The 114,736-nt window shown below is 57.5% G+C and carries 115 protein-coding genes and 1 pseudogene (2 of these 116 cut by a window edge); 88 read left to right on the plus strand and 28 right to left on the minus strand.

Annotated features, from left to right (window positions below):
- Together tapT and trxC are read right to left on the minus strand one after the other, a co-directional pair.
- A protein-coding gene (gene tapT / locus KB892_RS04920; RefSeq protein ID WP_002914092.1) for a tRNA-uridine aminocarboxypropyltransferase crosses the window boundary here: on the minus strand, positions 1–637 show its 5' portion. Its footprint begins 62 nt before the window's first position; only the first 637 of its 699 coding nucleotides appear in the window; its start codon is at positions 635–637; the stop codon falls past the left edge of the window.
- A gap of 69 nt (positions 638–706) precedes the next feature.
- Positions 707–1,132, minus strand: a complete 426-nt coding sequence (gene trxC / locus KB892_RS04925) for a thioredoxin TrxC (RefSeq protein WP_002914091.1) — start codon at positions 1,130–1,132, stop codon at positions 707–709.
- Between the two features lie 203 nt (positions 1,133–1,335).
- Here trxC and KB892_RS04930 point away from each other — a divergent pair, with 203 nt between their 5' ends.
- Positions 1,336–2,421, plus strand: a complete 1,086-nt coding sequence (locus KB892_RS04930; RefSeq protein ID WP_002914089.1) for a tRNA/rRNA methyltransferase — start codon at positions 1,336–1,338, stop codon at positions 2,419–2,421.
- Positions 2,422–2,478: 57 nt separating this feature from the next.
- On the opposite strand, the gene ung is transcribed toward KB892_RS04930, so the two are convergent.
- Positions 2,479–3,168: a uracil-DNA glycosylase gene (gene ung, locus KB892_RS04935; protein WP_002914088.1), complete on the minus strand. Its 690-nt coding sequence runs from the start codon at positions 3,166–3,168 to the stop codon at positions 2,479–2,481.
- A gap of 313 nt (positions 3,169–3,481) precedes the next feature.
- Here ung and grcA point away from each other — a divergent pair, with 313 nt between their 5' ends.
- Positions 3,482–3,865: an autonomous glycyl radical cofactor GrcA gene (gene grcA, locus KB892_RS04940; RefSeq protein WP_002914084.1), complete on the plus strand. Its 384-nt coding sequence runs from the start codon at positions 3,482–3,484 to the stop codon at positions 3,863–3,865.
- Between the two features lie 45 nt (positions 3,866–3,910).
- Here grcA and srmB read toward each other — a convergent pair whose 3' ends face one another.
- Entirely contained in the window at positions 3,911–5,242 is a 1,332-nt protein-coding gene (srmB, locus tag KB892_RS04945) for an ATP-dependent RNA helicase SrmB (protein WP_002914082.1), read from the minus strand.
- A gap of 131 nt (positions 5,243–5,373) precedes the next feature.
- Between srmB and trmN the strand changes: the two genes are divergently transcribed.
- On the plus strand, positions 5,374–6,111 hold the full coding sequence (gene trmN / locus KB892_RS04950) for a tRNA(1)(Val) (adenine(37)-N(6))-methyltransferase TrmN (protein ID WP_002914079.1): 738 nt from the start codon (positions 5,374–5,376) through the stop codon (positions 6,109–6,111).
- On the opposite strand, the gene nadB is transcribed toward trmN, so the two are convergent.
- Positions 6,096–7,715 (minus strand): L-aspartate oxidase, encoded by a 1,620-nt coding sequence (gene nadB, locus KB892_RS04955; protein ID WP_002914076.1) that lies wholly within the window; start codon positions 7,713–7,715, stop codon positions 6,096–6,098. The two genes, trmN and nadB, sit on opposite strands and share 16 nt — an antisense overlap.
- A 328-nt stretch (positions 7,716–8,043) precedes the next feature.
- Between nadB and rseD the strand changes: the two genes are divergently transcribed.
- The 12 genes from rseD to acpS all read left to right on the plus strand — a co-directional run bounded on the left by rseD (position 8,044) and on the right by acpS (position 17,505).
- On the plus strand, positions 8,044–8,139 hold the full coding sequence (gene rseD / locus KB892_RS31620) for a rpoE leader peptide RseD (protein WP_121980491.1): 96 nt from the start codon (positions 8,044–8,046) through the stop codon (positions 8,137–8,139).
- Entirely contained in the window at positions 8,136–8,711 is a 576-nt protein-coding gene (gene rpoE / locus KB892_RS04965) for an RNA polymerase sigma factor RpoE (protein ID WP_002914074.1), read from the plus strand. Before rseD ends, rpoE begins: the two co-directional genes overlap by 4 nt.
- A gap of 32 nt (positions 8,712–8,743) precedes the next feature.
- Entirely contained in the window at positions 8,744–9,394 is a 651-nt protein-coding gene (rseA, locus tag KB892_RS04970) for an anti-sigma-E factor RseA (protein WP_002914072.1), read from the plus strand.
- The gene (rseB, locus tag KB892_RS04975) at positions 9,394–10,350 is read left to right on the plus strand and encodes a sigma-E factor regulatory protein RseB (RefSeq protein WP_002914070.1); all 957 of its coding nucleotides are present in this window, start codon (positions 9,394–9,396) and stop codon (positions 10,348–10,350) included. Before rseA ends, rseB begins: the two co-directional genes overlap by 1 nt.
- Positions 10,347–10,826 carry a SoxR-reducing system protein RseC gene (gene rseC / locus KB892_RS04980; RefSeq protein ID WP_004144354.1) on the plus strand — a complete coding sequence of 160 codons (480 nt, stop codon included), beginning with the start codon at positions 10,347–10,349 and terminating at the stop codon, positions 10,824–10,826. Before rseB ends, rseC begins: the two co-directional genes overlap by 4 nt.
- A 185-nt stretch (positions 10,827–11,011) precedes the next feature.
- The gene (lepA, locus tag KB892_RS04985; protein ID WP_002914069.1) at positions 11,012–12,811 is read left to right on the plus strand and encodes a translation elongation factor 4; all 1,800 of its coding nucleotides are present in this window, start codon (positions 11,012–11,014) and stop codon (positions 12,809–12,811) included.
- Positions 12,812–12,826: 15 nt separating this feature from the next.
- A complete protein-coding gene (gene lepB, locus KB892_RS04990; RefSeq protein WP_002914067.1) occupies positions 12,827–13,801 on the plus strand; it encodes a signal peptidase I in 975 nt (324 codons plus the stop codon).
- A 249-nt stretch (positions 13,802–14,050) separates the two neighbouring features.
- A complete protein-coding gene (gene rnc / locus KB892_RS04995) occupies positions 14,051–14,731 on the plus strand; it encodes a ribonuclease III (RefSeq protein ID WP_002914065.1) in 681 nt (226 codons plus the stop codon).
- Entirely contained in the window at positions 14,728–15,633 is a 906-nt protein-coding gene (era, locus tag KB892_RS05000) for a GTPase Era (protein WP_002914063.1), read from the plus strand. The genes rnc and era overlap by 4 nt, the downstream gene beginning before the upstream one ends.
- Positions 15,634–15,644: 11 nt before the next feature.
- Complete coding sequence (recO, locus tag KB892_RS05005) at positions 15,645–16,382, plus strand: DNA repair protein RecO (protein WP_002914062.1); 738 nt, start codon at positions 15,645–15,647, stop codon at positions 16,380–16,382.
- A gap of 11 nt (positions 16,383–16,393) precedes the next feature.
- Complete coding sequence (pdxJ, locus tag KB892_RS05010; protein WP_002914059.1) at positions 16,394–17,125, plus strand: pyridoxine 5'-phosphate synthase; 732 nt, start codon at positions 16,394–16,396, stop codon at positions 17,123–17,125.
- Positions 17,125–17,505, plus strand: a complete 381-nt coding sequence (gene acpS / locus KB892_RS05015) for a holo-ACP synthase (protein WP_004144351.1) — start codon at positions 17,125–17,127, stop codon at positions 17,503–17,505. The genes pdxJ and acpS overlap by 1 nt, the downstream gene beginning before the upstream one ends.
- Before the next feature lie 12 nt (positions 17,506–17,517).
- Here the strand turns inward: acpS and KB892_RS05020 are convergent, their stop codons facing one another.
- Positions 17,518–17,778 (minus strand): YfhL family 4Fe-4S dicluster ferredoxin, encoded by a 261-nt coding sequence (locus tag KB892_RS05020; protein ID WP_002914053.1) that lies wholly within the window; start codon positions 17,776–17,778, stop codon positions 17,518–17,520.
- 56 nt (positions 17,779–17,834) lie between these two features.
- A complete protein-coding gene (locus KB892_RS05025; RefSeq protein WP_002914052.1) occupies positions 17,835–18,683 on the minus strand; it encodes a MurR/RpiR family transcriptional regulator in 849 nt (282 codons plus the stop codon).
- Between the two features lie 237 nt (positions 18,684–18,920).
- Here KB892_RS05025 and yfhb point away from each other — a divergent pair, with 237 nt between their 5' ends.
- Both yfhb and tadA read left to right on the plus strand, forming a co-directional pair.
- Complete coding sequence (gene yfhb / locus KB892_RS05030) at positions 18,921–19,532, plus strand: phosphatidylglycerophosphatase C (RefSeq protein WP_004144348.1); 612 nt, start codon at positions 18,921–18,923, stop codon at positions 19,530–19,532.
- Between the two features lie 62 nt (positions 19,533–19,594).
- Positions 19,595–20,104, plus strand: coding sequence for a tRNA adenosine(34) deaminase TadA (gene tadA / locus KB892_RS05035; protein WP_004151991.1), 510 nt, complete (start codon positions 19,595–19,597; stop codon positions 20,102–20,104).
- Here the strand turns inward: tadA and mltF are convergent.
- Entirely contained in the window at positions 20,101–21,717 is a 1,617-nt protein-coding gene (gene mltF, locus KB892_RS05040) for a membrane-bound lytic murein transglycosylase MltF (protein ID WP_002914046.1), read from the minus strand. The genes tadA and mltF overlap by 4 nt on opposite strands.
- Before the next feature lie 175 nt (positions 21,718–21,892).
- On the opposite strand from mltF, the gene purL reads away from it, so the two are divergent.
- The 5 genes from purL (at position 21,893) to glnB (ending at position 30,236) form a co-directional block, all read left to right on the plus strand.
- Positions 21,893–25,780 carry a phosphoribosylformylglycinamidine synthase gene (gene purL / locus KB892_RS05045; RefSeq protein WP_004185139.1) on the plus strand — a complete coding sequence of 1,296 codons (3,888 nt, stop codon included), beginning with the start codon at positions 21,893–21,895 and terminating at the stop codon, positions 25,778–25,780.
- A gap of 590 nt (positions 25,781–26,370) precedes the next feature.
- Complete coding sequence (locus KB892_RS05050; RefSeq protein ID WP_072353999.1) at positions 26,371–27,792, plus strand: sensor histidine kinase; 1,422 nt, start codon at positions 26,371–26,373, stop codon at positions 27,790–27,792.
- 29 nt (positions 27,793–27,821) lie between these two features.
- Positions 27,822–28,508, plus strand: coding sequence for a two-component system QseEF-associated lipoprotein QseG (gene qseG / locus KB892_RS05055; RefSeq protein WP_002914033.1), 687 nt, complete (start codon positions 27,822–27,824; stop codon positions 28,506–28,508).
- The gene (gene glrR / locus KB892_RS05060) at positions 28,495–29,832 is read left to right on the plus strand and encodes a two-component system response regulator GlrR (protein ID WP_004149357.1); all 1,338 of its coding nucleotides are present in this window, start codon (positions 28,495–28,497) and stop codon (positions 29,830–29,832) included. Before qseG ends, glrR begins: the two co-directional genes overlap by 14 nt.
- Before the next feature lie 65 nt (positions 29,833–29,897).
- Positions 29,898–30,236 (plus strand): nitrogen regulatory protein P-II, encoded by a 339-nt coding sequence (gene glnB, locus KB892_RS05065; RefSeq protein ID WP_002914032.1) that lies wholly within the window; start codon positions 29,898–29,900, stop codon positions 30,234–30,236.
- Between the two features lie 73 nt (positions 30,237–30,309).
- Here the strand turns inward: glnB and hmpA are convergent, their stop codons facing one another.
- Entirely contained in the window at positions 30,310–31,500 is a 1,191-nt protein-coding gene (gene hmpA, locus KB892_RS05070; RefSeq protein ID WP_002914028.1) for an NO-inducible flavohemoprotein, read from the minus strand.
- Between the two features lie 325 nt (positions 31,501–31,825).
- On the opposite strand from hmpA, the gene glyA reads away from it, so the two are divergent.
- Complete coding sequence (gene glyA, locus KB892_RS05075) at positions 31,826–33,079, plus strand: serine hydroxymethyltransferase (protein WP_002914027.1); 1,254 nt, start codon at positions 31,826–31,828, stop codon at positions 33,077–33,079.
- A gap of 55 nt (positions 33,080–33,134) precedes the next feature.
- Here the strand turns inward: glyA and KB892_RS05080 are convergent, their stop codons facing one another.
- Both KB892_RS05080 and KB892_RS05085 read right to left on the minus strand, forming a co-directional pair.
- Complete coding sequence (locus KB892_RS05080; protein ID WP_002914024.1) at positions 33,135–33,557, minus strand: DoxX family protein; 423 nt, start codon at positions 33,555–33,557, stop codon at positions 33,135–33,137.
- Between the two features lie 73 nt (positions 33,558–33,630).
- A complete protein-coding gene (locus KB892_RS05085; protein WP_002914022.1) occupies positions 33,631–34,827 on the minus strand; it encodes an ROK family transcriptional regulator in 1,197 nt (398 codons plus the stop codon).
- A gap of 112 nt (positions 34,828–34,939) precedes the next feature.
- Between KB892_RS05085 and KB892_RS05090 the strand changes: the two genes are divergently transcribed.
- From KB892_RS05090 to KB892_RS05105, 4 genes are all read left to right on the plus strand, one after another.
- The gene (locus KB892_RS05090) at positions 34,940–38,215 is read left to right on the plus strand and encodes a DUF5107 domain-containing protein (protein WP_002914020.1); all 3,276 of its coding nucleotides are present in this window, start codon (positions 34,940–34,942) and stop codon (positions 38,213–38,215) included.
- Positions 38,216–38,284: 69 nt separating this feature from the next.
- Positions 38,285–39,721: a sugar porter family MFS transporter gene (locus tag KB892_RS05095; protein ID WP_002914018.1), complete on the plus strand. Its 1,437-nt coding sequence runs from the start codon at positions 38,285–38,287 to the stop codon at positions 39,719–39,721.
- Entirely contained in the window at positions 39,721–40,554 is an 834-nt protein-coding gene (locus KB892_RS05100; RefSeq protein ID WP_002914015.1) for an aldose 1-epimerase, read from the plus strand. The genes KB892_RS05095 and KB892_RS05100 overlap by 1 nt, the downstream gene beginning before the upstream one ends.
- A gap of 82 nt (positions 40,555–40,636) precedes the next feature.
- The gene (locus tag KB892_RS05105; RefSeq protein WP_002914013.1) at positions 40,637–41,773 is read left to right on the plus strand and encodes a 3-phenylpropionate MFS transporter; all 1,137 of its coding nucleotides are present in this window, start codon (positions 40,637–40,639) and stop codon (positions 41,771–41,773) included.
- On the opposite strand, the gene csiE is transcribed toward KB892_RS05105, so the two are convergent.
- Positions 41,770–43,047, minus strand: a complete 1,278-nt coding sequence (gene csiE, locus KB892_RS05110; protein WP_002914002.1) for a stationary phase inducible protein CsiE — start codon at positions 43,045–43,047, stop codon at positions 41,770–41,772. The genes KB892_RS05105 and csiE overlap by 4 nt on opposite strands.
- Before the next feature lie 124 nt (positions 43,048–43,171).
- Between csiE and KB892_RS05115 the strand changes: the two genes are divergently transcribed.
- The 3 genes from KB892_RS05115 (at position 43,172) to KB892_RS05125 (ending at position 45,717) form a co-directional block, all read left to right on the plus strand.
- A complete protein-coding gene (locus KB892_RS05115; protein ID WP_004151988.1) occupies positions 43,172–43,810 on the plus strand; it encodes a DUF1007 family protein in 639 nt (212 codons plus the stop codon).
- Positions 43,801–44,781 carry a nickel/cobalt transporter gene (locus KB892_RS05120; protein ID WP_002913997.1) on the plus strand — a complete coding sequence of 327 codons (981 nt, stop codon included), beginning with the start codon at positions 43,801–43,803 and terminating at the stop codon, positions 44,779–44,781. Before KB892_RS05115 ends, KB892_RS05120 begins: the two co-directional genes overlap by 10 nt.
- Before the next feature lie 99 nt (positions 44,782–44,880).
- Entirely contained in the window at positions 44,881–45,717 is an 837-nt protein-coding gene (locus KB892_RS05125; RefSeq protein WP_002913996.1) for a hypothetical protein, read from the plus strand.
- A gap of 46 nt (positions 45,718–45,763) precedes the next feature.
- Here KB892_RS05125 and suhB read toward each other — a convergent pair whose 3' ends face one another.
- The gene (gene suhB, locus KB892_RS05130) at positions 45,764–46,567 is read right to left on the minus strand and encodes an inositol-1-monophosphatase (RefSeq protein WP_002913995.1); all 804 of its coding nucleotides are present in this window, start codon (positions 46,565–46,567) and stop codon (positions 45,764–45,766) included.
- A gap of 120 nt (positions 46,568–46,687) precedes the next feature.
- Between suhB and trmJ the strand changes: the two genes are divergently transcribed.
- The 11 genes from trmJ (at position 46,688) to sseB (ending at position 55,522) form a co-directional block, all read left to right on the plus strand.
- On the plus strand, positions 46,688–47,422 hold the full coding sequence (trmJ, locus tag KB892_RS05135) for a tRNA (cytosine(32)/uridine(32)-2'-O)-methyltransferase TrmJ (protein WP_002913994.1): 735 nt from the start codon (positions 46,688–46,690) through the stop codon (positions 47,420–47,422).
- 234 nt (positions 47,423–47,656) lie between these two features.
- Complete coding sequence (iscR, locus tag KB892_RS05140) at positions 47,657–48,148, plus strand: Fe-S cluster assembly transcriptional regulator IscR (RefSeq protein ID WP_002913993.1); 492 nt, start codon at positions 47,657–47,659, stop codon at positions 48,146–48,148.
- A 178-nt stretch (positions 48,149–48,326) separates the two neighbouring features.
- Entirely contained in the window at positions 48,327–49,541 is a 1,215-nt protein-coding gene (iscS, locus tag KB892_RS05145) for a cysteine desulfurase (protein ID WP_002913992.1), read from the plus strand.
- A 26-nt stretch (positions 49,542–49,567) separates the two neighbouring features.
- Positions 49,568–49,954 carry a Fe-S cluster assembly scaffold IscU gene (iscU, locus tag KB892_RS05150; protein ID WP_002913991.1) on the plus strand — a complete coding sequence of 129 codons (387 nt, stop codon included), beginning with the start codon at positions 49,568–49,570 and terminating at the stop codon, positions 49,952–49,954.
- Positions 49,955–49,971: 17 nt separating this feature from the next.
- Complete coding sequence (gene iscA, locus KB892_RS05155; RefSeq protein ID WP_002913979.1) at positions 49,972–50,295, plus strand: iron-sulfur cluster assembly protein IscA; 324 nt, start codon at positions 49,972–49,974, stop codon at positions 50,293–50,295.
- A gap of 74 nt (positions 50,296–50,369) precedes the next feature.
- Positions 50,370–50,885: a co-chaperone HscB gene (gene hscB / locus KB892_RS05160; RefSeq protein WP_002913974.1), complete on the plus strand. Its 516-nt coding sequence runs from the start codon at positions 50,370–50,372 to the stop codon at positions 50,883–50,885.
- A gap of 15 nt (positions 50,886–50,900) precedes the next feature.
- Positions 50,901–52,751 carry a Fe-S protein assembly chaperone HscA gene (hscA, locus tag KB892_RS05165; protein ID WP_211778022.1) on the plus strand — a complete coding sequence of 617 codons (1,851 nt, stop codon included), beginning with the start codon at positions 50,901–50,903 and terminating at the stop codon, positions 52,749–52,751.
- A 1-nt stretch (position 52,752) separates the two neighbouring features.
- A complete protein-coding gene (fdx, locus tag KB892_RS05170; RefSeq protein ID WP_002913956.1) occupies positions 52,753–53,088 on the plus strand; it encodes an ISC system 2Fe-2S type ferredoxin in 336 nt (111 codons plus the stop codon).
- Position 53,089: 1 nt separating this feature from the next.
- A complete protein-coding gene (iscX, locus tag KB892_RS05175; protein ID WP_002913954.1) occupies positions 53,090–53,290 on the plus strand; it encodes a Fe-S cluster assembly protein IscX in 201 nt (66 codons plus the stop codon).
- A gap of 70 nt (positions 53,291–53,360) precedes the next feature.
- Positions 53,361–54,647, plus strand: coding sequence for an aminopeptidase PepB (gene pepB / locus KB892_RS05180; RefSeq protein WP_002913953.1), 1,287 nt, complete (start codon positions 53,361–53,363; stop codon positions 54,645–54,647).
- Between the two features lie 98 nt (positions 54,648–54,745).
- Entirely contained in the window at positions 54,746–55,522 is a 777-nt protein-coding gene (gene sseB, locus KB892_RS05185; protein WP_002913952.1) for an enhanced serine sensitivity protein SseB, read from the plus strand.
- A 70-nt stretch (positions 55,523–55,592) separates the two neighbouring features.
- On the opposite strand, the gene KB892_RS05190 is transcribed toward sseB, so the two are convergent.
- Entirely contained in the window at positions 55,593–56,435 is an 843-nt protein-coding gene (locus KB892_RS05190; RefSeq protein ID WP_004188864.1) for a hypothetical protein, read from the minus strand.
- A gap of 226 nt (positions 56,436–56,661) precedes the next feature.
- Positions 56,662–57,519: a 3-mercaptopyruvate sulfurtransferase gene (gene sseA, locus KB892_RS05195; protein ID WP_002913950.1), complete on the minus strand. Its 858-nt coding sequence runs from the start codon at positions 57,517–57,519 to the stop codon at positions 56,662–56,664.
- Positions 57,520–57,724: 205 nt separating this feature from the next.
- Between sseA and KB892_RS05200 the strand changes: the two genes are divergently transcribed.
- The 12 genes from KB892_RS05200 (at position 57,725) to KB892_RS05255 (ending at position 75,928) form a co-directional block, all read left to right on the plus strand.
- Positions 57,725–62,674, plus strand: coding sequence for an alpha-2-macroglobulin family protein (locus KB892_RS05200; RefSeq protein WP_004151984.1), 4,950 nt, complete (start codon positions 57,725–57,727; stop codon positions 62,672–62,674).
- A complete protein-coding gene (gene pbpC, locus KB892_RS05205) occupies positions 62,675–64,999 on the plus strand; it encodes a peptidoglycan glycosyltransferase PbpC (protein WP_004151983.1) in 2,325 nt (774 codons plus the stop codon).
- A 160-nt stretch (positions 65,000–65,159) separates the two neighbouring features.
- Positions 65,160–65,591 carry a nucleoside-diphosphate kinase gene (ndk, locus tag KB892_RS05210; protein ID WP_004144312.1) on the plus strand — a complete coding sequence of 144 codons (432 nt, stop codon included), beginning with the start codon at positions 65,160–65,162 and terminating at the stop codon, positions 65,589–65,591.
- A 483-nt stretch (positions 65,592–66,074) separates the two neighbouring features.
- The gene (locus KB892_RS05215; RefSeq protein WP_002913894.1) at positions 66,075–67,241 is read left to right on the plus strand and encodes a dual-specificity RNA methyltransferase RlmN; all 1,167 of its coding nucleotides are present in this window, start codon (positions 66,075–66,077) and stop codon (positions 67,239–67,241) included.
- Positions 67,242–67,517: 276 nt separating this feature from the next.
- Complete coding sequence (rodZ, locus tag KB892_RS05220; protein ID WP_004149336.1) at positions 67,518–68,513, plus strand: cytoskeleton protein RodZ; 996 nt, start codon at positions 67,518–67,520, stop codon at positions 68,511–68,513.
- 26 nt (positions 68,514–68,539) lie between these two features.
- Positions 68,540–69,661 carry a flavodoxin-dependent (E)-4-hydroxy-3-methylbut-2-enyl-diphosphate synthase gene (ispG, locus tag KB892_RS05225; RefSeq protein ID WP_002913892.1) on the plus strand — a complete coding sequence of 374 codons (1,122 nt, stop codon included), beginning with the start codon at positions 68,540–68,542 and terminating at the stop codon, positions 69,659–69,661.
- A gap of 91 nt (positions 69,662–69,752) precedes the next feature.
- On the plus strand, positions 69,753–71,027 hold the full coding sequence (gene hisS, locus KB892_RS05230) for a histidine--tRNA ligase (RefSeq protein ID WP_004149335.1): 1,275 nt from the start codon (positions 69,753–69,755) through the stop codon (positions 71,025–71,027).
- A 34-nt stretch (positions 71,028–71,061) separates the two neighbouring features.
- Positions 71,062–71,682 carry a YfgM family protein gene (locus KB892_RS05235; protein WP_002913890.1) on the plus strand — a complete coding sequence of 207 codons (621 nt, stop codon included), beginning with the start codon at positions 71,062–71,064 and terminating at the stop codon, positions 71,680–71,682.
- 10 nt (positions 71,683–71,692) lie between these two features.
- Positions 71,693–72,871, plus strand: coding sequence for an outer membrane protein assembly factor BamB (gene bamB / locus KB892_RS05240; RefSeq protein WP_002913889.1), 1,179 nt, complete (start codon positions 71,693–71,695; stop codon positions 72,869–72,871).
- 113 nt (positions 72,872–72,984) lie between these two features.
- Positions 72,985–74,463 (plus strand): ribosome biogenesis GTPase Der, encoded by a 1,479-nt coding sequence (gene der, locus KB892_RS05245; protein WP_002913888.1) that lies wholly within the window; start codon positions 72,985–72,987, stop codon positions 74,461–74,463.
- A 117-nt stretch (positions 74,464–74,580) separates the two neighbouring features.
- On the plus strand, positions 74,581–75,660 hold the full coding sequence (locus KB892_RS05250; protein ID WP_004151982.1) for a Gfo/Idh/MocA family oxidoreductase: 1,080 nt from the start codon (positions 74,581–74,583) through the stop codon (positions 75,658–75,660).
- Between the two features lie 49 nt (positions 75,661–75,709).
- Positions 75,710–75,928 carry a zinc ribbon domain-containing protein gene (locus tag KB892_RS05255; protein ID WP_004144303.1) on the plus strand — a complete coding sequence of 73 codons (219 nt, stop codon included), beginning with the start codon at positions 75,710–75,712 and terminating at the stop codon, positions 75,926–75,928.
- On the opposite strand, the gene xseA is transcribed toward KB892_RS05255, so the two are convergent.
- Positions 75,912–77,303 (minus strand): exodeoxyribonuclease VII large subunit, encoded by a 1,392-nt coding sequence (gene xseA, locus KB892_RS05260; RefSeq protein ID WP_004151981.1) that lies wholly within the window; start codon positions 77,301–77,303, stop codon positions 75,912–75,914. The genes KB892_RS05255 and xseA overlap by 17 nt on opposite strands.
- Positions 77,304–77,461: 158 nt before the next feature.
- Between xseA and guaB the strand changes: the two genes are divergently transcribed.
- From guaB to KB892_RS05275, 3 genes are all read left to right on the plus strand, one after another.
- Positions 77,462–78,928 carry an IMP dehydrogenase gene (gene guaB, locus KB892_RS05265; protein WP_004151980.1) on the plus strand — a complete coding sequence of 489 codons (1,467 nt, stop codon included), beginning with the start codon at positions 77,462–77,464 and terminating at the stop codon, positions 78,926–78,928.
- A 67-nt stretch (positions 78,929–78,995) separates the two neighbouring features.
- On the plus strand, positions 78,996–80,573 hold the full coding sequence (gene guaA, locus KB892_RS05270) for a glutamine-hydrolyzing GMP synthase (protein WP_004151979.1): 1,578 nt from the start codon (positions 78,996–78,998) through the stop codon (positions 80,571–80,573).
- A gap of 192 nt (positions 80,574–80,765) precedes the next feature.
- A complete protein-coding gene (locus KB892_RS05275) occupies positions 80,766–82,016 on the plus strand; it encodes a tyrosine-type recombinase/integrase (protein ID WP_060617729.1) in 1,251 nt (416 codons plus the stop codon).
- Between the two features lie 16 nt (positions 82,017–82,032).
- Here KB892_RS05275 and KB892_RS05280 read toward each other — a convergent pair whose 3' ends face one another.
- From KB892_RS05280 to KB892_RS05330, 11 genes are all read right to left on the minus strand, one after another.
- Positions 82,033–82,224, minus strand: coding sequence for a hypothetical protein (locus KB892_RS05280; RefSeq protein ID WP_004200579.1), 192 nt, complete (start codon positions 82,222–82,224; stop codon positions 82,033–82,035).
- Positions 82,221–82,991, minus strand: a complete 771-nt coding sequence (locus tag KB892_RS05285; RefSeq protein WP_060617728.1) for a hypothetical protein — start codon at positions 82,989–82,991, stop codon at positions 82,221–82,223. The genes KB892_RS05280 and KB892_RS05285 overlap by 4 nt, the downstream gene beginning before the upstream one ends.
- Entirely contained in the window at positions 82,988–83,581 is a 594-nt protein-coding gene (locus KB892_RS05290; protein ID WP_060617727.1) for an MT-A70 family methyltransferase, read from the minus strand. Before KB892_RS05290 ends, KB892_RS05285 begins: the two co-directional genes overlap by 4 nt.
- Positions 83,578–83,736: a DUF1317 family protein gene (locus tag KB892_RS05295; protein WP_032439437.1), complete on the minus strand. Its 159-nt coding sequence runs from the start codon at positions 83,734–83,736 to the stop codon at positions 83,578–83,580. Before KB892_RS05295 ends, KB892_RS05290 begins: the two co-directional genes overlap by 4 nt.
- A complete protein-coding gene (locus KB892_RS05300) occupies positions 83,729–84,022 on the minus strand; it encodes a PerC family transcriptional regulator (protein ID WP_071182196.1) in 294 nt (97 codons plus the stop codon). The genes KB892_RS05295 and KB892_RS05300 overlap by 8 nt, the downstream gene beginning before the upstream one ends.
- A gap of 109 nt (positions 84,023–84,131) precedes the next feature.
- Positions 84,132–84,380 (minus strand): helix-turn-helix transcriptional regulator, encoded by a 249-nt coding sequence (locus tag KB892_RS05305; RefSeq protein WP_009485476.1) that lies wholly within the window; start codon positions 84,378–84,380, stop codon positions 84,132–84,134.
- A gap of 48 nt (positions 84,381–84,428) precedes the next feature.
- The gene (locus KB892_RS05310) at positions 84,429–85,310 is read right to left on the minus strand and encodes a RecT family recombinase (protein ID WP_060596280.1); all 882 of its coding nucleotides are present in this window, start codon (positions 85,308–85,310) and stop codon (positions 84,429–84,431) included.
- Positions 85,307–86,128: a PD-(D/E)XK nuclease-like domain-containing protein gene (locus tag KB892_RS05315; RefSeq protein ID WP_060617725.1), complete on the minus strand. Its 822-nt coding sequence runs from the start codon at positions 86,126–86,128 to the stop codon at positions 85,307–85,309. Before KB892_RS05315 ends, KB892_RS05310 begins: the two co-directional genes overlap by 4 nt.
- Entirely contained in the window at positions 86,125–86,424 is a 300-nt protein-coding gene (locus KB892_RS05320; protein WP_060617724.1) for a hypothetical protein, read from the minus strand. The genes KB892_RS05315 and KB892_RS05320 overlap by 4 nt, the downstream gene beginning before the upstream one ends.
- The gene (locus tag KB892_RS05325) at positions 86,421–86,570 is read right to left on the minus strand and encodes a hypothetical protein (RefSeq protein ID WP_004164037.1); all 150 of its coding nucleotides are present in this window, start codon (positions 86,568–86,570) and stop codon (positions 86,421–86,423) included. Before KB892_RS05325 ends, KB892_RS05320 begins: the two co-directional genes overlap by 4 nt.
- Positions 86,571–86,798: 228 nt before the next feature.
- Positions 86,799–87,380 carry a helix-turn-helix domain-containing protein gene (locus KB892_RS05330; protein ID WP_060617723.1) on the minus strand — a complete coding sequence of 194 codons (582 nt, stop codon included), beginning with the start codon at positions 87,378–87,380 and terminating at the stop codon, positions 86,799–86,801.
- 154 nt (positions 87,381–87,534) lie between these two features.
- Here KB892_RS05330 and KB892_RS05335 point away from each other — a divergent pair, with 154 nt between their 5' ends.
- From KB892_RS05335 to KB892_RS05395, 14 genes and pseudogenes are all read left to right on the plus strand, one after another.
- Positions 87,535–87,768, plus strand: a complete 234-nt coding sequence (locus KB892_RS05335; protein WP_023285447.1) for a hypothetical protein — start codon at positions 87,535–87,537, stop codon at positions 87,766–87,768.
- 146 nt (positions 87,769–87,914) lie between these two features.
- A complete protein-coding gene (locus tag KB892_RS05340; protein ID WP_004152537.1) occupies positions 87,915–88,124 on the plus strand; it encodes a hypothetical protein in 210 nt (69 codons plus the stop codon).
- Positions 88,124–88,891, plus strand: a complete 768-nt coding sequence (locus KB892_RS05345; RefSeq protein WP_023285446.1) for a DnaT-like ssDNA-binding domain-containing protein — start codon at positions 88,124–88,126, stop codon at positions 88,889–88,891. Before KB892_RS05340 ends, KB892_RS05345 begins: the two co-directional genes overlap by 1 nt.
- Positions 88,888–89,673, plus strand: coding sequence for a replication protein P (locus KB892_RS05350; RefSeq protein WP_032418532.1), 786 nt, complete (start codon positions 88,888–88,890; stop codon positions 89,671–89,673). The genes KB892_RS05345 and KB892_RS05350 overlap by 4 nt, the downstream gene beginning before the upstream one ends.
- Before the next feature lie 119 nt (positions 89,674–89,792).
- Positions 89,793–90,137 (plus strand): DUF1064 domain-containing protein, encoded by a 345-nt coding sequence (locus tag KB892_RS05355; protein ID WP_071182195.1) that lies wholly within the window; start codon positions 89,793–89,795, stop codon positions 90,135–90,137.
- 61 nt (positions 90,138–90,198) lie between these two features.
- Positions 90,199–90,333, plus strand: a complete 135-nt coding sequence (locus KB892_RS31415) for a hypothetical protein (protein WP_004141392.1) — start codon at positions 90,199–90,201, stop codon at positions 90,331–90,333.
- Positions 90,330–90,740: a hypothetical protein gene (locus KB892_RS05360; protein WP_071182197.1), complete on the plus strand. Its 411-nt coding sequence runs from the start codon at positions 90,330–90,332 to the stop codon at positions 90,738–90,740. The genes KB892_RS31415 and KB892_RS05360 overlap by 4 nt, the downstream gene beginning before the upstream one ends.
- Positions 90,724–90,915, plus strand: a complete 192-nt coding sequence (locus tag KB892_RS05365; protein ID WP_032441402.1) for a hypothetical protein — start codon at positions 90,724–90,726, stop codon at positions 90,913–90,915. Before KB892_RS05360 ends, KB892_RS05365 begins: the two co-directional genes overlap by 17 nt.
- Positions 90,912–91,556: a hypothetical protein gene (locus tag KB892_RS05370; protein ID WP_032441401.1), complete on the plus strand. Its 645-nt coding sequence runs from the start codon at positions 90,912–90,914 to the stop codon at positions 91,554–91,556. Before KB892_RS05365 ends, KB892_RS05370 begins: the two co-directional genes overlap by 4 nt.
- Before the next feature lie 203 nt (positions 91,557–91,759).
- Positions 91,760–92,053, plus strand: a pseudogene (locus KB892_RS05375) (hypothetical protein); the annotation flags it as partial.
- Between the two features lie 488 nt (positions 92,054–92,541).
- On the plus strand, positions 92,542–92,712 hold the full coding sequence (locus KB892_RS05380; RefSeq protein ID WP_157772047.1) for a hypothetical protein: 171 nt from the start codon (positions 92,542–92,544) through the stop codon (positions 92,710–92,712).
- A complete protein-coding gene (locus KB892_RS05385) occupies positions 92,709–93,647 on the plus strand; it encodes a DUF551 domain-containing protein (protein WP_071182194.1) in 939 nt (312 codons plus the stop codon). Before KB892_RS05380 ends, KB892_RS05385 begins: the two co-directional genes overlap by 4 nt.
- Before the next feature lie 84 nt (positions 93,648–93,731).
- Entirely contained in the window at positions 93,732–94,037 is a 306-nt protein-coding gene (locus KB892_RS05390; RefSeq protein ID WP_071182193.1) for a hypothetical protein, read from the plus strand.
- Positions 94,030–94,368: a hypothetical protein gene (locus tag KB892_RS05395; protein WP_071182192.1), complete on the plus strand. Its 339-nt coding sequence runs from the start codon at positions 94,030–94,032 to the stop codon at positions 94,366–94,368. Before KB892_RS05390 ends, KB892_RS05395 begins: the two co-directional genes overlap by 8 nt.
- Positions 94,369–94,464: 96 nt before the next feature.
- On the opposite strand, the gene ltrA is transcribed toward KB892_RS05395, so the two are convergent.
- Positions 94,465–95,952 (minus strand): group II intron reverse transcriptase/maturase, encoded by a 1,488-nt coding sequence (gene ltrA, locus KB892_RS05400; RefSeq protein WP_004178082.1) that lies wholly within the window; start codon positions 95,950–95,952, stop codon positions 94,465–94,467.
- Between the two features lie 402 nt (positions 95,953–96,354).
- On the opposite strand from ltrA, the gene KB892_RS05405 reads away from it, so the two are divergent.
- From KB892_RS05405 to KB892_RS05495, 18 genes are all read left to right on the plus strand, one after another.
- Positions 96,355–96,684 (plus strand): S24/S26 family peptidase, encoded by a 330-nt coding sequence (locus KB892_RS05405; protein ID WP_071182168.1) that lies wholly within the window; start codon positions 96,355–96,357, stop codon positions 96,682–96,684.
- A 57-nt stretch (positions 96,685–96,741) separates the two neighbouring features.
- Positions 96,742–97,326, plus strand: coding sequence for a terminase small subunit (locus tag KB892_RS05410; protein WP_032457429.1), 585 nt, complete (start codon positions 96,742–96,744; stop codon positions 97,324–97,326).
- Complete coding sequence (locus KB892_RS05415) at positions 97,323–98,798, plus strand: terminase (protein ID WP_071182167.1); 1,476 nt, start codon at positions 97,323–97,325, stop codon at positions 98,796–98,798. The genes KB892_RS05410 and KB892_RS05415 overlap by 4 nt, the downstream gene beginning before the upstream one ends.
- Positions 98,799–99,533: 735 nt before the next feature.
- The gene (locus KB892_RS05420) at positions 99,534–99,740 is read left to right on the plus strand and encodes a hypothetical protein (protein WP_004141368.1); all 207 of its coding nucleotides are present in this window, start codon (positions 99,534–99,536) and stop codon (positions 99,738–99,740) included.
- A 14-nt stretch (positions 99,741–99,754) separates the two neighbouring features.
- The gene (locus KB892_RS05425) at positions 99,755–101,437 is read left to right on the plus strand and encodes a portal protein (protein WP_032447873.1); all 1,683 of its coding nucleotides are present in this window, start codon (positions 99,755–99,757) and stop codon (positions 101,435–101,437) included.
- Entirely contained in the window at positions 101,434–101,733 is a 300-nt protein-coding gene (locus KB892_RS05430) for a Bbp19 family protein (protein ID WP_004141364.1), read from the plus strand. The genes KB892_RS05425 and KB892_RS05430 overlap by 4 nt, the downstream gene beginning before the upstream one ends.
- A gap of 326 nt (positions 101,734–102,059) precedes the next feature.
- Complete coding sequence (locus tag KB892_RS05440; protein WP_071182166.1) at positions 102,060–102,749, plus strand: peptidase; 690 nt, start codon at positions 102,060–102,062, stop codon at positions 102,747–102,749.
- 14 nt (positions 102,750–102,763) lie between these two features.
- Positions 102,764–103,750 (plus strand): major capsid protein, encoded by a 987-nt coding sequence (locus tag KB892_RS05445; protein WP_048982556.1) that lies wholly within the window; start codon positions 102,764–102,766, stop codon positions 103,748–103,750.
- 53 nt (positions 103,751–103,803) lie between these two features.
- Positions 103,804–104,241 (plus strand): Bbp16 family capsid cement protein, encoded by a 438-nt coding sequence (locus KB892_RS05450; RefSeq protein ID WP_020953461.1) that lies wholly within the window; start codon positions 103,804–103,806, stop codon positions 104,239–104,241.
- A 10-nt stretch (positions 104,242–104,251) separates the two neighbouring features.
- Positions 104,252–104,593 (plus strand): hypothetical protein, encoded by a 342-nt coding sequence (locus KB892_RS05455; RefSeq protein ID WP_071182165.1) that lies wholly within the window; start codon positions 104,252–104,254, stop codon positions 104,591–104,593.
- Positions 104,594–104,643: 50 nt separating this feature from the next.
- On the plus strand, positions 104,644–104,967 hold the full coding sequence (gp10, locus tag KB892_RS05460) for a capsid staple protein (protein WP_032447863.1): 324 nt from the start codon (positions 104,644–104,646) through the stop codon (positions 104,965–104,967).
- On the plus strand, positions 104,967–105,572 hold the full coding sequence (locus tag KB892_RS05465; protein WP_071182164.1) for a phage connector family protein: 606 nt from the start codon (positions 104,967–104,969) through the stop codon (positions 105,570–105,572). The genes gp10 and KB892_RS05465 overlap by 1 nt, the downstream gene beginning before the upstream one ends.
- Positions 105,572–108,049 (plus strand): phage tail protein, encoded by a 2,478-nt coding sequence (locus KB892_RS05470; protein ID WP_071182163.1) that lies wholly within the window; start codon positions 105,572–105,574, stop codon positions 108,047–108,049. The genes KB892_RS05465 and KB892_RS05470 overlap by 1 nt, the downstream gene beginning before the upstream one ends.
- Positions 108,049–108,513, plus strand: coding sequence for a hypothetical protein (locus KB892_RS05475; protein WP_004152438.1), 465 nt, complete (start codon positions 108,049–108,051; stop codon positions 108,511–108,513). Before KB892_RS05470 ends, KB892_RS05475 begins: the two co-directional genes overlap by 1 nt.
- A complete protein-coding gene (locus KB892_RS05480; RefSeq protein ID WP_032447858.1) occupies positions 108,513–109,052 on the plus strand; it encodes a virion core protein, T7 gp14 family in 540 nt (179 codons plus the stop codon). The genes KB892_RS05475 and KB892_RS05480 overlap by 1 nt, the downstream gene beginning before the upstream one ends.
- A 10-nt stretch (positions 109,053–109,062) precedes the next feature.
- Positions 109,063–111,876 carry a hypothetical protein gene (locus tag KB892_RS05485; RefSeq protein ID WP_094923806.1) on the plus strand — a complete coding sequence of 938 codons (2,814 nt, stop codon included), beginning with the start codon at positions 109,063–109,065 and terminating at the stop codon, positions 111,874–111,876.
- Positions 111,873–113,675, plus strand: a complete 1,803-nt coding sequence (locus KB892_RS05490) for a coiled-coil domain-containing protein (protein ID WP_094923803.1) — start codon at positions 111,873–111,875, stop codon at positions 113,673–113,675. Before KB892_RS05485 ends, KB892_RS05490 begins: the two co-directional genes overlap by 4 nt.
- 4 nt (positions 113,676–113,679) lie before the next feature.
- Positions 113,680–114,736, plus strand: the 5' portion of a protein-coding gene (locus KB892_RS05495) for a hypothetical protein (RefSeq protein WP_094923800.1). It continues 1,418 nt past the right edge of the window; 1,057 of the gene's 2,475 nt are visible here — the first part of the coding sequence; it begins with the start codon at positions 113,680–113,682; the stop codon falls past the right edge of the window.

Below are 114,736 nucleotides of genomic sequence, written 5' to 3' on the forward strand. Positions count from 1 at the left end.
AGCGGGTCCGGAAGCGGGTGAAGTGCTCGCCAAGCGCAGCGGCGGCCGGGGCATCGCCCGCCAGATCCAGCAGGGCGATGGCCACTTCCGCGGTACAATATTGTCCGTCGGCGTGCGCCTCGCGCAGATGGTAGGCAGAGATGCGCGACAGATCGACGGAGATAATCGGCAGCGCGTCGAGATAAGGACTCTTACGGAACATTTTGCGCGCTTCGGTCCAGGTGCCGTCGAGCATGATAAACAGCGGCGGTTTACCGGACGGCGGCGCGCTCAGGACCTGGCGATCCGGCCCGGCATAGGAGGCCGGAAATACGACCATGGGCTGATAATCAGGATGGGCGACCAGATCGAGCAGCGCCTGCGGCGGTTCGGTACGCGACCACTGAAACGCTTCGGTATCTGGCAGAATATCGGCGATGAGCCGGCCAGTGTTGCTGGGCTTCATCGGTTCCGTATCAAACATCACCAGGCAGAAGCGGCTGGCGGCCTGCGCTGAGGTTAACGTGGCGCACAGGCACTGCTTGAGCGGCAGCAGACAGCGCTGGCAGCGGCGGATGCGATTGCCGCGCGCAAGGAAAGGGCGGGTAGCTCGCGCGAGACGTTCGGCGCGCAGGCGAAGGACAGCGTTATCAGTCATGGGAGTCGCTAGTGAAAAACGCTATTGTCGCAGAGGTGAAAACGGGGCACAAGCGGTGCCCCGGAAGGGTTATTGTTGGCCGGCTTCGTTAAGCCAGCTATCGAATGGCGCTTTTGGCACTGCGCCATTGAGCATGTCGATCACTTCGCCATTTTTGAACATCATAATGGTCGGGATGCTGCGGATACGAAACCGGGCGCTAAGCTCACGTTCCGCTTCGGTGTTGACTTTCACAAAACGCATCTTCCCGCTACGCTCTTCCGCGACGTCTTCAAAGATCGGCGCGAAGCTACGGCAGGGTCCGCACCATGGCGCCCAGAAATCGACAACGACCGGCAGATCGTCCTTCAAGAGTTTATCCAGCGTTGCCCCGGTCGCGTTGATGACGTCGCCGTCAAAAAGATCGTGACCGCAGCGTCCGCACTTTGCGCCATCCGCGCTACGATCGTCCGGGAGGCGGTTCAGAGCCTGACAACTGGCACAAACGGTATTCATAACTAACCTCTGGTTATGGGTTGCAACGTGGCACGTGGCCGATATGTTTCTGTGATGTTACATATTATCGATGAAGTGTTATTTGAGGACAATGCGTTTTGTTCGATGAGTGCAATAGAGGCCGGCTTTTAAACGAAATCATGGCGAAGCGATGGCACATCGGGTAATCTGCGCGCTTCGCGCAGCGCAGGTGGAGAAAATTGATGAGCGACGAACTGAAAAATAAAAGCGGCAAGGTCAAAGTGATGTATGTCCGCAGTGATGATGATTCTGACAAACGCACCCATAACCCACGTACCGGGAAAGGGGGAGGTCGTCCAGGAAAATCTCGTGTTGACGGCCGCAGCCGCCCTGCGCGTGACGAACGAAACAGCCGCGGCGACGATCGCAAACGTGACGACCGTAAGCGTGACGATCGCAAACGCGATGATTTTCATCGCGACGATGCGTCTCCGTGGCGTACCGTTTCCCGCGCTCCTGGCGATGAGACGCCGGTAAAAGAAGATCACGGCGGGATCAGCGGGAAGAGCTTTATCGATCCGGAAGTGCTGCGTCGTCAGCGTGCGGAAGAGACCCGCGTATATGGCGAAAACGCCTGCCAGGCGCTGTTCCAGAGCCGTCCGGAAGCTATCGTTCGCGCCTGGTTTATTCAGAGCGTGACGCCGCGCTTTAAAGAGGCGCTGCGCTGGATGGCGGCCAACCGTAAGGCCTATCACGTGGTGGACGAAGCCGAGCTGGCGAAAGCCTCCGGCACCGAGCACCACGGCGGCGTCTGCTTCCTGATCAAAAAACGCCACGGCACTTCTGTTGCTCAATGGGTCGCGAAGGCCGGGGAAGAAGATTGCGTTCTGGCGCTGGAAGATGTGGGTAACCCACATAATCTCGGGGCGATCATGCGCAGCTGCGCGCACTTTGGCGTGAAGGGCGTGGTGGTTCAGGATGCCGGCGTGCTGGAGTCCGGGGCGGCGATCCGTACGGCGGAGGGCGGTGCGGAGCATGTTGAACCGATCACCGGCGACAGCTTTATCGATACCCTCGATCAGTTCCGCAAAGCGGGCTACGCGATTGTCTCAACGTCCAGCCATAATGGTACCCCGCTGTTTAAAGCCGAGCTGCCGAAGAAAATGGTGCTGGCGTTAGGCCAGGAACGTGATGGTCTGTCCGATGCGGCGATTTCCAGCGCCGATCTCAGCGTTGCCATCGACGGTACCGGCAACGTTGAAAGCCTGAACGTCTCTGTGGCGACCGGCGTCCTGCTGGCGGAATGGTGGCGTCAGAACAAGGCGTGATTCGCCTGCCTGAATGCAAAAAAGCCAGCTGATGCTGGCTTTTTTTATGGCTGTCAATCACTCGCTTTCAGCGGGAAGGACCGGCATCCAGTCGATCGGCGTTTCGCCGCGGTCAACCAGCCACTGGTTGGTCTGTACGAAATGGTTGCAGCCAAAGAAGCCGCGATGCGCAGAGAGCGGTGATGGATGCGGCGCCTTCAGCACGCAGTGGCGCTGACGATCGATAATCGCGCCTTTCTTCTGCGCATGGGAGCCCCACAGCAGAAAAACTACTCCCTCGCAATGCTCATTGATTAAAGCGATAACCTTATCGGTAAAGGTCTCCCAGCCCAGACTGGCGTGCGAGTGCGCCTGTCCGGCGCGGACGGTCAGGACCGTATTCAGCAGCAGCACGCCCTGTCGTGCCCAGCTTTCGAGATAACCGTGGGTGGGGCGGGTAAAGCCGGGGATCGTGGCCTCCAGCTCTTTATACATATTCAGCAACGAAGGCGGGATCGCGACGCCCGGACGAACTGAGAACGCCAGACCATGGGCCTGACCCGGGCCGTGATAGGGGTCCTGGCCGAGAATGACGACTTTGACATCGCCCAGTTCAGTAAAGCGAAACGCATTGAAGACGTCTTTTTGCGGTGGATAGATGGTGATCCCCGACTGGCGCTCTTCGGCGACGGTCTTCAGAGTATTGAGAAAATAGGGTTGTTGCTTTTCATCCGCCAGCACGTCATGCCAGGTTAAAGGGGTGGTCATCTTGCTCTCCTGCAAAAGGGTCATCGCTATAGCTTAACGGCTTCTTTCTATAGAACAAAATCGGCACGGCCTGATGCCGGCTTTTATGCAAAAAAAAATTGAAAATTTACAAAATTATTTATAGCTCACAATGGCGTAACTTGATGTAAAACAATAAAAACCTCCTATACCCACGTTGGGTGAGTGGTTTTTATTGATTTATATCAAGGAATGCCGAGGGTGCGGCTGATATATATACACTCATACAACAATGGTTTTACCAATTGGCCGCGAAGAGGCCAAAATCGAATAAACACTGCCTGGGAGGCATCAAATGATTACTGGTATCCAAATTACTAAAGCGGCAAACGACGACCTGCTCAACTCTTTCTGGCTGCTGGATAGCGAAAAAGGCGAAGCGCGCTGCCTGTGCGCCAAAGGTGGTTTTGCGGAAGATGATGTGGTTGCGGTAAGCAAACTGGGTGAAATCGAATATCGTGAAATCCCGGTGGACGTGAAACCGGAAGTGCGCGTCGAAGGCGGTCAGCACCTGAACGTTAACGTGCTGCGTCGCGAAACCCTGCTGGACGCGGTTGAGCATCCGGAAAAATATCCGCAGCTGACCATTCGTGTTTCCGGCTACGCGGTACGCTTCAACTCTCTGACGCCGGAACAGCAGCGCGACGTTATCGCCCGTACCTTTACCGAAAGCCTGTAAGGCTAACGCCAGATGTGAAAACGCCGGGATATCCCGGCGTTTTTTTTACTCATCGCTGGACGCTGATGGCGTCCCGGCCGCGCTTGGCTTCCGGCGCTTACCGATATTTTTCGTATCGCGGTGGCGCTTCTTCACCCGCGGTTTCTCTTTTTCATCTTTTTTCTTCTGCGCACGCTTCGCCAGCACTTTCTTCGATGGCTTACCCGTCAGCTTCTCGCTCGGCGCACGGGTCGTCGGGCGCAGTTCATCGATAACTCTGGCTTTCAACGGCTCTTCAATATAGCGACCAATCTTACCCAGCAGCAGGTGGTCATGAGCCTCGACCAGAGAAATGGCGGTCCCTTTTTTACCGGCGCGGCCGGTACGACCGATACGGTGCAGGTAGGTATCCGCGGTACGCGGCATATCGAAGTTAAAGACGTGGCTGACGTCCGGAATATCGATACCGCGGGCAGCGACGTCGGTGGCGATCAGCACGTTGACGCGGCCGTCGGTCAGGCGCTTGATAGCTTCGTTTCGCTTGGCCTGCACCATCTCGCCTTCCAGCCAGCAGGTGTTAATCCCGGCCTCACGCAGCCAGTTAGCCAGCTCATGCACGCGCTCGCGCTTACGCACAAACACGATAGCGCGGGTGGCTTCCGGCTGTTGCAACAGATTCACCAGCAGTTTGGTTTTATGTTCGATATCGTCGGCGCGGTAGTACCACTGATGGATTTTCTTACGCTCGCGGGTTGACGGATTGGCGGAAACTTCAACCGGCTCCTCCAGCAGACGCTCAGCGAAGTCTTTGATCGCATCGCCTTCCAGCGTCGCGGAGAACAGCATAGTCTGCTTGCGCCAGCGAGTTTCACCGGCGATGGTTTCGATATCCTGGGCAAAACCCATATCCAGCATGCGGTCGGCTTCATCGAGGATTAGGGTCTCGACGGCGCGGCAGTCGAAATTCTCTTCTTTAATATATTGCAGCAGGCGACCGGTGGTGGCGACTACGATGTCCTGGTTTTCGCTGAACACTTCCGCGTGGTTCATGTACGCCACGCCGCCGGTAATGGTGGCGATGTCCAGATGGGTATGCTTCGCCAGCTCGCGGGCGTGGTCGGCCACCTGCATCGCCAGCTCACGGGTCGGCGTCAGGATAAGAATGCGCGGCGGGCCGGATTTCTTACGCGGGAAATCGAGCAGGTGCTGCAACGCTGGCAGCAGATACGCCGCCGTTTTACCGGTGCCGGTCGGCGCTGAACCGAGAATGTCACGGCCATCGAGCGCAGGCGGAATAGCGGCGGCCTGAATGGCTGTCGGGCGAGTGAAACCTTTATCCTGGAGGGCTTCCAGCAGGTTTTCGTCGAGTTCAAGTTCGGAAAAAGTCGTTACAGTCATGTTCTACCTCTGAGTGGGCCGCCGATTATAGACGTTACTGACGTAATGTTCATCTGTTTGTAAGGCTATCTGTTCTCCGGTATTGTGCATAGCCTTAGGTTCAGGAGTTTTTGTCGGCAAGGTTATTGAGGATGTCTCAGTCGAAGTTTGCGCTGCCGCGCAATGGTTTTACCTTCAAACGGTTCTTTGTCGCTCACGATCGCTGCGCCATGAAGGTGGGTACCGACGGCATTTTGCTGGGCGCCTGGGCGCCGATTGCCGGAGTGAAGCATGTGCTGGATATTGGCGCGGGCAGCGGCTTGCTGGCGCTGATGCTCGCGCAGCGTACCGGAGATGATGTGCATGTCGAGGCGGTAGAACTGGACGAAGAGGCCGCCGCTCAGGCGCGGGAAAACGCCCTCGCGTCGCCGTGGGCTTCGCGGATTGAGGTCTGGCAGGCCGATATTCATCAGTGGCAGCCGTCGCAAACTCGACGCTATGAACTGATAATCAGTAATCCGCCCTTTTTTGCCGAAGGCGTGCCATGCGCGACCTCGCAGCGAGAGCAGGCGCGGTACACCACTACGCTCGATCACGCCTCCCTGCTGACCTGTGCCGCAGAGCATATTACCGAAGAAGGTTTTTTTTGCGTGGTGTTGCCGGTGGATATTGGTAATGCGTTCATCGAACGGGCAAGGGCGATGGGCTGGCATCTGCGACTGCGTACTGACGTGGCGGAGACCGAGCTGCGACCGCCGCATCGGGTGCTGCTGGCTTTCTCCCCGACGGCAGGGGAGTGTTTCAGCGACAGGCTGGCGATCCGCGGGCCAGAGCAGCAATATTCGGAAGGCTTTACCGCTCTGACCGAGGACTTTTATCTCTTTATGTGAGCCAGGGGCGAGAGTATCGACGGGCCGCTGTCAGGCAGCGGCTGCGGATAGTCGAGGGTATAATGCAGACCGCGGCTCTCCTTACGCAACATCGCGCAGCGTACGATAAGCTCCGCCACCTGCACCAGATTGCGCAGTTCCAGCAAATTATTCGAGACGCGGAAGCGGGCGTAATACTCATCCAGCTCCTGCTGGAGCATGGTAATGCGCCGCAGGGCGCGCTCCAGCCTGCGGGTGGTGCGCACAATCCCCACGTAATCCCACATCAGCAGGCGCAGTTCGTGCCAGTTGTGCTGGATAACCACCAGTTCATCCGGGATCTCCACCTGACTTTCATCCCATGCTGGCAGCGTGGCGACCTTCTGGGCGAGCGGCAGGCGCCGGGTAATATCCTCCGCGGCGGACCAGCCATAGACCAGGCACTCCAGCAACGAGTTCGACGCCATACGATTCGCGCCGTGCAGCCCGGTGTAGCTGACTTCGCCGATGGCGTATAAACCATCGACGTCGGTGCGGCCATTATCATCCACCATCACGCCGCCGCAGGTGTAATGCGCGGCGGGGACGACCGGCACCGGCTCTTTGGTTAAATCAATTCCCAGGCCGAGCAGCTTTTCATAAATCATCGGGAAATGCTGGCGAACAAACGCCTCGGGTTTATGGCTGATATCAAGGAACATACAGTCTACGCCCAGGCGCTTCATTTCATGGTCGATGGCGCGGGCGACGATATCGCGCGGGGCCAGCTCGCCGCGCTCGTCAAAGTCCGGCATAAAGCGGGTGCCATCCGGGCGTTTAAGGTGGGCGCCTTCGCCGCGCAGCGCTTCAGTAAGCAGGAAATTACGCGCCTGGGGGTGATATAGCGCGGTGGGGTGGAACTGGTTAAACTCCAGATTCGCCACCCGACATCCCGCCCGCCAGGCCATCGCAATCCCGTCTCCGGAAGAGACGTCGGGGTTAGTGGTATATTGGTAAACCTTCGCGGCCCCGCCGGTAGCGAGTACTACGGCTTTCGCGCTGCAGGTTTCCACCCGCTCTTTATTACGATTCCAGATCCATGCCCCGACCACCCGGCGCGTGCCTGGCAAGCCAATCTTATCCGATACGATCAAGTCGACGGCATTGCTGCGCTCAAGGATGCGGATATTGGGGTGGGCGAGGGCTTTATCGACCAGCGTCGTCTCCACCGCTTTGCCGGTAGCGTCGGCGGCGTGGAGAATGCGCCGATGGCTGTGGCCCCCTTCGCGCGTGAGATGATAGCTCTCTTCGCCATTGGCCTGGACCTGAGTGTCAAACAATACGCCCTGATCGATAAGCCACTGGACGCATGATCTGGCATTGCTGGCGACGAAGGTGACCGCATGGCGATCGCATAACCCTGCGCCGGCAATCAGGGTATCTTCGACATGGGATTCAATACTGTCCGTCTCGTCGAAAACGGCGGCAATCCCACCCTGGGCGTAGAACGTCGAACCTTCGCTGATCGGCCCTTTACTCAGCACGGTCACCGAACTGTGCTCAGCCAGGCGCAGGGCAAGGGAAAGACCGGCAGCGCCGCTGCCGATAATCAACACATCACAAGAGAAGTCAGGAGTGGTATTCATTGTCTTTGTTTAATTTACTAAACACATTTGGCTCACAATAGCACCGGTCCGTGAGGAATCGTACAATTTTTTTGTCTGCTGTTGTGACGGCTAAACAAAAGGCGAACGGAAACGGCGTCTTGCGCGCTGAAAATGAGACGCGGGGAAGGTTGATGACATTGGATTTTATAGTGAAATAAACGGCGTGTTACGATACCCTTCAGACGGGCCTGCGCTTTTTCTTATTGACTTACCTATCGTTTAGCAACCTGGGCATATAATGATTGATAACGATCTGCCGCCGTTGCCAGACAAAAAACAAAAAGCGTAACGGAACTTTATTGTTTTCATGCACTCCAACAGTCAGCTTGCTCATAATGCAGATTTTGGGTGGTGTTTTGAAGACGCATGGGAATTGGGTTTGGGGAGACATTACCTCGGATGAGCGAGCAGTTAACGGATCAGGTCCTTGTTGAACGGGTCCAGAAAGGAGATCAGAAAGCGTTTAATTTGCTGGTAGTGCGCTATCAGCATAAGGTCGCGAGCCTGGTTTCCCGCTATGTACCGCCGGGCGATATCGCTGACGTTGTTCAGGAATCGTTCGTTAAGGCATGGCGTGCGCTGGACTCTTTCCGGGGAGATAGCGCTTTTTACACCTGGTTATACCGTATCGCCGTCAACACGGCGAAGAATTATCTGGTTGCTCAGGGGCGCCGTCCGCCGTCCAGCGATGTTGACGCCAACGAGGCGGAAAACTTCGAAAGCGGCGGGGCGTTGAAAGAAATTTCGAACCCTGAGAACTTAATGTTGTCAGAAGAACTGAGACAAATAGTTTTTCGTACCATTGAATCGCTCCCGGAAGATTTACGCATGGCAATTACGTTACGGGAGCTGGATGGCCTGAGCTATGAAGAGATAGCCGCTATCATGGATTGTCCGGTTGGGACGGTGCGTTCGCGTATCTTCCGGGCGCGAGAAGCTATTGATAATAAAGTTCAACCGCTTATCAGGCGTTGACGATAGCGGAATACTGGAAAAGGGTATCAGGCATGCAGAAAGAAAAACTTTCGGCTTTAATGGATGGTGAAACGCTGGATAACGAACTGCTCAACGAGCTGAGTCGTTCTTCTGAGATGCAAAAAACCTGGGAGAGTTATCACCTTATCCGCGATACGCTGCGTGGCGATACCGCTGAGGTGCTGCAATTTGATATCTCCGCCCGGGTGATGGCCGCCATTGAAAATGAGCCCGTTCGTCAGACGGCTCCGCTTATTCCTGAATCTCAGCCCGCACCGCATCAGTGGCGGCAGATGCCGTTCTGGAACAAGGTACGTCCGTGGGCCAGCTCCCTGACTCAAATGGGCGTTGCCGCCTGTGTATCGCTTGCGGTTATCGTCGGCGTCCAGCACTATAATGGTCAGTCTGATTCCGCTCAGCAGCCAGAAGCGCCGGTGTTCAATACGCTGCCCATGATGGGTAAAGCAAGCCCGGTAAGTCTTGGCGTGCCGGCTGACGCGTCAGCGGGAAGCGGCCAGCAGGCGCAGGTCCAGGAACAGCGCCGCCGAATTAACGCCATGCTGCAGGACTACGAACTGCAGCGCCGCCTGCACGCTGAGCAGCTTCAGTTTGGCCAGGCCCAGACTCAGCAGGCCGCAGTCCAGGTACCGGGCTATCAAACTTTAGGAACGCAATCGCAGTAATGAAGCAACTTTGGTGTGCCATGTCGCTCATGGCAGGCAGCCTGTTGTTCTCTGTCAACGCCTCGGCTGATACATCGTCCGGGGCGTTGTTGCAGCAGATGAACCTGGCCAGCCAGTCTCTCAATTATGAGCTGTCTTTTGTTAGCATCAGCAAACAAGGCGTTGAGTCGCTGCGCTATCGTCACGCGCGACTGAACAACCAACCGCTGGCGCAGTTGCTGCAGCTGGACGGTCCGCGCCGGGAAGTGGTCCTGCGCGGCACGGAAATCAGCTATTTTGAACCCGGTCTCGATCCGTTCACCCTGAACGGGGACTATATCGTCGATTCGCTGCCATCGCTGGTATATAGCGATTTCAAACGCCTCTCCGCGGCGTATGATTTTATCTCCGTGGGCCGTACCCGTATCGCTGACCGCCTCTGCGACGTGATCCGCGTCGTGGCTCGCGACGGCACGCGCTACAGCTTTATCGCCTGGCTGGATGCTGAAACCAAGCTGCCGCTGCGCGTCGATTTGCTCGACCGCGACGGGGAAACGCTGGAGCAGTTCCGGGTCGTCTCCTTCAACGTTGGCGATAACGTCAGCGCCAGCATGGAGACGCTGGCAAAAGCGAATTTGCCGCCGCAGCTGTCGGTGCCTGAAGGAGGCGACAAAGCTAACTTCAACTGGGCGCCGACGTGGCTCCCGCAGGGCGTGACTGAGGTTTCCAGCAGCCAGCGCCGTCTTCCCACCTTTGACGGTCCGGTAGAATCACGTCTCTATTCCGACGGCTTGTTTAGCTTCTCGATCAATATCAACCGCGCCACGGCGGCCAGCAGCGACCAGCTGTTGCGCACCGGCCGACGCACCGTCAGCACGACGGTGCGCGATAACGCGGAGATAACCGTAGTGGGCGAGCTGCCGCCGCAGACGGCGAAGCGTATCTCTGACAGTATTAAATTCAAGGCAGTACAATGATTAAAGAGTGGGCTACCGTGGTTTCCTGGCATAACGGCGTGGCGCAGGTGCACTGCGACGTTAAAGCCTCCTGCAGCAGCTGCGCCTCCCGTGCCGGCTGTGGTAGCCGGGTGCTAAACAAGCTGGGGCCGCAGACCAGCCATACCATTAGCGTGCCCTGCGAGCAGCCGTTGGCCGCGGGGCAAAAAGTGGAGCTGGGGATCGCTGAAAGCAGCCTGCTGGGCTCAGCGATGCTGGTGTATATGGCGCCGCTGGCGGGGCTGTTTGTAATGGCGTCTATTTTTCAGGTGCTGTTTGCCAGCGATATTGCGTCACTTTGCGGCGCGCTGCTGGGCGGCGTCGGCGGCTTCCTGGTGGCGCGCGGTCTGTCGCCGCGACTGGCGGCACGTCAGTCCTGGCAGCCGGTGATTTTGAACGTCGCACTGCCGCCGGATCTGCTGCGTGTTGATACGCCTTCCTCCGACATGGGCCAGTGATTTCACTGGCCCTTATCTTTATTTACCTTTCCTGTTACAACGCCACAATTTCTGCGGGTATGCTGGATCTAACAGCATTTCCTGGTTTCGCGGATGTAGTGTAGAATGCGGCGTTTTCGGATTAAAAAACGTCAGGCACAGTACAGCGGCCTCATGATACTCGTAAGGCATAATTAACTCTAAATATGAAGAATATACGTAACTTTTCGATCATCGCTCACATCGACCACGGTAAGTCGACGCTGTCTGACCGTATCATCCAGATTTGCGGTGGCCTTTCTGATCGTGAAATGGAAGCCCAGGTTCTGGACTCCATGGATCTTGAGCGCGAACGCGGGATCACCATCAAGGCGCAGAGCGTCACCCTGGACTATAAGGCCAGCGACGGTGAGACCTACCAGCTGAACTTTATCGACACCCCGGGCCACGTGGACTTCTCTTATGAAGTTTCCCGTTCTCTTGCCGCGTGCGAAGGCGCGCTGCTGGTGGTAGACGCCGGGCAGGGGGTAGAAGCCCAGACCCTGGCCAACTGCTACACCGCCATGGAGATGGATCTCGAAGTGGTTCCGGTACTCAACAAGATCGACCTGCCTGCGGCCGACCCTGAGCGCGTAGCGGACGAGATTGAAGATATCGTCGGGATCGACGCCCACGACGCGGTGCGCTGCTCAGCGAAAACCGGCGTCGGCGTGACCGACGTGCTGGAGCGTCTGGTGCGCGATATCCCACCGCCGGAAGGCGATCCGGACGCGCCGCTGCAGGCGCTGATTATCGACTCCTGGTTCGATAACTACCTCGGCGTGGTGTCGCTGGTGCGGATTAAAAACGGCACCATGCGCAAGGGCGACAAGATCAAGGTCATGAGCACCGGCCAGGTCTATAACGCTGATCGTCTGGGCATCTTCACCCCGAAACAGGTTGACCGTACCGAGCTGAAATGCGGCGAGGTAGGCTGGCTGGTCTGCGCGATCAAAGACATCCTCGGCGCGCCGGTGGGCGATACCCTGACCGCCGCCCGCAACCCGGCAGACAAAGCGCTGCCTGGCTTTAAGAAGGTGAAACCGCAGGTGTATGCCGGCCTGTTCCCGGTGAGCTCCGATGATTATGAAGCTTTCCGCGACGCGCTGGGCAAACTGAGCCTTAACGATGCCTCTCTGTTCTACGAGCCGGAAAGCTCTACCGCGCTGGGCTTCGGCTTCCGCTGCGGCTTCCTCGGCCTGCTGCACATGGAGATCATTCAGGAGCGTCTGGAGCGTGAATACGATCTCGACCTGATCACCACCGCGCCAACGGTAGTCTACGAAGTAGAGACCACCTCCAAAGAAGTTATCTACGTCGACAGCCCGTCCAAGCTGCCGCCGCTGAATAATATTCAGGAGCTGCGCGAGCCGATCGCCGAGTGTCACATGCTGCTGCCGCAGGAGTTCCTCGGCAACGTGATTACCTTGTGTGTCGAGAAGCGTGGGGTGCAGACCAACATGGTTTACCACGGTAAACAGGTGGCGCTGACCTATGAAATTCCGATGGCGGAAGTGGTTCTCGACTTCTTCGACCGCCTGAAGTCCACCTCCCGCGGCTATGCGTCGCTGGACTACAACTTCAAACGCTTCCAGGCGTCGAACATGGTACGCGTCGATGTGCTGATCAACGGTGAGCGCGTCGATGCGCTGGCGCTGATCACCCACAACGATAACGCGCCGTATCGCGGCCGCGAGCTGGTGGAAAAGATGAAAGATCTGATTCCGCGTCAGCAGTTCGATATCGCGATTCAGGCGGCCATCGGTAACCACATTATCGCGCGCTCTACGGTGAAACAGCTGCGTAAAAACGTCCTGGCGAAATGCTACGGCGGCGACGTCAGCCGTAAGAAAAAGCTGCTGCAGAAGCAGAAAGAAGGTAAGAAGCGTATGAAGCAGGTCGGTAACGTTGAGCTGCCGCAGGAAGCGTTCCTCGCCATTCTGCACGTTGGTAAAGACGGCAAATAACCCTAAGGAGTTGGCATGGCGAACATGTTTGCCCTGATCCTGGTGATTGCAACCCTGGTGACGGGCGTTTTATGGTGCCTGGACAAGTTCATTTTTGCACCGAAACGTCGTGAACGTCAGGCCGCTGCTCAGGCAGCGACCGGCGAGCAACTGGACAAGAAGACGCTGAAGAAAGTCGGCCCGAAACCGGGCTGGCTGGAAACCGGCGCATCGGTTTTCCCGGTGCTGGCGATCGTTCTGGTGGTACGTTCATTTATTTATGAGCCTTTCCAGATCCCTTCAGGTTCGATGATGCCAACGCTGCTCATCGGCGATTTTATTCTGGTGGAGAAATTTGCCTACGGCATTAAAGATCCTATCTATCAGAAAACGCTGATCGAGACCGGCCATCCGAAGCGCGGCGACATCGTGGTGTTTAAATATCCGGAAGACCCGCGTCTGGACTACATTAAGCGCGCGGTGGGGTTACCGGGTGATAAGGTCACCTACGATCCGGTTGCCAAACAGGTCACTATTCAGCCGGGCTGCAGTTCCGGACAGGCCTGCGGCAACGCGCTGCCGGTGACCTATTCCAACGTGGAGCCGAGCGATTTTGTTCAGACCTTCTCCCGCAGCAACGGCGGCGAAGCGAGCAGCGGTTTCTGGCAGTTGCCGAAGGGCGAAACCAAAGCCGACGGCATTCGTCTTACCGAGCGTCAGGAGACATTGGGCGACGTGACGCACCGAATTCTAATGGTGCCGATTGCCCAGGATCAGGTTGGGATGTACTACCATCAGTCCGGTCTGCCGCTGGCCACCTGGATTGTGCCGCCCGGTCAGTACTTCATGATGGGCGACAACCGGGATAACAGCGCCGACAGCCGGTACTGGGGCTTTGTGCCGGAAGCCAACCTGGTCGGAAAAGCAACCGCTATCTGGATGAGTTTTGAAAAGCAGGAAGGTGAATGGCCGACCGGCGTGCGGTTATCGCGCATTGGTGGAATTCATTAATTTCCTCTGCTGAATTCACGTCGCTGCTGTTATCGCAGCGGCGTGAATTATTTAGTATTTAAATCCATTCAAACTAACGACATCCCGTGTCGTTGCGTATAGAATATCCCCCCGAAGTTTTTGGTTGTCGCTCTGCCGGGTGACACTGCACACGAAAGCGTATTGGTCTGTTTCAAATTACTGTTTGAAGCGAATGCTCAGGTCGGTTTCGTGTGCTGCATCTTTGACGCATTCATTTATTGGTAACGCATGAACCCCATCGTAATTAATCGGCTTCAACGAAAGCTGGGCTACACTTTTCATCATCAGGAGCTGTTGCAACAGGCATTAACTCACCGCAGTGCCAGCAGCAAACATAATGAGCGCCTGGAATTTTTAGGTGACTCCATTTTAAGTTTCGTGATCGCGAATGCGCTGTATCATCGCTTTCCTCGTGTCGATGAAGGCGATATGAGCCGTATGCGCGCGACGCTGGTGCGCGGCAACACGCTGGCGGAGATCGCCCGCGAGTTTGAGCTGGGCGAGTGTCTGCGCCTCGGGCCGGGAGAGCTGAAAAGCGGCGGTTTCCGTCGCGAATCGATTCTCGCGGATACCGTTGAAGCGTTAATTGGCGGGGTTTTCCTCGACAGCGATATTCAGAACGTTGAACGCTTAATCCTCTCCTGGTACCAGACCCGTCTGGACGAAATCAGTCCGGGCGATAAGCAAAAGGATCCGAAGACGCGTCTGCAGGAATATCTGCAGGGACGTCATCTGCCGCTGCCGTCTTACCTGGTGGTCCAGGTTCGCGGCGAAGCGCACGATCAGGAATTTACTATCCACTGCCAGGTCAGTGGCCTGAGTGAACCGGTGGTTGGCACAGGTTCCAGCCGTCGTAAGGCGGAGCAGGCTGCCGCCGAACAGGCGCTGAAAAAGCTGGAGCTGGAATGAGCGAAGAAAAAAGTTATTGCGGATTTGTCGCCATCGTGGGTCGTCCAAACGTTGGCAAATCCACGCTGTTGAACAAGCTGCTTGGGCAGAAGATCTCGATCACCTCCCGTAAAGCGCAGACCACCCGTCACCGCATCGTCGGTATCCATACCGAAGGGCCGTATCAGGCGATTTACGTTGATACTCCGGGCCTGCATATGGAAGAGAAGCGTGCCATTAACCGCTTAATGAACAAAGCGGCCAGCAGTTCGATTGGCGACGTGGAACTGGTCATCTTCGTGGTGGAAGGCACCCGCTGGACGCAGGACGACGAGATGGTGCTCAACAAGCTGCGCGACGCGAAAGCGCCGGTGATCCTCGCGGTCAACAAGGTGGATAACGTGCAGGAAAAAGCGGATCTGTTACCGCACCTGCAGTTCCTCGCCAGCCAGATGAATTTCCTCGATATCGTACCGATCTCAGCGGAAACCGGCACCAACGTTGATACCATCGCGGCGATCGTGCGTAAGCATCTGCCGGAAGCGATCCATCACTTCCCGGAAGATTATATTACCGATCGCTCACAACGCTTTATGGCCTCCGAAATCATCCGTGAAAAACTGATGCGTTTCCTCGGCGCTGAGCTGCCGTACTCCGTCACCGTGGAAATCGAACGTTTCGTCAGCAACGAGCGCGGCGGTTACGATATCAACGGCCTGATCCTCGTCGAGCGCGAAGGGCAGAAAAAGATGGTGATTGGCAACAAAGGCGCCAAAATTAAAACCATCGGTATCGAAGCGCGTAAGGACATGCAGGAGATGTTTGAAGCGCCGGTGCACCTCGAGCTGTGGGTGAAAGTGAAATCCGGCTGGGCCGATGACGAGCGCGCCCTGCGCAGTCTCGGTTACGTTGACGACCTCTGAGTTAACGCAACGTGGATGGATGGCAGCGCGCCTTTGTCCTGCATAGCCGTCCGTGGAGCGAAACCAGCCTGATGCTGGACGTCTTCACGGAAGAATCCGGTCGCGTGCGCCTCGTTGCCAAGGGCGCACGCTCCAAACGCTCTAATCTCAAAGGCGCTTTACAGCCCTTTACCCCCTTGTTGGTTCGCTTCGGCGGGCGCGGCGAAGTCAAAACCCTGCGCAGCGCGGAAGCCGTTTCGCTGGCGCTGCCGCTCAGCGGCATCACCCTCTACAGCGGTCTCTACGTTAACGAGCTTATCTCCCGCGTGCTGGAGCACGAAACACGCTTCTCCGAACTCTTTTTCGACTACCTGCACTGCATTCAGGCGCTCGCCGGGGCCAGCGGCTCGCCGGAGCCCGCGCTGCGGCGTTTTGAGCTGGCGCTGCTCGGGCACCTGGGGTATGGCGTGGATTTTCTCCACTGCGCCGGGAGCGGCGAGCCGGTAGACGACACCATGACCTACCGCTATCGTGAAGAAAAAGGCTTTATTGCCAGCCTGGTGATTGATAACAACACGTTTACCGGGCACCATTTGAAAGCATTGGCGAGTCGCGAGTTTCCTGATGTTGATACGCTGCGCGCCGCGAAGCGCTTTACCCGTATCGCCCTGAAGCCCTATCTCGGCGGCAAACCGCTCAAGAGCCGGGAGTTGTTTCGCCAGTTTATGCCCGCGCGAAAGGCGCGAGCCGATAATACGAATAATGATTAACGAGGATTGTCATGGCTGAATTATTGTTAGGGGTCAATATTGACCATATCGCGACCTTGCGTAACGCCCGCGGCACCGCTTACCCGGATCCGGTTCAGGCGGCTTTCATTGCCGAACAGGCCGGCGCTGACGGCATCACCGTGCATCTGCGCGAAGACCGTCGCCATATTACCGATCGCGATGTGCGTATCCTGCGCGAGACGCTGCACACCCGGATGAATCTTGAAATGGCGGTCACCGAAGAGATGCTGACGATCGCCTGCGAAACCAAACCACACTTCTGCTGCCTGGTGCCGGAGAAACGTCAGGAAGTCACTACCGAAGGCGGACTGGACGTGGCCGGGCAGCGCGACAAGATGCGCGATGCCTGTCAACGCCTGGCGGATGCCGGCATCCTGGTCTCCCTGTTTATCGATGCGGATGAAGCGCAGATCAAAGCGGCGGCGGACGTTGGCGCGCCCTATATCGAAATCCACACCGGCTGCTATGCCGATGCCAAAACCGACGCCGAGCAGGCCAGGGAGCTGGAACGTATTGCCAAAGCGGCCACCTACGCCGCCAGCCTCGGGCTGAAGGTGAATGCCGGCCACGGTCTGACCTACCACAACGTGAAAGCGATTGCTGCGCTGCCGGAAATGCATGAGCTGAATATCGGTCACGCGATTATTGGCCGTGCGGTGATGAGCGGCCTGAAAGAGGCGGTGGCGGAAATGAAGCGTCTGATGCTGGAAGCGCGCGGCTAATGGCCATTCTCGGGTTGGGTACCGACATCGTCGAGATCGCCCGCATCGAAGCGGTGATCGCCCGCAGCGGCGATCGCCTTGCCCGCCGGGTGCTGAGCGACCATGAATGGAGCATCTGGGAGCAGCACCAGCAGCCGGTGCGTTTCCTGGCGAAACGCTTTGCGGTCAAGGAAGCGGCGGCGAAAGCGCTGGGAACCGGGATCCGTAACGGGCTGGCGTTTAACCAGTTCGAGGTTTACAACGACGAGCTGGGCAAGCCGAAGCTGCGGCTATGGGGTGAAGCAAACCTTTTAGCTGAACGCATGGGAGTAAGCGCTATTCACGTTACTCTCGCTGATGAACGCCACTACGCCTGCGCCACGGTGATTGTCGAAAGCTAGCCAGGAGGGCGGTTAAATTTTATCCGCGTGGTGCATCAGCACGAATTTATCCCACAGCTGTTCTTCACTCTCGAGGTGTGCCGGATCTTTCAGGATCGTATTCGGGATCGGGCACACTTTCTGGCAGGTTGGCGTGTCGTAATGACCCACGCACTCGGTGCAGCGGTCGCTGTTAATCTCATAAATGCTGTCACCCATCGAAATGGCCTCATTCGGGCACTCCGGCTCGCACATATCGCAGTTGATGCATTTTTTGGTAATTAACAGCGCCATCAGGAAAGTCTCAGAAACAACACAAACAGGGCGGGCATTATACGCCCATTTTCTGCTCAGACCAGCTTTTTCACCAGCGCTTCGCTATGGCGAATGCGCTCCGGCGCCCGCTCCAGATCCTGCTGCACCAGCCCCATAAACAGCAGATCGGTGAGCATCATTTGCGCGCTGGTGGAGGAGATGGCGGCGCTGCGCGTCGCCTGCTCTTCGGCGATAGTATACAGGCAGTGGGTCGCCTGCTGTTGCAGGGCGTTCGGGCTAAACCCGGTGATCGCCAGGATCTTACAGCCGACGCGCAGCGCTTCACCGGCCGCCATATTGATCTCCCGGCGCTCGCCGGAGTAAGAGATCGCCAGCAGAAGATCGTCGCTGGACATGGCCTGCACCGTCGCCAGCAGGGCATGCATATCCTGCTCAGAAACAGCGTTGATGCCGATCTTCATCAGCTTCCAGCTAAAGTTACGCGCCACCAGGCCGGAGGCGCCAATCCCGGTGACGATCACTCGCCGGGCGTTGCGCAGCAGCGTGACGGCTTCCCGTAGCGTCTCTTCAGTGTTGACGTCCAGCGAGGCATGCATGGCGGCGACATTGTCTTTAATGAGTTTCTCGCCGACCAGACGCAGCGGATCGTCACCGCGAATGTGGTTATGCACCGGGACGGAGTGCGGATCCGGGCTACTCGCCAGCGCTTCACTAAGGGCCAGCTTCAGCGCCGGAAAGCCTTTGAATCCCAGCTTCTGGGAAAATTTAACCACGCTGGACTGACTCACACCGGCTTCCGCCGCCAGCTGCTGCGAGCTGAGGTGCCGGGTCTCATCGGGCTGGCTCAGAATATAATCGGCCAACTTTTTGTCGCTCGCCGCCAGGGTGGGATAGCGCTGACGAATACGCGTTAAACAGTTCATTGGAGCTCCGCTGGAGCCGTCCGGCTCGTGACTGACAGAATTTTTATTCGATTATAAGGGGTATACCATGAATTAAAAATTCTTAAGCCACAATTTTTCCTTCGCCTGCTACTTTAATTCTTTCTTAACGGCAGGGGATGTTTTCCCTCGACATGGCGTCAGGCTGTTAAGCTTACCCTAACGAGAAGCGAGTTCTGAGATAAAGGAGGCAGTTTGCAGCACACTGAACGGAGAGTGGTGTTTTTCGATCTGGACGGAACCTTACACCAACAGGATATGTTCGGCAGTTTTCTGCGCTATCTGCTGCGCCATTTGCCGCTGAACCTGTTGCTGGTGGTGCCGATGGGGCCGGTGATCCTTGCCGGGCTGGCAGTGAGCGGACGGGCGGCGCGCTGGCCGATGAGCCTCCTGCTGTGGGCGACAACCTTTGGCCGCCGCGAGGCGGTGCTGAAGCGGCTGGAAGCGGAGTTTGTCGGCTGGTTTCGCCATCATGTGACGGCGTTTCCGGTAGTTCATGCGCGGCTTACCGCCTACCTGACCAGCACCGATGCCGACGTCTGGTTGATCACCGGCTCGCCGCAGTCGCTGGTGGAGCAGGTCTATCGCGATACCCTCTGGTTGCCGCGGGTGAATCTGATAGCCAGCCGCACCGCGCGCCGCTGGGGCGGCTGGGTATTGACCCTGCGCTGCCTGGGGCATGAAAAGGTGGTACAGCTGGAGAAAAAGATTGGCGCCCCGCTGCGGCTGTATAGCGGCTATAGCGATAGTGAGCAGGATAATCCATTGCTCGGCTTTTGCCAGCATCGCTGGCGGGTAACCCCTCAGGGAGAGCTTCAGCAGCTGGAGTAATAGTGTGTAATTGATAGCGCCCATGTATAATGCGCCCCGCTTTTTCTGCTGGAGTGGCCGCTGTGTCTGACCTCGAACTCAATGATGAATACTGGATGCGTCATGCCCTGACGCTGGCGAAACGCGCCTGGGAAGAGGGCGAGGTGCCGGTGGGCGCGGTGCTGGTGCATAACAATCAGGTCATTGGCGAGGGCTGGAACCGGCCGATAGGCCGTCACGACCCCACCGCCCATGCGGAGATTATGGCCTTACGCCAGGGCGGACTGGTGCTGCAAAACTACCGCCTGATCGACGCCACGCTGTACGTGACCCTCGAGCCCTGCGTCATGTGCGCGGGCGCGATGGTGCACAGCCGTATCGCCCGCCTGGTGTTTGGCGCCAGGGATGCCAAGACCGGCGCCGCCGGCTCGCTGATGGATGTTCTGCACCACCCGGGAATGAACCATCGGGTTGAGATTAGCGAAGGCGTGCTGGCAGAGTCCTGCTCTGCCATGCTGAGCGACTTCTTCCGCTGGCGGCGGGAAGAGAAAAAAGCGCTGAAGAAAGCCCGGGCGCAGACTGGGGAAAGTTAATACAGGTGGCCGGGGAGTTTCATCCGGGCATTATCCATCTGCTTATCGGCGCGAAACTTGAAAAAGGGCAGGGTGGTCTCCTGCGGCTCTTCGAGCTCATTGGGGAGCACGGCCGGGTAATCCTCCGCCAGGGCCAGCGTTTGCTGCTGCTGGCGCTCCTTCTCTGACAAATAGCCGACAAGGCTTATCTGATATTTGCGGATGTTTTCCACATAGGCGTAGGCCTCATGGCCGCGGGCATAGCCGTATTTTAGTTTGCTGTAATAGGGTTTCTGGCTCAGCAACGGTAAACGCAGCTTAACGTCCGCCCAGCTGTTAGGATTGCCTTTCTGTTTGCGGGTGAGCGCCATGGCGTCCAGCATATGGGCATAACCCATATTATAAGCGGCCAGCGCAAACCAGATGCGTTCATCTTTCGGGATCGAATCCGGCACTTTATCCATCATATCCTGCAGGTAGCGCATGCCGCCGTCGATACTCTGCGCCGCATCGGTGCGGTCGGTTAGACCCAGGCTTTGCGCCGTATTGCGTGTGAGCATCATCATACCGCGCACGCCGGTAGGGGAGGTGGCCTGCGGATCCCAGTGGGATTCCTGCCAGGCGATGGCGGCCAGCAGGCGCCAGTCAATCTCGCGGGCGTATTTTTCAAACAGCGGCTGCACCTCCGGAAGAATATTTTCCACCGCGCGCAGGAAGGTGCGGGTATCGACATAATCGAAATCGTTGCCGTGGCCGAGGTATTTCTCCTCCAGGCGCGCCAGCGTCCCGTCTTCATTAATGTTATTGAAGAAATCAAGCATTGCCGCCGACAGCGAATTATCGTCGTCCCGGGCACTAAACCAGGTGACCGGCTGTTCGTCAGTGATATCGAGGGCCACCGCCAGCTCCGGATGGACGCGCTGAAACAGGCTGACGGCCACCGAGTCGGCGATGGTGTAATCAAGTTTACCGTCAATCACCGCCTGCATCAGCGCCGTGGTACCGCGTTTTTCGTCCACGCGCCAGGCAAGATCCGGGTATTTCTCGGCTTTTAAGGTCTGCAGGTCGTTGATCGCCACGTGGCCCGGAGCGATAGTGAGCTGCTCGGCGGTCAGCGCCGCGAGGGTGCGCGGCCGGGTATTGCCGACGCGGTAGACCAGCTGTTGTGAAACAGAATAGTAGGTGGGGCCGGCCTGATAGTTTTTCACTCGCTCCTGGTTATAGACCAGTCCGGCGGCCAGCATATCGGCCTGACCGTCGTCGAGGTCGTCAAACAGCTGGCTGATGTTTTGCCGGACGGTTATCTTAAGCGTGACGCCAAGGTAGTCGGCAAACTGCTTCGCCAGTTCATAATCCAGACCGAACGCTTTATTGTTCATGGTGGCGAAGGTCATTGGCGAGTTGATGGTGCTGATGCGCAGCTCGCCGCGAGCGATAATGCCCGCCACCCGGTTCTCGGGTTTACCAGACCAGGGGATCGACGGCCACAGGGCCGCCGCCAGCAAAAGGGTGACAATGCCGATCAGCAGATAATTAATCTTTAATTTTTTCAGAGAGTTAATCTTCTGCAGCTTCAGGTTCCTCAGCAGGCGATGTCCGGAAAAAACGCAAGGTTGTCGTCGAATGTGCGGCATTCTGCTTAATAATGCGCCAGTTGGCAACTTATTCGCGATGGTCGTCACATTTATTGATAAACAGCATCAATGATTTTATTTCTACGCAAACGGTTTCGTCGGGGCGCAGGATTCACTATAATGACGCCCGTTTCCCCCCCTGGCTCACCCTGAAAGCTTCGAAGACGAGAGACTTATGATGGAAATTTTGCGTGGTTCACCTGCACTGTCGGCATTCCGTATTAATAAACTGCTGGCACGATTTCAGGCGGCCAACCTTCCGGTAAGCGCCATATATGCCGAATATATTCATTTTGCCGATCTGAATGCCCCGCTGAGCGCTGACGATCGCGAGCGCCTGGCGCGACTGCTTCAGTATGGCCCGAGCTTGAGCAGCCATACCCCGACCGGTAAATTACTGCTCGTGACCCCTCGCCCTGGCACCATCTCTCCCTGGTCTTCTAAAGCTACCGATATCGCTCACAACTGCGGTCTGGCGCAGGTTGTGCGTCTTGAGCGCGGCGTGGCGTATTACGTTGAAGCCTCAACCCTGACCGAAGCGCAGTGGGCCGCGGTGGCGGCGGAGCTGCACGACCGCATGATGGAGAGCGTCTTCGACGAGCTGGAAGCGGGCGAGAAGCTGTTCGCTCACCATCAGCCGACGCCGGTCACCAGCGTCGACCTGCTGGGCGAAGGGCGTCAGGCGCTGATTGACGCCAACCTCCGTCTGGGTCTGGCGCTGGCCGACGACGAAATTGACTACCTGCAGGACGCGTTTACCCGCCTGGGACGCAACCCGAACGATATCGAGCTGTATATGTTCGCCCAGGCGAACTCAGAGCACTGTCGCCACAAGATTTTCAACGCCGACTGGATCATCGACGGCGAACAGCAGCCGAAGTCGCTGTTCAAAATGATCAAAAACACCTTTGAAAAAACGCCGGACTACGTGCTGTCGGCCTATAAAGATAATGCCGCGGTGATGGAAGGGTCTGAAGTCGGGCGCTATTTCGCCGACCATCAGACCGGGCGCTACGACTTCCATCAGGAGCCGGCGCACATTCTGATGAAGGTGGAAACCCATAACCACCCGACGGCCATCTCTCCATGGCCGGGCGCGGCAACCGGCTCCGGCGGCGAAATCCGCGATGAAGGCGCCACCGGCCGCGGCGCGAAGCCGAAAGCGGGCCTGGTGGGCTTCTCGGTTTCCAACCTGCGTATCCCGGGCTTCGAACAGCCGTGGGAAGAAGATTTCGGTAAACCGGATCGCATTGTCACCGCCCTGGACATCATGACCGAAGGCCCGCTGGGCGGCGCGGCGTTTAACAACGAATTTGGTCGTCCGGCGCTGAACGGCTACTTCCGCACCTATGAAGAGAAAGTCACCAGCCACAATGGCGAAGAGCTGCGTGGCTACCACAAACCGATCATGCTGGCCGGCGGTATCGGCAACATCCGCGGTGAGCACGTGCAGAAGGGCGAGATTACCGTCGGCGCGAAGCTGATCGTGCTGGGCGGCCCGGCGATGAACATCGGCCTCGGCGGCGGCGCGGCGTCTTCTATGGCCTCCGGCCAGTCCGATGCCGATCTCGATTTCGCCTCCGTACAGCGTGACAACCCGGAAATGGAGCGCCGCTGTCAGGAAGTGATCGACCGCTGCTGGCAGTTGGGCGACGCCAACCCGATCCTCTTTATCCACGACGTTGGCGCCGGCGGTCTCTCCAACGCCATGCCGGAGCTGGTGAGCGACGGCGGCCGCGGCGGTAAATTCCAGCTGCGCGATATTCTCAGCGATGAGCCAGGGATGAGTCCGCTGGAGATCTGGTGTAACGAATCGCAGGAGCGTTATGTTCTGGCGGTCGCCCCGGAGCAGCTGCCGCTGTTCGACGAACTGTGCCGCCGCGAGCGCGCGCCTTATGCCGTTATCGGCGAAGCCACCGCTGAGCAGCATCTGAGCCTGAGCGACAGCCACTTTAACGATCAGCCGATCGACCTGCCGCTGGACGTCCTGCTCGGCAAAACGCCGAAAATGACCCGCGACGTGCAGACTCTGAAAGCTCAGGGTAGCGCGCTGGATCGCCAACCGATTACCCTTGCCGATGCGGTTAACCGCGTTCTGCATCTGCCGACGGTGGCCGAGAAAACCTTCCTCGTCACCATCGGCGACCGCACCGTGACCGGTATGGTCGCCCGCGACCAGATGGTTGGCCCGTGGCAGATCCCGGTGGCCAACTGCGCGGTGACCACCGCCAGCCTCGACAGCTACTATGGCGAAGCGATGGCGATGGGCGAGCGCGCCCCGGTCGCCCTGCTGGACTTCGCGGCCTCTGGCCGTCTGGCGGTCGGTGAAGCGCTGACCAACATCGCCGCCACGCAGATTGGCGAGCTGAACCGCGTGAAGCTGTCGGCTAACTGGATGGCCGCCGCCGGCCACCCGGGTGAAGACGCTGGCCTGTATGAGGCGGTGAAAGCGGTGGGCGAAGAGCTGTGCCCGGCGCTGGGCCTGACCATTCCGGTCGGTAAAGACTCGATGTCGATGAAAACCCGCTGGCAGGAAGGCAGCGAGCAGCGCGAGATGACCTCCCCGCTGTCGCTGGTCATCTCTGCCTTCGCCCGTGTCGAAGATGTCCGTCATACCGTCACGCCGCAGCTTTCGACGGAAGATAACGCCCTGCTGCTGATCGACCTCGGTAAAGGGCACAACGCGCTGGGCGCGACGGCGCTGGCGCAGGTCTATCGCCAGCTCGGCGACAAGCCGGCTGACGTGCGCGATGTCGCGCAACTGAAAGGCTTCTGGAATGCGATGCAGGCCCTGGTGGCGCAGCGTAAACTGCTGGCCTACCACGACCGCTCCGACGGCGGTCTGCTGGTCACGCTGGCGGAAATGGCCTTTACCGGCCACTGCGGCGTGGAAGCGGATATCGCCGCGCTGGGCGACGACCATCTGGCCGCGCTGTTCAACGAAGAGCTGGGGGCGGTGATTCAGGTCCGCGCCGCAGACCGTGAGGCGGTGGAAGCCATTCTGGCGGTTAACGGCCTGGCGGACTGCGTGCATTACCTCGGTAAAGCGGTTGAGGGCGATCGCTTCGTGCTGACCGCCGGCGGTCAGACGGTGTTCAGCGAAAGCCGCACCACGCTGCGCATGTGGTGGGCGGAAACCACCTGGCAGATGCAGCGTCTGCGCGACAACCCGGCCTGCGCCGATCAGGAGCATGAGGCGAAAGCCAATGATGCCGACCCGGGCCTCAATGTGAAGCTCTCGTTTGATATTAACGACGACGTCGCCGCCCCGTACATTGCCACCGGCGCGCGGCCGAAAGTGGCCGTCCTGCGCGAGCAGGGGGTGAACTCCCACGTTGAAATGGCGGCCGCCTTCCATCGTGCCGGCTTTGACGCCATCGACGTGCATATGAGCGACCTGCTGGCCGGCCGGACCGGTCTGGGCGATTTCCATGCCCTGGTAGCCTGCGGCGGCTTCTCCTACGGCGACGTGTTGGGCGCGGGCGAGGGCTGGGCGAAGTCGATTCTGTTCAACGAGCGCGTGCGCGATGAGTTCGCGACCTTCTTCCATCGTCCGCAGACGCTGGCGCTCGGCGTGTGCAACGGCTGTCAGATGATGTCCAACCTGCGCGAGCTGATCCCGGGCAGCGACCTGTGGCCGCGCTTTGTGCGCAACCAGTCTGACCGCTTTGAAGCGCGCTTTAGCCTGGTGGAAGTGACGCAAAGCCCATCCCTGCTGCTGGAAGGCATGGTTGGCTCACGGATGCCGATTGCGGTCTCCCACGGCGAAGGTCAGGTGGAAGTGCGCGACAGCGCGCATCTGGCTCAGCTTGAGAGCAAAGGTCTGGTGGCGCTGCGCTTCGTGGATAACTTCGGCAAAGTGACCGAAACCTATCCGGCGAACCCGAACGGTTCCCCGAACGGTATCACCGCGGTGACCAGCGAAAGCGGGCGCGCGACCATCATGATGCCGCACCCGGAACGCGTCTTCCGCACCGTAAGCAACTCCTGGCACCCGGAGAACTGGGGCGAGGATAGCCCGTGGATGCGTATCTTCCGTAACGCGCGTAAACAGCTGGGTTAATCTTCCCGCCGCGCTTCACGCGAACGTATCAGCCCCCTGCCTGACAGGGGGCTTTTTTTTATCTGTGATGGTCGGCACGCCAGGGTGTCGGGAATTGCCGACAACTGCGATATTGCAGTGTCGTCAATAGGCGACACTTAAGTTATTGATTTAAATGATGAGTAATCGGTAGCCTATTTGGTGTCGCTAAATAGCGACAACGCGGGTGAAAAATAAACAGAGGTAGTTCGACTGTTCTTGCGGTTAATGTCATATATATCAGTATGTTAATAAAATGTTTTGAGAGCTGGCATAGTTCATGCATAATATTAACCAGTGGCTCATTCACCTTCTTATGTCAGCCCCTTCGGGACGCGCTACATAAACTTCGAATGACGCACAAACAGGTGCCTGCCGTCCAACTCCTGATAACAGCCTGGCTTTATCAGACATCGGGCGAAACGTCGAGTAAGGCACCGCCTCATTCCTGAACAAAGCCAGGCCTTGCGCCTGGCTTTGTTGTTTCTGCGGCGCAGTAACCAGCGGTAGCGCTTTTCTCCGGCGCGCTCCTCAGTTAGCATCGACCAGAGCTAATGATTGAGACTACATCCTTGAAGCGACTCTCTCTTTTCCCCCGTTCGCTGCGTCAGCTGGTGACGCTCTCTTTTGTGCTGATCCTGCTGCCATTGCTGGTGCTGGCCTGGCAGGCCTGGCAGAGCCTGAACGCCCTTAGCGCCCAGGCGGCGCATATTAACCGTACCACCCTGGTCGACGCCCGACGCAGCGAGGAGATGATCAATGCCGCACTGGAGATGGAGCGCAGCTATCGCCAGTACTGCGTGCTGGACGATCCGACGCTGGCGCGCGTCTATCAAAACCAGCGGCAGCGCTACAGCCAGATGCTGGACGCCCACGCCGGCGTGCTGCCGGATGAGAAGCTCTGGCAGGCGCTGCGTCAGGATGTCAGCGATCTGGCGCAGCTGCAGTGTAAAAATAGCGGACCCGATGCCCAGGCAGCCGCCAGACTGGAAGTTTTCGCCAGTAATAACAGCGATATGGTGCAGGCGACCCGGGCGGTCGTCTATTCTCGTGGCCAACAGCTGCAGCAGGAGATAGCCGAACGCGGCCAGTTTTTTGGCTGGCAGGCGCTGGTGCTGTTTCTGCTGAGCCTGGCGCTGGTGCTACTCTTCACCCGCATGATTATCGGCCCGGTGAAAGGCATCGAAAGAATGATCAATCAGCTGGGGGCAGGGAAGTCGCTGGACGACGCCGCATTGTTTACCGGCCCGCGCGAGCTGCGATCGGTGGGCAAGCGCATCATCTGGCTCAGCGAGCGCCTGGCGTGGCTGGAGTCGCAGCGGCATCAATTTCTTCGCCATCTGTCGCATGAGCTGAAAACCCCGTTGGCCAGTATGCGTGAAGGTACCGAGCTGTTGGCCGACCGCGTCGCGGGGCCCCTGACCCCTGAGCAGCAGGAGATCGTCGAGATCCTCGACAGCAGTAGCCGTAACCTGCAAAAGCTGATTGAACAGCTGCTGGACTATAACCGAAAACAGGCCGACGGCCCGGTGGCTCGCGAAGCGGTGGACCTGGTGGACCTGGTGGAAAACGTCGTGGCGGCGCACAGCCTGCCCGCGCGGGCTAAACTGATGCATACCGAACTGACGCTGCAGGCGCGGCGTTGCCTGGCAGAGCCTGCGCTATTGATAAGCGTAATGGATAATCTCTACTCCAATGCGGTGCACTATGGCGCTGAATCCGGTAACATCCGTATCCATAGCTACCGGCACGGAGAGCAGGTGCGTATTGATGTCGCCAACAGCGGCGAACCGATCCCGGCCGCGGAAAAAAACATGATATTCGAGCCTTTTTACCAGGGGAGTCACCAGCGTAAAGGGGCCGTTAAGGGCAGTGGACTGGGGTTGAGTATCGCCCGCGACTGCGTCCGGCAGATGCAAGGGGAGCTCAGCTTAGTTGATGCGCCCGCCGGGCAGGTCTGTTTTCGCATTACGCTTCCCTCAGCGCCGGAATAATCCAACTTATGAATCGATATCGGGGAACTATGTCCCAATTCCTGGCCTGGCGCCGTTCCCTCAGCGGATGGCTGCTTTCAGGCATTGCTTGTCTGACGCTGGCGGGGTGTTCCGCCGGCTTTTCACCGCATACCGCGGAAGGTACCGCCGCCCCCGGGCAGGCGCAGCATCAGGTGGCCGATTTTGTCGCGGTAGACTGCGCGGATATCTGGGCGCACAGCAGCGATGCCAGCGACAAAAATCCCCTCTACTGGCTGCGGGGCATTGACTGTGCCGATCGCCTCGCGCCGGCGCAGGCGCGGGCGGAGGCGAAACGCCATACCGACGACAGCTGGCAGGACGCGTTCCGTCGCGGCATCCTGCTTGCTGATGCTAAAATTACCCCTGAGGAGCGCCGCGACCTGGTGGCGCGTCTCGATACCTTCAGCCCGCAAATCGCCGTTCAGGTCCGCCCGCTGTATCAGCTCTGGCGCGACGGCCAGACCCGTCAGCTGCAGCTGGTGGAAGAGCGTGCCCGTTACGCTAAGCTTCAGCAGTCCAGCGATAGCGAACTGGAGACACTGCGTCAGCAGGAGCTGGCGCTGCGCGAGCAGCTGGAGCTGACCACCCGCAAGCTGGAGAACCTGACGGATATCGAACGCCAGCTCTCCAGCCGCAAGCCGGGCGGCAATTTCGGCAGCGAAAAAGTGCCGGAGGTGATCCATGACGATCCGTAAACCGGCGCGTTTACTGCTGGTGGATGACGATCCGGGACTGTTGAAGCTACTGGGCATGCGCCTGGTCAGCGAAGGCTACAGCGTGGTCACCGCCGAGAGCGGGCCGGAAGCGCTGCGCGTGCTGGGGCGTGAGAAAGTGGATCTGGTGATTAGCGATCTGCGGATGGATGAAATGGACGGCCTGCAGCTGTTTAGCGAGATCCAGAAGGGCCACCCCGGCATGCCGGTGATCATTCTCACCGCTCACGGTTCGATTCCCGACGCCGTGGCGGCTACCCAGCAGGGGGTGTTCAGCTTCCTGACCAAGCCGGTCGATAAAGATGCCTTATATAAAGCCATTGATGAGGCGTTGGAGCAGCGCTCGCCGGCCACCGACGAAGCCTGGCGCCAGGCGATTGTAACCCGCAGCCCGCTGATGCTGCGCCTGCTTGAGCAGGCCGGAATGGTGGCGCAATCGGATGTCAGCGTACTGATTAATGGCCAGAGCGGGACCGGGAAGGAGATCGTCGCCCAGGCGATCCACAACGCCAGCCCGCGTCATGATAAGCCGTTCGTGGCGATCAACTGCGGCGCGCTGCCGGAACAGCTGCTCGAATCCGAACTGTTTGGCCATGCGCGGGGCGCTTTTACCGGCGCGGTCAGTAACCGTGAAGGATTATTCCAGGCCGCTGAGGGTGGTACGCTGTTTCTCGACGAGATCGGTGATATGCCGGTTGCGTTGCAGGTGAAGCTGCTGCGCGTCCTGCAGGAGCGCAAGGTGCGCCCGCTGGGCAGCAACCGCGATATCGAAATCAACGTGCGGATTATCTCCGCCACCCACCGCGACCTGCCGAAGGCGATGGCCCGCGGCGAGTTTCGTGAAGACCTGTTCTACCGCCTCAACGTAGTGAACCTGAAAATACCGCCGCTCTCCGAACGCACGGAAGATATTCCGCTGTTGGCCAACCATCTGCTGCGTCAGTCCGCCGATCGCCATAAGCCGTTCGTGCGGGCGTTTTCCAGCGATGCGATGAAGCGGCTGATGGCCGCCAAGTGGCCGGGCAACGTGCGCCAGCTGGTGAACGTGATCGAGCAGTGCGTGGCCCTGACTTCGTCGCCAGTGATCGGCGACGCGCTGGTTGAGCAAGCGCTGGAGGGCGAGAACACGGCGCTGCCGACCTTCGTGGAGGCGCGCAATCAGTTTGAGCTGAACTACCTGCGCAAGCTGCTGCAAATTACCAAGGGCAACGTCACTCACGCCGCGCGGATGGCAGGGCGCAACCGCACCGAATTCTATAAGCTGCTGTCGCGCCATGAGCTCGACGCCAACGACTTTAAAGAGTAGCTCCGCACTATAGCGCAAGTTATGATACGGTAAGCAACCGGTTACGCGATTAAGACAGGAACCCCATGAAAAAGATTGATGCGATTATTAAACCTTTCAAACTGGATGACGTGCGTGAAGCGCTGGCCGAAGTCGGCATCACCGGGATGACGGTAACGGAAGTGAAAGGCTTTGGCCGCCAGAAAGGGCACACCGAACTGTACCGTGGTGCCGAGTATATGGTCGATTTTCTGCCGAAAGTAAAAATTGAAATTGTAGTGACCGACGATATCGTCGATACCTGTGTGGATACCATCATCCGTACCGCACAGACCGGTAAAATCGGCGACGGTAAAATCTTTGTCTTCGACGTGGCGCGGGTCATTCGTATTCGTACCGGCGAAGAAGACGACGCGGCGATTTAACGCTCGCCGCTCGCTGCAGTATTGCCGGGTGGCGCTGCGCTTACCCGGCCTACAAATCCCCGCGCGTCGGGGCTTACAGCACCTTATGCGGGCCGAAGCATTCGTAATGAATGTTGTCTTTGTTGATCCCTAATTCGACCAGCTGCTTCGCTGCAAACTGCATAAACGCTACCGGGCCGCAGAGATAATACTGCATCTGCGGGTCGCGAATATTGTCCGCCACTGCTGCTAAATCCATCAAACCTTCGCTATCAAAACGTCCAGCCTGACGGTCGGCCTCAGTCGGGGTGCGATACCAGACGTGAGAGGTAAACGCCGGCAGCGCCGCGCCGAGCGCCTTCACTTCATCGGCAAAGGCGTGAACGTCGCCATTTTCCGCCGCATGGAACCAGTTCACCTGACCCTGATGACCGCTCTTCGCCAGCGCATCCAGCATCGCCAGCATCGGCGTTTGCCCGACGCCGCCAGAGAGCAGAGTGACCGGCGTCTGCGGCTTAACGTTAAGGAAGAAATCTCCCGCCGGGGCGGCCAGATAGACCACATCGCCTTCGCTGGCATGGTTATGCAGCCAGCTGGAAACCTGACCGCCTTCCTCGCGTTTAACCGCAATGCGGTAGCCTTTGCCGTCCGCTTTGCGGGTCAGGGAGTACTGGCGGATTTCCTGATATTCGAAGCCTTCCGGTTTCAGCCAGATGGCCAGGTACTGGCCAGGCTGGTAATCGGCGACCGGCTGGCCATCAACCGGTTCGAGCTCAAAGCTGGTGATAAGCTGGCTGCGCGGGGTTTTCTTCACGATGCGGAACGCGCGGGTCCCTTCCCAGCCGCCGGTTTTACTGGCGTTTTGCTGATAGATCTCGGCTTCACGGCCGATAAAGACGTTCGCCAGCACGCCGTAGGCTTTACCCCAGGCATCGAGCACTTCCTGGCCCGGACTGAACATTTCATCGAGGGTCGCCAGCAGATGGCTGCCAACAATATTGTACTGCTCCGGTTTGATCTGGAAGCTGGTGTGTTTCTGGGCGATCTTTTCCACCGCCGGCAGCAGGGCAGGCAGGTTATCGATATTGCTGGCGTAGGCGGCAATAGCGTTGAATAACGCTTCACGCTGATCGCCGTTGCGCTGGTTGCTCATGTTGAAGATCTCTTTGAGCTCCGGATTATGCGCGAACATACGATCGTAGAAATGGGCGGTTAATTTCGGGCCGGTCTCTACCAGCAGGGGAATGGTGGCTTTTACCGTGGCGATGGTTTGAGCGTCAAGCATAGCGTGCTTCCTTATGTGTTATCTTAATGATGCATTTTAAATGCATCTTAAAGAAATAACCCTGCGTTGTAAATGGTTCTTTAACACATTCCCCCGATCCAGTTACAACATGAAGAATTTGCATCACAAACCTGAAAAGAAATCCGTTGATACTGAGAGAGGCGTTATTGCTCAAAGCCTTGTGTCATGCGGAGCCAATCGTTTGCGTAAAATCCTTTGTCAAGACCTGTTATCACAGAATGATTCGGTTATACTGTGGGCCGTTGTCCAATCGGACCGCCTTTTTAGGCCGAAATTTTATTGTTAGCTGAGTCAGGAGATGCGGATGTTAAAGCGTGAAATGAACATTGCCGATTATGATGCCGAACTGTGGCAGGCTATGGAGCAGGAAAAAGTACGTCAGGAAGAGCACATCGAACTGATCGCCTCCGAAAACTACACCAGTCCGCGCGTTATGCAGGCGCAGGGCTCTCAGCTGACCAACAAATATGCTGAAGGGTATCCGGGCAAGCGTTACTACGGCGGCTGTGAATACGTCGACGTGGTTGAACAGCTGGCAATCGACCGCGCGAAAGAACTGTTCGGCGCTGACTATGCTAACGTCCAGCCGCACTCCGGCTCCCAGGCTAACTTTGCCGTCTACACCGCGCTGCTGCAGCCGGGCGACACCGTGCTCGGTATGAACCTGGCGCAGGGCGGCCACCTGACTCACGGCTCCCCGGTTAACTTCTCCGGCAAACTGTACAACATCATCCCTTACGGTATTGATGAGTCCGGTAAAATTGACTATGACGACATGGCGAAGCAGGCTCAGGAACACAAACCGAAGATGATCATCGGTGGTTTCTCCGCTTACTCCGGTATCGTTGACTGGGCGAAAATGCGTGAAATCGCTGACAGCATCGGCGCTTACCTGTTCGTCGATATGGCGCACGTGGCAGGCCTGATTGCCGCTGGCGTGTACCCGAACCCGGTTCCGCATGCTCACGTTGTGACCACCACCACTCACAAAACCCTGGCGGGTCCGCGCGGCGGCCTGATTCTGGCGAAAGGCGGTAGCGAAGAGCTGTACAAAAAACTGAACTCTGCCGTGTTCCCAAGCGCGCAGGGCGGCCCGCTGATGCACGTTATCGCGGCGAAAGCGGTGGCGCTGAAAGAAGCGATGGAGCCAGAGTTTAAAGTTTACCAGCAGCAGGTTGCGAAAAACGCTAAAGCGATGGTGGAAGTGTTCCTGAACCGCGGCTACAAAGTGGTGTCTGGCGGTACTGAGAACCACCTGTTCCTGCTGGATCTGGTGGATAAAAACCTGACCGGTAAAGAAGCTGACGCCGCTCTGGGCCGCGCCAACATCACCGTCAACAAAAACAGCGTGCCGAACGATCCGAAGAGCCCGTTCGTAACCTCCGGTATCCGTATCGGTTCTCCGGCAGTGACTCGCCGCGGCTTTAAAGAAGCGGAAGTCAAAGAGCTGGCTGGCTGGATGTGTGACGTGCTGGACAATATCAATGACGACGCGGTCATTGAGCGCGTGAAAGGTAAAGTGCTGGATATCTGCGCCCGCTTCCCGGTATATGCGTAAGCGTTAGCGTTGACATCAAAAAGGCCGCGTATGCGGCCTTTTTTGCGTCTGGAGATTAGCGGCGGTCGAGGGAGATCGCCCCGGGGCCGGTTACCGCCAGCAGCAGGAAAGCGCCGGCGATACTGACGTTTTTCCAGAAGTTAATCATGTTCGGCAATACCGCATCGCCAGTCATATCCCAGTAGTGATGGCCAATCACCGCCGTGCCCAGGGTGTAGAAAATAAAGATGACCGCCAGCGGGCGGGTGAAAAAGCCGAGCACAATCAGAATCGCGGCAGGCACTTCCATAATGACGGCGATAATCGCCGCCAGGGTCGGCATCGGCGCGCCGGAGGCGGCCATGTACTGCACCGTACCGTCAAAGCCCAGCAGTTTGGGGTAGCCAAAAAGAATAAACAGAATCACCACGGCGATGCGGGCGATAAGCAGCAACAGAGAGCGGGAAGCGCCAAAATCAAAATAGCGGAGTGTGTTCATAATCAGCTCGTTATGAGAGACGTGTGATTTAAACGTAATACACAAATTTGCGCTCCGCCACGTTCGTTTATGACTAAACCAGCGTCTGCAATTGCTCCTCAACGTACAGATAACCTATCCCCATCAGCTGCTGGGCGCGTGTCAGCTGGCCAAAGCCAATTTGGGTGGCGTGCGCTCGCGGCGTATCCCGGTGGTCAAAGGGGTTGAAACCCGTTTGTTTGACGATACTTTCCAGCCACTGCTCACCGAAGGCGCAGCTGCGCCCGTAAAGCCATATTTGATTAATATTTAATATATTCAGGAAATTATAGAGGCTTAAGCCAATCGCGTTGGCAGCGTTATCAACCCATGCGCGAATTTGCACATCTCCCTCTTTCCAGGCCTCAATGAGCGACGCCGTGGTTAACTGCTCAGGGGAGAGCGTTGCTTCAGGCTGCGTTTTGAGCCACATTCGGGCCTGTTTTTTCAGCGCGCTGAGAGAGGCGACGGTTTCGAGGCAACCGTATCTTCCGCAGTCGCAGGCTTTGCCGTCAGGATTGACAATCGTATGCCCAATCTGCCCGCTGCCGTACAGACTGCCGCGATAAATATGATCGTTAATCACAAATGACGAGCCGATACCGTAGTCGACGTTGATCACGCAAAAATCCTGCTGTGTACCCTGATGCTGCCACTTCTCCGCCAGCGCCAGCATCACGCAGTCGTTATCCACCCGAACCTGCACGCCAAGCCGCTCCTCAAGCAGATACTTTATTTCGATCGGTGTTTTCCAGCGTGCCTGGGGCATGGTTTGTGAAACGCCGGTAATCGGATCAACCTGTCCATGCACGCCAAGGGCGAGATTGATGCTGTGCTGCGGGTAGCGGCGGTGGATATGCCGCCAGCATTCAACGATGGCCTCAAGCAGGGCCTGAGGAGTGGGCGCGTTGACCGGCAAATGCTGATGACCATCCACTGCCAGCAGGCGGGCGTCGGCAAGCTGATATTCAATGCTGGTCGGGGTGATATTCATGCACAGTGTCCAGGCGCCGTGCTCGGGGATCTGGTAGCTGCCGCTGTTCACGCCCCGTTTGCTCAAGTGTTCCGTTGAGTGACCGATCAATCCCTCGCTAAGCAGCTCGGCCAGAATATTGCTCACCGCCGGAATGGAGAGACCGGTGAGTTGAGAGAGCTGTGATTTACTGAGCTGCTTTTCCCGCCACAGATGGGAAAGAAAAATCGACTTATTGGCCTGCCGGACCCGGGCGTTATCAAAGCCAGTACGCTGCATACACTTAACTCCCTTAACTATATTGCGTGAGCATTGCGCATTTTAACAGCGAATTGGCGATATAGACTCCTGTTATTGCAACTTTTACTTCGTTTTGTTTAGTGGAGGCATCATGTACGGTTCGGTTAAGGTCTGGCAGGAAATCATTTCATTACCAACGTGGACGACGGGAGCGGAAGATCCGAACCCTATGTTTCTGGAAAAACGTGTTTATCAAGGATCTTCCGGCAGCGTCTATCCCTACGGCGTGATTGATACCCTGACCGGCGAACGCGAAATGCGCGATTATCAGGCAGTGTGGATGGAGAATGATTTCCTTCGGGTCATGCTGCTACCGGAGCTTGGCGGCCGTATTCACCGGGCATATGATAAAGTCAAACAACGTGATTTCGTCTATTACAATGAGGTGGTTAAGCCAGCCCTGGTAGGGCTGCTCGGGCCCTGGATCTCCGGCGGAATCGAATTTAACTGGCCGCAACATCACCGGCCGACGACCTTTAAGCCGGTCGATTTTTCTATTCAGCAGGGAGAAAACGGCGCGCAGACCGTATGGATGGGGGAAGCGGAGCCCATGCGCGGTTTGCAGGTTATGGCCGGGTTTACGCTCTATCCTGACCGCGCGCTGATTGAAATCACTGGCAAGATCTTCAATGGTAACGCCACGCCGCGCCATTTCCTGTGGTGGGCCAACCCTGCAGTAAAAGGCGGCGATGCCCACCAGAGTGTATTCCCACCCGATGTCACCGCTGTATTCGACCATGGTAAGCGTGATGTTTCCGCTTTCCCGATTGCCACCGGTATCTACTACAAAGTGGACTATTCTGCGGGGGTTGATATCTCCCGTTATAAAAACGTCCCGGTACCCACTTCGTATATGGCGGAGAAGTCGGATTACGATTTTGTCGGCGCTTATCATCATGACGAGCGAGGCGGGTTACTGCATGTTGCCGATCACCATGTCTCTCCTGGCAAGAAACAGTGGAGCTGGGGGTACGGGGATTTTGGCCAGGCCTGGGATCGAAATCTGACTGATGAAAATGGCCCTTATATTGAGCTGATGACCGGCGTCTTCACCGATAACCAGCCTGACTTTACGTGGCTTGCGCCTTATGAAGAGAAGGTGTTTGTGCAAAATTTCCTTCCCTACAGCGAGTTAGGGATGGTGCAAAATGCCAATACACAGCTGGCACTGAAGCTGGTTCGCGAGTCTGGGCAACTGCAGCTTGGCGTATATGCCATTGCTCCGCTAAATCATATCGTGGTTGAACTCAGCGCTGACCATCAGCCATTGTACGAAACTCAGCTGACGCTGAAGCCCGGTGAGAGCTGGCAGCAGACGCTGCCGGAAAATGGCGTCGGGCGCTTAACCCTCAAAGTGAAAACCGCCGAGAACCAGCCGCTGCTGGATTATCAGGAACATATTACCCAACAGACGCCGCTGCCCGAACCAGCTATAGCGCCCGCGTTACCGGAAGCGATCCACAATGGCGACGAGCTCTATTTTATCGGCCAGCACCTTGAACAATACAACCACGCAAGCCGCTACGCCGGGGATTACTATCGTCGGGCGGTTGAGCTCGATCCGCAGGATTATCGCAATAATGTTGCCCTCGGTACCCTGGCGTTCAACAGTGCCGACTGGGCGCTGGCGGAACAGTGTGCCCGTGCTGCGCTACAGCGCGCGCATCGTTTGAATAAGAACCCGCGAGATGGCGAAGCCAGTATGCTGCTTGCCAGCGTGCTGGAAAGGATGGGGGATGATGCAGGCGCCTGGGATCACTATTACAAAGCCTCCTGGAGCGGTAATTGCCGTGACGCCGCCTGGTGGTCGCTGGCGCGGCTGGCGATGAAGCGCGGTGATGTTGCCGATGCGCTGGAAAAAGTAAACACCAGTCTGCGGTTCAACGCCAGCAATCCTCTGGCGATGGGGTTGAAAACGCTGGCATTAGCCAACAGTGGGCAGAAGAAAGCAGCGCTGGAGTTTATTTTCGCCTCTCTTGAACAATACCCATTGAGCTATCCGCTGCACTGCGCGCGCTGGATGATTGAGCGGAGCGACGACGCGCGAGAAACCCTGCTGCGCATCACGGGGCGCAGAGGGGTCAACGCCAGCCTGCTGGCGGGTTGGCTGCTCTCTATCGGACAGACGTCGGCGGTGAAAGAGGTTCTTGCGGTTCTGGACAGTCAGGAAGCGCTGCCGATGCTCTGGCGTGCGTCGCTAAGTGATGATGCCAATGAACGCCAACAGTTTATTGCCGCCGCCGAGCACTGCCATGCGCACAATGTTCGTTTCCCTAACTCGCTCGATGAAGTTCAGATGCTGCAGTCGCTGGGCGACAGCGCTTTTGCCCGCTATCTACTCGGTTGCTTCTGGTACAGCAAACGTCGCTATGACGAGGCGGTGAGCTGCTGGCGCGAGACGCTCGAAAAATCTCCCGATTATGCGCCCGCTCATCGTCTGCTGGGCGTTTACTCGTGGAATAAACAGCAGGATGCAACGCAGGCGCTGGCTTATCTGCAGCGCGCCGTAGCGCTGGAGCCGGAAAATGCGCGCTTCCTGTTTGAACTCGATTTTTTGCAAAAATTACTGGCCAGGTCGGTACATGAGCGACTGACGACGCTGGTGGAACGTAAAGCCGTGGTGCTGAAGCGGGACGACCTGACCGCTGAGCTGCTAAGCCTGTGGAACGCGTCCGGTCATTATGCCGATGCCGCCGCGATTCTGGATACGCGCGTATTCCATCCCTGGGAAGGAGGAGAAGGGAAAATCACCGGCCAGTATTTGCTCAATCAGCTCCATCGGGCATTACAGTTCATCGAGCGTGGGGCGTTTAAACAGGCCACGGACTGTCTGAAAGCCGCATTACGCTATCCCGACAATCTGGGGGAGGGGCGACTGCTTGGGCAAACGGATAACGATATCTGGTATTTGCTGGGCTACTGCGCAGAACAGGCTGGGGATGCGCAGCAGGCGGCGGAATATTACCAGCTTGCCCGGCAAGGGGGCTCAACGCTGGACGCCGGGCGGTACTACAACGATCAACCCGCCGATTATCTTTTCTGGCAGGGCATTGCGCTGCGTAAGAGCGGTAACCCAGCGCAGGCCGAGCAGTACTTCCGCCATTTTATCGACTGGGCCGCGCAGCATCGGGATGACGTTCCGCAAGTCGATTTTTTTGCCGTCTCTCTTCCGGACCTGGTGGTTCTCGATGTATCAGCGCAGCAGAGACATCAGCAGCACTGCTTGTTTATTGAAGCGTTGGGCCATCTGGGGCTGGGCAACGTATCCGCCTGCCAGCAGAGGATGCAGCAGCTTCTGCAAATAAATCCGGCTCATGATAAGGCGCATCTGATTCGCCATGCCCTGCAAAGCGGCATTTTTTCCTGAACCTCAATGGGCGGGCTCGGCCCGCCTGAACCCTACTGTTCCCTGCGTTTCCCTTATAGAGGAATCATTATGAACAACGCGCAGACACATCTGAAAATGGGCTACGTCTGGACGATTTGTCTGGTCGCCGCCTGCGGTGGTTTACTGTTTGGCTATGACTGGGTGGTGATTGGCGGCGCTAAGCCATTTTATGAAGCCTGGTTTTCAATTACGGACCCGGCGCAGTCCGGCTGGGCGATGAGCTCAGCGCTGTTGGGCTGTATTTTCGGCGCATTAATTTCGGGATGGTGCGCAGACAAACTGGGGCGCAAGCTGCCATTAATTCTTTCCGCCGTGCTGTTCAGCGCGTCGGCCTGGGGGACGGCGGTCGCCAGTCATTTCGATATGTTTGTGGTTTACCGCATTGTGGGCGGCGTAGGGATTGGTCTGGCTTCCGCTCTCAGCCCGCTTTACATTGCCGAAGTCAGTCCGGCAGAGAAAAGAGGGCGTTTTGTCGCGGTCAATCAGCTCACCATCGTGATTGGCGTACTGGCCGCTCAGTTAATCAATCTGATGATTGCTGAACCGGTGGAGCCGGGGGCGACGCAGCAGATGATTGTGGACAGCTGGAATGGGCAGATGGGCTGGCGCTGGATGTTCGGTGCGGAACTGGTGCCGGCGCTGGCGTTTCTGGTCCTGATGTTTTTTGTCCCCGAGTCGCCGCGCTGGCTCATGAAGGCCGGTAAACCGGAGCGCGCCCGGGCTGCGCTGGAACGCATTGGTTCTGCCGACTATGCCGACAGGATCCTGCGTGAAATCGCGCATACCCTGGAAAAGGATAACAATAAAGTCTCCTATGGCGCGCTGTTGGCTCCCCAGGTGAAACCGATTGTGATCATTGGCATGGTGCTCGCCATATTCCAGCAGTGGTGTGGGATTAACGTCATCTTTAACTACGCGCAGGAGATTTTTGCCTCGGCGGGGTTCGATATTAACAGCACGCTGAAATCGATCGTCGCGACGGGCGTCGTTAATCTGGTCTTTACCATTGCGGCGCTGCCGCTGGTGGATAAAATCGGTCGCCGTAAATTAATGCTGCTTGGCGCTTCGGGATTGACGCTGATCTATGTGCTGATCGCCGGCGCTTACGCCATGGGCATTATGGGGTGGCCGGTACTGTTGCTGGTGCTGGCGGCGATTGCTATTTATGCGTTGACCCTGGCGCCGGTGACCTGGGTGCTGCTGGCGGAGATTTTTCCCAACCGCGTACGTGGACTCGCGATGTCTTTAGGTACCCTGGCGCTGTGGATCGCCTGTTTCCTGTTAACCTATACTTTCCCGCTGCTTAATGCCGGTCTGGGCGCGGCAGGAAGCTTCCTGCTGTATGGTGTCATTTGCGCTGCCGGCTACCTCTATATCCTGCGCAACGTCCCGGAAACGAAAGGTATCACCCTCGAAGCGCTGGAAGAGCAGCTGGCGCAGCGTCATACGGGCGTTAATGCGGCGAAGCAGGAGCAGATGCGCTAATGGCGGAAGAGTGGATTCTGGAGAACGCGCATCTGCGGATGTGCGTCTCTTCTCTGGGCGGCAAAGTGCAAAGTTTATTCTCGCGGCAATATCAAGCGCCGGTGCTATATGAAAATCCCGCCGGCGGCATGTTTCCGATGCTGCCATTGGCCAATCGCGTCGCCGGCAACCGTTTTATTTTTCATGGGCAGGAGATTGTCCTGCCTCGCCACCATGCCGACGAGTATTTCTTTCTTCACGGTGACGGCTGGTTACAGCGCTGGGATATTATTGAGTGCGGCGCCGAGTATTGTGTATTACAGCTGCGTCGGCAGCATGCCTGCGGTTTCGATTATCTGGCGCAGCTCCGCTACCAGTTGCTGCGTAACCAGCTGATAGCGGAGCTAACGCTTACCCACTATGGGGAGGTCCCTGCGCTTTACGGCTGCGGCTTTCATCCCTTTTTCCCTTTCGATGAACGCAGCAAGGTTCAGTTCCAGGTCAGCGGTTACTGGCCGGAAGGGGAGAATCATTTACCTCTCAACTGGCAAGGAAACTTGCCCGACTATGCCAATTTCAGCGTGGCTCAGTTCGGTGAAGATCGTTGGCTGAACGTGGGTTATTCCGGCTGGGGCGGGCGGGCGAAGGTAAGTAATGACGTGATGAATATCACAATTCTATCGCAAACTCCGTGGTTGATGCTGTTCAGAATGCAAGGTGAATCATTCCTTTGCCTCGAGCCGCAAAGCCATCCGGTAAACGCCCACAACATGGATGGGCAGCCGGGGCTGCGAGTTTTAGGCGCGGGAGAGAAGCTGAATTTTTCGCTGAAAATCATCATCGAGGGAGCATAAATAACGAGCTATCAGCAGACAAGAGCATCTTGCGCCCGCCGGGGTTTATCGCCAGACTATCGCCACCATTCGGGAGGAAATCATGGTCTTGCACTCCACGCGCTGGCTGGCGCTCAGTTATTTCACCTACTTTTTTAGCTACGGTATTTTTCTGCCCTTCTGGAGCGTCTGGCTGGCCGGAAACGGGCTGACTCCGGAAACCATCGGCATTTTGCTTGGCGCCGGTCTGGTGGCCCGTTTTCTCGGCAGTCTGCTGATTGCCCCGCGGGTGAGCGATCCCTCCCGGCTGATCACCGCGCTGCGCGTGCTGGCGCTGTTAACCTTGCTCTTCGCGCTGGCCTTCTGGGCCGGCAGCCACGTAGCATGGCTGCTGGCGATCATCATCGGCTTCAACCTGTTCTTTTCGCCGCTGGTGCCGCTGACGGATGCTCTGGCCAATACCTGGCAAAAGCAGATCACCATGGACTATGGCCGGGTGCGGCTGTGGGGATCTATTGCCTTTGTGATTGGTTCGGCGCTGACCGGCAAGCTGGTGAGCCTGTTCGATTACCGGGCGATCCTGCTGATGCTAAGCCTGGGGGTCGCCTCGATGCTGCTCGGCATGCTGCTTAAGCCGTCGGTGATGCCCCAGGGGGAGTCGCGCCAGCAGCAGGGGGCCGGAATGGCGGCCTGGCTGACGCTGGTGCGCCAAAGCTGGCGCTTTCTCGCCTGCGTTTGTCTGCTGCAGGGAGCGCATGCCGCCTACTATGGCTTTAGTGCCATCTACTGGCAGCAGGCCGGCTATTCCGCCTCGGCGGTCGGTTATCTATGGTCGTTAGGCGTGGTGGCGGAAGTGGTGATCTTCGCGTTGAGTAAAAAGGTGTTCCGCCGCTTCAGCGCCCGCGACCTGCTCTTGCTCTCCGCCGTCTGCGGGCTGATTCGCTGGGGACTGATGGGCTGGACCACGGCGCTGCCGGGACTCATCCTTGCGCAGATCCTTCACTGTGGCACCTTCACGGTGTGTCATCTGGCGGCGATGCGCTATATCGCCGCCCGTCAGGGTAGCGAAGTGATCCGTCTGCAGGCCGTCTACTCCGCGGTGGCGATGGGCGGCAGTATTGCCATCATGACCGTCTTCGCCGGTTTCCTCTATCAGCACCTGCACCAGGGCGTATTCTGGGTGATGGCCCTGCTGACGCTCCCGGCGATGGCTATACGGCCAAAAGCGGTGGCGGCCTAGTCCTCGAGCATGGCGCAGATATGCTGCTGCTGGCGTTCAGTGAAGTAGTTCTCCGCGTGGATCAGCGGCGGCGAAAACAGCGGCAGCGCCGTCGCATAGGGGGTGACGATAAGCGTCACCCCTTTGGGCGCACCTTCCTTCTGAAAGCGCTCTACGCTCTGGTATTTGATATTCAGCGGCAGCAGCGTTAGTTCGCGCAGCTGTTGTTCCAGGGCCTCTTCAATAGCTGGGTTGTCATCGGTTAGCAACAGCACCTGTTTCTCGTGCAGGTCGCTTTTCTGCATCAGCCAGGCGCCAAAGATCACCGCGATTAAACCGGTCTCTTCCTCATTAAAACGGATGTGCCAGGCCTCCTCGAATTCGCTCAATGCCGCCTGGGTGGTACGCAGTAAGCGAGGGTAGAGCCGGGTCACTTCCTCTGTGAGCGTGCTGTCGATGCCGATAGCAAACACGCTGCGGATCAACGCCTGCGACAAATGAATATAGAGTTGATCGCTGAGCCCCTGCTCATCACTGAACGCTCTGCCAGCGAGGATCTGGAAGCGGTGGATCAGGCCGGAGATAGCCAGCCGCAGGCGGCGATCGTGCGGGTGACCGTCGCGGACCGGGTCGGGGGTTTTGAGCAACATAAACAGCAGCGAGAGGAAAAAAGGTTCTCCGACATGGGGCGGAGCGCCGACCCGACGCTGCCAGTGGCGGACAATCTCCTGCGCCAGGGTGAACTCGGCGGCGGTTTGAGCCCAGCGTTGCTGTTCCTCATTGAAGTCCGGAGAGTATCCCCGGTGATGTTCGAGCAGACAGTACTGCAGGTACAAGCGCAGAAACTGCACGTCGCGGCAGTCAAACTGGCGATTGAGCGCCCGCGCGCAGCGGTTCACCAGCGCCTGCAGATTGGTATCATCGTATAAGGTGCGGGCAATGCCTTCCTGTTTAAGCTGCGTTTTCAGCGCCGGGGTAAAATGATGATTAACGAACTGTGGGCAGAGGCGCAGCCCCCGCCGCAGCGCATGCAGCAGACATAAACGTTGGTCGAGCGCGGCGCCTTCAATCCGATAGCTGCCGTCCACCTGTGACTGGAGGGTCAAACGGTGGTAACGCTGAATTTCGCGTCCGGTCTCCTCAATATCCTGCCGGGCCGTGGTCTCATCAACGAGGTTGATCCTGCCAAGCCGTTCAGTCGTCACCGACTGTCCGGGCAGATAAAACATCAGGAGCACCTGGCTACGGCGCTGTGGACTGGAAAGCGCAGATGGTGGTTCAATGACGGTCATCATCTGGTAAGTTCCAGTTAGGGTTTCCGCTAAGGATAGACAATGACCGCGGCGTGGGCAGGGAAGAGCGTCCGCTTTTACTCAGGATTGCTGGCGAAGTTCACAGAATTTTTCACGTGAGGAACAGATGAACAGAGTGAAACAATGCACAAGCGCGGCGTTTTTCATGGTTTTATCATGGTCGGCCGCTGCGCATCCGCATAGCTTCATCAGCCTGCAAAGCGAGCCGGTGGTCAAGGACGGTCTGCTGAGCGCCTTTAAAATGCGCTGGACGATGGATGAAATTACCTCATCGGATCTGCTCTATGATGCCGGAAACGCCAAACCGGGCAGCGAAGTCTGGAAAAAGCTGGCGGCGGAGGTGATGGCCAACGTGCTCGGTCAGCACTATTTCAGCGAGCTGTGGCATAACGGTCAGCGGGTTAAATTTGACAATCGTCCCGACGGTTACGGCCTCGAACGTGACGGACTGCAGGCGGTACTCACCTTTACTCTGCCGCTGGCGACGCCGCAACCCATTGCCGGGCAGACGTTTACCTTTTCCACCTTCGACCCGACCTACTACGTCGATATGTTTTATGACAAGGATAGCGATTTTTCCCTGCCCGCAGGGCTGCGGGCCGCCTGTAAGGCAACGGTGATGACGCCAAAACCGAACGACAAAATGCTCTCATACGCCCAGTCGCTGGATAAAGCGGATGCGCCGCCGGAGGATATGGCGCTGGGCAGCTATTTTGCCCAGAAGGTGACCCTGACATGTCAGTAATTTTTACTCCGCGCGCGCGATTTTCGCGCTGGAAAGCGCTGTGGCCGCTGGCGCTGTTGCTGGCTGTGAGCATCATCGGCGGCATCTGGCTGTGGCGGGCGTGGCCGCAGGTGCTGATGCAGAGCGCAGTCTGGCAGCGTTCGCTAAACCTGGAACTCAGCCGCCTGCTGCAGGCGGTGGCGGAGAACCCGGCGGCGGCAGGGCTGTCGCTGCTGGGGTTTAGCTTCGTTTACGGGGTGCTCCATGCCTTAGGGCCCGGACACGGTAAAATTGTCATTACGACCTGGCTTGCCACCCATCCCGCGAAGCTGAAATCAAGCATTGGCCTGACGCTGGCCGCTTCTTTACTGCAGGGGCTGGTGGCCATCGCGCTGGTGGTCGTGGTGCTGGCGCTGCTGCAGCTGCCGGCGTGCCAGCTGCACCTCAGCAGTTTCTGGCTGGAGAAGGGGAGCTATTTGCTGGTGGGCGCGTTAGGGCTGCTGCTGTGCTGGCGGGCGTTAAAAAAGCTGCGTCTGCTGCTGCGCCGGCCAACGTTTACCGCTTTTACTCCGCATCATGTTCATAACGAACACTGCGGCTGCGGGCATCAGCATCTCCCGGCCCCGGAGCAGCTGCAGGCTGGCGACGACTGGCGGGCTCGCGCCGCGATCGTCCTGTCGATGGGTATGCGTCCCTGCTCGGGGGCGATCATGGTTCTGCTGTTCAGCAAGGTAATCGGCGTTTTTGGCTGGGGGATGGCGGCGGCGCTGGCGATGGCGGCGGGAACCTCGTTGACTATCACGGCGCTGGCGCTGTTGGTGCATGGGTTCCGCCAACTGGCGATCCGCCTCAGTCGCCATCAGGCGCCAGCGTTATGGAAGCAGGTTAGTTGGGCGACGCTGGCGCTGGCCGGCGGCGTCATATTGCTGGCGGCGGCAGGGGTGATGTGGCTCAGCGCCGTCCCTGCCGGCGGTGGGATCCGTCCGTTTTAGACAGACGCCGGGCGCAAATCCTAAAGTGGGCGCCAGCGCTTGCCGCTGGCGAAGCGATGCTCTAGTTTTCCGCTTTTCGGCGGATGACAAGGAGTCGCTATGGCCGCAAATATCGTTTCTCCCGCGCAGAGCGGGCGGTTCTATTATGGCTGCGCCGGCGCCGCCGGGCTGCTGGCGGGCCTGGCGATCGTATTCTGGTTTCCAGCCCTGGCCAGCTGGTGGCCGTCAGATCTGGTGCGTGTCTACCACGCCATGCCGTATGTTATGCGATTCGGGGTGGCGAGTGTCGCGGATATTCCGCTGGTGGCCTACGCCACCCTAACGCTGTCGGGCTTCGTGCTGGCCTTTTGTCATCCCGGTCACAGTAAACTGCCCATTGTTGCCTGGGCTGTGCATAACCAGCCCTCGCCGCGGGAGATGGTCGACTGGATCCTGCGCAGCTGGGTGTTGCAGTTCGGTTTTCTGGTGATCATTTTCTGGCGTTTCGCGTTTATGGGTAAGCTAAGCAGCGACAGGCTAATGCAGATCGTGGGCATCTTTAACGACGTATGCTATCTGGCCACGCTGGTGCTGGCTGGAATACTGCTGCGCGACGGCTGGCGCGACTTTCAGGGCGTTGCCGCACCGGCAGGCAATATTCGCATTCCGCTGATCTTTGCCCTGAGTTTTTATCTGCCGTTTCAGCTGGTATGGATTTTACTCAGTGCGCAGCAGTATGAGCTGCCGCTGTGGGGATGGCTGCTGCTGGTTCCGGCGATGGTCGGCGTGCTGTTAGCCAGGCTGACGGTGGTAGGGATAGCGCTGTGTTTCCGGCGCTGGCTGGGGACGCAGGGCTGTCTGCGTTGGCGCGGACCGCTGGCCTTATTTAGCGGCCTGACGGTGCTCTGTATTGGCGGTAATGCGGTGATTCGCCAGATCCTCAACATGATAAAATGACATAAAAAAAGGAAGCCGCGGCTTCCTTTTTGACATCAGTAAGAGATTAACGCTTCAGCGCGTCGCTCAGCTGCTCGCGCATGTTCGCCAGCATCGCTTTCACCACGCGCGGGTTACCGGCAACGATGTTGCCCGTCAGCATATAGTTATGACCGCCGGTGAAGTCGCAGACAATCGCGCCAGCTTCACGGGCGATCAGTTCGCCTGCGGCGAAATCCCATGGTTTCAGGGCGATCTCAAAGTAACCGTCAACGCGGCCGGCGGCCACATAGGCCAGATCCAGCGCGGCAGAGCCGGTGCGACGGAAGTCGGCACATTCGGTAAACATGTTGCCGAGAATATTCATGTAGGTGGTGGCGTGCTGCTTCGCTTTGAACGGGAAGCCGGTCGCGATAATGGTGCCGTCGAGGTCGCGAGCGTTGCTGCCGCGCAGACGGTAGCCGTTCAGCTGCGCGCCCTGGCCGCGGGTCGCGGTAAACAGTTCGTTACGCATCGGATCGTAGACCACCGCGACTTCAGTACGACCTTTGATGCGTACGGCGATGGAAACAGAGAAGTGCGGCAGACGTTTAACGAAGTTGGTGGTGCCATCCAGTGGATCGATAACCCATTGAACATCCTGCTCTTCGCCAGCGTGTTCACCGCTTTCTTCGGTGATAATGGTGTGCTGCGGGTAAGATTTGCGAATGGTTTCGATAATAATCGCTTCGGCGGCTTTATCGACGTTGGTCACAAAATCATTGCTGCCTTTCTGGCTGGTTTCTACGGTGTCTGGCGTTTCGTAGTGTTTGGCAATTAAATTACCCGCCTTGCGCGCGGCGCGCACGGCGATGTTCAGCATCGGATGCATCGGTCTCTCTCACTGGATGTTAAAGAACGGGAAAAAACGGCGCATATAATAGCAGCCAAATCTGCTTATGTCTCCGTTTTATGGTAGCATGCACGAATAATCTTTAGCCGAAGAACCATAATGCTGCAAAATATTCGAATCGTACTGGTAGAAACTTCCCATACCGGCAACATGGGCTCCGTAGCCCGCGCGATGAAAACCATGGGCTTAACTAACCTGTGGCTGGTCAATCCGCTGGTCAAACCCGATTCGCAGGCGATAGCCCTGGCCGCGGGCGCCAGCGACGTGATCGGCAACGCGCAGATTGTCGATACCCTTGATGAAGCGCTGGCAGGCTGTAGCCTGGTGGTTGGCACCAGCGCGCGCTCCCGCACGCTGCCGTGGCCGATGCTCGACCCGCGCGAATGCGGTCTGAAAAGCGTCGCCGAAGGTCAGCATGCGCCGGTGGCGCTGGTCTTTGGCCGCGAGCGCGTTGGTCTGACCAACGATGAACTGCAGAAGTGCCACTATCACGTGGCGATCGCCGCCAACCCGGAGTACAGCTCGCTGAACCTGGCGATGGCGGTGCAGGTTATCGCCTATGAAGTGCGGATGGCCTGGCTGGCGGCGCAGGAGCAAGCGCAGCCGGCGGTTGAGCATGAAGAGGCGCCGTACCCGCTGGTGGACGATCTGGAGCGATTCTACGACCATCTTGAGCAGACGCTGCTGGCGACGGGCTTTATCCGCCCGAATCATCCGGGGCAGGTGATGAACAAGCTGCGTCGTCTGTTCACCCGCGCGCGTCCGGAAAGCCAGGAGTTGAACATCCTGCGCGGCATGCTGGCGTCTATTGAGCAGCAGAATAAAGGTAAGTAACTGCGTTAACGCCGGATGGCGTTTCGCTTATCCGGGCAACGAATCGGGCTCGCCTGGCGGGATGAAGGTATCAGGCTATGCGGAAGTAAAACGGCACGGAAAGCCAAATACCTGACTAAAACAGTCAAGTAAATAGTTGACCAAATTACTCGGGAATGTCAGACTTGGCCCTGCTATGCAATACCCATATTAATAAAAAGCCCGGCCAGGGGCGAGTTTGAGGTTAAGTAAGACATGAGACTGACATCTAAAGGGCGTTATGCCGTGACCGCGATGCTTGACGTTGCGCTCAACTCTGAAACGGGCCCGGTGCCGTTGGCAGATATTTCAGAGCGTCAGGGAATTTCGCTTTCCTATCTGGAACAGCTGTTCTCTCGCCTGCGTAAAAATGGCCTGGTTTCCAGCGTTCGTGGCCCAGGTGGTGGTTATCTGTTAGGTAAAGATGCCGGCAGTATCGCCGTCGGCGAAGTCATTAGCGCCGTGGACGAATCCGTTGACGCCACCCGTTGCCAGGGCAAGGGCGGCTGTCAGGGCGGCGATAAATGCCTGACTCACGCGCTGTGGCGCGACCTGAGCGAGCGCCTGACCGGCTTCCTGAACAATATCACCCTCGGGGAACTGGTGAATAACCAGGAGATCCTCGATGTTTCCGGTCGTCAGCATCAGCACGAAACCCAGCGCAATGCGCGCACCCAGGACGCGATTGACGTTAAACTGCGCGCCTGAGTGACCCGTCCCGTTTCGGGCTGCGGCTGACAGGGCAAGGCGGCGCGAAACGGCGGGACAACGATTATAAAGAGCTTTCAGAATCAGGCCGGGATGCTCCGACATTCCGTGTACTCGGTCGTACATCAAGCCGGTTGCCTGATTCCTTGCATTGAGTGATGTACGGAGTTTAAGAGCAATGAAATTACCGATTTACCTCGATTACTCCGCAACCACGCCGGTGGACCCGCGTGTTGCCGAGAAAATGATGCAGTTCCTGACCATGGACGGGACCTTTGGTAACCCGGCCTCCCGTTCCCACCGTTTTGGCTGGCAGGCTGAAGAGGCGGTTGATATCGCCCGCAATCAGATTGCCGAGCTGGTCGGCGCCGACCCGCGCGAAATCGTCTTTACCTCTGGTGCGACTGAATCCGACAACCTGGCGATCAAGGGTGCAGCCAACTTTTATCAGAAAAAAGGCAAGCACATCATCACCAGCAAAACCGAGCATAAAGCGGTTCTGGATACCTGCCGTCAGCTGGAGCGCGAAGGCTTCGAAGTGACCTACCTGGCGCCGCAGAGCAACGGGATTATCGATCTGAAAGAGCTGGAAGCAGCGATGCGTGACGACACCATCCTGGTTTCCATCATGCATGTGAATAACGAAATCGGCGTGGTGCAGGATATCGCTACCATCGGCGAGATGTGTCGCGCCCGCGGTATCATTTACCACGTAGACGCCACCCAGAGCGTGGGCAAGCTGCCTATCGATCTGAGCCAGCTGAAAGTTGACCTGATGTCCTTCTCCGGTCACAAAATCTACGGTCCGAAAGGCATCGGCGCGCTGTACGTGCGTCGTAAGCCGCGTATTCGTATCGAAGCGCAAATCCACGGCGGCGGCCACGAGCGCGGTATGCGTTCCGGTACTCTGCCTGTTCACCAGATCGTCGGCATGGGTGAAGCTTACCGTATCGCCAAAGAAGAGATGGAAAGCGAGATGGCGCGTCTGCGCACGCTGCGCAACCGTCTGTGGAACGGCGTGAAGGATATGGAAGAAGTGTACCTCAACGGCGACCTCGAGCAGGGCGCGCCGAACATTCTTAACGTCAGCTTCAACTATGTTGAAGGCGAGTCGCTGATTATGGCGCTGAAAGACCTGGCGGTTTCCTCCGGTTCAGCCTGTACTTCGGCGAGCCTTGAGCCATCCTACGTGCTGCGCGCGTTAGGCATGACTGATGAACTGGCGCACAGTTCTATTCGTTTCTCTTTAGGTCGTTTCACTACCGAAGAAGAGATTGACTATGCCATCGATCTGATTCGCAAATCCATTGGCCGTCTGCGCGAGCTTTCTCCGCTGTGGGAAATGTTCAAACAGGGCGTGGATCTGAACAGCATTGAATGGTCACATCACTAATTCGGCACCAATAAGGAGAATTCATCATGGCTTACAGCGAAAAAGTTATCGATCATTACGAGAATCCGCGCAACGTCGGCTCTTTTGACAACAGCGACGAGAACGTCGGCAGCGGCATGGTCGGCGCGCCGGCCTGCGGCGACGTGATGAAGCTGCAGATTAAAGTCAACAATGAAGGTATCATTGAAGACGCGCGCTTCAAGACCTACGGCTGCGGTTCCGCTATCGCTTCCAGCTCCCTGGTTACCGAGTGGGTGAAGGGCAAATCGCTGGACGAAGCGCAGGCGATCAAGAACACCGATATCGCCGATGAACTGGAACTGCCGCCGGTGAAAATCCACTGCTCGATCCTGGCGGAAGACGCGATTAAAGCCGCGATTGCGGATTACAAAAGCAAACGTGAAGCAAAATAATTAGTTGAGGTTTTGTTATGTCGATTACTCTTAGCGACAGTGCAGCAGCGCGAGTCAATGCCTTCCTGGCGAACCGCGGTAAAGGGTTTGGCCTGCGCCTGGGCGTAAGAACCTCCGGCTGCTCGGGTATGGCCTATGTACTGGAGTTTGTTGACGAGCCGGCGGCTGAAGACACCGTGTTTGAAGACAAAGGCGTGAAGGTCGTGATCGACGGCAAAAGTCTGCAATTCCTCGACGGCACTCAGCTGGACTTCGTCAAAGAAGGCCTCAACGAAGGGTTCAAATTCACTAACCCTAACGTCAAAGATGAGTGCGGCTGCGGCGAAAGCTTTAACGTATAATCGGTACTCCTCAACCCCACCGCGGTCACGCCGCGCGTGGGGTTTTAATTTAGATGCATGACCCTGAGGTTACTATGGACTATTTCACCCTCTTCGGGTTACCAGCCAGCTATACCCTCTCGCTTGAACAACTGGCTGTCCGGTATCAGGATCTGCAGCGCCAGTACCATCCGGATAAATTTACCAGCGCGCCTGCGGCGGAACAGCTTGCGGCGGTTCAGCATTCCGCCACTATAAACCAGGCCTGGCAGACGCTGCGCCATCCGCTGACTCGCGCAGAATATCTCCTTTCGCTGCATGGCTTCGATCTGGCCAGCGAGCAGCATACCGTTCGCGATACCGCGTTCCTGATGGAACAGCTGGAATTGCGCGAAGAGCTGGATGAGATCGGCCAGGCGAAAGACGACGCGCGGCTGGAAGGTTTTATCAAACGGGTGAAAGCGCTGTTTGATACCCGTCAGCAGCTGATGGTTGACCAATTGCATAATGAGAGCTGGGAGGCGGCGGCGGACACGGTTCGTAAGCTCCGTTTCCTCGATAAACTGCGCAGCAGTGCTGAAGAACTCGAAGAAAAACTGCTCGATTTTTAATTTTCGGAAGCAATTATGGCCTTATTACAAATTAGTGAGCCCGGCCTGAGCGCCGCGCCGCACCAGCGTCGTCTGGCGGCCGGTATCGACCTGGGCACCACCAATTCTCTGGTGGCTACCGTGCGTAGCGGCCAGGCCGAGACTCTGCCCGATCATCAAGGCCGCTATCTGCTGCCGTCGGTGGTGAACTACCACGCTTCGGGGCTGACCGTCGGCTATGACGCCCGGCTTAACGCCGCTCAGGATCCTGCCAATACCATCAGCTCCGTGAAGCGGATGATGGGGCGCTCTCTCGCCGATATTCAAAACCGTTACCCGCATCTGCCGTATCAGCTGCAGGCCAGTGAAAACGGCCTGCCGATGATCCAGACCGCCGGCGGCCTGCTGAACCCGATTCGCGTCTCCGCCGATATCCTCAAAGCGCTGGCCGTCCGGGCGACCGAAGCGCTGGCCGGCGAACTCGACGGCGTGGTCATTACCGTTCCCGCTTACTTCGATGACGCTCAGCGCCAGGGAACCAAAGACGCGGCGCGTCTGGCGGGCCTGCACGCGCTGCGCCTGCTCAATGAGCCGACCGCGGCGGCTATTGCCTACGGCCTCGACTCCGGCCAGGAAGGGGTCATTGCGGTCTACGATCTCGGCGGCGGCACCTTTGATATCTCCATTCTGCGTTTAAGCCGCGGGGTGTTTGAAGTGCTGGCCACCGGCGGCGACTCGGCTCTCGGCGGCGATGATTTCGATCACCTGCTGGCTGACTACCTGCGCGAGCAAGCGGGCTTCAGCGACCGCAGCGATAACCGTCTGCAGCGTGAGCTGCTGGATGCCGCCATCGCGGCGAAAATCGCCTTGAGCGATGCCGAGGCAGCGCACGTCGAGGTCGGCGGCTGGCAGGGCGATATCACCCGCAGCCAGTTTAACGATCTGATTGCCCCGCTGGTAAAACGTACCCTGATGGCCTGCCGTCGGGCGCTAAAAGACGCTGGCGTTGAAGCGCAAGAAGTGCTGGAAGTGGTGATGGTCGGCGGTTCGACCCGCGTGCCGCTGGTGCGTGAGCGCGTTGGCGAGTTCTTTGGTCGCACTCCGCTGACCTCCATTGACCCGGACAAAGTTGTCGCCATCGGCGCGGCGATCCAGGCCGATATCCTGGTGGGCAACAAGCCGGACAGCGAACTGCTGCTGCTCGACGTTATCCCGCTGTCGTTAGGCCTGGAAACCATGGGCGGCCTGGTGGAGAAAGTGATCCCGCGTAATACCACCATTCCGGTGGCCCGCGCGCAGGAGTTTACCACCTTCAAAGATGGCCAGACGGCGATGTCCATTCACGTGATGCAGGGCGAGCGTGAGCTGGTCCAGGATTGCCGTTCGCTGGCGCGCTTTGCGCTGCGCGGTATCCCGGCGCTGCCGGCGGGCGGGGCGCATATTCGCGTTACCTTCCAGGTGGATGCCGATGGCCTGCTGAGCGTTACGGCGATGGAAAAATCGACCGGCGTGGAAGCCTCCATCCAGGTGAAACCGTCTTACGGTCTGACCGATGGCGAAATCGCCACCATGATTAAAGATTCGATGAGCTACGCCGAACAGGATATTCAGGCGCGCATGCTGGCTGAACAGAAAGTGGAAGCCGCGCGCGTACTGGAGAGCCTGACAAGCGCGCTGGCCGCCGACGCCGCGCTGTTAAGCGCCGCGGAGCGTCAGGCCATCGATGCCGCTGCGGAGCAGGTACGCGCCGCCGCGGCAGGCGACGACGCTGACGCGATTAAAGAAGCGATTAAAAATATCGACACACAAACCCAGGAATTCGCCGCTCGCCGTATGGATCAGTCGGTCCGTATCGCGCTGAAAGGCCAATCCGTGGACGAGGTTTAAAATGCCAAAAATTGTATTTCTGCCCCACCAGGACCTGTGTCCGGATGGCATCGTTGTGGAAGCTGAGACCGGTGAAACCATTCTCGATGCCGCGCTGCGTAGCGGTATCGAAATTGAACACGCCTGCGAAAAATCCTGTGCCTGCACCACCTGCCACTGCATCGTGCGTGAAGGTTTTGACTCGCTGGCGGAAAGTAGCGAAGATGAAGACGACATGCTGGATAAAGCCTGGGGGCTGGAACCTGACAGCCGTCTGAGCTGCCAGGCGCGCGTCACCGACGAAGATCTGGTCGTTGAGATCCCGCGTTACACCATCAACCACGCACGCGAGCACTAATATGGCACTGAAATGGACCGACAGTCGCGAAATCGGCGAAGCCTTGTATGACGCTTACCCGGATCTCGACCCGAAAACCGTTCGCTTTACCGACATGCATCAGTGGATTTGCGATTTGGAAGAGTTTGATGATGATCCAAACGCATCCAATGAAAAAATTCTCGAGGCGATTCTGCTAGTCTGGCTAGACGAGGCCGAATAATTTCGCGTTAAGCGAAAACATTTTAACGGGCTGCCATAGGGTGGCCCGTTTGCTAAGAAGGATAATGATAATGACCGAAGCTATGAAGATTACGCTTTCTACTCAGCCAGCCGATGGACGCTGGGGAGAAAAAGCGACCTGGAGCATCAATAACGACGGCATCGCTCTACATCTCAACGGTAAAGACGACCTCGGGCTTATCCAGCGCGCGGCGCGCAAAATTGACGGCATGGGCATCAAGCACGTCGCCCTGAGCGGCGAAGGCTGGAACACCGATCGCGCCTGGGCCTTTTGGGCCGGCTATAAAGGGCCGAAAGGTCAGCGTCAGGTCGAATGGCCATCCCTTGACGACGCGCAGCGCAGCGAGCTGGATAACCGCCTGACGATCATCGACTGGGTGCGCGACACCATCAATGCGCCGGCGGAAGAGCTGGGTCCGGAGCAGCTGGCGCAGCGCGCTGTCGACCTGCTGTGTGGCGTGGCGGGTGAGAAGATAAGCTATCGCATCACCAAAGGCGAAGATCTGCGCGAGCAGGGCTATCTTGGTCTGCATACCGTGGGCCGCGGCTCCGAGCGTCCGCCGGTCCTGCTGGCGCTGGACTATAACCCGACCGGCGATAAAGAGGCGCCGGTATACGCCTGCCTGGTGGGCAAAGGCATCACCTTTGATTCCGGCGGCTACAGCATCAAGCAAAGCGCCTTTATGGATTCGATGAAATCCGATATGGGCGGTGCGGCGACTATCACCGGCGCGCTGGCTTTCGCCATTACCCGCGGTCTGAACAAACGCGTGAAGCTCTACCTGTGCTGCGCCGACAACCTGATCAGCGGTAACGCCTTCAAACTGGGCGATATTATTCATTATCGCAACGGCAAAACCGTTGAAGTTATGAACACTGACGCGGAAGGCCGCCTGGTGCTGGCGGATGGCCTGATTGACGCCTCGGCGCAGAAGCCAGAGCTGATCATCGACGCCGCCACCCTGACCGGCGCGGCGAAAACCGCGTTGGGCAATGATTACCACGCGCTGTTCAGCTTTGACGATGCGCTGGCGAATCGCCTGCTGGCGAGCGCTCAGGCGGAAAACGAAGCCTTCTGGCGTCTGCCGCTGGCCGAGTTCCACCGCAACCAGCTGCCGTCCAACTTTGCTGACCTGAACAACACCGGCAGCGCGGCCTATCCGGCCGGCGCCAGCACCGCGGCGGGCTTCCTGTCCCACTTCGTGGAAAACTACCATCAGGGTTGGCTGCATATCGACTGTTCGGCAACCTACCGCAAATCTGCCGTTGAGCAGTGGTCGGCGGGCGCCACCGGGCTTGGCGTGCGTACCATTGCTAACCTGCTGACAGCTGAGTAATGGCCTTGCCGGGTGGCGCTGCGCTTACCCGGCCAGGAAAACCATATGCCCGCGTGGACGAATGGCCGCCGGGCAATTCATTGTGAAGTAGCCAAACTATGTCAGATACAAAAAATGAATTAGAAACCCTGCTGGAAAAAGCGGCGACTGAGCCCGCCCATCGTCCGGCATTTTTCAGCGCGCTGCTGGAGGCCACCGTCTGGGTGCCGGGCAGGGCAGCCGATGGCGAGCAGATTGTCGAAGATAGCGCGCTGGATCTGCAGCATTGGGAAAAAGACGACGGTACCTCGGTGATCCCATTCTTTACCTCGCTGGAGGCGCTGCAGCAGGCGGTGGCGGATGAACAGGCTTTCGTGATGATGCCGGCCCGCACGCTGATGGCGATGACGCTGGGCGAATCGTTATTCCTCAACCCGAAGCTGCCGAGCGGCAAAGAGTTCACCCCACGGGAAATCAGCCATCTGTTAGGCGAAGAGGGCAGCCCACTGAGCACCCAGACGGTACTGGAAGGCGGCGAAGCGCTGCTGCTGTCTGAAGTCGCCGAACCGCCGGCGCAGATGGTCGATTCGCTAACCACGTTGTTCAAAACGCTGAAGACCGTCAAGCGGGCGTTTCTGTGCTCGATTAAAGAGCGCGCCGACGCGCCGGCCAACTTATTGATCGGGATTGAAGCGGAAGGGGATATTGAAGCCATTATCCAGACCACCGGCAGCGTGGCCACCGATACCTTGCCAGGCGACGAACCTATCGATATTTGCCAGGTGGTGGAAGGCGAGAAGGGCATCAGCCATTTTATGATTGCCCATATCACGCCGTTCTATGAAAAGCGCTGGGGCAGCTTCCTGCGCGATTTTAAGCAGAACCGCATTATCTGACAGCGGGGGCGGCAGCCCCCGCTGTTTCTTTATGCTTCCAGTTCGAGGCACAAAAGCGGGGTGGCAAAAGCTAATGCAGGGCGGCAAAGATTCGCGGATAGGCAGACACCATGTGATAGAGGAGAAATCCCGTCACGCACAGCGTGACAATGCCGTTGAAGAGCGCCATATCCCCGCGCCAGGCCCGGCACCTCTCTTCGCCCAGCAGAGAACGTAGCGCTGCCACCAGCCCGCCGACCAGCATAAACGCCAGTAACACCCCTGCCATTTGCGCGATAACAATGTACCAGCCCAGCGGCGTATTCACGCCCCGGGCGCTCATCAGCGCGATCTGCGCCGGCAAAATCGTCTGGAACCCGAGGGTAAGTATCATGAGAAGACGCAGGTCCGCCAGCTGAGCGTCGAACGTGCGGGCCAGGCGCCGGGCGTCACGCAGGAGCAGCACCCCTGACGCCACCGCCGCGGCAACGCTGATGTGCTGGAGAATAAAAATATATAACGCCAGGGTTCCGGATAGGACCCGGGACAAAAAGAACAGATTGCAAAAGACAATGACCAGCAGGCCAAATTTTGTGACCCAGGCACGGAATACCTCGCCGGGCCAGCGACGGCTTGACGCTGGGTTATGCATCATCCACGCGGCAAGGGTCGACTTACCGTAACCGGGAGCGAGCAGCACCATCAGAAAACCCAGCAGCGCCTGATGGCAATAGGTGACTAACGGAACGTCTTCGAGAGTGACCCCGAGAAAGCGGGTATACACGGAGACTGGCGCAGGCACCAGGCTTAGCCATGTCCGGTTCCATTGCGGCCAAAAATAAAGGATCGCGCCGCCTGCCAGCAGGCCAGCTATACCTCCCAGCCAGGGAAGGCGCGGTGAATAAGCCGAATGTGGGTTAGAGACTAATGCCATTTTCACTCCTTGTGGTGACATCAGATTGGGATGGACTGGATGCGCTATCAGCCCTGAGGAATTCTGTACCAGTGCTCTGCCTCCCCATCAGGCAAAGCGAACTCGGCAGGAACAAGCCCTGCGGCAGCACAGAGTAACCGGTTTAGCGAGAAGCAGAAGAAAGTGGGAGAGAAAATCAGAAATTATTTAGTGACCGCGGAACGGGAGGCCCGCGGTCACGCTGTGTTTACGGAGCGGCAGGGGCCGGTTCAATCGGCAGATCGCTCCGCGCGCCCCATTCGCTCCAGGAGCCGTCATACAGGCAGACGCCGTTCACGCCAAGCGTGGTGAGCGCCAGCACGACCACCGCCGCCGTCACCCCCGAGCCGCAGCTGGCGATGATCGGCCGTTCAAAATCGACACCCTGACGTAAAAAGATGTCGTTCAGCTCGTCAACGGTTTTCAGTTCGCCGTTAATCACCAGATCCGTCCACGGTACGTTCAGCGCGCCGGGGATATGCCCGCGGCGCAGGCCCGGGCGCGGTTCGTCGGCCTGGCCGTTAAACCGGGCCGCCGGACGGGCATCGACAATCTGCGCCGATCCTTCATGGCTGACCAACAGGACGTCGGTCAGACGCTTAATTTGTTGAGGATCGAACCGCACGTCGAATTCCCCTTCGGCCACCTCCGGCATCCCTTGTTCCAGCGGCAGTTCGTCGCGCCGCCAGCCCTCCAGCCCGCCGGCCAGAATTGACACCTTCTCTACGCCAAAGGTGCGCAGCATCCACCACGCGCGCGGGGCGGAAAACAGATTGCCTTCGTCATAGACCACCAGATGCTTATCGCTGCAGACGCCCAGTTCGCGCATGGCGACGGCAAACGCTTCGGCCCGCGGCATCATATGCGGCAGCGGACTGGTGTGGTCGGATAGCGCCTCGATATCGAAAAACAGCGCGTTCGGCACATGGCCGGCGCGGTATTCCGCGGCCATATCCCGCAGGGCCTCCTGCCCGGCGGGCGCCATGCGGGCGTCGATAATCTGAATTTCCGGGTCATCAATATGTTCTGCCAGCCAGTCGGCAGCGACAAAAAACGAGGTGGACATAGGTGCCTCCGTTTTATTATTCATGACTGAATTGTCGGCGTTTTAGCTGGCGCTGACAAGTTAAGGACGCCAGAGTGGGGACGGCGTCACGGCACTTTTCTGATTAATCGGCAGAAACCCGCTTCGTCACTGTTGAGAAGCGCCGCCATAACGCATAATAAATGTGACAAATTGCATCAGGCTCATCGGCCGAGGGGTTAGAAGGATGAAACCATTTCGTTTAGCGGCGCTATCACTGGCGCTCCTTACCGCATTTTCATTAACCGGGTGTGATGACAGCGGTACACCGCAGGCCTCGGCCCCGGCGCCAGCCGCGGATAGCAACCCAGGCGCGACGGCAAAACCGGACCGCGCCCAGCTGGCGGCGCTGGCGGAAAAAAGCCAGGGTAAAGCGCTGACGCTCCTCGACGCCTCGGAGGTGCAACTGGATGGCGCCGCGACCCTGGTGCTGACGTTTTCCGTCCCGCTGCAGCCGGACCAGGATTTCTCGCGCAGCGTGCATCTGGTCGACAAGAAAAGCGGTAAGGTGGACGGTGCCTGGGAGCTGGCGCCGAATCTGAAAGAGCTGCGTCTGCGTCACCTTGAGCCAAAGCGCGAGCTGATTGTCTCAGTCGACCCGACGCTGACCGCCCTGAACAAGGCGACGCTCGACAAACCGTTTGAGAAGACCCTGACCACCCGCGATATCGCACCGAGCGTTGGGTTTGCCAGCCGCGGCTCGCTGCTGCCGGGCAACGTGGTCGCCGGGCTGCCGGTGATGGCGCTGAACGTCGATAATGTCGACGTTAATTTCTTCCGCATTAAGCCGGAATCGCTCTCCGCCTTTGTCAGTCAGTGGGAATACCGTAACTCGTTAAGCAACTGGGAATCTGATGAACTGCTGAAGATGGCGGATCTGGTCTATACCGGCCGCTTCGATCTCAACCCGGCGCGTAATACTCGCGAAAAGCTGCTGCTGCCGCTGAGCGATATCAAGCCGCTCCAGCAGCCTGGCGTCTACGTGGCGGTCATGAACCCGGCGGGCCGTTATAGCTACAGCAACGCGGCGACGCTGTTTACCCTCAGCGATATCGGCGTCTCGGCGCATCGCTACCATAACCGGCTGGACGTTTTTACCCAGAGTCTGGAAAACGGCGCCGCCCAGTCGGGCATTGAGGTGCAGTTGCTCAATGCCAAAGGGCAGACCCTGGCGGAAGCGAAAAGCGACAGCCAGGGCCACGTCACCCTGCAAACCGATAAAGAAGCCGCGCTGCTGCTGGCGCGCAAAGAGGGGCAGACCACGCTGCTCGACCTCAAGCTGCCGGCGTTGGATCTGGCGGAATTCTCTATCGCAGGCGCGCCCGGCTTTAGCAAACAGTTCTTTATGTTTGGCCCGCGCGATCTCTATCGTCCCGGCGAAACGGTGATCCTTAATGCGCTGTTGCGCGATAGCGACGGCAAGCCGCTGGCGGAGCAGCCGGTGAAACTGGAGGTGGTTCAGCCGGACGGCCAGGTGATCCGCTCGGTGATGAGCAAACCAGTGAATGGCCTGTACCAGTTTACTTATCCGCTCGACAGCGGCGCGGCTACCGGCATGTGGCACATTCGCGCCAGCGCCGGCGACAATCAGCCGCGCGAATGGGATTTCCACGTTGAAGACTTTATGCCGGAACGCATGGCCCTGAACCTGACGCCGCAGGCCGCGCCAGTCGCGCCGGATGCCGACGTCACCTTTGGCGTTAGCGGCGCTTATCTCTACGGCGCGCCGGCCAGCGGCAACCAGCTGCAGGGCAAGCTGTTCCTGCGCCCGCTGCGCGACGCCGTCGCTGCGCTGCCGGGCTTCCAGTTCGGCGATATTGCGGAAGAAAACCTCTCCCGTAGTCTGGATGAAGTCCAGCTGACGCTGGACGAAAAAGGCCATGGCGAAGTGACCACCTCAAGCCAGTGGCAGGATAGCCATTCGCCGCTGCAGGTGGTGTTGCAGGCCAGCCTGCTGGAATCCGGCGGTCGCCCGGTGACCCGTACGGTTAAGCAGCCGATCTGGCCCGCCGAGGCGCTGCCGGGGATCCGCCCGCAATTTACGCTGAAGGACGTTTACGATTACCGCACCGATACCACCGTCAAACAGCCGGTGGTGGATGAAAACAGTAACGCCGCGTTTGATATCGTCTATGCCGACGTCAAAGGCGAGAAAAAAGCGATCTCCGGTCTCCAGGTGCGGCTGATCCGCGAGCGGCGCGACTACTACTGGAACTGGTCCGACAGCGAAGGCTGGCAGTCGCAGTTCGATCAAAAAGATCTGCAGGAGGGCGAGGAGTCGCTGGACCTGCAGGCCGGCCAGATCGGCAAAGTGAGCTTCCCGGTGGAGTGGGGATCCTATCGCCTGGAGGTGAAAGGACCGGACGACGTGGTCAGCAGCGTGCGCTTCTGGGCGGGCTACAGCTGGCAGGATAACAGCGAAGGCGCCGGCGCGGCGCGTCCTGACCGGGTCACCATGAAGCTGGATAAACCGAGCTATAAACCGGGCGACACCATCAGGCTGCACATCGCCGCCCCGGCGGCGGGTAAAGGCTACGCAATGGTGGAATCCAGCGAAGGGCCGCTGTGGTGGCAGGAAATTGACGTCCCGGCGGAGGGGATGGACCTGTCGATCCCGGTGGATAAAACCTGGAATCGCCACGACCTCTACCTCAGCACGCTGGTGGTTCGTCCCGGCGATAAATCGCGCTCGGCAACGCCGAAACGCGCGGTGGGCCTGCTGCATCTGCCGCTGGGCGATGAAAACCGTCGCCTGACGCTGGCGCTGGAGGCCCCGGACAAAATTCGCCCCAACCAGCCGCTGACGGTGAAAGTGAAAGCCAGCGTCAAAGAGGGCGAGGCGCCGAAACAGGTCAATGTCCTGCTCTCGGCGGTGGATAGCGGGGTACTGAATATCACCGATTACGCTACCCCGGATCCGTGGAACGCCTTCTTTGGCCAGAAGCGTTACGGCGCAGATATCTATGACATCTACGGCCAGGTGATCGAAGGGCAGGGACGTGTGGCCAGCCTGCGCTTCGGCGGCGATGGCGACGAGTTAAAACGCGGCGGCAAACCGCCGGTCAACCACGTGACGATCGTCGCCCAGCAGGCGCAGCCGGTGGTATTGAACGATCAGGGCGAAGGCACGGTGACGTTACCCATTGGCGATTTTAACGGCGAGCTGCGGGTGATGGCCCAGGCGTGGACGGCGGATGACTTCGGCAGCAGCGAAGATAAAGTGGTGGTGGCCGCCCCGGTCATCGCCGAACTGAACACCCCGCGCTTCCTCGCCAGCGGCGATACCACACGGCTGGCGCTGGATCTCAGCAATCTGACCGATAAACCGCAAACCCTGCAGGTACATCTTACCGCCAGCGGGCTGGTAACGTTGAGCGAGGGCCAACTGCCGCCGGTGCAACTGGCGCCGGGGGCGCGCAGCACGCTGTTTATACCAGTGAGCGCGCTGGCGGGCTTCGGCGATGGTCAGGTTAATGCCTCCATCAGCGGCCTGAGCCTGCCGGGCGAAACCTTCGCCCCGCTGCAAAAACAGTGGAAAATCGGCGTGCGTCCGGCGTACCCGGCACAGACCGTCAACAGCGGCGCAGTGCTGCAGCCAGGTGAAAGCTGGCAGCCGCCGGCGGCGCAGAGCCAGGGCTTTGCCCCGCAAACGCTGCAGGGCCAACTGCTGCTCAGCGGTAAACCACCGTTGAATCTCGCCCGCTATATCCGCGAGCTGAAAGCCTATCCTTACGGCTGCCTTGAGCAGACCGCCAGCGGCCTGTTCCCGTCCCTGTATACCAGCGCGGCGCAGCTAAAGGCGCTGGGCATTAGCGGGGACAGCGACGAAAAACGCCGCGCGGCCATCGATGTCGGTATTTCACGCCTGCTGCAGATGCAGCTGGAAAACGGCGGCTTTGCGCTATGGGATAGAGAGGGGCCGGAAGAGTACTGGCTGACCGCCTACGCCATGGACTTCCTCGTGCGTGCCAGCGAGCAGGGCTATAGCGTACCGGTCAACGCCATTAATAAAGGCAACGAGCGCCTGCTGCGCTATCTGCAGGAGCCGGGCCTGATGACCGTGCGCTACAGCGACGACGCCCAGGCCAGCCGCTTTGCCGCCCAGGCATACGCCGCGCTGGTGCTGGCGCGTCAGCAAAAAGCGCCGCTCGGCGCCTTGCGTGAAATCTGGAGCCGTCACGACCAGGCGCGATCCGGCTTGCCGCTGCTGCAGCTCGGCATTGCGCTGAAAACTATGGGCGATGCGCCGCGCGGCGACGCCGCCCTGAAGCTGGCGGTTGCCACCCCGCGCCAGGATGAGAATCGTTGGCTGGGCGATTACGGTAGCCCGCTGCGCGACAACGCCCTGAAACTGGCGCTGCTGGAAGAGAATAAGCTGCTGCCGGAGGTGCAAAATCAGCTGTTGAGCACGCTGTCGGAAGAGGCCTATGGCCAGCGCTGGCTGTCGACCCAGGAAACCAACGCCTTGTTCCTTGCCGGACGTACGCTGGCGGACCTGCCGGGCAGCTGGCAGGCGAAAACCTCGCTGCAGGCGGAGCCGTTGGCCGGCGACAAAGCGCAAACCCGCAACCTCGACGGCGATCGGCTGGCGGCGCTGCAGGTGAGTAATACCGGCAGTCAGCCGCTGTGGCTGCGCCTCGATAGCAGCGGTTATCCGCAAAGCGCGCCACAGCCGGGAGGCAACGTGTTGGGGATTGAACGCGCTATTTTCGATACCCACGGCCAGCAGAAATCGCTGACCTCGCTGCGCAGCGGCGAACTGGTGCTGGTCAAGCTGGAGGTGACCGCCAAACGTAACGTTCCTGACGCGCTGGTGGTTGATCTGTTGCCAGCCGGTCTGGAGCTGGAAAACCAGAATCTGGCCAACAGCAGCGCCAGCCTGCAGGAGAATGGCGACGCGGTGCAAAACCTGCTTAACCAGATGCAGCAGGCGGATATTCAGCATATCGAGTTCCGCGATGACCGTTTCGTCGCCGCCGTCGCTGTCAATGAAGGCCAGCCGGTGACGCTGGTCTATCTGGCGCGGGCGGTGACGCCGGGCACTTATCAGGTCCCGCAGCCGCAGGTGGAATCGATGTATGCGCCGCAGTGGCGGGCGACAGGAGCGGCCAGCGGTCCGCTCACCGTGACGCCGTAAATGCGCGTATTGCCTCGGGTAAAACGCCGCTGGCGCTGGCTGGCGGCGTTTATTTTTCTGCTGTGGCTGGCGGTGCTGGCGGCCGATCGCCTGTGGCCGCTGCCGCTGCATGACGTCACGCCTGCCCGTGTGGTGGTGGCGGAAGACGGGACGCCGCTGTGGCGGTTTGCCGACGCGCAGGGCGTCTGGCGTTATCCGGTCACGCTCGCCGACGTGTCGCCGCGCTATCTGCAGGCGCTCATCCAGTATGAAGACCGCTGGTTCTGGCGCCATCCGGGGGTCAATCCCTTCGCGGTGCTGCGCGCCGCCTGGCAGGATCTTACTTCCGGGCGAGTTATCTCGGGCGGCAGCACGCTTACCATGCAGGTGGCACGCCTGCTTGATCCCCATCCACGCACCTTCGGCGGCAAGCTGCGCCAGCTGTGGCGAGCGCTGCAGCTGGAGTGGCATCTGTCAAAAAGCGACATTCTAACCCTCTATCTGAACCGCGCGCCGTTTGGCGGCACCCTGCAGGGGATCGGCGCGGCCAGCTGGGCCTATCTCGGTAAGCCGCCTGCCAGTCTTAGCTACGGCGAGGCGGCGCTGCTGGCGGTACTTCCCCAGGCGCCCAGTCGTTTACGTCCGGACCGCTGGCCGCAGCGGGCCCAGGCGGCGCGTGATAAAGTGCTTACGCGAATGGTCAGCCAGGGCGTCTGGCCGGAACAGGCGGTAAAGGAAGCGATGGAGGAGCCAGTATGGCTGTTTCCGCGCCAGATGCCGCAGCTGGCGCCGCTTTTTTCACGCCGGGCGCTGGCGACCAGTCGTGATGAAAAGGTGGTGACGACTCTGGATGCCGGACTGCAGCGGCAACTGGAAGATCTGGCGCTGAACTGGAAATCGCGCCTGCCGCCGCGCAGTTCGCTGGCGATGGTCGTCGTCGACCACACGGATATGAAAGTTCGCGGCTGGGTGGGCTCGGCGGATATCACCGACGACAGCCGCTTCGGCCATATTGATATGGTCTCGGCGGTACGCTCGCCGGGGTCGGTGCTGAAACCCTTTATCTACGCGATGGCGATGGATGAGGGGCTGATTCACCCGGCATCGCTATTACAGGATGTGCCACGGCGTTTTAGCGATTATCGCCCCGGTAATTTCGACAGCGGGTTTCATGGCCCGGTGAGCGCCAGCGAGGCGCTGGTTCGGTCGCTGAATCTGCCGGCGGTGCAGGTGCTCGAAGCCTATGGACCAAAACGCTTTGCGGCTAATTTACGCAACGCCGGGCTGCCCCTGACGCTGCCCGCTGGCGCAGAGCCGAATCTGTCGCTAATCCTCGGCGGCGCCGGGGCGCGGCTGGAAGATATTGTCGCGGCGTACAGCGCCTTCGCCCGCCATGGCAAGGCGGCGCGGCTGCGCCTGAAGCCGAGCGACCCATTGACCGAGCGCGCGCTGATGTCGCCCGGGGCGGCATGGATCGTCCGGCGTATTTTGGCCGGCGAAGCGCAACCGGTTCCCGATGCCTCGCTGCCGCAGGCGGTGCCGCTGGCGTGGAAAACCGGCACCAGCTACGGCTATCGCGACGCGTGGGCGGTCGGCCTCAATGCGCGATATCTGATAGGCATCTGGACCGGGCGCCCGGACGGTACGCCGGTGGTGGGCCAGTTTGGCTTCGCCAGCGCCGTACCGCTGCTCAACCAGGTCAATAATCTGCTGCTGGCCCGCCCGGCGATGAGCCGCGGCGGGCTGCCGAGCGATCCGCGCCCGGCAACGGTCAGCCAGGGGACAATCTGCTGGCCTGGCGGGCAGGATCTGCCGGCGGGCGACAGCAACTGTCGTCGTCGCCTGGCCAGCTGGCTTTTGGATGCCAGCCAGCCGCCGACTCTGCTGCTGCCGGGGCAGGAGAGCGTACGCGGGATCCGCTTCCCGGTGTGGCGCAATGAACACGGCGAACGGGTGGCGGCGGATTGTCCCGGCGCTCGGGAAAGCCAGGTCGAAGTCTGGCCGCTGCCGCTGGATCCCTGGCTGCCGGCCAGCGAAAGGCGGCGCGCGCGCCTGGGACCGGCATCGGAGTCATGCCCGCCGTTACAGACTCAGGATACCGCGCCGCTGGTGCTGTCCGGCATCCGTGATGGGGCAGTGATAAAACGTCTCCCGGGTGAGGCGCGGGTGATGTTGCCGCTACAAACCAGCGGTGGGGAGGGGCGGCGCTGGTGGTTTATTAATGGCGAACCGTTAGAGGCCGCCGGCGCAAGAACCACGCTAACGCTGGATAAACCCGGCGAGTGGCAGTTGGTGGTGATGGATGAAGCGGGCCAGACGGCAGCCGCCAGCTTTACCCTGCAATAACCAGGGTAAATTTGTTGTTGGCGGTTTGTGTTTTCAATACTCATCTTATTTTAACAAAATGTTACCTTCATCCGTAGGCAGGGGCGGGGATGCTCATTATAATGCGCGCCAGGCCATACAATCGTATGTGCAACAACAGAACATTTAATTAGAGGTAATCATGGCTATTGAACGTACTTTTTCCATCATCAAACCAAACGCGGTGGCAAAAAACGTTATTGGCAGCATCTTTTCCCGCTTTGAAGCTGCAGGGTTCAAAATCGTCGGCACCAAAATGCTGCACCTGACCGTTGAACAGGCTCGTGGTTTCTATGCTGAGCACGAAGGTCGCCCGTTCTTCGACGGTCTGGTTGAGTTCATGACCTCCGGCCCGATCGTGGTTTCCGTTCTGGAAGGCGAAAATGCGGTACAGCGTCACCGTGACCTGCTGGGCGCCACCAATCCGGCAAACGCCCTGGCGGGTACCCTGCGCGCTGACTACGCTGACAGCTTCACCGAGAACGGCACCCACGGTTCCGACTCTGTAGAATCCGCTGCCCGCGAAATCGCGTTCTTCTTTGCTGAAGGCGAGGTTTGCCCGCGCACTCGCTAATCTCCTGCGTCTTTCACGCCACAGCATTGTTGGCTTCCTTCGCGCACCCCGGTCACATAGTTATCTATGCTCCCGGGGATTTGCGAACTCGCCGTCTCGCTGTGACCTGAAATACTTTGGAGATACAAACCTCGTCTTTTCGACCGTCGCGGCGTTGGCTGCGCGCGTTCACCCCGGTCACATAGTTATCTATGCTCCCGGGGATTAATGAGAGGCTCCTGCCTCTCACCGGAGGCCAGCCTACGGCTGGTCAAATTCGTTCCCGACGAATTTGTCACTTGCTTGCCGCCTTGCGACAATCGAAAAGCCTTAGAGGATTGAGCAGTCAGTTACAGATTTTTTTTCATTGCTTTGTGCAAACGTGGCAATGATGCGCCAGAATTTGTAGAATATAGCGCCCCTGGACGAGCAGTCGCTCTCCGGGGCGTTTCTTTTTCAACCCACCTGGGGCCATAACGTGTAATAACGAGGCCGGAAAATATTATGTCTGAACAAATTGTCACGCCTGATACCGCCGCTCTGACGGTGCCGAACAAAGATGCCAAAATCAACCTGCTGGATTTAAACCGTCAGCAGATGCGCGAGTTTTTCAAAAACATGGGCGAGAAGCCTTTCCGCGCCGATCAGGTGATGAAATGGATGTATCACTACTGCTGCGACGACTTTGATGAGATGACCGACATCAACAAAGTCCTGCGCAGTAAACTGAAAGAAGTGGCGGAGATCCGCGCCCCGGAAGTGGTTGAAGAGCAACGCTCAACCGACGGGACCATTAAATGGGCGATTGCCGTTGGCGATCAGCGCGTCGAGACCGTCTATATCCCGGAAGAAGACCGCGCCACCCTGTGCGTCTCCTCCCAGGTAGGCTGCGCGCTGGAGTGCAAATTCTGCTCCACCGCCCAGCAGGGCTTTAACCGCAACCTGCGGGTATCCGAAATTATCGGCCAGGTCTGGCGCGCGGCGAAGATCGTCGGCGCGGTGAAGACCACCGGCGTGCGTCCCATTACCAACGTAGTAATGATGGGCATGGGCGAGCCGCTGCTGAACCTCAACAACGTCGTTCCGGCGATGGAAATCATGCTCGACGATTTCGGCTTTGGCCTTTCCAAGCGTCGTGTGACCTTGTCTACCTCCGGCGTGGTGCCGGCGCTGGATAAACTCGGCGATATGATCGACGTTGCGCTGGCGATCTCCTTGCACGCGCCGAACGACACCATTCGCGACGAAATCGTCCCGATCAACAAAAAGTACAACATCGAGACGTTCCTCAACTCGGTGCGCGGCTATATTTCGAAGTCCAACGCCAACCAGGGCCGGGTGACCATCGAGTACGTGATGCTGGATCACGTCAACGACGGCACCGAGCACGCCCATGAGCTGGCGGCGCTGCTGAAAGATACGCCGTGCAAGATCAACCTGATCCCATGGAACCCGTTCCCGGGCGCGCCGTATGGCCGCAGCTCCAACAGCCGCATCGACCGTTTCTCCAAAGTCCTGATGGAGTACGGCTTTACGACCATCGTGCGTAAAACGCGTGGCGACGATATCGATGCCGCCTGCGGCCAGCTGGCGGGCGACGTCATTGACCGTACCAAGCGTACGCTGCGTAAGCGGATGCAGGGCGAAGCGATTGACGTAAAAGCGGTCTGACAAATGATGACCCGTGCAGCGCAGGCGGCACGGGTCATATTTATGGCCGATAGCCAGGCGAAATACGCTGATTCGGTTAATAATTACGGTGCGTTTTTGTCGACTTTGAGGCAGTATGTAGCGGCACAACAACCGCTTAGCATTCAATTTTGATTCGTCTCTGTGATCGCGCGGCTGACAGTCCTATACTGTGAGGCTGACGTAGCACAGATGTCTCGCGGCGCCGGCTTTTTCCCGCGCTGAACTTTAAATTTCACGTACCAGTAGTTGTAGCGAATGAATACTGAAGCCACTCAAGATCATCAAGAAGCAAACACCACGGGCGCGCGTCTGCGTCACGCCCGCGAACAACTCGGACTTAGCCAGCAAGCGGTGGCCGAACGCTTATGCCTGAAGGTGTCCACGGTTCGTGATATTGAAGACGATAAGGCCCCCGCCGACCTCGCCTCCACCTTCCTGCGCGGGTACATCCGCTCCTACGCTCGCCTCGTACATATTCCAGAAGACGAGCTGCTGCCGATGATGGCCAAGCAGGCGCCCATCCGCGCGGCGAAAGTCGCGCCAATGCAGAGTTTCTCTTTAGGCAAGCGCCGCAAAAAGCGCGACGGCTGGCTGATGAGCTTCACCTGGCTGGTGCTGTTTGTGGTTATCGGTCTGAGCGGCGCCTGGTGGTGGCAAGACCATAAGGCGCAGCAGGAAGAGATTTCGACCATGGCCGATCAGTCTTCCGCTGAGCTGAACGGCGGCGACGCCAACAGCCAGAACGTGCCGCTGGATACCAGCGCCCCTGCAGCCCCGACCGCCGATAGCGCCGCGAACAGCGCGCCAACCGATACCGCCAGCGCACCGACCACCAGCGCGCCGGCCCAGACGCCAGCGGATAATAACGCTGTCGTGGCCCCTTCCCAGGCCAATGTCGATACCGCGGGGACGACGCCGGCAGCTCCGGCTACCACCCCAGCCTCGCCGTTGCCGACCGATCAGGCGAACGTCACGACTCCGGCGGCGTCGGCGCAGGATCTGGTGATGAACTTTTCCGCCGACTGCTGGCTGGAAGTGAGCGATGCCACCGGTAAAAAACTGTTCAGCGGCCTGCAGCGTAAAGGTGGTAACCTGAACCTGAGCGGTCAGGCGCCGTATAAGCTGAAAATTGGCGCCCCGGCCGCGGTACAGATCCAGTATCTGGGCAAGCCTGTCGATTTAAGTCGTTTTATCAGAACTAACCAGGTTGCGCGTCTGACCCTCAATGCCGAATCATCACCGGCGCAGTAACAGACGGGTAACGCGGGAGATTTTTCATGCATAACCAGGCTCCGATTCAACGTAGAAAATCTAAACGTATTTACGTTGGTAATGTGCCAATTGGCGATGGGGCTCCCATCGCCGTTCAGTCAATGACCAATACGCGCACCACCGATGTGGCGGCGACCGTAAATCAAATCAAAGCGTTAGAGCGCGTAGGCGCGGACATTGTCCGTGTCTCTGTTCCGACGATGGACGCTGCTGAGGCGTTCAAACTTATCAAACAGCAGGTTAACGTCCCGCTGGTCGCCGATATCCACTTTGACTACCGTATTGCGCTGAAAGTGGCGGAATATGGCGTCGACTGCCTGCGTATCAACCCGGGCAACATCGGCAACGAAGAGCGCATCCGCATGGTTGTAGATTGCGCTCGCGATAAAAACATCCCGATCCGCATCGGCGTCAACGCCGGCTCGCTGGAAAAAGATCTGCAGGAAAAATATGGCGAGCCGACGCCGCAGGCGCTGCTCGAATCCGCCATGCGTCATGTCGATCATCTCGATCGTCTGAACTTCGATCAGTTTAAAGTCAGCGTTAAAGCCTCCGATGTCTTCCTGGCGGTGGAATCCTATCGTCTGCTGGCGAAACAGATCGATCAGCCGCTGCATCTCGGGATCACCGAAGCGGGCGGCGCGCGCAGCGGCGCGGTAAAATCGGCGATCGGTCTGGGACTCCTGCTGTCCGAGGGGATCGGCGATACGCTGCGCGTCTCGCTGGCGGCGGATCCGGTGGAAGAGATCAAGGTCGGCTTCGATATCCTCAAATCTCTGCGTATTCGTTCCCGCGGCATTAACTTTATCGCCTGCCCGACCTGTTCACGCCAGGAGTTTGACGTTATCGGTACGGTGAATGCTCTGGAGCAGCGTCTGGAAGATATCATCACCCCGATGGATGTTTCGATCATCGGTTGCGTGGTGAACGGCCCGGGCGAAGCGCTGGTCTCCACCCTTGGCGTCACCGGCGGCAACAAGAAAAGCGGCCTGTATGAAGACGGCGTGCGTAAAGATCGCCTGGACAACAACGACATGATCGACCAGCTGGAAGCGCGGATCCGCGCCAAAGCCTCGATGCTCGATGAAGCCCGTCGGATTGACGTTCAACAGGTTGAAGCAAAATAACGTGTTGGGAAGCGATACGCTTCCCGTGTATGATTGAACCTGCGGGCGCGAGGCGCCGGGGTTCATTTTTGTATATATAAAGAGAATAAACGTGGCAAAGAACATTCAAGCCATCCGTGGCATGAACGATTATCTGCCGGGCGAAACCGCTCTCTGGCAGCGCATTGAAGGCTCACTGAAGCAGGTGCTCGGTAGCTACGGTTACAGCGAAATCCGTTTGCCGATTGTAGAGCAGACCCCGTTATTCAAACGCGCGATCGGCGAAGTGACCGACGTGGTTGAAAAAGAGATGTATACCTTCGAAGACCGCAATGGCGACAGCCTGACGCTGCGTCCGGAAGGGACGGCGGGCTGCGTACGTGCCGGCATCGAACATGGTCTGCTGTACAATCAAGAACAGCGTCTGTGGTACGTCGGGCCAATGTTCCGTCACGAGCGCCCGCAGAAAGGTCGCTACCGCCAGTTCCATCAGATCGGCGCCGAAGTGTTTGGCCTGCAGGGCCCGGACATCGACGCGGAGCTGATTATGCTGACCGCGCGCTGGTGGCGTGAGCTGGGCATCTCCGAGCACGTCAGCCTGGAGCTGAACTCCATCGGTTCGCTGGAAGCGCGCGCCAACTACCGCGACGCGCTGGTGGCATACCTGGAGCAGTTTACCGATAAACTGGATGAAGACAGTAAACGCCGGATGTATACCAACCCGCTGCGGGTGCTGGACTCCAAAAACCCGGACGTTCAGGCGCTGCTCAACGACGCGCCGGCGCTCGGCGATTATCTTGACGAAGAGTCGAAAGCCCACTTTGCCGGCCTGTGCGCGCTGCTTGACGATGCCGGGATCCGCTACACCGTCAACCAGCGCCTGGTGCGCGGCCTTGATTACTATAACCGCACCGTGTTCGAGTGGGTGACCACCAGCCTTGGTTCCCAGGGCACCGTCTGCGCCGGCGGTCGTTACGACGGCCTGGTTGAGCAGCTGGGCGGTCGCGCTACCCCGGGCGTGGGTTTTGCCATGGGTCTGGAACGTCTTGTTTTACTGGTCCAGGCAGTGAATCCGGAATTTAAAGCCGATCCTGTTGTCGATATATACCTGGTAGCCTCCGGGACCGATACTCAGTCTGCTGCAATGCGTCTGGCTGAGCAGGTTCGCGATGCGCTGCCCGGCGTGAAGCTGATGACCAACCACGGCGGCGGCAACTTTAAGAAGCAGTTCGCCCGCGCTGACAAGTGGGGGGCGCGCGTCGCGCTGGTGGTCGGTGAATCAGAGATTGCTGACGGAAACGTGGTAGTGAAGGATTTACGCTCAGGTGAGCAAACTACCGTAACGCAGGAGAGCGTTGCCGCGCATTTGCGCACACTTCTGGGTTAATCTCCCGGGAATTATTAGTCAGGAGAAGGACTGCGTGGAAACTTTTAACAACGAGAACGATCAGGTCGATGCGCTGAAGCGTTTCTTTGCCGAAAACGGCAAAGCGCTGGCGGTCGGGGTGATTTTAGGGATTGGCGCGCTGGTTGGCTGGCGCTACTGGACCTCCCATCAGCAGGATACCGCCAGAGACGCGTCGCTGGCTTACGAGAAGGCGACTTCCGCGCTGAAATCGAATACGCCAGAAGTGCTGTCAGGGGCAGAGAAATTCGCGGCTGACAATAAAAATACCTACGGCGCCTTCGCCTCTCTCGAGCTGGCACAGCATTTTGTTGAACAGAACGATCTGCCGAACGCTGAAAAGCAGCTGCAGCAGGGGCTGGCGGCCGCATCTGATGATAATCTGAAATCGGTTATCAGTATGCGTCTGGCCCGCGTTCAGCTGCAAATGAAACAGGCTGATGCGGCGCTGAAAACCCTCGACAGCATCAAAGGTGAGGGCTGGACCGCCATTGTGGCCGATTTGCGCGGCGAAATTCTGTTGAGCAAAGGCGATAAGCAAGGGGCCCGTGCGGCGTGGGAAGCTGGCGTGAAAAGCGATGCTTCTCCTGCGCTCAGCGAAATGATGCGTATGAAAATGAATAATTTGTCCATCTGAGAGGGACTCGATGCAATTGCGTAAATTACTGTTGCCAGGGCTGCTTTCCGTTACCTTGCTGAGCGGGTGTTCGCTGTTTAATAGCGAAGAAGATGTGGTGAAAATGTCACCGCTGCCGACGGTAGAAAACCAGTTTACGCCGTCCACGTCCTGGAGCACCTCGGTTGGCGATGGTATCGGCGAATTTTACTCTAACCTTCATCCGGCCTTTGCCGACGGCGTAGTGTATGCTGCTGACCGTAAAGGCACCGTCAAAGCGCTGAACGCCGACGACGGCAAAGAGGTGTGGTCGGTGAATCTGGCGGAGAAAGATGGCTGGTTCTCGCGCACGCCAGCGCTGCTTTCTGGCGGGGTGACCGTCTCTGGCGGCCATGTTTATATCGGCAGCGAGAAAGCGCAGCTGTATGCGCTGAATACCAGCGATGGTACCGTGGCCTGGCAAACCCGTGTCGCCGGCGAGGCGCTGTCGCGTCCGGTGGTGAGCGATGGCATGGTGCTGGTGCATACCAGTAACGGCCAGCTGCAGGCGCTAAACGAGACCGATGGGGCCGTGAAGTGGACCGTTAACCTCGATATGCCGGCGCTCTCCCTGCGCGGCGAGTCTGCGCCTGCGACCGCCTACGGCGCGGCGATCGTCGGCGGCGACAACGGCCGCGTCAGTGCAGTATTGATGCAGCAGGGGCAGATGATTTGGCAGCAGCGTATTTCTACGGCCACCGGCCCGACGGAAATTGACCGCCTGAACGACGTCGACACGACGCCGATCATCGTTAACGGTGTGGTTTATGCGCTGGCTTATAACGGTAACCTGACCGCGCTGGACCTGCGTAGCGGCCAGATTATGTGGAAACGCGAGCTGGGTTCGGTGAATGATTTCATCGTCGATGGTAACCGTATCTACCTGGTAGACCAGAACGATCGCCTGCTGGCACTGACCACCGACGGCGGTGTAACCCTGTGGACGCAAAGCGATCTGCTGCACCGTTTGCTGACCGCGCCGGTGTTGTATAATGGCAATCTGGTCGTCGGCGATAGCGAAGGCTACATGCACTGGGTTAATCCGGAAGATGGCCATTTTGTGGCGCAGCAGAAAGTGGACAGCTCCGGCTTCCTGACCGACCCGGTGGTTGCCGATGGTCGACTGCTGATCCAGGCGAAAGACGGTACGCTGTACGCGATTACGCGTTAATTACCGCTGTCGTGAGTGATTAAGAAACGGCCCCTGGCAGACAGGGGCCGTTTTGACTTTTTTAAAAACGTCGTTAAGACGATGTTGCTTAGTGATTGTATGAGGCATTTAACATGATACCTGTGGTCGCGCTTGTCGGGCGCCCTAACGTTGGAAAATCCACGCTCTTTAACCGCCTGACGCGCACTCGTGATGCGCTGGTTGCGGATTTCCCGGGGCTGACTCGTGACCGTAAGTACGGTCGGGCCGAAGTCGAAGGCCGCGAATTCATCTGTATCGATACCGGTGGTATTGATGGTACGGAAGAGGGCGTGGAAACCCGGATGGCGGAGCAGTCGCTGCTGGCAATCGAAGAGGCCGATGTGGTGTTGTTTATGGTCGATGCGCGCGCGGGCCTGATGCCGGCGGACATCGCGATCGCTAAACTCCTGCGCTCTCGTGAAAAGCCCACCTTCCTGGTGGCTAACAAAACCGACGGCATCGACGTCGACCAGGCAATGGCGGACTTCTGGTCGCTCGGCTTGGGCGATATCTATCCGATTGCCGCTTCGCACGGCCGCGGCGTGACCAGCCTGCTGGAGCAGGCCCTGCTGCCATGGGTCGATGAGGTTAATCCGCAGGAAGAAGTGGATGAAGACGCCGAATACTGGGCGAAATTCGAAGCCGAGCAGAATGGCGAAGCGGAAGAAGAGCCGGAAGACGACTTCAATCCGCAGGATCTGCCGATCAAGCTGGCGATTGTCGGGCGTCCTAATGTCGGTAAATCAACCCTCACCAACCGCATCCTCGGTGAAGATCGCGTGGTGGTTTACGATATGCCGGGCACCACCCGTGACAGCATTTATATCCCGATGCAGCGTGACGAGCGCGAATACGTGCTCATCGATACCGCCGGGGTGCGCAAGCGCGGGAAAATCACCGACGTCGTGGAAAAGTTCTCGGTGATAAAAACGCTGCAGGCGATTGAAGACGCCAACGTCGTGCTGCTGGTGATCGATGCTCGCGAAGGGATCTCCGACCAGGACCTCTCGCTGCTGGGCTTTATTCTTAACAGTGGCCGTTCGCTGGTGATCGTCGTTAACAAGTGGGATGGCCTGAGTCAGGAAGTGAAGGAGCAGGTGAAGGAGACCCTCGACTATCGTCTGGGCTTTATCGACTTTGCCCGGGTGCACTTCATCTCCGCCCTGCACGGCAGCGGCGTCGGCAACCTGTTTGAATCGGTACGCGAAGCCTACGACAGCGCTACGCGCCGCGTAAGCACCGCGATGCTGACCCGGATCATGAACATGGCGGCGGAAGATCATCAGCCACCGCTGGTGCGTGGCCGTCGCGTGAAGCTGAAATACGCCCACGCCGGGGGCTACAACCCGCCTATCGTGGTGATCCACGGTAACCAGGTCAAGGATCTGCCGGATTCCTACAAGCGCTACCTGATGAACTACTTCCGTAAATCCCTGGACGTGATGGGCACGCCAATCCGGATCCAGTTCAAGGAAGGGGAAAACCCGTTCGCTAACAAGCGTAACACCCTGACGCCGAACCAGATGCGTAAACGTAAGCGCTTGATCAAGCACATCAAGAAAAGCAAATAATCATTAAACCCGCTTCGGCGGGTTTTTTGTGGCCGCCATGCCGGTAAATGTCAAAACCTTCCGCCATAATCCCGAGATACTTCGCCGGGAACAGAGCGGCTCAAAGGTGGACTTACTATGCAGATTGGTTTTATCGGCCTCGGCGCGGTGGTGGAAACCGCCTATTTACCGGCGCTGCGTCGCCTGGGGGACGTCATCGACCGCTGCCAGGGCTATGACCTGGACTGCAGCAGAGCGCTGCCGGGGATCCAGCGCTGTAGTTCGCTGTCGGCGCTGCTGGCCGAACCCCTGGATACGCTCTTCATTACCACCTCATCACTTCAGCATCTGCCCGTACTGGAGAGGGCGTTAGCCAGCGGCATTTCCCGCATCGTGGTGGAAAAGCCGATCGTGGCCAACCTTGAGCAGGCCGCCCGGCTGCGGGCGCTGCTGGCGCCGACTGAGCAGGCCGCGCGGGTGCTGGCTCTTGACCACTGGATGGCGCGAGGCGTTGCGCTGAACGCTCCTGGCCCGCTGTGGCGGGCGGAAGGGGAGGCCAGCGGCCTGCCTCCGCCGCACCTGTCAGCGCAGGATATCGTCTGGATCGAAGGTTATTTGCAGGAGCCAAGCGGCTTTAACAGCGCTGGTGAGCCGGTCGCACTCAATTTTGCCACCGGGGAGCTGGATACCCGGCAGCTGCGTCACCCTGATGGGGTGATCCTCGATATCGGCACCCATGTCCTGGCGATGCTCCGCGAAACCCTGCACGCCAGCGGAGGCGATACGGCGCTGAGCCTTTCCCTTCGGGTGGCGAAAGACCGCCTCGGCCATGACATTGCTCCTGGGGATACGAGCACTGCCGAGGGGGAGGCGCATCTGCAGGGAACCCTGGGCACTATCCCGCTCAATATCTGGCTCAACAAATATGCGGGTCCCGCGGGCGGGCAAAAGGGAATGCGAATAGGACTGCGGGACGGGCGAATAATCACCCTCGATCGCGCCCCTGAGGGCGAAGTGGTGACGCTACAGGACGGCGAGCGGGTGCAGCGCTGGACCCGGCCCGGGGCGATCTATACGCACTGTCTTGATGAGCAGATCCTCGGCGCTGATAATCTGTTTATCCGGGCGCCGGACAGCGTGGCCGGGCTAACGCAGCGTAGGCTTGAGGAAGTGGAATGGCTGCTCAGGTTGCAGCAGCAATTACGCGGCCCGCATTAAACCCGGAACATGATAAAATAGGTGCAGATAAACGTTGAAAGGAATGGTTATGGAACTTGATTGCCCTCTGTGCCACGCGCCGTTAGATGTCAAAGGCAGTAGCGCGCATTGCGCCCAGTGCGAAAGGGTATTTACCCTTGAGGCCCGCTGCCCGGAATGCCACCAGCCGCTGGAGGTGCTGAAGGCGTGCGGCGCGGTGGATTACTTTTGCCAGCATGGGCATGGCCTTATCTCGAAAAAACGGGTGGAATTTATTCCGCTGGTTTAGTGGGCGAAGGCTTTCTGGCCCGCGTTTTTTTCACCGTCGCGATCTGCTTCACTTCGCTTTCGACCCAGCCGTCTTTCAGGCGGGTGGTGAGCAGATCGCCGGTTTTGACCTGTTTTGTCTGCTTCAGCACCGTACCGTCGCTCACCGAGGTGACGCTGTAGCCCCGCGCCAGGGTGGCTAAGGGGCTCACCGCCTCCAGATGGGTCACCGCGTTGCCAAACCGTTCACGCCGCTCGCTGAGGCGGCCACGCATAATTTCCGCCAGCCGGTATTCCAGCTGCTGGATCCGCGACTGCGCGCGGTGGATCCGCGGCTGCGGGTTGTAGTGATTCAGACGCAGAACGGTGCGCTTTTGCCGCTGTTCTGCGCGCTTAAGCTGTGACTCCACGGCGATACGCATCCGCTGGCGCAGGCGTTCCAGGGCGGTCTGCTGGCGGGCCAAGCGCAGCTGTGGATGCTGTTGCTGCAGGCGATGGAACAGCTGGGTAAAACGGCGCTGGCGACTGGCGAGGAAATAGTCCATCGCCATTTCCAGCCGCTGCTGTCCGGACTGCAGCTGGCGCAGCAGCTCCTGCTGGTTGCGGCTGACGATTTCCGCGGCGGCTGAGGGAGTCGGTGCCCGCAGGTCGGCAACAAAATCAGCGATCGTGACGTCGGTTTCATGGCCGACGGCGCTGACGATAGGGATCTGGCTGGCGAAAATAGCCCGCGCCACCCGCTCATCGTTAAAACTCCACAGATCCTCCAGCGAACCGCCGCCGCGTCCGACAATCAGTACGTCACACTCCTGGCGCGCGTTGGCCAGCGCGATGGCGCGCACAATCTGCCCGGGGGCGTCGTCACCCTGGACCGCGGTTGGGTAGATGATCACCGGCAGCCCGGGATCGCGGCGCCTGAGGACATGGAGAATATCGTGCAGCGCGGCACCGGTTTTCGAGGTGATGACGCCGACGCAGTGGGCGGGAGAGGGGAGCGCCTGCTTATGTTTTTGCTCGAAAAGTCCTTCCGCCGTTAACTGTGCTTTCAGCTGCTCATACTTCTGCTGCAGCAACCCTTCGCCGGCGGGCTGCATGCTTTCGACGATAATCTGGTAGTCGCCGCGCGGCTCATACAGCGTAATGTTGGCGCGAACCAGCACCTGCTGCCCGTGCTGCGGGCGAAACGTCACCCGGCGGTTGCTGTTGCGGAACATCGCGCAGCGCACCTGGGCGTTATCGTCTTTTAAGGTGAAGTACCAGTGGCCGGAAGAAGGCTGGCTGAAGTTAGAGATCTCGCCGCTGATCCAAACCTGGCCCATTTCGCGCTCAAGCAGCAGACGCACCGTCTGATTGAGGCGGCTTACGGTAAAAATTGCGGGGGATTGAGAGGGTAACATGTGAGCAAGATCAAACTTTAAATCAGCAGGTTATTCAGTCGATAGTAACGCGCTCAGAGGGGATGGCAAGTATTATTTGCAAAAAAGGGTAGATGCAATCGGTTACGCTCTGTATAATGCCACGGCAATATTTATCCACCCTGGTCGAGATATTGCCCATGCTACGTATCGCTAAAGAAGCCCTGACGTTTGACGACGTCCTCCTCGTTCCCGCTCATTCTACCGTTCTGCCGAATACTGCCGATCTCAGCACTCAGCTGACGAAAACCATTCGTCTGAATATTCCTATGCTCTCCGCAGCCATGGATACCGTAACGGAAGCGCGTCTGGCTATTGCCCTGGCACAGGAAGGCGGCATCGGCTTTATTCACAAAAACATGTCCATCGAGCGCCAGGCGGAAGAAGTTCGTCGCGTGAAGAAACATGAGTCCGGCGTGGTCACCGACCCGCAGACCGTTCTGCCAACCACCACCCTGCGTGAAGTGAAAGAGCTGACCGAGCGCAACGGTTTCGCCGGCTACCCGGTGGTTACCGAAGAAAACGAGCTGGTTGGCATCATCACCGGCCGCGACGTGCGTTTCGTCACCGATCTGAACCAGCCGGTCAGCGTCTACATGACGCCGAAAGAGCGTCTGGTCACCGTTCGTGAAGGCGAAAGCCGTGAAGTGGTCTTCGCTAAGATGCACGAAAAACGCGTTGAGAAAGCGCTGGTCGTGGATGAGAGCTTCCACCTGCGCGGCATGATCACCGTCAAAGACTTCCAGAAAGCAGAACGTAAACCGAACGCCTGTAAAGATGAGCAGGGCCGTCTGCGCGTAGGCGCGGCGGTCGGCGCTGGTGCCGGCAACGAAGAGCGCGTAGACGCGTTGGTAGCGGCAGGCGTTGACGTTCTGCTGATCGACTCCTCGCACGGTCACTCAGAAGGCGTTCTGCAGCGTATCCGTGAAACGCGCGCGAAATATCCTGACCTGCAGATCATCGGCGGCAACGTTGCCACTGGCGCAGGCGCACGCGCGCTGGCGGAAGCCGGCTGCAGCGCGGTGAAAGTGGGCATCGGCCCGGGCTCCATCTGTACTACCCGTATCGTCACCGGCGTGGGTGTGCCGCAGATCACTGCTGTTTCCGACGCGGTGGAAGCGCTGGAAGGGACCGGTATTCCGGTTATCGCTGACGGCGGTATCCGTTTCTCCGGCGATATCGCCAAAGCGATCGCCGCCGGTGCGGCGGCGGTGATGGTTGGCTCCATGCTGGCGGGTACCGAAGAGTCCCCGGGTGAAATCGAGCTCTATCAGGGTCGCTCTTACAAATCCTACCGCGGGATGGGCTCCCTTGGCGCGATGTCCAAAGGCTCCTCTGATCGCTATTTCCAGAGCGATAACGCCGCTGACAAACTGGTGCCGGAAGGTATCGAAGGCCGCGTGGCCTATAAAGGCCGCCTGAAAGAGATCATTCACCAGCAGATGGGCGGTCTGCGTTCCTGTATGGGTCTGACCGGCTGTGGTACCATTGACCTGCTGCGTACCAAAGCTGAATTCGTACGCATCAGCGGTGCGGGCATTCAGGAAAGCCACGTTCACGACGTGACCATCACCAAAGAGTCCCCGAACTACCGTCTGGGCTCCTGATTTCTTCGCCCGACCTTGCGTCGGGCGATTTATTTACTCTGTTTCACTTGCCTCGGAATTAGCGTCAATGACGGAAAACATTCATAAACATCGCATCCTCATCCTCGACTTCGGGTCTCAGTATACTCAGCTGGTGGCGCGTCGCGTGCGTGAGCTGGGCGTCTACTGTGAGCTGTGGGCATGGGATGTCACGGAAGCACAGATCCGCGAATTTAATCCAAGCGGCATCATTCTTTCCGGCGGCCCGGAAAGCACCACCGAAGAGAACAGCCCGCGCGCGCCGCAGTATGTGTTCGAAGCCGGCGTGCCGGTATTTGGCGTCTGCTACGGCATGCAGACCATGGCGATGCAGCTGGGCGGCCATGTAGAAGGTTCTAACGAGCGTGAGTTTGGTTACGCACAGGTTGAAGTGGTTAACGACAGCGCGCTGGTGCGCGGTATCGAAGATTCCCTGACCGCAGACGGCAAACCGCTGCTGGACGTGTGGATGAGCCACGGCGACAAAGTGACCGCCATCCCAGCGGACTTCGTAACCGTCGCCAGCACCGACAACTGCCCGTTCGCCATTATGGCCAACGAAGAAAAACGCTTCTACGGCGTGCAGTTCCACCCGGAAGTGACCCACACCCGTCAGGGGATGCGTATGCTGGAGCGCTTCGTGCGCGACATCTGCCAGTGCGAAGCGCTGTGGACCCCGGCGAAAATCATTGACGACGCCGTTGAGCGTATCCGTCAGCAGGTTGGCGACGACAAAGTGATCCTCGGCCTCTCCGGCGGTGTGGACTCTTCGGTGACCGCGATGCTGCTGCACCGCGCTATCGGCAAAAACCTGACCTGCGTATTCGTGGACAACGGTCTGCTGCGCCTGAACGAAGCGCAGCAGGTGATGGAGATGTTCGGCGACCACTTTGGCCTGAACATTGTTCACGTTGAAGGCGAGCAGCGTTTCCTCGACGCGCTGGCGGGTGAAAGCGATCCGGAAGCGAAGCGTAAAATTATCGGTCGCGTTTTCGTGGAAGTGTTCGACGAAGAAGCGCTGAAGCTGGACGACGTCAAATGGCTGGCGCAGGGTACCATCTACCCTGACGTTATCGAGTCTGCCGCTTCCGCCACCGGTAAAGCGCACGTCATCAAATCTCACCACAACGTGGGCGGCCTGCCGAAAGAGATGAAGATGGGCCTGGTTGAGCCGCTGCGTGAGCTGTTCAAAGACGAAGTGCGTAAGATCGGCCTGGAACTGGGCCTGCCGTACGACATGCTCTACCGTCACCCGTTCCCGGGCCCCGGCCTTGGCGTGCGCGTGCTGGGCGAAGTGAAGAAAGAGTACTGCGACCTGCTGCGTCGTGCGGACGCTATCTTCATCGAAGAGCTGCACAAAGCTGACCTGTATAACAAAGTCAGCCAGGCGTTCACCGTGTTCCTGCCGGTTCGTTCCGTCGGCGTGATGGGCGATGGCCGTAAATACGACTGGGTGGTTTCCCTGCGTGCGGTGGAAACCATCGACTTCATGACCGCGCACTGGGCGCACCTGCCGTACGATTTCCTCGGCCGCGTCTCCAACCGTATCATCAATGAAGTGAACGGTATCTCCCGCGTGGTGTATGACATCAGCGGCAAGCCGCCAGCAACGATTGAGTGGGAATGATTAACGGCTACCCTATAGCTAATCATATCTACTCAAATTGAAATTTAACCCTCTGTTTTTACAGGGGGTTTTTCTTTATATCACTTCAACACTATTCACTCTATCTCACATTTTTTGACGGTATACCTGACGGTATTACCATTACGGTATACTCTCGTACCGTCAGAAAAAATGATGCATCACGGGTGAAATGTGCTTACCGATACCAAACTAAAAAACCTGAAACCGCAGGGCAAAATGTACAAGGTCTCCGATCGCGACGGTCTATACGTAGCCGTGCTGATCTCAGGCACCATCTCGTTTCGTTACGATTACCGCATCAACGGCCGCCGGGAGACGCTGGTTATCGGTCAGTATGGTCGTGACGGTATCACGCTGGCTGAAGCCAGGGATGAACTGATAGCCGCTAAAAAGCTGCTGAACGCAGGCCAGTCGCCGGCTGCGGCGAAGCGTGACGGTATCAAACGGATCCGCGGCGCAGAAACATTTACGGTACATACCGACGCCTACATGAAACATGTGGTCCTGGCTGACAGCACGCGGGCTATGAAGCAATCAGTAATCGACCGGGATATTTTGCCTGTTCTCGGAAACAAAATGATGTCCGAGATAACGACCCCTATGGTGCGTGATCTTTGCGATCGCATAGTCGAGCGCGGCGGACGTGCGACGGCGGTGCAGGCGCGTGAAATCATCAGCAGCGTTTACCGGTACGCCAATGACCGCGGGCACGGGTTATTCAACCCGGCCGCAGATATCAAACCTTCGGCGATCGCCATGTTTAAACCGCGTGACCGTTGCCTGCAGCCGGAAGAAATCGGTGTGCTGTTCAGGTCGCTCGATACCGTCAGCACTTTGCCAACCTTAAAGCTGGCTGTGAAGCTCATCCTGATCACGATGGTGCGCAAAACCGAGTTCATCATGGCGACGTGGAAAGAGGTGGATTTCAGCAAAGGAACCTGGACGATCCCATCTGACAGGATGAAGGGGAGCCGGTCGCACGTCATCTACCTTCCGCCTCAGGCGCAGGATCTGATGGTAGGCCTGCAGATGTGTGCCGGCGGGAGTGACTATCTTCTGCCCGGGCGCTACAGCACCAGTAAGCCGTTATCCAATGCTGCTCTGAACTCAGTCATCGATCGCGCGGTTGCTGCGGCAGCGGATACCGGGGAGAACCTGCAACCTCTAACAGTGCACGACCTGCGGCGTACAGCGAGCACGCTTTTGCATGAAGCGGGATTCCCGTCAGACTGGATAGAGAAGGCGCTGGCGCATGAACAGAAGGGCGTGAGGGCGGTTTACAACAAGGCCGAGTATTCCCGGCAGCGGGCCTACATGCTGCAGCAGTGGGCAAATATGGTTGATGCATGGATAAACGGGGAGCATTACGACCTTGTGCCGTTCTCCCCGTCTGCATTTGAAAAGTGGATGAATGAACAATAGTCCGCCCGGAGGCGGCTCATTGTGTCGCCTGCGAAGAATTCTCAAAGAGTCCGCGCAGGAACTTAACCATCGCGTTTGCAGAATCCCGCTGCTCACGGTAGCGTGCCGCTTCTCGCTGCAGGTGAAGGATCTCACCATTCCTCTGGTTGATAATGGCGCGCGCCTCTTCGAGTTGTCGTATCAGCGAAGCCTCTTCGGCAATGTTCATGCTGCCTCCCTCTTCTTGTTGAGATGGGGTGCATTCGAAAGGAAAACGGCCTTTGCAAATCCAAGAGGAGTTGCGCTGCGAATGTTGGCGCGCTCGTCGCTGGGCGGACATTCGTGAATTCGGTTGTCCGGATACCAATCGGTCACCAATCCTGCAAAGGACGTTCCGGATATGTCCTCGATTGCCTTTTTCTTCGGCACCATGCGTCCGCAGGCCAGCTTCACGGCGTCGATAGCCGCTTCAACCATCGGGTGCATATTCTCTGCCGGCGCCCTGAAGCCGTTACCCGCCCAGAGGCATGTCTGCTTCGTGTAGTTGTCATCCGCGCACAGCCCAGTGAATTGGTACGGATGGAACGTGTAATCGGCTGAGCCGAAGATGCTACTGAACACGCTCACCGGGTTTTCGAATGCCCACGGGCAGCCGGCCGCCAAGCCAACCATCCGGCATTGCTCAGCGACCAGCGCGGCCTTGACCTGGAAATGCGGGTCTTTGGCGCGCTTGGACTCGAACCAGCGGGACCCGGAAACAGCCACGTCCGTGCATGGCGGGAAGCCGATGACGATGACGACGTTCTCAGAGCGGATAATCTGAGATAGCCTCGGCATCGCCTCAAGGATGGTTGCCGATATGCGCTCAATAGGACCGTCGATCGAGGTCTCAGGGTGCTGCGGGTCCACCAGAACGGCACGATAACCTGCTTCGACCCATGGCTCAGCCATTTTCCCGGTTAAATCACAGAGGCAGATAACAGTCCCTTTGCTCATGCGGCCTCCGTCTTCACTACCGGCACTGCGCAGCCTGGCAGCAACTCAACCGCCGGCGCTGTGCACTGGTTACCCCACACGTCGAAACCGTGAGACGACTGGCGGGCGAAGAGTTCAATGCGTGGGACATCGCCAAGCAGCTGCACCAGTTTCTCGCGGATAACGTCCGGTTTGCGCGAGTTCTCCAGGCGCGGCGCCGTGACATGCTGGCAGATTGAGGCATCCATGCGGGCAGGTAGTTTTCCGCGCACGGCAAACAGGCAGTCTTCGCTGTTCGCCCGGGTCATATGGCCCATGCCGATCGCACTGTTCCCTTTGTGCTTGTTCGTCTTGTGCCAGGTGAATCCCTTCATGGTCATCAGGCGGAAGCCCCACGCCTCGACTACTCGCAACGCCTCCAACGGCTGAGTCGGTACCCACCACATAGCCAGAAGGCAATTGTCGGCGGCTAGCTCCCATACTGGCAGCCGGCAGATATCCAGCACATTCATCACTGGATACTTGAAACCGGCGCCGCGGTCACCGTCTGCTGCTTTGTCACGGTAAACCCAAGGAGGGTCAGCGTAGATAAGAGTGTATTTTCCCGTCATGCTGCCCCCTTCTTGCTATTCAGTTGCTCAGCCACGCGCTGTGCCTTCAGCGGGTTCTGGATAACCTGGCCGCCGGGCGCCAGCCAGCCACGGCGCACGGACGAATAAACCAGCGTGATACTGCCTACGCGAATGCTGTCGTGTGGGTTAGTCATAAATCACCCCGGCGGTTGCGCAGATCCCGGCATAGCATCCCTGGCGAAGCCGGTTCCCGCGGCCAATGCACTGATCGCGGCGTATAGCGATACGGGCCCGCTCAACCTCGCCAGTGGCCGCATCCATGCACTCAAGCCAGAGGCGAGCGGCCAGGCGGTACTGGCCTTTGTTCTCGCGAGCAATAGCGCGCTGCTCGATCTCCATTGCCGCCGGCGTTACGGCGACAAGAGGGGGCGCTTTGCGCTGAGAGACATAATCCGCGTGGTATTTTTCTATCCGATTCATCGTATCCAACCCTCTCGAAAAATGACCGCCAGCAGGAACAGCCAGGCGGATACGGCGGCCAGGTACAGAAACCATCCTGACCACCTTTCCCAGTACCTCGCCAGCGACGTCACGCCGCGTTACCAACCGGGCGAAATACTCGCTGCTCAAGCGGAGGCTTTTTTCCAGCAAACTCCGTTGTGCCGTTCTGCTGACGTTCATCCAGCCAGCGCTCGATCTCTTCGCTGTTCCAGGCACAGCGCTTGTCTGTGATCCAGAAACGCTTAGGGAACTCCCCGTTTTTCTCCATGCGGTCGATAGTGCTCATCGATACAGGCACCACCTCCAGCAGTTGCTTTCTGTTAAATGCACCTTTCATCGTTACCTCTCTTTTTTCAGTGCGGCGCTGGGCGCGCCGCGGTGGTGATTACATAGGGACTTCGTTCAGTTCGTCTTTGCGGATGCCGTATACATCGGTGGCAGCGTCCAGTAACTCCTGGTTACCAGCCAGACGGTGGGCCGCGTATTTGTAGGCCTTGTCCAGTTCTGCAACGTTACGAGCCGCCATAGCCGCAGAAGAGAAGCCAGAGAGAATGTCTTCTGGGGCGCGGTCGTCAGTCTTTTTCGCTTTCTCTTCATGGTGCTGATCAGGTTGCGAATTGATCAGCTGATTCATCCCCGCAGCGGTGCTAGCCGGTGGCGTAATGTCGCGCTCAACACGCGGTGCTGCTTCCTGCAATTCGTCAGGGGTGTAGACGCCAAGGAGAACATCAGGGGCGTGCAAGCGTGCCCAGCGCTTAACGCACAGGTAAGCCAGTTGCTGACGCGGATCCTGCTCCCAGAGTGGTGAGTTGCGCACTCCGGCTTGCGCCATGCTGATGGTCAGGGTGCGAGGCTCAGATTCGCCTTTAAGGGTTGCCCACACTGTCACTGTCAGGCTCGGAGATTTGTCGGTTTTCCCGCTTACTTTTGACCAGTCGCCATCCCATTTGTAGTTCAGGCGAGTGGCCAGAAGGTTTGAGGAAGAGACAACCGCATTAACCAGTTGCGCTTCATAGCCCAGCGTGCCGTTAACCACATGGGTTTTCTGCGCCACCGCGAACGGGTTCATTCCCCACTGCGCCGCCTGCATAGTGACTGCCAGGCAGTCAGCTGGCTTTCCAGCCAGGTGCGCCGGAACGGTGGCTTTGCTATCAGCCATCAGGGTGGCAAATCGCACCAGGCGATCCATCCCTTCCGGGCTGAAGATTGCCGCGGCGGTGCCGACGGTAGCACCAGGCTGAGAAGTGATTGCGATATCGTTGCTCATACGTACATATCCTGTTTACGTGCCCACTCAGGGCGTTTAATAACTTCAAATCCACCCCAGTCGCCTGTTTCGCGGCACTGGTGATAGGTATTCAGATCCCGGCGGTAGAGCGCATGCCCTATATCTACGTCCTGCGCATCCAGTTCGAACACCCGCACCGGGTAGCGGCCGCAGTCAATGGTTTCGCTCACTGCAAGGAAGAAGAATCCATGTGGATCGCCGGTGGTTTGCTGCGCGCCTTCGCGGTACATCGCGTCCTGTACGTGGTACCGGAATTCCTCAATGTGGCGCGAGAAACGCTCCATATCGGCAACCTTCTTCACGTCCAGCAGGACAGGGTGATTCTTCAGGCGCTTGTCCGGGCGTATGCGGCACAGCTCGCCAGTCTCCGGATCCGTCCAGTAGTGGGAGGCTTCGCAGAATCCTTCCGCCTCAAGTAGCCATCGCGCTGCCGGGTGTGCCATTGCGCTATCACGCATCAGTTTCAGCTTCCGGCCCTGTTCGGCGTCCATTACCGTCATGCCCATGTTCTCGACGTCTTTCAGGAAGGCTTCCTGATCTGCTTTCCCCTGGTTGGTTCTCAGGTTGAACTGCGGCGCCACGATGAAGCGCTTATCAAACTCTTCCGGCTCCAGAAGCAGGCAGTGCAGAGCCGTCCCCATATCCAGAGCTTTCAGCTTTTCGGTATCGACAGGTGCTGATTTCTGCCATTGCAGAAGGGCCGGGCTCAGCGCCACCATATCCAGCTGCGATTTACTCACGCCGTCTCCGGCGTGGTAGTCCTTATTGCTGATATCGAAGTAAATTCCTGGTGTCATGCCGCGTTCCTCGCCGTATCCAGCTGGTCAGCCAGATCCCACTTCGCGATGATGCTGGTAAGCGCGGCCTGATACGCGGCCAGGCATTCTTCAAACTCAGAGCTCATCATCAGCTCTTCCAGGATCTCCGCACGCACGCCCTTGCGCTCCAGTTCGTAGAATGGCTTTTGCAGCTGATGGAACTTGATTGCGTCGATAAGCTCGACGTGGCGCTCGTACAGCATCTGGTTAAGCTGGTAGTCGCCATCGATGTTGTTCATGATTTTTTTCAGGTTGTTAATCTGCTGAATGTTCATTTGCTCACCCCCATACCCATTTCCGTTTTTGCTGCCAGTTTGCTGACGAACGCCCAGCTGATTGCTTCCGGCAGCGTGCGAAACTTCCAGCTCATCAGCCCGCATGCCGTAACGCAGTACCAGCCGTTAATGATTTGCCATTGCATACACACCTCACTATTACCATTTGGTAAATATCAGGGTTATGAGAAAGCCACCATGTGGTGGGTTTCTGGTAATTCAACGCCATGTTGTTACCGTTAAGGTAATAATCTGATCAATTTACGAATTAGTCAATAGATGTGACTAGGAAAAGTTTACCAAAATGGTAAATGTATGAGGCGCGGGAAGTTATCCCCTCGGCAGGATTGCAGGATTGACAGGTAGATTAGAGGCTATTGGTTCTGGCTGACGATGAACTTGATGAAGGCGGTGATCTTGTTTTTCTCTTCCTGCGGCAGCCTGGCGTATTCGTGGTGGTCATAGTCAATCAGGCCAGCATTGCCAGGCGGCAGGATCAGCTCATATGCATCGCGGCCGAACGCCCGCGCGATAGCCGCCAGTACGCCAATGCTGGTTGAACCTTCTACGTTCAGGATGCGATTTACGGTCGCCTGACCGATGCCGGCCGCTTCCGAAACCTTTTTCTCTGAGTTCAGATTCGGATGCTCTCCCATCCATACACCCAGGGTAAAAGCTGCCTGCTTTTCCACACTCCATTCCTGTGGGTCGATAATCTCCGGCAGCGTCGGGGTATCTGACAGATGGTCGATATCCAGCCAGAAACGACCTTTCCCGGCGAACGACTCGATCTCGCGTGCCGCGTTGGCGCCGATATTTTTTGTCCCCTTGCTCCACCTGTTAACGAGATTCGCTGATTTTTTGAATCTCTCGGCAAACCGGAGTTGCGTGTTATCGAAATCCTTCCGGATTATCTCGTTGAGGTTGTCGCGTCGTATGTCGTAGATGCTTTTCATTTCTATTTTTTTAGCCTGAAATTGTTACCTAACTGATTAAATTTAATAGAATATTACCATAAAGGTAAACTTACCAAAAAGGTAACAGTCATTGATTTTTACACCAGATTGGTAATAATCAGGCTGTCTAAAGTTAGTCCGGGACTAAAAAAATATGAGCGATGTGCAAAAATTTGACTTCAAACGCTGCTGGCTGGACCTCTCGCCGGCTGAGCGCGAAGAGTTCGCAAGTGACGCCGGCACGACCAGCCACTACATTCAGGTTCACCTGACTGGCCGTAGAAGAATTCCACGTAAGCCTCTGTTAGAAAGACTGTTTAAAGCCTGCAAATCCCGTAAGTGGATCACCGCAAAATCCGACCTGGTCCTCTGGTTCCACGAACGTTAATCCTCAAAACTCACCCGCGCCGCCACCCCAAGGCGGCTCCTGCCTCTCCCTGTACACCAATTTGGTAATAATTATCCAAATACGGTTGATCTTTTTTTGGCTTGCTGCAAAATTACCGTAACCACAACCAGAGTGAGACAGGAACTATGGAGATCATTACTCGCGTCGAAGCGGCAAAGGCAGGACTAAAGCGCTACTACACCGGTAAGCAATGTAAGCACGGCCATGACAGTGAGCGATGGGTATACAACGGGCATTGTGTCGAATGCACCCTCGAGACTAACCGCCGCCGCCATGCTGAGATAAAACGGCTAATGCATGAGGCCTCAAAAGGTAATGCCGTGGAGGTGATCTGATGGCCCGCATTCGCACCATTAAGCCCGAGTTCTGGACCGATGAAGACATGGCAGAGGTATCAGAACCAGCCTGCTTGCTGGCTATTGGTCTGCTTAATTACGCAGATGATGAAGGCTATTTCAATGCAAACCCGAAGCTTATCAAAGCTGCAGTTTTCCCTATCCGAGAACCATCCGTTCCTATTCCGGTACTAATACGGGAGCTTTCCAACTGTGGTTATTTATCCATGTTTTCCACCCCTGATGGCAAGCATTTTGGGGTCATAACTAATTTCCTTAAACATCAGGTAGTGAATAAGCCAAAAGAAAGCAAAATCAAAGGTTTACCACTACTACCGTATGAGTACGGTACTGATACGGTACAAGTACCATTAGGAATGGATCAGGGATCAGGGATCAGGGAAATAAAAACCCCTCTCTCTGCGCGCGAAGTAATTCAAGTCCCTCCGGTTGTCGTTGATGGTATCGGAGAGCCAATTGGCAAATTCACCATGCATGAAAACTGGAAGCCGTCAGAGGACTTTGTCATGCGCGCCAGAACATGGGGCCATGCGCTACCAGCTGACGGTTACAAGAAATCAGACCTGATCGAATTCATCACCTACTGGATGGCAGAAGGCAATGTGATGCAACACGTGCAGTGGGAGCAGAAGTTTGCCCGGCTGCTGATGAACAGGAAAAAAAGAGCGGCAGGAAAGCGCGGTGAAAGCTCTGACGATGAAGTACCACACTGGAACAGCCCTGAAGGCTGGAAGGATTTCTTATGAGTAACGTATTCGCAGCAATTCAGAATCGTGATGCCGGCGCCCTGGCTCGCATGATGGGTCCGGACAATCACCAGGCTCAGCAAGACAATGTTGTGAACATCAGCGCAGAGAGACTTGTCGATGCCCTGTTTAAACAGCTCAAGCAACTGTTTCCGGCAGCAGAGCAGACCAACCTTAAGACCGCACAGCAGGAGACCGACGCTAAGCGCCAGTGGATCGCCGCTTTCGCCGAAGGTGGTATCCGTACCCGCGAGCAGGTATCAGCAGGAATGCGCCATGCCCGTGCCAGTGAATCACCGTTCTGGCCGTCACCAGGTCAATTCATCAAGTGGTGCAAAGACAGCAAGATGGTGCTTGGCGTGAGCATCGAAGATGTGATGGGGGAGTTTCACCGCTACGCCAAGGAGAAAAGCCTACAGCCTGGCGGACCAGAACAATTCCCGTGGCGCCACCCTGTCATGTACTGGATTGTGTGCGATACCAGGCGCGCGATGTACCAGCGTCAGTTAAGTGAGATTGAGGTTGAGAAACATGCGCGTAAGCTTCTTGACGAATGGGCATCAAAGGTCGCGGCAGGTCATCAGATACCTGATCCGATTCTGAGCATCCAGTCGAAGCCAGAGCCTATAAGCACCCCTCCAGACCCCGGTGGCAATACCTACCATCCACCAGGTCGAAGCTTCGGATGCATGCCTAACGCGGCGACACTCGGAGGTATAACCCCGGCACAGTGGCTGATGGAGGAATACCGGCGAGGGAAGGCAGCAGGACTCATCAAGTAATACCGGCGCGGAAGCGCGTTTTTTTACGCCTTAATGTTTACCAAAAGGGTAATAAAATATGCGCAAGACTATTGATATTGATCCGTTTATGGTTATAAATTACCAATAAGGTAAAAATCATGCGAAAGACATTACAGGCACTTGGCCGGCTTAAAGCTGGCCAGATGAACAAAACCGAAACGGCGTACTGCCAGAACCTTGAGCTGCGTAAGCGCTACGGGGAAATCGCCTGGTTCCGTTTCGAAGGCATCAAGCTGCGTCTGGCTGACAACACGTTCTACACGCCTGACTTCGCCGTGATGCTGGCAAACGGCCAGATTGAATTGCATGAGGTGAAAGGGTTCTGGACTGACGATGCCAGGGTGAAAACCAAAGTCGCCGCCGACCAGTACCCATTCCGGATCATCGGAGTAACGAAGCTCCCGGCAAAAGCCGGCGGCGGGTGGAAGGTCGAAGAGTTCTAAAACAACGATCTTCATTGATATCAATTGAATCAATAAGTTAAACGGGTAAGCGGGGGTAAGTATGGATTTTGATTTCGTGAATTACAGCCGGCGGTCACTGCTGCTGTTCGTGATGGTGGCAAACATCATTGGGTGGGTGGCAATCGTCGCCGTCCTGTATGTGGCTTATCTGGCGATCGAATGGGTGGCGGCATGAACATCGAAACAGTAAGCGAGCTCATCGCCTCCCTTGAGAGCGCAGGCGAGCCGTCGATCAGAGAGCAGAAGTTCCTGAAGCTGGCGAAAGCGTACCAGCAGCTGGCTGCGGAGAGTGTGGCGCTGAAGGCTGGCGTTGCAGAAGAAATTGAAGTTATCAATCGCGGCGGTCAGATGTACTGCGTGAAGGACGGCATGTCCATAAATCCGATATATGCGCGCGGATGGAATGACCACCGGGCTAATGTGACGGCAGTTCAAACCCCCGCCACCGATCGCATCTATGCCGGGATTAAGGCTGATGGGGTGGAAGAGTTTGCTGCGCATCTTTTGTCAATGGAATGCCATCTAGAAGCAACGTGGGCTAAGTCATTCGTTTCGGAGGTGTTGAATGTCAAAGGTCGCTGATTTTGTGAAGCGCATGGAGAAGCAAGGTCGCCAGTTTGAAGTGAACGGTAACTTTGTTGTTATCTCGCCGACTAATGGACTTGAAATGTCAGACCTGATTGAGATGCAAAACATAAATAAAAAAGGCGAACTTGCGGATTATATTTCCAGGCATCGCGAGGGGGCCGACAAATGAGCAACCGTTTTTACATGCTTTGCACGCGAGAAACTGTGGGGAGCAACGCCTCGTTTCATTGCCATAACGGAAACGGATACAGCTCCAATATCGACCGCGCGCACGTTTATACGCAGGAAGAGGCGCAGAGATGCTGGGACTACGGGAGAGAGATTGACCAGCCGATTTGCGCTGATGCTGTTGATGCCCTGGCTGTATGGCATGTGGATTGCCAGTACATCCCATGCGATAGCGTGGTTGAGCAAGGTTGCAGCGCATACGTTGCGTATAAAAAAGGTGACTGGAACGGGAACGATGTTTACTGGTTACAAAGCGGAGGGTTGCCAACCGATGATTTCAGCAAGGCATTCGTTTTTGTATCCGCCAACACGGATGAGCCAGGCGTTGTGTGGCTGCCATTCCATTTGGCAGATGCAGTAAAGCGGCGCACGTTCAATATCAATAATTTCAACCGCCGAACTATGGTTCAAGGTGCCGGGCTGGTGATGCCTGAATGGCTAAAAAAATACAATCGCAGACAGAAGGCAAAAAGTGGAAAGGTTCGCTGGAACTGCCCACATTGTGGCCGCATTACCTGGCAATACAACCCATACGACTTTGATGGATGCAGCAATTATAGCTGCGAAGGATGGCGAGCATGACAACTGATATCACCGAACTGGCGCAGAGAGAGAAATTCGAAGCGTGGGCTGAAGAATGCAACGCTCTGCCGTGGGGTTATCTCAAAAAACTCCGCATCTATACCGGATTCTACTCTGATCACACTTACACCAGTTTATGGGCCGCATGGAAAGCGGCTGGCGCTGAGCTGGTAGAGGCGCTGGAGAAGGCGCAGTGTGCCGGAAGTATTAATAATCAGTGGAAGCCGGATGTTTGCCCGATTACCGGTCGCAGATTCTTCCTGTGGATTGAGCACCCTGAATTTGGCTACGTACCAACATATGGCGGCCCGTATGACAGCTACACCATCCCTACCAGAGATAGCGATGGCGAGTTTTCATGTGAACGATATGACCATGATTTTGGCGGTTGGGTAGAAGGTGAATGTGTTGGGGCTTACCTGATTGACGACGATGAGCAGAGCCGCGTTTACGAGCTTGAGCAGCGCATCGCCGAGCTGGAGTCCCGCACCGTCACCGACTGGATAGAACATGACGGGAAATGGCGACCGGAATCGCTGGGTCTGGATGAACTTGTATACCTGAAAACCAGAAAACAGGAGCTGAAAATACCGTACCCGGCGGGAAAGGTTAAAGGGTGGATGAATACCGGCGGAGACATGGATGTTATGGCGTACAAGCTGGCGTCGCCACAAGCCAGCACCGTCACCGCTGCCGCCGCTGATGTACTGGCAGAGCGTAAGCGGCAGGTTACGACGGAGGGATGGACGCCGGAACATGATGACCAGCATGTAAATTTTGAAATGGCAATTGCAGGCGGACTGTACGCGATATCAGCTGTTGATAGCCACCATAAGTTACGCAACTCAGCTCCCTCAGCATGGCCATGGGACAGAAAGTGGTGGAAACCGGACGGTCCGCGACGTGACCTGGTTAAAGCTGGCGCGTTAATTCTGGCTGAAATTGAGCGCCTCGACCGCGCCGCTGGCATCAAGGTGGAGGTTGAGTGATGTGGGTGCTCATTATCTGGATGTTCGGCGGTTACGAAAACCCGACCATTACCACTCAAGAGTTTCAAACAGAATCCGCCTGTCGAGCTGCATTTGCCGAAGTGAAAAAGGTAAACAATGCCGACGTTTCTCTACGTGGCGTATGCACGCCTAAGGGTGACCAATGACCAAATCAACCATAACCAGAGAGCGCGCACAGCAAATTTTCCTGGGCAACGGACCAGAGCCGAGCGCATCAGAAGAACGAGAGCTGGCCCGCATGGCGCTGGCCGCAATGGACAGCAGCGAGTCGGTTGAACTGCCGATTGACTACCTGCAGGGACACAAAGACGGTCTGGAATGGGCCGCCCAACTGGCAGAAGCCAATCACCCTGAAACAGGAGACTGGGTGTACGATGACCCTATCGAGCTGTCAAAAGCTATTCGCAAAGGTCCAGATATGCCGCCAGCGCAGTCGGTAGCGGACAGCGAGCCGGTGATTGTTGTTGGCGATGATGGAGGGGATGCGCTTTCTTATCGCCGCCTTATCCAGTCCTTTGAGCCTGGCACTAAGCTCTATCGCCACGCGCAGCCGGTGCCGGTAGTAGAGCGTGAGCCCATCGCGTGGCTCAATGACGCATATTTAGCTCGCGGCGTCATTGACGGTGAGGCTGGTAGCGAAGATGCAGGCCCCGGATATATTCCAGTGTATCGAGAGGCAGGACCGCAGCCCGCGACGGTAGTACCGGACGCCGCGACAGCGATACGTGCGTGCCTATCTGAGTTCCCGGAAAGCGCACGCGATATCGTTGAGGAATGCGCAGATATTGCAGAAAACGCCTGCCGCGCCGCCATGCTCGCAGCCGCCCCGCAGTCACCCGGCAGTGAACCCGCTACCGTGCCGGGTGAATGGATTCCGGTAAGCGAGCAGATGCCGCCAAGTCGTCATGAGGTTTTGGTCGGGCGTTGGTGGGGAGAGAAGCCGCGGTGGTGTTGCAAATGGGCAACGTATATCCCTGGACACCCTGATGCGCAGAGTAGCGGCTGGTTGATCCCCGGCGCGTCATGGACACCAACTCACTGGATGCCGCTGCCGGCCGCACCGCAGGAGCCAAAACCATGACAGAGGGAATGCGACAGCACCGCGCTTTCGTGCTGACTTGTTTGCTGGCAATAGCTAAGCGTAGAACGGCGCAGGAGGTGAAAGGTGAGTGACGTACGCGATGAAATCAGAACCTTCGACCTTGATCAATTACGCTCTCTTCGAGAGTTCGTGGGCGACCTTATAGCCAGAAAAGAAGAAGAGCCGCGCAGAACGGTATGGCGTGTCTGCTCTGACGGCATCTGCTACGGCAATTTCAGGGAAGAGGAATACCTCAAGGCAGTAGCGTTCCTAGCGGAGAGGGCCGCAGAAATTGATGCGGACCCGACATCGGACAGGCGGGACAGGCGCATGGAGATTTTATCTCATCGCGTCATCGAGTCAGAATACGAGGGATGGTTTGATGCCTAAATCCCCCGCAGAACGCAAAGCCGCGCAGCGCGCGCGGCAGTCCGCCGCCGGTGAGAGAAAGCTCGAGCTGGTGCTTGATGAGCAGGAGCAGGAAATGCTGGCGCGGAACTGCGCCGCTCGGCGCCCTGGTCGCGATCCCTACGAAATGGCCGAGTACATCGCGCTGCTGATCCGCCAGGATGATGCCCGGGTGCGCGGCCGGATTAACGCCATCAGCAAACGCCGCTGCGGCAAGTGCGGCGATCAACTGCCGGTAACATCATGCCCGTGCGCTGGTGACTCTCAATGCTGGGCCACTCTGGGCTGGCATGAAACAAAATTACCCCTGTGACATGTCACGACGATTTGACTAAATCCTCACATGATTATGTCGCGGTAGGGATACCCGTTACCGGATACCCCCCGCACAGATCCCGGCGTGCGCGATTTACGCACCGGGCTCCTGCCTCGGGTGTCTGGCGGTGAACCGCTCCACAGGCCATGGATGAAGAACCCGAACCCTTGGTAGCCATGCGGCTGCCAGTTTGTTTGCTTTCGTCCAGGTCGTATCATCCTTCTGGCTCCTGCGCCTGAGCGCCCGGCGCCAGAGGTTTGTTACGTGTGTCCTGAACTTCTGCATGGTGGGGAAGTTGCCCGGTACCGAGTGATAGTTCAGGTATCCCTGAACCACTCTCCTGAGCCATTTTCCCTGTTCGGGGATTGAGTAATGCCAGCGCCTTCGCAGCCCGTCTTTGATGGCTTTCAGAGTTGCCGTCATCCGATCCCGGCGGGTCTTTCGTATCAGCATGAACCTGCCGTTGCGATCTTTCCCGCTGATGTGCGTGAACCCGAGGAAGTTGAACGTTTCTGGTTTGCCTTTTCCCCTGATGGCACGGTTTTCGGCAGCGAAGCGGCCGAACTCCATCAGACGGGTTTTCTCCGGGTGAACCGTGAGTCCGAACTCCCTCAGTCTGCGCTGCATGGCTATACGGAAGCGCCGGGCATCGTATCGTTTGTCGAACCCGATGACGATGTCATCGGCGTATCTGACCATTACCACATTGCCTGTGGCATAGCGACGTCGCCACTGATGCGCCCACAGATCGAATACGTAGTGGAGGTATATGTTTGCCAGCAGCGGTGAGATGACCGCACCCTGTGGGGTGCCTTCCTCCGTTGCTCGCCATTGACCCTCCTCCGACGTCCCGGCTGTGAGCCACTTACGTATGAGCCTGATTACCCTCCGGTCGCCGATCCGATGCTCTGTGAACCTGATCAGCCATTCGTGGCTCACCCTGTCGAAGAACTGACTGATGTCGGCATCCAGTACCCAGTTTACGTTAGTGCGTACCAGCCCTGTGGCCAGTGCGTCCAGTGCATCGTGCTGGCTTCGCCCGGGTCTGAACCCGTATGAGAACCCCATAAAGTCGTTTTCATAGACTGCGTTCAGGATTTTCACCAGCGCATACTGGACGATCTTGTCCTCCAGCGAGGCGATGCCGAGCGGGCGTTGTTTTCCATCCGCTTTTGGGATGTAGTGACGCCTGCCGGGCTGCGCCCTGTAGCTGCCCTGATGTAGCCTCCGGTGCAGATCTGTTATGTTGTTCTTCATGTTTCCGGCGTAGTCCATCCACCTGATGCCATCCACTCCGGCGGCCGCTTTCCTGCTCAGGGAGAGGAATGCGGCTTCCAGTGCTTCGACTGTCAGCAGGTGGAACAATGCTGTAAACCGTTCTTTCTTCCGCTGCTTCGCAGCTTCCCGCACGCGTGACAGCCTCTGTGACATGCTTTCCCGGCTCTGTGTCCGGCGCATGTGTGGCTGTTCCGCGTTCCCCTTGGCCCCGCTCCTTCGCTCCACTGACTCCGCTCCTTTCGGGTTGTTCGCCTGCTTCGCCGCTACTATGAGCGAGTCCGACTTCTCCTCTCCGTACATCACCGGCTATGACTCCTCGTCTTCCCGGTGCGGGCCATCTCCGACACTGGCAGATGGTCAGAGGGGAGATCTCCCGGTTCCCGCGTAGAGATCGTATTGACATGCCAGGGTCTCAGACCCCGCCGGGTCCATGTGGCACTCGCAGTATCGCACCCTATGATGTTGCCTTCCGTTAACAGTACAACGTCGGCACCCGGTAATTTAATATACATTTCGTGGCTCAATGGCTGGCCTGTCAACACCCCTGTCAACGCTTCGCCCCATACCTCGCGGTATGCAACGCATGACTCGGGGACCTTGTGGATTGCTGGTCCTTCAATGGTCGGGGACTTTCACCCCTTGATCTCTACCGGTCTCCCGGCGCACACTGTTTAAATATACAGTATTTTTATGTGAGGTTCCATTATGGGTTTTCCATCACCTGCCGCAGACTACGTTGAGCAAACGCTAACCGTTTCCCGCCTTTGTCAGTATGACGCCAACTGTCGCGCCCTGGAGACTGCCGCCGGTTATGCCATCGTCGATGTCTGCCGCCGGCCAAAGCAGGGTGATCATGTCCTTATCGTATATGCCGGGAAAACTGAATTCGCTGTTTTCCGTGGGCAGGCGCTGATCACTGATGATGGTGAGGCGCTGGAAGGGGACGCCCTGGACGATGTTGAAGTGCGGGGTGTCGTTACCTACCTGATAAACCGGGCCGGGTGGGTGAGTGATGATGATATTCCGATCATGTAACATCGCTGGTGGCATGGTATTATTACCTAAAAGGTAATTATTTTCGGGGTGTTTACCATGCCAAAGGATCCGAAGCGCAAATCGACTCAGTACAAACCGTTGACGGTGATGCAGGAAGCCTACGCCCAGGAGTATGTGAAATGCCCTGAAAATCAGACGCAGGCGGCCATCAATGCCGGGTTCTCCCCAAAGTCTGCCCACGTCAAAGCCAGCACAATGATGCGTGATGAGCGTATCCAGAAACGAATCGCTGAGCTCATGGAGGAGCGCAACAAGCGCCTGCGCGTCAGTGCCGATTACGTGCTGCTGCGCCTGGTGGAAATCGACCAGATGGACGTGCTGGATATCCTGAACGATGACGGCAGCCTGAAGCCTATCCGCGAGTGGCCGAAAATCTGGCGAACCACGCTTAGCGGGTTTGACCTGTCCTCAACCATCATGAACATGGATGAGACCTCGATAGAGACCATCCTCAAGAAAATCAAATGGCCCGACAAGGTGAAAAACCTCGAGCTCATCGGTAAGCATGTCGACGTTAACGCGTTCAAAGAGCGCATGGAAGTTAACGTGAACGTTACCATTGCCGACCGCATGGCCGCCGCCCGGCGCCGCCTGAAAGAGCGCCAGGGTGGTGACCAGTGACAGACGCCGCTTTATCCCCGGAAGAACAGCTGATCGACGATATCGCCAGCTTCACCCATGACCCGCTGGGCTATGCGCTGTATGCGTTTCCGTGGGGCGAGGATGGCACAGAACTGGCGCACGCCTCCGGGCCGCGACAGTGGCAGGCTGACGCATTCCGCGAGATAGGCGAGCACCTGCAGAACCCGGCAACACGTCACCAGCCGCTGATGATTGCCCGGGCCTCCGGTCACGGTATCGGTAAATCCGCGTTCATCTCGATGCTGATTAACTGGGCCATGTCCACCTGTGAAGATTGCAAGGTGGTGGTGACCGCTAACACCGACAACCAGCTGCGCACGAAGACCTGGCCGGAAATCATCAAATGGTCGAACCTGGCTATCACGAAAGAGTGGTTCACCTGCACCGCTACCGCGATGTACAGCAACGATCCGGGCCACGACAAACGCTGGCGCGCCGATGCTATTCCCTGGTCTGAGCACAACACCGAGGCGTTTGCAGGCCTGCACAACGAGCGTAAGCGCATCGTTGTGGTGTTCGACGAAGCATCCAACATCGCGGATCTGGTCTGGGAGGTTGCTGAGGGCGCGCTGACGGACGAAGACACCGAAATCATCTGGGTGGCGTTCGGTAACCCTACGCGCAACACCGGGCGGTTCCGGGAGTGCTTCCGCAAATACAAGCACCGCTGGAAGTGCGCGCAAATCGACAGCCGCACCGTCGAAGGCACCAACAAGCAGCAGCTGCAGAAATGGGTGGACGACTACGGCGAGGACAGCGACTTTGTGAAGGTCCGCGTGCGCGGGATCTTCCCTGATGCGTCGGAGCTGCAGTTCATCCCTACCGGGCTGACTGATGAGGCGATGAAGCGCGTGGTTACCGCTGCGCAGGTGGCGCATGCCCCGCGAATAATCGGCGTCGACCCGGCATATTCCGGCGTGGATGACGCAGTGATTTATCTCCGCCAGGGGCTGCACAGCAAAGTGCTGTGGACCGGCAACAAGACCACCGACGATCTGATTATGGCTAAGCGTATCGCTGACTTTGAGGGCCAGTACCAGGCTGACGCGGTGTTTATCGACTTCGGCTACGGCACCGGGCTGAAGTCGATCGGTGACGGATGGGGGCGTACCTGGCAGCTAATCCCGTTCGGCGGCGGCTCGACCGATCCCCAGATGCTCAACAAGCGCGGCGAGATGTTTAACGCCTGCAAAACGTGGCTGAAGCTTGGCGGTGCGCTGGACGATCAGGAGACCGCTGATGACCTGTCGGCGGCAGAGTACAAAGTCAGGGTGGACGGCAAGATCGTCATTGAACCGAAGGAAGATATCAAAGAGCGTCTGGGCCGCTCTCCGGGCAAAGGTGATGCGCTACTTCTGACGTTCGCGTATCCAGTGACGAAGCGTTCAGATTTCCCTGCTGCCGGCGGTAAGCAGCCCAACGTGATCAGCGAGTACGACCCGTGGGCGTAAAAAAATCCCGGACGAACCGGGCGAAACAGGGATGATGGAAAGTGCCGTCCTTGGCTGGGTGTCACAGGTTTTACAGCATGAAGTCATCGCAATGGCGTCCTGCTGTAAAAAGGGCGGTGGTCAGAAAGGGAATAACTGCCACCGCCAAACTTGCTCTGGAACTACGGGTATCACGGTCATGAGGCGTGATTTTGTATGTGATGGCTGGAGTCGAACCAGCTTCCATCGGTGCGCTGCCGATTGGGTTACGCGCATCCTGCGGTTAGTTATCTAGAATCTTCACCGCAAAACTATTCCCTAGCTCGCCGTTGAGCTTCACCACAACGAAGAGAGTACTTAGCCAGTTAAGGCGCCACACTTTGTCGCGGCTCCATAAATACTCTCTCCTGTTGTGCCCTCGTCTCTTCCGAGGTGTCACACCGTACCGCCACGATGGTGAGTCGCTGTCGTGCATGCAGGGCATGGCTTGCACATTCCGGCTACCCGCTGGGCCATGTACCAAGGAGCCCTCGGACCGCTATCGACGCATGTGCCATACGCCGGATGCTTTCACACCTGGAAGCGCACTCCGCCATCTGAGTAACGACAAAGCCACCAATGGAAGGGAATGGGGTGCGCTTTCATGTTGTGTTTACCAAAAAGGTAATAATTTATCGTCAAAAGGTCAATACACTACGACAAATAAATCATATGTGGTTAAATTGGTAATAATTTAAACGCGTATGGAGTATCGATATGTGCATTGGCAGCAAGCCTTCAGTACCTGCAGCACCAGAAGTTCAGGCTGCTCCGCAGGAGCAGGACCAGGCTGTAGTCGATTCCCGCGATGAAGAAACCAGGCGCCGTCGTGCGGCCGCCGGGCGTAGCTCTACGCTGCTGACTGGGGCGCAGGGTGATACCTCCGCCGCAAATACCAGCGGCAAAACGCTGCTCGGTCAGTAACTGGAGCGCGGCAGATGGCAGCGGAAACCCTGAAAGAGCAACTGCAAAAACAGCAGGCACAGCTCACTAATGATCGCTCATCGTTCGATCCGCACTGGCGCGAACTGAGCGACTTCATCAATCCGCGTGGCTCCCGCTTCCTGGTCACCGATGTAAACCGGGATGACCGCCGCAATACGAAAATTGTTGACCCCACCGCCACCCTGGCAGCACGCACGCTATCGAGCGGCATGATGTCGGGGATCACTTCTCCTGCGCGCCCGTGGTTCAAGCTGGCAACGCCTGACCCTGACATGATGGACTACGGCCCAGTGAAACTGTGGCTTGAAGTCGTTCAGCGCCGCATGAACGAAGTGTTCAACAAATCCAATATCTACCAGTCGCTGCCGCTGCTTTACGCCAGCCTGGGGAATTACAGCACCGGCGCTATGGCTGTGCTGGAAGATGACAGCGACGTTATCCGCACGATGATGTTTCCGATCGGCAGTTACTACATGGCGAACTCTGCGCGCGGCAGCGTTGACACCTGTTTCCGTAAATTCTCCATGACGGTGCGCCAGCTGGTAATGGAGTTTGGCCTCAATAACGTCAGCGATTCAGTGAAGGGCATGTGGGATTCCGGCAACTACGAAAGCTGGATCGAAGTTATTCATGCCGTTTATCCGAACATCGACCGCGATACTGCCAAGCTCAACAGCAAAAATAAGCCGGTAAAATCGGTTTATTACGAGGTTGGCGGCGACAGCGATAAGTTGCTGCGTGAGTCTGGTTTCGATGAATTTCCGATTATGGCGCCGCGCTGGGAAGTGAACGGCGAGGACGTATACGGCTCATCCTGCCCGGGCATGATTGCCCTCGGCCAGGTTAAAGCTCTGCAACTGGAGCAGAAGCGCAAAAGCCAGCTGATCGACAAGGCCACCAACCCGCCGATGGTTGGCCCGTCATCACTCCGCAACCAGCGCGTTTCCCTTTTGCCTGGCGATATCACCTATATCGATCAGGTCACCGGCCAGGACGGATTTAAGCCTGCCTATCTGGTTAACCCGAATACCGCCGACCTGCTGGCAGACATTCAGGACACGCGGCAGATCATCAACAGCGCCTACTTTGTCGACCTCTTCATGATGTTGCAGAACATCAATACCCGCTCGATGCCGGTTGAAGCGGTGATCGAGATGAAAGAAGAGAAGCTGTTGATGCTGGGCCCGGTGCTGGAACGTCTGAACGATGAATGCCTGAACCCGCTTATCGATCGCACCTTCTCCATCATGGCGAGAAAAAACCTTCTCCCGCAGCCGCCGGACGTCCTGCAGGGTATGCCGCTGCGCATTGAGTACATCTCTGTGATGGCGCAGGCGCAGAAATCTATTGGGCTATCCAGCCTGTCATCCACCGTTGGCTTCATTGGCCAGCTGGCACAGGCCAAGCCGGAAGCGCTGGACAAACTCAACGTGGATCAGGCCATCGATGCATTCGCGGAGATGTCCGGTGTCTCGCCGACAGTCATCGTTCCACAGGAACAGGTTGAGCAGGTTCGCGAGCAGCGCGCTCAGCAGCAGCAACAGCAGCAAATGGTGGCTATGGGCATGGCTGCCGCTCAGGGTGCCAAGACCCTCAGCGAAGCGCAGACGGCGGATCCAAGCGTTCTGACAGCGCTTTCTAACGCAGCAGGTGCTCCTGCAGGTGGTCAGCAATGACAGATTTTGATGATGACCAGTTGGCTGCTGAATCTGCACGCGAGAAGGAAATCCTTCAACAGCGTGACATTGAAGATATCCGTTTCGTCATGGGTAGCGAGCAGGGCCGCCGGGTGATCTGGGGGGTACTGGAGCAGGGCAAGGTGTTTTCTGCCTGCTTTGCCGGTGATCCGCAAGTGACTGCTTTCAACGAGGGGCAGCGCAACCTGGCGCTGGCATTGTTCCAGCGCGTCATGGCGCACTGCCCTGAACAGTATCTGAAGATGGCCGCAGAGGCTAATGGGGTAATCAAATGACTCAGAAAACAGCGCGTAGTCCGTTTCGATGGCAATAAGCAGATCGTTGAAGTTCCCGATCCGGCGCCGGCGGTAATTGGCGCGCCCACGACCACTGACTACGGCGGCGTAAAGCTCGGAGCCTCCATTGCCGCCGCTGCGGCAGCTACCGCAACCGCAGATACCGCATCCAGTGCAAGCGATGTGGCTGGTCTCCTTGTTGATCACAACGACCTGGTGACGAAGTACAACGCGCTTCTCAATGATGCCGCGGCTCTTCGTACCACGCTGAATGCTGTCCTTACGCAGCTGAAAGCCAAAACAATTCCTGTTTAAGGGGATGAGCAATGACTTTGTTTGAACGTTTGTTACACCGCCGTCTTTGCAATGAACAGCCCGCTGATGGCGGCGCTGCGCCGGCGGCATCTGAACCATCTGCACCAGGCACAGGTGCTGACCATCAGGGCGATCAGCCTGCACAACAGGATGGTGAAAACCCTTCCGTTGATGGTGAAGGACAGCAAGAAAAGACTGAGAACCAGGACGGAGAGCAGCAAAAAACCGAGAAAGAGCAGAAGCAGGAAGGCGCGCCGGAGAAATATGAGTTCCAGGCAGGTGAAGGCGTCGAGCTGGACGCTGAAGCGCTGAAGGACTTCGAGCCGGTTGCCCGTGAACTGAACCTGACCAATGAGCAGGCGCAGAAGCTGGTGGATGCATACCCGAAAATTCTGGCCGGTGTGCAGCAGCGCCAGGCAGATGCATGGCAGGCACAAACTGAAGAATGGGCAGCAACCGTCAAAGCCGATAAAGAAATCGGTGGCGACAAGTTGACGGCAAACCTCGGCATTGCTCAGCGCGCCCTGGACACCTTCGGCACTCCGGCGCTGAAAGAGTATCTGAACGGCACAGGGCTGGGTAATCACCCGGAGCTGGTGAAGGCGTTCGTCAAAGTAGGAAAAGCCATGTCAGAAGATGGCGTGGTGACAGGAAAAGAAAGCGGTCAGCGTAGTGCGGCCGAAGTGCTTTATGGCAAATAAGAGAGGATATAACCATGGCTGTTAAAGGCATTACTGCGCTGACGCTGGCTGACTGGGGTAAGCGCATCGACCCGAACGGGAAAGTAGATAAAATTATCGAACTCCTTTCCCAAACCAACCCGATCCTGCAGGACATGCTGATCGTTGAAGGCAACCTGCCGACCGGTCATCGTACGACCATTCGCTCTGGCCTGCCGTCGGCGACCTGGCGTCTTCTCAACTACGGCGTACAGCCGAGCAAATCGACCACTGTGCAGGTTACCGATGGCATTGGCATGCTGGAAACCTATGCGGAGATTGATAAATCTCTGGCAGATCTGAACGGAAATACCGCTGAATTTCGGCTGTCAGAAGATCGCGCTTTCCTCGAGGCGATGAATCAGCAGATGGCTCAAACGCTTTTTTATGGCGACTCCAGCGTTAACCCGCAGCAGTTCATGGGCCTGTCTTCTCGCTACTCCGACCTGACGGCTACCAACGCGCAAAACATTATCGACGCCGGCGGTACTGGCACCGATAACACTTCAATCTGGCTCATTGTATGGGGCGAAAACACCGTTCACGGTATCTTCCCGAAAGGCCAGAAAGCAGGTCTGCAGATGGAAGATAAAGGCCAGCAGACTCTGAAAGATGCCAGCGGCGGGCAGTATGAAGGCTACCGTACCCACTATAAGTGGGATAACGGTCTGTGCCTGCGCGACTGGCGCTACGTTGTGCGCATCGCGAACATCGATATCAGCGACCTGTCCGATCCTGCTGCGGCAGCCAACATCGCCAAGCTCATGGTGAAAGCGCTGCATCGCATCCCTAACCGTGGCATGGGGCGCCCGGTGTTCTACATGAACCGCACCGTTGCCCAGGCTCTTGATCTGCAATCTCTGGAGAAATCCTCTCTGGCGATTAGCGTCAAAGAGACTGAAGGCGATTGGTGGACCAGTTTCCGTGGCGTTCCGATTCGCGAAACCGATGCGCTTCTGGAAACTGAAGCTCGCGTGGTTTAACCCCTGACTATAACCAGCGGCCCGGTAACGGGCTGCTAAATGGAGAAATGAAGATGATCCTCGACAAACTGTTGATGTTCTCCGAAGCGCAGGCGGTTACGGCTACTGCTGCTTCTACCGATGTGATTGACCTGGCGCCTGTCGACGGCACCCGCCGTGATATCGGCGTAGGTTATCCGCTGGAGTTCTGGGCTCTCGTTAACACCACTGCTACCGCTGCTGGCGCCGCCACCGTCAACGTGCAGTTGCAGACCAGCCCGGACAACAGCACCTGGACGACCATTTATGACAGCGGAGCCCTGGCTCTGGCAGCGCTTAAAGCTGGTAAGCGCGTTGTGTCGGCGAAGGTACCTGCTGGCGTTCAGCGCTATCTGCGTGTGAACTACTCCGTAGCCACCGGCCCGCTGACTGCTGGCGCGTTCACCTCCGGTATCAACCTGGATGTTGATGCGAATACCCCGTACCCGACCCGCTCTAAAGTGACCGGCTAAGGAGATATCGATGTCAGCTGAAAAAGCAAAATACCGCGTGCTGCGTCTGTCCCATATCCATAACAACCTCTGGCCGGAGGGTTCAGAGATTGAGTATGACGGGGTGCCTGGCTCCGCGCTGGAGCCGCTGAACGAAGCGGCAAAGGAAGCAAAGGCGAAGGCAACGCAAAAGGTTGTGGCTCCCGCCGTCGTTAAACCTGAGCCGCTGAACGAAGACGGTGGTGGCGATGACGAGCTGGATAAGCTCCGCGAAGAGTACGAACTGCTCTTTAACGAGAAACCTCATCACAACACCAAAGCCGAAACGCTGCGCGAGAAGATCGCCGAAAAGCGAAAAGATTTAGGCGTCTGAGCCTCAGAATAAACCAGGGGGCTTCGGCCCCTTTCTTGTAGGAGCGTTCTATGGAAATGGTCAATCTCAAAACCGGCACCGACAGCTACCAGGATGAAAGCGGCGAGACCAAAACCCGTGACGAATATCCGTGGGGGCTGTGCATCACGCTGAACAATGACACCCTGAATAAGCTGAAAGCCCCGCCGCAGAATGTAGGAACTGAGGTGATGATCACCGCAAAAGCAGTGATTAAAGGTATCTCGGCGCGTGAAGGCGACGATGGCACTTTCCGCAGCGCGGATCTGCAAATCACCGATATGGCGCTGGCACCTGTTTCAGGTGAGGCGCCGAAGACGGCGGCGCAGACGCTTTACGGTGAAGGAGGCGAGTAATGGCCTCTGTCATTGAGATCTGCAACCGGGCGCTGAGCAACATCGGTAATAACCGGAGCATCAACAGCCTGGAGGAAGCCAGCAAAGAAGCCGGGCAATGCTCCCTGTATTACGAGTCGATTCGCGATGCTGTCCTGGCCGATTTTGACTGGAATTTTGCGACCAAGACTATCGCGCTGGCTGACACCAACAACCCACCGCAGGACTGGGCATTCGCATACACGTATCCGACTGACTGCCTGAAGATTATTGAAATTCCGGTTCCCGGTGTTCGGTATCCGACGGCTGCTATGCGCGTGCAGTATGTGGTCGGCGCGGATAGCGCCGGCACTGGGCGACTGATTTACACCGATCTGCCGCAGGCCTGGCTTCGGTATGTTGCCCGCATCACCGACGTGAACATGTTCGATTCCATCTTCCAGGAGGCTCTATCCTGGCGCCTGGCCGCGGCTATTAACATGGTTCTCACGGGTAATGCCGACCTCGGCAATAACGCCCTGAGCATGTATAGCCGGATCATCCTCAGTGCTGGCTCTCACAGCATGAACGAATCGCAGGAACCGCAAATGCCTGACGATCCGTTTACCGTAGCGAGGATGTGCTGATGGCTGTTAGCTGGATACAACCGAGCTTCTCAGGTGGAGAAATTGCTCCATCGCTCTATGGCCGCATCGATATGGCGAAGTACCAGGTGGCGCTGCGCAAGTGCGATAACTTTATCGTGCGGCAGTATGGCGGGGTAGAGAACCGCCCGGGCACGCAGTTCATCGCCGAGGCGAAATACCCGGATCGCAAATGTCGCCTGATACCTTTCCAGTTTTCGACGGTGCAGACCTATGCGCTGGAGTTTGGCCACAATTACATGCGCGTCATCAAAGACGGCGGCCTGGTGCTCACCACCGGTGATGTAATCTACGAGCTGGCGACACCTTATACAGAAAATGATGTTTTCGGCCTGAAATTCACCCAAAGCGCCGACGTGATGACGATCGTGCATCCTTCCTATCCGCCTAAAGAATTGCGCCGTTACGCGCATGACAACTGGCAGATCGTCGACGTACAGACTACCAACGGCCCGTTTGAAGATATCAATGTCGACGAGTCAAAAACTGTCTGGGCCAGCGCCACCACTGGCACAATCACTCTGACCTCGAGCTCTGCAATATTCGGCGCCGAGCAGGTCGGAAAGCTGTTCTACCTCGAGCAGCCAGCCGTTGACTCTGTACCAGTATGGGAAACCAGCAAGAGCACCTCGATCGAGGATATCCGGCGCGCCGACAGCAACTACTATCGCGCCAATACCGAAGGAAAAACCGGGACGTTACGCCCATCACACACCGAAGGTATGGCGTGGGATGGCTGGGGCGGAACCGGCGATGATGATACAGGCGTGCAGTGGGAATACCTGCATAGTGGTTTTGGCATTGTGCGGATCACTGCCGTCGCCGGTGACGGGCTGACTGCAACCGCTGATGTGGTTTCTCGTATCCCTGAGAACGTTGTCGGTGCTGACAAGGCCAGCTACAAGTGGGCGCGCTATGCGTGGAACAGCGTCAATGGCTATCCGGCGACGGTCGTCTACTACCAGCAGAGGCTGTACTTCGCTGCATCCCCTGCGTATCCGCAAACCATCTGGGCCAGCCGTACCGGTGACTATAAAGACTTCGGCAAGAGCAACCCGACGCAGGATGATGACAGGATCGTTTATACCTACGCTGGCCGGCAGGTTAACGAAATTCGTCACCTTATCGATGTCGGATCGCTGGTTGTTCTGACCTCCGGCGGTGAGTTTGTTGTGACCGGTGACCAGAATAAAGTGCTTACGCCTTCTGCATTCTCCCTGAGTTCTCAGGGCTCAAACGGCTGCAGCGATGTGCCTCCTATCGCGGTTTCGAATATTGCGCTCTTTATCCAGGAGAAGGGCAGCGTCGTGCGGGATCTGGCCTACTCGTTTGATGTTGATGGATTCCAGGGCAACGACCTGACAATCCTCGCTAATCACCTTTTCCAGAAGCGCAGCATTGTCGACTGGGCGTTTTGTATTGTCCCGTTCTCCAGCGCGTTCTGCGTGCGCGACGATGGGAAATTGCTGGTGCTGACCTATCTGCGTGATCAACAGGTATTCGCCTGGTCTCCGCAATCCAGTGCCGGGAAATATGAGAGCACTTGCGGTATCAGTGAAGGCAGCGAGGATGCGATCTATTTCGTGGTTAACCGCACCATCAACGGCCAGACAAAACGCTATATCGAGAGGCTGGCAAGCCGACAGTTTACCGATGACCTTGACGCTTTCTTTGTCGACAGCGGACTGACCTATGACGGACGCAATGCCAGCAGCCGGGCGGCCACTATCAGCGGTGGAAGCGGGGACTGGAGTTATCAGGTGCCGTATACCCTGACGATGAGCGGGGCCAGCTATTTTACCGCGGGAGACGTCGGCGCACAGATCCAGTTCCCCTACACAGGAACCGATCCTGAAGATGGTAGCGCCGTTGCCATGCAGCTGCGCTGCGACATTATTTCGGTTGAAAGCGGCAACTCGGTAACCGTCACAGCCAACAGGAATATTCCTCCTGTCCTGCGCAATACCGCCACCACTAACTGGTATATGGCCCGCCAGACATTCGCCGGACTCGATCACCTTGAAGGACAGACCGTCAATGTACTGTCCGACGCCAGTGTAGAGCCGCAGAAAGTCGTCACCGGCGGCGCCGTTACGCTGGAGAAACCCGGCGCAGTGGTCCACATCGGCCTGCCGATTAACGCCCAGTTTGAAACCCTGGACATCAATATTAACGGGCAGGAGACGCTGCTCGATAAGAAACAGTTGATCAATTCAGTGACGCTGGTGGTCAACGCCAGCCGAGGCATCTGGGCATCAACTCCAGGTGGCCAGTGGTACGAATATCCTCAGCGCGAGTTCGAGTTTTACGACGATCCGGTTGATGACGCCACAGGCAAAGTAGAGGTCAAACTCGACAGCAACTGGGATAAAAATGGGCGGGTAAAAATCCGTCAGACTGATCCGCTGCCGCTTTCTGTGCTGGCGGTGATCCCCCGCATTACCGTGGGAGGCTTTTAATGATTAACGCCCAGATAGTCCCGGCCACCGCAGAGCACATCGCTGAAATTATCCCCCGCGTGCGCCTGGCCGACATCGAAGAGTTTGCCGCCACGAATGGCTGGAGTGCTGCCCGTGTTCTGGAATGTGGTCTTCGCACCTCAACCTTCTGTTGTGCCGGCTTGATAAACGGCCGCGTTGTCACCGTCTTTGGCGTGGCGCCCGCTTCAATGATTGGCGGCAGCGGGATCCCCTGGCTTGTCGGCACGGATGATCTGGAGCGCTATCAGCGCACATTTCTGCGCCGCTGCCGGAAGGTGGTTGCTGCAATGCTGTCAGTCTATCCGTATCTCGAAAATTATGTCGATGCCCGTAACCACGTCGCAAAAGCGTGGCTGCACTGGCTCGGTTTTACCCTGGAAGACCCGGCGCCATATGGTGTGCTCGGCCTGCCGTTCCACCGCTTTTACATGGAGAAAAACTGATGTGTGATCCGACTATCGCCGCGGGCGCGACTTTAGCGCTCAGCGGCCTGTCTGCATATAACCAGTATCAGCAGGGTAAATATACTGCCGCGGTTGCTCAGCAGAATGCTGATGTTGCAACTGCCCAGGCTAATGACGCCATAAATCGCGGTAACGCGGAGGCTGATCAGCGCCGTCGTGAGACCCGGCAGCGGCAGGGCACGCAGGCGGCAATAATGGGCGCAACTGGTGCTGATATGAGCTCAGGATCTGCGCTGGATATCTTCGGGGATACGGCGCAGTTTGGAGCACTGGATGCTCTTACTACCGTCAATAATGCTCAGCGAGAAGCATACGGATATCAGACGCAGGCGGCTAACTATGAAGCGCAGGCAAGCGCGGCTAAAAGCTCAGGAACTATCGGCGCGGCGACAACGCTGCTTACTGCGCCGCTGAAAGCCTATGGCGCTTATCAGTCATTCGGCGGAACCTGGAACCCGTTCACGCAGAGTAAGGCCGCACCAATTTCTGCTGCCATCGGCACGCCTACCGGTCGATAAGGAGAGAACTATGCCAGTTGTACCAACAGTCGCCGGGCGTCAGGTTGAAAGCCGCGGTGTTTCCACTCAGGGATTTCAGGCATTCGATCAACCAAACGCCGGCGATGCGCTGCTGAGCACAGGAAGCCAGGCGCTTGACGTATTCGGCCAGGCTAAACAGCGCGCAGATGTCGCTATGGCACAGGATGCATCGCTGCAACTGACGCAGACCGCAAGCGATCTGATGACCAACCCGCAGAATGGCCTGCTTAACCTGCAGGGTAAAAATGCCCTCGGCAAGGGGCAGGAATACACCCAGCTCTTTGACGCAAAGGCTCAGGAGCTGGCGATGCAGTTGCCGGAGTCGGCGCGCCAGGGATTCATGCAGCAGGCTCAGCAGCAGCGCATTCAGTTTACGTCTCAGGCTGGCCGGCATGAGATAGGTCAGCTCAATGCGTATGAAGAAGGTCAGTTCCAGGCAACGCTGACCACCGGCGCCAAAACCGCTTCGGCGATGTACGGCGATAACGCCAACTATGTGCTGGCTAATCAGCAGGCGTTTCAGCAAATAGAAAGCTTCGGCGCCGCACATGGGTGGAGCCCTGAGCAGATCCAGGCCAAAAAGGTGGAATTCAAAGAGAAGGTGGCAGATGGCGCGCTTTCTCAGTGGTCAGCAAATAACGCGATCGGATTCATTCAGAGCAACGGTGAGCTGAGCGATACGGCCGCCGGTTCACGGCGGGCTACTGTTAACCCTTATGGTGGTGAGCCATCATCTACGAAAGGAATGATTACCCAGGGGAACATTAACTTATTCAACCGACCATCTGTAAAAAACGAAGATGGTACTATCAGCACGGTAAGAACTATTTCCATAGGCACAGATGCTGGTGAAGTCCTGATACCAACGGTCAGTGATGACGGTAAATTACTTTCAGATGATGAAGCAATCGCGCTATATGAAAAAACAGGAAAGCACCTTGGAATATTTGATAATCCTGATGATGCGACTGCATATGCAGAAAAGTTGCACGAGCAGCAAGATCAGTATTATGTGAAAGGTGATAGCAGCGATGCCAGGGGTATCCGCAACAATAACCCAGGAAACCTCGAGGCGAGTTCATCAAATCCATGGGTAGGCCAAACTGGTAGTGATGGCCGGTTTGCAAAATTCGAGACTCCGGAACACGGGATCCGCGCGCTTGGGCGTAACCTGATTTCATACCAGCGCCAGGGGATTGATACCGTTGGCGAGATCATTAACCGCTGGGCGCCGCCGTCTGACAATAACGACACGGCTGCATACATCAAAGCGGTTTGCGCGCAGCTCGGCGTCACTGCTAACCAGCCTCTTGATGCTTCCAATCCTGACACGCTGCAGGCGCTCTGCGCCGCCATCATCAAACATGAAAATGGCACGCAACCATACAGTTCTGACCAGCTATCAACCGGCGTCAGCGCAGCGCTGGGTCTCTCTCAGTTGCCAACCAGCAATAAACGCTACACCGGCAATGCAGCATTCGATGCCGCAACGCCGGAAGCACAGGCCACTTTTCTGCGCCAGGCTGACCAGATCCGCCGGCAGCAGCAGGCCGAATACAGAACGGCTATCGATAGCCAGGTTCGCGACGCCACCGCGGCTTATATGCGAGGTGTTGAGTTCCCAAACCCGCCAGGGGAAGCTGATTTTATGGCTGCCTACGGCGTGCGGGAGGGAAACCAGCGTTACACCGAATTCAGGAATACGCAGATTGCCGGGCAGTACATTGGCTCATTCCGCAACATGCCGACCAGCAGCATCACGGCATACGTCAACCAGTTGAAGCCGACGCCGGAACAGACAGGGGAGGGTTATGCATCGCGAGCCGCTCTTTATGACAATGTTGTCACCGCTGCTAACCAGGTGATTAAACAGCGTCAGGCCGATCCTATTCAGTTTTCTCTGTCTTCTGGCCAGAGTAAGCCTATAGACATGACCAACCAAAATAACTTTGGCCAGAGCATTGCGCTGCGTGCATCTCAGGCAGCAGAACTGTCAAAATCATACGGCACGCCATTAACTTTTTTTTCTAAAGAAGAGGCCAGCCAGATCGGGACTTTCTTCCGCGACGCCCCAGTTTCACAGCAGTCTGCATACCTTGATACGATCAGACAAAGCACCGGTGGAGGGCAGGTTTATATGGCTGCGCTGCAACAAGTAAGTACCAACGCCCCTTCTGCTGCGGTCGCCGGTATCCTGATGGATAAACCTGGCGGGATTGTTGCAGAGAAAAGCTGGTTTAGTCCTGACGTCAATGTATCTCCGGAATCAGCGGCACAGACTATTCTTTCTGGCTCCGCTGCACGCCGTGGTACCAAAGATGCTAAAGGCATTGCTATGCCGAAGGATACAGAATTACTCCCTGATTTTACTGACATAGTCAAAGACGCATTCGCTGGTGATGCCAATGGCGCATCAATGGCATATGAGATCGCCAAAGATTATTACGCCGGAGTCATGGCTAAGAAAGGAGTTGTATCAGGTGAGGTTGATGCTGACACATGGAAGCAAGCTATTAACGTAGCTACTGGTGGAGTACATGACTATAACGGCATGGGAAGCGTGCTGTTGCCGTGGGGGATGTCAGCAGATCAATTTGATAAACAGGTTGATCAGGCATGGAAATCCCAGGTTATCGATGCCGGCATTAAAGCGCCACCAGGCCAGTACGGATTGCAGAGTTATGGCGACAGTCAGTATCTCGTGAAACTTGGTACCGGATACCTTCTGAAACAGGACGGAACACCGGTAGTTATCGATCTCACGCAGCAGCGTCAGCGCTTCTCTGGAGATATCCCTCAATGAGTTACTTCGGACTTAACCCGGTAAACCAGAATCAACAGCTGGATGATGCAGCTTCGAATCCTGCTGGCTTCAACAGTGATGTGGGTTTCTTCGATAATGCAGCCGGCGCTGGCCTGTCTGGTCTCTATTCTGGCCTGGTGGCTAAACCAGATCAGTTACTCTGGGCAGGAATGGACAAGCTGGTTTCACCTATCGCCAAATTCGTAAACGAAAACACCTCAGTAAACGACACGTCTGCGGAATACATTGCCGAGCAAAGAAAACTGGCACAGCAGCAAGTTAAGCGCCTGACACCAGACGCGGCCACTACAGGAACAGCTGGGCAGATCCTGCATGGACTGTTCGATATGGGTGGGCAGGCTGTAGTTGGTTCACTACTTGCTGGCCCTGCCGGCGGTGCGGCGGCAGTGACATCCCTGCAGGGTTTTTCAGAGTATGAGCGCCTTACTGCGCAGGGCGTAGATTTCAGGACGGCGCAGGAAGCAGGACTGGTGCAGGGCATCACTGCTGGTGCAGGAACCCTAATCCCAATGAGCCTTGGCTTGCGTGCTGGTGGCGCATTAGCGGAAGGGGTTGGCGCACAGCTGGCGAGAACTGGTGAAAGTGTAGTACGCAGTGCGGCGGCTACCGCAGCGCGAGCAACTCCTGACATTGCCTATGCAGCTGGAACTAACATCGCCTTTGGCATGGCTCAGCGCGGGTTGACTGCGCAGACGCTGCGTGATGGTGGCTATACCGAGATGGCTAATCAGTACGATGTATTTGATCGCCAGGCCATAGCTATTGACGCAGTGCTCGGTGTCGCTTTCGGCGGTATAGGCCGCTTTATTAATGCCAGAGGTGAATCGGTAAATACACCAGAGTTCGCGCCAGAAGATGTGGACGCGGCCCTTTCTGCCAATGCCGCACATCATGCTGAGATCGATGTAGCCCCAGGCGTACCGGTCAACGTTCTTTCACGGGATGCTCACATTCAGGCTTTACAGAAAGCTATGAGAGATGTCAGTGAGGGCCGTGCAGTGGATGTTGCCAGTATTGCCGAGCCCGCCTCATTCAGTGATATACCAGGGCGCCGCAGTTTGATCGCGCAGTCCATTGATGAGGTTCTTTTTCAGGCGGATGAGGGTTCTGCAGCGCGTGCAGTTGAGACAAAGATTCTTGAAGAACAGGCAGCACAGGTTTTATCTCGTGGGGATCGTCAGGTGTACCAGTCCGAGATCGCCAACAGTCAGCGCATTATTGATAACCTGACAGAGCAGCGTAACCAAATTCTTTCTGAGGAACCAAAGGGAAGCGGAAAGGCACTGGCACAGTCACGTGCTGATAAACAATCCAGATTGCGAGACCTTGATCAGCGAATCACCGAAGCACAAGGACGCCTCGAGTTTTCCCGTGATGCTCTGTCACCTCATGAGCCCGGCGGGGCATTCTTTGAAGCGCGAGCAGAACTTGCTCGCCGCCAGCAGGCTGAGGCAGATCTTAATGCGCAAGCTTTTTCATTCTATAAAACCGCAGAAGTGCGGACCGCTGACGAGGCCGCCCCGTTTGATACCGCGGCATCTTTACGCCAGGTAGAGCAAAAACCAACGATGGAGCAGGCTGGTGATATGGATCTACGTATCGCTGAGGACTCGCTAATTGAGTCTCCGGACATGGTGATCACCGTTCTTGATGAAGATGGTAACCCGCAGTCGCGTAGCGCTCGCGAGGTGCTTGATGAAGCCAGCAGAGAAAACGAACAGGCAATTCAGGATTCCAGCCTGTTTGATGTCGCCGTAGCATGTTTCTTGAGAGGATAGTTGGATGAGACAGGAATGTATTCAGGCAGTACAGCAGGCGGCGCAGAGAACCCTGACAGCCAGAGAAATTCAGAACATTGAGGACCGCATATACCGAAATATGCGGTCGCTGGCGCGTGATGATCCTGCATCATGGCGGCAACTTACCGATGCAGAGCGACTGCGTCGAGCCGGGCAGTTAGCAGCAGACGAACTGCAGCAGGAGGCAGCGCTTAAGAAACGCCGGGTAGCTCTGACTATAGCAGCACGCCAGCGGCTGGATAATTTTATCAATAGCTATCAGGGCGCGGATGGAAAGTTGGGCGCTCTCAATCGCACGATTGCATTCAGCGCAGACGGGAAATCTAATTTCCTGTCAGTAGAATCACGTACGAAAGCAACCCGCGACTATGCTCTTAGCCAGTTGCAGGAAGCCTTCGAAGCCGTGGACCCGCGTTTCTTTGGTTTATTCGAGGATGAGGCCGGAGTACGTGACCTCATTTTTGAGATCCGCGGGCAAAAGACCGGGAATGTCAAAGCCAGTAAGGGCGCAAAAGCCTGGGGTGAAGTCACCGAACTACTGCGGCGCCGATTCAATGATGCGGGTGGTGACATCGGCTACCTGGAAAACTGGGGTATCCCGCAACATCACTCGATGGAAAAAGTTGGCAAGGTATCGCGGGATAAATGGGTGAGCGACGTTATCGGGAAGCTTGACCGCAAATATTATACTCGCGCTGATGGGCAGCTAATGAATGATTCAGAGTTATCAGCGTTCCTTGGTGAAGCTTATAACACTATCGCTACCGGCGGACTGAACAAGCTCAGTGATACAGGAATGCGGATATCTGGTGCGCGCGCTAATCGCGGTAACGCATCGCGACAGATCCACTTTAAAGACGCCGACTCATACCTCCAGTATCAGCAACTTTATGGTGATCGCTCTCTGTGGGAAATCATGGTCGGCCATCTGGAAGGAATCAGTAAAGACATTGCGCTGGTGGAAACCTACGGGCCGAACCCTGATCACGTCTTCCGTTCATTTCTCGATCAGACGAAGTCGGAGACGGCAACGGCTAATC

This window comes from Klebsiella sp. P1927, assembly GCF_018204675.1.
Classification (GTDB): domain Bacteria; phylum Pseudomonadota; class Gammaproteobacteria; order Enterobacterales; family Enterobacteriaceae; genus Klebsiella; species Klebsiella pneumoniae.

Coding starts and splice junctions, on each gene's coding strand:
- trxC (WP_002914091.1), bottom strand. CDS start 1,132: ATGAATACCGTTTGTGCCAGTTGTCAGGCTCTGAACCGCCTCCCGGAC.
- KB892_RS04930 (WP_002914089.1), top strand. CDS start 1,336: ATGAGCGACGAACTGAAAAATAAAAGCGGCAAGGTCAAAGTGATGTAT.
- ung (WP_002914088.1), bottom strand. CDS start 3,168: ATGACCACCCCTTTAACCTGGCATGACGTGCTGGCGGATGAAAAGCAA.
- grcA (WP_002914084.1), top strand. CDS start 3,482: ATGATTACTGGTATCCAAATTACTAAAGCGGCAAACGACGACCTGCTC.
- srmB (WP_002914082.1), bottom strand. CDS start 5,242: ATGACTGTAACGACTTTTTCCGAACTTGAACTCGACGAAAACCTGCTG.
- trmN (WP_002914079.1), top strand. CDS start 5,374: ATGTCTCAGTCGAAGTTTGCGCTGCCGCGCAATGGTTTTACCTTCAAA.
- nadB (WP_002914076.1), bottom strand. CDS start 7,715: ATGAATACCACTCCTGACTTCTCTTGTGATGTGTTGATTATCGGCAGC.
- rseD (WP_121980491.1), top strand. CDS start 8,044: ATGCACTCCAACAGTCAGCTTGCTCATAATGCAGATTTTGGGTGGTGT.
- rpoE (WP_002914074.1), top strand. CDS start 8,136: ATGAGCGAGCAGTTAACGGATCAGGTCCTTGTTGAACGGGTCCAGAAA.
- rseA (WP_002914072.1), top strand. CDS start 8,744: ATGCAGAAAGAAAAACTTTCGGCTTTAATGGATGGTGAAACGCTGGAT.
- rseB (WP_002914070.1), top strand. CDS start 9,394: ATGAAGCAACTTTGGTGTGCCATGTCGCTCATGGCAGGCAGCCTGTTG.
- rseC (WP_004144354.1), top strand. CDS start 10,347: ATGATTAAAGAGTGGGCTACCGTGGTTTCCTGGCATAACGGCGTGGCG.
- lepA (WP_002914069.1), top strand. CDS start 11,012: ATGAAGAATATACGTAACTTTTCGATCATCGCTCACATCGACCACGGT.
- lepB (WP_002914067.1), top strand. CDS start 12,827: ATGGCGAACATGTTTGCCCTGATCCTGGTGATTGCAACCCTGGTGACG.
- rnc (WP_002914065.1), top strand. CDS start 14,051: ATGAACCCCATCGTAATTAATCGGCTTCAACGAAAGCTGGGCTACACT.
- era (WP_002914063.1), top strand. CDS start 14,728: ATGAGCGAAGAAAAAAGTTATTGCGGATTTGTCGCCATCGTGGGTCGT.
- pdxJ (WP_002914059.1), top strand. CDS start 16,394: ATGGCTGAATTATTGTTAGGGGTCAATATTGACCATATCGCGACCTTG.
- acpS (WP_004144351.1), top strand. CDS start 17,125: ATGGCCATTCTCGGGTTGGGTACCGACATCGTCGAGATCGCCCGCATC.
- KB892_RS05020 (WP_002914053.1), bottom strand. CDS start 17,778: ATGGCGCTGTTAATTACCAAAAAATGCATCAACTGCGATATGTGCGAG.
- KB892_RS05025 (WP_002914052.1), bottom strand. CDS start 18,683: ATGAACTGTTTAACGCGTATTCGTCAGCGCTATCCCACCCTGGCGGCG.
- mltF (WP_002914046.1), bottom strand. CDS start 21,717: ATGCCGCACATTCGACGACAACCTTGCGTTTTTTCCGGACATCGCCTG.
- purL (WP_004185139.1), top strand. CDS start 21,893: ATGATGGAAATTTTGCGTGGTTCACCTGCACTGTCGGCATTCCGTATT.
- qseG (WP_002914033.1), top strand. CDS start 27,822: ATGTCCCAATTCCTGGCCTGGCGCCGTTCCCTCAGCGGATGGCTGCTT.
- glrR (WP_004149357.1), top strand. CDS start 28,495: ATGACGATCCGTAAACCGGCGCGTTTACTGCTGGTGGATGACGATCCG.
- glnB (WP_002914032.1), top strand. CDS start 29,898: ATGAAAAAGATTGATGCGATTATTAAACCTTTCAAACTGGATGACGTG.
- hmpA (WP_002914028.1), bottom strand. CDS start 31,500: ATGCTTGACGCTCAAACCATCGCCACGGTAAAAGCCACCATTCCCCTG.
- glyA (WP_002914027.1), top strand. CDS start 31,826: ATGTTAAAGCGTGAAATGAACATTGCCGATTATGATGCCGAACTGTGG.
- KB892_RS05080 (WP_002914024.1), bottom strand. CDS start 33,557: ATGAACACACTCCGCTATTTTGATTTTGGCGCTTCCCGCTCTCTGTTG.
- KB892_RS05085 (WP_002914022.1), bottom strand. CDS start 34,827: ATGCAGCGTACTGGCTTTGATAACGCCCGGGTCCGGCAGGCCAATAAG.
- KB892_RS05090 (WP_002914020.1), top strand. CDS start 34,940: ATGTACGGTTCGGTTAAGGTCTGGCAGGAAATCATTTCATTACCAACG.
- KB892_RS05095 (WP_002914018.1), top strand. CDS start 38,285: ATGAACAACGCGCAGACACATCTGAAAATGGGCTACGTCTGGACGATT.
- KB892_RS05100 (WP_002914015.1), top strand. CDS start 39,721: ATGGCGGAAGAGTGGATTCTGGAGAACGCGCATCTGCGGATGTGCGTC.
- KB892_RS05105 (WP_002914013.1), top strand. CDS start 40,637: ATGGTCTTGCACTCCACGCGCTGGCTGGCGCTCAGTTATTTCACCTAC.
- csiE (WP_002914002.1), bottom strand. CDS start 43,047: ATGATGACCGTCATTGAACCACCATCTGCGCTTTCCAGTCCACAGCGC.
- KB892_RS05115 (WP_004151988.1), top strand. CDS start 43,172: ATGAACAGAGTGAAACAATGCACAAGCGCGGCGTTTTTCATGGTTTTA.
- KB892_RS05120 (WP_002913997.1), top strand. CDS start 43,801: ATGTCAGTAATTTTTACTCCGCGCGCGCGATTTTCGCGCTGGAAAGCG.
- KB892_RS05125 (WP_002913996.1), top strand. CDS start 44,881: ATGGCCGCAAATATCGTTTCTCCCGCGCAGAGCGGGCGGTTCTATTAT.
- suhB (WP_002913995.1), bottom strand. CDS start 46,567: ATGCATCCGATGCTGAACATCGCCGTGCGCGCCGCGCGCAAGGCGGGT.
- trmJ (WP_002913994.1), top strand. CDS start 46,688: ATGCTGCAAAATATTCGAATCGTACTGGTAGAAACTTCCCATACCGGC.
- iscR (WP_002913993.1), top strand. CDS start 47,657: ATGAGACTGACATCTAAAGGGCGTTATGCCGTGACCGCGATGCTTGAC.
- iscS (WP_002913992.1), top strand. CDS start 48,327: ATGAAATTACCGATTTACCTCGATTACTCCGCAACCACGCCGGTGGAC.
- iscU (WP_002913991.1), top strand. CDS start 49,568: ATGGCTTACAGCGAAAAAGTTATCGATCATTACGAGAATCCGCGCAAC.
- iscA (WP_002913979.1), top strand. CDS start 49,972: ATGTCGATTACTCTTAGCGACAGTGCAGCAGCGCGAGTCAATGCCTTC.
- hscB (WP_002913974.1), top strand. CDS start 50,370: ATGGACTATTTCACCCTCTTCGGGTTACCAGCCAGCTATACCCTCTCG.
- hscA (WP_211778022.1), top strand. CDS start 50,901: ATGGCCTTATTACAAATTAGTGAGCCCGGCCTGAGCGCCGCGCCGCAC.
- fdx (WP_002913956.1), top strand. CDS start 52,753: ATGCCAAAAATTGTATTTCTGCCCCACCAGGACCTGTGTCCGGATGGC.
- iscX (WP_002913954.1), top strand. CDS start 53,090: ATGGCACTGAAATGGACCGACAGTCGCGAAATCGGCGAAGCCTTGTAT.
- pepB (WP_002913953.1), top strand. CDS start 53,361: ATGACCGAAGCTATGAAGATTACGCTTTCTACTCAGCCAGCCGATGGA.
- sseB (WP_002913952.1), top strand. CDS start 54,746: ATGTCAGATACAAAAAATGAATTAGAAACCCTGCTGGAAAAAGCGGCG.
- KB892_RS05190 (WP_004188864.1), bottom strand. CDS start 56,435: ATGGCATTAGTCTCTAACCCACATTCGGCTTATTCACCGCGCCTTCCC.
- sseA (WP_002913950.1), bottom strand. CDS start 57,519: ATGTCCACCTCGTTTTTTGTCGCTGCCGACTGGCTGGCAGAACATATT.
- KB892_RS05200 (WP_004151984.1), top strand. CDS start 57,725: ATGAAACCATTTCGTTTAGCGGCGCTATCACTGGCGCTCCTTACCGCA.
- pbpC (WP_004151983.1), top strand. CDS start 62,675: ATGCGCGTATTGCCTCGGGTAAAACGCCGCTGGCGCTGGCTGGCGGCG.
- ndk (WP_004144312.1), top strand. CDS start 65,160: ATGGCTATTGAACGTACTTTTTCCATCATCAAACCAAACGCGGTGGCA.
- KB892_RS05215 (WP_002913894.1), top strand. CDS start 66,075: ATGTCTGAACAAATTGTCACGCCTGATACCGCCGCTCTGACGGTGCCG.
- rodZ (WP_004149336.1), top strand. CDS start 67,518: ATGAATACTGAAGCCACTCAAGATCATCAAGAAGCAAACACCACGGGC.
- ispG (WP_002913892.1), top strand. CDS start 68,540: ATGCATAACCAGGCTCCGATTCAACGTAGAAAATCTAAACGTATTTAC.
- bamB (WP_002913889.1), top strand. CDS start 71,693: ATGCAATTGCGTAAATTACTGTTGCCAGGGCTGCTTTCCGTTACCTTG.
- der (WP_002913888.1), top strand. CDS start 72,985: ATGATACCTGTGGTCGCGCTTGTCGGGCGCCCTAACGTTGGAAAATCC.
- KB892_RS05250 (WP_004151982.1), top strand. CDS start 74,581: ATGCAGATTGGTTTTATCGGCCTCGGCGCGGTGGTGGAAACCGCCTAT.
- KB892_RS05255 (WP_004144303.1), top strand. CDS start 75,710: ATGGAACTTGATTGCCCTCTGTGCCACGCGCCGTTAGATGTCAAAGGC.
- xseA (WP_004151981.1), bottom strand. CDS start 77,303: ATGTTACCCTCTCAATCCCCCGCAATTTTTACCGTAAGCCGCCTCAAT.
- guaB (WP_004151980.1), top strand. CDS start 77,462: ATGCTACGTATCGCTAAAGAAGCCCTGACGTTTGACGACGTCCTCCTC.
- guaA (WP_004151979.1), top strand. CDS start 78,996: ATGACGGAAAACATTCATAAACATCGCATCCTCATCCTCGACTTCGGG.
- KB892_RS05280 (WP_004200579.1), bottom strand. CDS start 82,224: ATGAACATTGCCGAAGAGGCTTCGCTGATACGACAACTCGAAGAGGCG.
- KB892_RS05285 (WP_060617728.1), bottom strand. CDS start 82,991: ATGAGCAAAGGGACTGTTATCTGCCTCTGTGATTTAACCGGGAAAATG.
- KB892_RS05290 (WP_060617727.1), bottom strand. CDS start 83,581: ATGACGGGAAAATACACTCTTATCTACGCTGACCCTCCTTGGGTTTAC.
- KB892_RS05295 (WP_032439437.1), bottom strand. CDS start 83,736: ATGACTAACCCACACGACAGCATTCGCGTAGGCAGTATCACGCTGGTT.
- KB892_RS05300 (WP_071182196.1), bottom strand. CDS start 84,022: ATGAATCGGATAGAAAAATACCACGCGGATTATGTCTCTCAGCGCAAA.
- KB892_RS05305 (WP_009485476.1), bottom strand. CDS start 84,380: ATGAAAGGTGCATTTAACAGAAAGCAACTGCTGGAGGTGGTGCCTGTA.
- KB892_RS05310 (WP_060596280.1), bottom strand. CDS start 85,310: ATGAGCAACGATATCGCAATCACTTCTCAGCCTGGTGCTACCGTCGGC.
- KB892_RS05315 (WP_060617725.1), bottom strand. CDS start 86,128: ATGACACCAGGAATTTACTTCGATATCAGCAATAAGGACTACCACGCC.
- KB892_RS05320 (WP_060617724.1), bottom strand. CDS start 86,424: ATGAACATTCAGCAGATTAACAACCTGAAAAAAATCATGAACAACATC.
- KB892_RS05325 (WP_004164037.1), bottom strand. CDS start 86,570: ATGCAATGGCAAATCATTAACGGCTGGTACTGCGTTACGGCATGCGGG.
- KB892_RS05330 (WP_060617723.1), bottom strand. CDS start 87,380: ATGAAAAGCATCTACGACATACGACGCGACAACCTCAACGAGATAATC.
- KB892_RS05335 (WP_023285447.1), top strand. CDS start 87,535: ATGAGCGATGTGCAAAAATTTGACTTCAAACGCTGCTGGCTGGACCTC.
- KB892_RS05340 (WP_004152537.1), top strand. CDS start 87,915: ATGGAGATCATTACTCGCGTCGAAGCGGCAAAGGCAGGACTAAAGCGC.
- KB892_RS05345 (WP_023285446.1), top strand. CDS start 88,124: ATGGCCCGCATTCGCACCATTAAGCCCGAGTTCTGGACCGATGAAGAC.
- KB892_RS05350 (WP_032418532.1), top strand. CDS start 88,888: ATGAGTAACGTATTCGCAGCAATTCAGAATCGTGATGCCGGCGCCCTG.
- KB892_RS05355 (WP_071182195.1), top strand. CDS start 89,793: ATGCGAAAGACATTACAGGCACTTGGCCGGCTTAAAGCTGGCCAGATG.
- KB892_RS31415 (WP_004141392.1), top strand. CDS start 90,199: ATGGATTTTGATTTCGTGAATTACAGCCGGCGGTCACTGCTGCTGTTC.
- KB892_RS05360 (WP_071182197.1), top strand. CDS start 90,330: ATGAACATCGAAACAGTAAGCGAGCTCATCGCCTCCCTTGAGAGCGCA.
- KB892_RS05365 (WP_032441402.1), top strand. CDS start 90,724: ATGTCAAAGGTCGCTGATTTTGTGAAGCGCATGGAGAAGCAAGGTCGC.
- KB892_RS05370 (WP_032441401.1), top strand. CDS start 90,912: ATGAGCAACCGTTTTTACATGCTTTGCACGCGAGAAACTGTGGGGAGC.
- KB892_RS05385 (WP_071182194.1), top strand. CDS start 92,709: ATGACCAAATCAACCATAACCAGAGAGCGCGCACAGCAAATTTTCCTG.
- KB892_RS05395 (WP_071182192.1), top strand. CDS start 94,030: ATGCCTAAATCCCCCGCAGAACGCAAAGCCGCGCAGCGCGCGCGGCAG.
- KB892_RS05405 (WP_071182168.1), top strand. CDS start 96,355: ATGGGTTTTCCATCACCTGCCGCAGACTACGTTGAGCAAACGCTAACC.
- KB892_RS05410 (WP_032457429.1), top strand. CDS start 96,742: ATGCCAAAGGATCCGAAGCGCAAATCGACTCAGTACAAACCGTTGACG.
- KB892_RS05420 (WP_004141368.1), top strand. CDS start 99,534: ATGTGCATTGGCAGCAAGCCTTCAGTACCTGCAGCACCAGAAGTTCAG.
- KB892_RS05425 (WP_032447873.1), top strand. CDS start 99,755: ATGGCAGCGGAAACCCTGAAAGAGCAACTGCAAAAACAGCAGGCACAG.
- KB892_RS05430 (WP_004141364.1), top strand. CDS start 101,434: ATGACAGATTTTGATGATGACCAGTTGGCTGCTGAATCTGCACGCGAG.
- KB892_RS05440 (WP_071182166.1), top strand. CDS start 102,060: ATGACTTTGTTTGAACGTTTGTTACACCGCCGTCTTTGCAATGAACAG.
- KB892_RS05445 (WP_048982556.1), top strand. CDS start 102,764: ATGGCTGTTAAAGGCATTACTGCGCTGACGCTGGCTGACTGGGGTAAG.
- KB892_RS05450 (WP_020953461.1), top strand. CDS start 103,804: ATGATCCTCGACAAACTGTTGATGTTCTCCGAAGCGCAGGCGGTTACG.
- KB892_RS05455 (WP_071182165.1), top strand. CDS start 104,252: ATGTCAGCTGAAAAAGCAAAATACCGCGTGCTGCGTCTGTCCCATATC.
- gp10 (WP_032447863.1), top strand. CDS start 104,644: ATGGAAATGGTCAATCTCAAAACCGGCACCGACAGCTACCAGGATGAA.
- KB892_RS05465 (WP_071182164.1), top strand. CDS start 104,967: ATGGCCTCTGTCATTGAGATCTGCAACCGGGCGCTGAGCAACATCGGT.
- KB892_RS05470 (WP_071182163.1), top strand. CDS start 105,572: ATGGCTGTTAGCTGGATACAACCGAGCTTCTCAGGTGGAGAAATTGCT.
- KB892_RS05475 (WP_004152438.1), top strand. CDS start 108,049: ATGATTAACGCCCAGATAGTCCCGGCCACCGCAGAGCACATCGCTGAA.
- KB892_RS05480 (WP_032447858.1), top strand. CDS start 108,513: ATGTGTGATCCGACTATCGCCGCGGGCGCGACTTTAGCGCTCAGCGGC.
- KB892_RS05485 (WP_094923806.1), top strand. CDS start 109,063: ATGCCAGTTGTACCAACAGTCGCCGGGCGTCAGGTTGAAAGCCGCGGT.
- KB892_RS05490 (WP_094923803.1), top strand. CDS start 111,873: ATGAGTTACTTCGGACTTAACCCGGTAAACCAGAATCAACAGCTGGAT.